This window comes from Dactylosporangium sp. NPDC049140, from assembly GCF_040648435.1.
Map to the genome: position 1 here is coordinate 1 of NZ_JBEZDS010000010.1, position 109,189 is coordinate 109,189.

The 109,189-nt window shown below is 73.6% G+C and carries 117 protein-coding genes, 3 tRNA genes and 1 riboswitch (1 of these 121 cut by a window edge); of the genes, 55 read left to right on the forward strand and 65 right to left on the reverse strand.

Features of this window, described 5'->3' with window-relative positions:
- The 3 genes from AB0B76_RS18225 to AB0B76_RS18235 form a co-directional block, all read right to left on the reverse strand.
- Positions 1-110 (reverse strand): GTP-binding protein (locus AB0B76_RS18225; RefSeq protein ID WP_360376739.1); only part of this gene is annotated, 110 nt, incomplete at its 3' end.
- Between the two features lie 2 nt (positions 111-112).
- A complete protein-coding gene (cysD, locus tag AB0B76_RS18230; protein ID WP_360376089.1) occupies positions 113-1,033 on the reverse strand; it encodes a sulfate adenylyltransferase subunit CysD in 921 nt (306 codons plus the stop codon).
- Positions 1,020-2,393: a cation:proton antiporter gene (locus AB0B76_RS18235; protein WP_360376091.1), complete on the reverse strand. Its 1,374-nt coding sequence runs from the start codon at positions 2,391-2,393 to the stop codon at positions 1,020-1,022. Before AB0B76_RS18235 ends, cysD begins: the two co-directional genes overlap by 14 nt.
- A 59-nt stretch (positions 2,394-2,452) precedes the next feature.
- Between AB0B76_RS18235 and AB0B76_RS18240 the strand changes: the two genes are divergently transcribed.
- Positions 2,453-3,205 (forward strand): SDR family oxidoreductase, encoded by a 753-nt coding sequence (locus AB0B76_RS18240; protein WP_360376094.1) that lies wholly within the window; start codon positions 2,453-2,455, stop codon positions 3,203-3,205.
- A gap of 5 nt (positions 3,206-3,210) precedes the next feature.
- Here the strand turns inward: AB0B76_RS18240 and AB0B76_RS18245 are convergent, their stop codons facing one another.
- From AB0B76_RS18245 to AB0B76_RS18275, 7 genes are all read right to left on the reverse strand, one after another.
- Positions 3,211-4,602, reverse strand: coding sequence for an adenylosuccinate lyase family protein (locus AB0B76_RS18245; protein WP_360376096.1), 1,392 nt, complete (start codon positions 4,600-4,602; stop codon positions 3,211-3,213).
- A gap of 14 nt (positions 4,603-4,616) precedes the next feature.
- A complete protein-coding gene (locus tag AB0B76_RS18250; protein ID WP_360376098.1) occupies positions 4,617-5,768 on the reverse strand; it encodes a Glu/Leu/Phe/Val dehydrogenase dimerization domain-containing protein in 1,152 nt (383 codons plus the stop codon).
- Complete coding sequence (locus AB0B76_RS18255; RefSeq protein WP_360376742.1) at positions 5,765-7,144, reverse strand: pyridoxal-phosphate dependent enzyme; 1,380 nt, start codon at positions 7,142-7,144, stop codon at positions 5,765-5,767. The genes AB0B76_RS18250 and AB0B76_RS18255 overlap by 4 nt, the downstream gene beginning before the upstream one ends.
- Positions 7,145-7,146: 2 nt before the next feature.
- Entirely contained in the window at positions 7,147-8,808 is a 1,662-nt protein-coding gene (locus AB0B76_RS18260) for a thiamine pyrophosphate-dependent enzyme (protein ID WP_360376101.1), read from the reverse strand.
- Positions 8,809-8,812: 4 nt separating this feature from the next.
- Complete coding sequence (locus tag AB0B76_RS18265; protein ID WP_360376104.1) at positions 8,813-10,042, reverse strand: ABC transporter substrate-binding protein; 1,230 nt, start codon at positions 10,040-10,042, stop codon at positions 8,813-8,815.
- Positions 10,043-10,069: 27 nt separating this feature from the next.
- Complete coding sequence (locus AB0B76_RS18270) at positions 10,070-11,152, reverse strand: sulfotransferase (RefSeq protein ID WP_360376745.1); 1,083 nt, start codon at positions 11,150-11,152, stop codon at positions 10,070-10,072.
- 190 nt (positions 11,153-11,342) lie between these two features.
- A tRNA-OTHER gene (locus tag AB0B76_RS18275) sits at positions 11,343-11,425 on the reverse strand.
- Between the two features lie 146 nt (positions 11,426-11,571).
- On the opposite strand from AB0B76_RS18275, the gene AB0B76_RS18280 reads away from it, so the two are divergent.
- From AB0B76_RS18280 to AB0B76_RS18295, 4 genes are all read left to right on the forward strand, one after another.
- Positions 11,572-12,570, forward strand: coding sequence for a DUF2156 domain-containing protein (locus tag AB0B76_RS18280; RefSeq protein ID WP_360376107.1), 999 nt, complete (start codon positions 11,572-11,574; stop codon positions 12,568-12,570).
- Positions 12,571-12,583: 13 nt separating this feature from the next.
- Complete coding sequence (locus AB0B76_RS18285) at positions 12,584-12,727, forward strand: hypothetical protein (protein ID WP_360376110.1); 144 nt, start codon at positions 12,584-12,586, stop codon at positions 12,725-12,727.
- A 268-nt stretch (positions 12,728-12,995) separates the two neighbouring features.
- A complete protein-coding gene (locus tag AB0B76_RS18290; protein ID WP_360376113.1) occupies positions 12,996-13,430 on the forward strand; it encodes a hypothetical protein in 435 nt (144 codons plus the stop codon).
- Between the two features lie 221 nt (positions 13,431-13,651).
- Positions 13,652-13,882, forward strand: a complete 231-nt coding sequence (locus tag AB0B76_RS18295) for a hypothetical protein (protein WP_360376116.1) — start codon at positions 13,652-13,654, stop codon at positions 13,880-13,882.
- A gap of 8 nt (positions 13,883-13,890) precedes the next feature.
- On the opposite strand, the gene AB0B76_RS18300 is transcribed toward AB0B76_RS18295, so the two are convergent.
- The 10 genes from AB0B76_RS18300 to AB0B76_RS18345 form a co-directional block, all read right to left on the reverse strand.
- Positions 13,891-14,505 (reverse strand): DNA-3-methyladenine glycosylase, encoded by a 615-nt coding sequence (locus tag AB0B76_RS18300; protein WP_360376119.1) that lies wholly within the window; start codon positions 14,503-14,505, stop codon positions 13,891-13,893.
- 64 nt (positions 14,506-14,569) lie between these two features.
- A complete protein-coding gene (locus tag AB0B76_RS18305) occupies positions 14,570-14,911 on the reverse strand; it encodes a VOC family protein (RefSeq protein ID WP_360376122.1) in 342 nt (113 codons plus the stop codon).
- 12 nt (positions 14,912-14,923) lie between these two features.
- A complete protein-coding gene (serS, locus tag AB0B76_RS18310) occupies positions 14,924-16,150 on the reverse strand; it encodes a serine--tRNA ligase (protein WP_360376125.1) in 1,227 nt (408 codons plus the stop codon).
- Complete coding sequence (locus AB0B76_RS18315; RefSeq protein WP_360376128.1) at positions 16,119-17,606, reverse strand: APC family permease; 1,488 nt, start codon at positions 17,604-17,606, stop codon at positions 16,119-16,121. The genes serS and AB0B76_RS18315 overlap by 32 nt, the downstream gene beginning before the upstream one ends.
- 13 nt (positions 17,607-17,619) lie before the next feature.
- Complete coding sequence (locus tag AB0B76_RS18320) at positions 17,620-18,627, reverse strand: VlmB-like protein (RefSeq protein WP_360376131.1); 1,008 nt, start codon at positions 18,625-18,627, stop codon at positions 17,620-17,622.
- On the reverse strand, positions 18,624-19,127 hold the full coding sequence (locus tag AB0B76_RS18325; protein WP_360376133.1) for a flavin reductase family protein: 504 nt from the start codon (positions 19,125-19,127) through the stop codon (positions 18,624-18,626). Before AB0B76_RS18325 ends, AB0B76_RS18320 begins: the two co-directional genes overlap by 4 nt.
- Before the next feature lie 11 nt (positions 19,128-19,138).
- Positions 19,139-19,666, reverse strand: coding sequence for a hypothetical protein (locus tag AB0B76_RS18330; RefSeq protein WP_360376136.1), 528 nt, complete (start codon positions 19,664-19,666; stop codon positions 19,139-19,141).
- Between the two features lie 21 nt (positions 19,667-19,687).
- On the reverse strand, positions 19,688-20,827 hold the full coding sequence (locus AB0B76_RS18335; protein WP_360376139.1) for an acyl-CoA dehydrogenase family protein: 1,140 nt from the start codon (positions 20,825-20,827) through the stop codon (positions 19,688-19,690).
- Positions 20,828-20,972: 145 nt separating this feature from the next.
- Positions 20,973-21,061, reverse strand: a tRNA-OTHER gene (locus tag AB0B76_RS18340).
- A gap of 24 nt (positions 21,062-21,085) precedes the next feature.
- A tRNA-OTHER gene (locus AB0B76_RS18345) sits at positions 21,086-21,169 on the reverse strand.
- Between the two features lie 135 nt (positions 21,170-21,304).
- Between AB0B76_RS18345 and AB0B76_RS18350 the strand changes: the two genes are divergently transcribed.
- Entirely contained in the window at positions 21,305-22,714 is a 1,410-nt protein-coding gene (locus tag AB0B76_RS18350; protein WP_360376142.1) for an aminotransferase class V-fold PLP-dependent enzyme, read from the forward strand.
- Between the two features lie 21 nt (positions 22,715-22,735).
- Here AB0B76_RS18350 and AB0B76_RS18355 read toward each other — a convergent pair whose 3' ends face one another.
- The 9 genes from AB0B76_RS18355 to AB0B76_RS18395 are packed head-to-tail and all read right to left on the reverse strand — an operon-like array spanning position 22,736 to position 31,945.
- Positions 22,736-24,229, reverse strand: coding sequence for an AMP-binding protein (locus AB0B76_RS18355; protein ID WP_360376145.1), 1,494 nt, complete (start codon positions 24,227-24,229; stop codon positions 22,736-22,738).
- On the reverse strand, positions 24,226-25,164 hold the full coding sequence (locus tag AB0B76_RS18360; RefSeq protein WP_360376147.1) for an LLM class F420-dependent oxidoreductase: 939 nt from the start codon (positions 25,162-25,164) through the stop codon (positions 24,226-24,228). Before AB0B76_RS18360 ends, AB0B76_RS18355 begins: the two co-directional genes overlap by 4 nt.
- Positions 25,161-25,556 (reverse strand): nuclear transport factor 2 family protein, encoded by a 396-nt coding sequence (locus tag AB0B76_RS18365; protein WP_360376150.1) that lies wholly within the window; start codon positions 25,554-25,556, stop codon positions 25,161-25,163. Before AB0B76_RS18365 ends, AB0B76_RS18360 begins: the two co-directional genes overlap by 4 nt.
- Positions 25,553-27,229: a class I adenylate-forming enzyme family protein gene (locus AB0B76_RS18370; protein ID WP_360376153.1), complete on the reverse strand. Its 1,677-nt coding sequence runs from the start codon at positions 27,227-27,229 to the stop codon at positions 25,553-25,555. The genes AB0B76_RS18365 and AB0B76_RS18370 overlap by 4 nt, the downstream gene beginning before the upstream one ends.
- Before the next feature lie 34 nt (positions 27,230-27,263).
- Positions 27,264-28,571 carry an ABC transporter substrate-binding protein gene (locus AB0B76_RS18375; RefSeq protein WP_360376156.1) on the reverse strand — a complete coding sequence of 436 codons (1,308 nt, stop codon included), beginning with the start codon at positions 28,569-28,571 and terminating at the stop codon, positions 27,264-27,266.
- Entirely contained in the window at positions 28,507-29,616 is a 1,110-nt protein-coding gene (locus tag AB0B76_RS18380) for a branched-chain amino acid ABC transporter permease (protein WP_360376159.1), read from the reverse strand. Before AB0B76_RS18380 ends, AB0B76_RS18375 begins: the two co-directional genes overlap by 65 nt.
- Positions 29,616-30,512, reverse strand: coding sequence for a branched-chain amino acid ABC transporter permease (locus tag AB0B76_RS18385; protein ID WP_360376161.1), 897 nt, complete (start codon positions 30,510-30,512; stop codon positions 29,616-29,618). The genes AB0B76_RS18380 and AB0B76_RS18385 overlap by 1 nt, the downstream gene beginning before the upstream one ends.
- A 12-nt stretch (positions 30,513-30,524) precedes the next feature.
- Positions 30,525-31,226 carry an ABC transporter ATP-binding protein gene (locus AB0B76_RS18390; protein ID WP_360376164.1) on the reverse strand — a complete coding sequence of 234 codons (702 nt, stop codon included), beginning with the start codon at positions 31,224-31,226 and terminating at the stop codon, positions 30,525-30,527.
- Positions 31,223-31,945: an ABC transporter ATP-binding protein gene (locus AB0B76_RS18395; protein ID WP_360376166.1), complete on the reverse strand. Its 723-nt coding sequence runs from the start codon at positions 31,943-31,945 to the stop codon at positions 31,223-31,225. Before AB0B76_RS18395 ends, AB0B76_RS18390 begins: the two co-directional genes overlap by 4 nt.
- Positions 31,946-32,178: 233 nt before the next feature.
- On the opposite strand from AB0B76_RS18395, the gene AB0B76_RS18400 reads away from it, so the two are divergent.
- From AB0B76_RS18400 to AB0B76_RS18420, 5 genes are read left to right on the forward strand one after another with little or no spacing between them, the layout of a single operon-like run.
- Positions 32,179-33,705: an AMP-binding protein gene (locus AB0B76_RS18400; protein ID WP_360376169.1), complete on the forward strand. Its 1,527-nt coding sequence runs from the start codon at positions 32,179-32,181 to the stop codon at positions 33,703-33,705.
- Entirely contained in the window at positions 33,706-34,206 is a 501-nt protein-coding gene (locus AB0B76_RS18405) for a nuclear transport factor 2 family protein (RefSeq protein ID WP_360376171.1), read from the forward strand.
- Positions 34,203-34,937 carry an SDR family oxidoreductase gene (locus tag AB0B76_RS18410; RefSeq protein ID WP_360376174.1) on the forward strand — a complete coding sequence of 245 codons (735 nt, stop codon included), beginning with the start codon at positions 34,203-34,205 and terminating at the stop codon, positions 34,935-34,937. Before AB0B76_RS18405 ends, AB0B76_RS18410 begins: the two co-directional genes overlap by 4 nt.
- A complete protein-coding gene (locus AB0B76_RS18415) occupies positions 34,938-35,957 on the forward strand; it encodes a hypothetical protein (protein WP_360376176.1) in 1,020 nt (339 codons plus the stop codon).
- On the forward strand, positions 35,954-37,483 hold the full coding sequence (locus AB0B76_RS18420) for a long-chain-fatty-acid--CoA ligase (RefSeq protein ID WP_360376179.1): 1,530 nt from the start codon (positions 35,954-35,956) through the stop codon (positions 37,481-37,483). Before AB0B76_RS18415 ends, AB0B76_RS18420 begins: the two co-directional genes overlap by 4 nt.
- Before the next feature lie 164 nt (positions 37,484-37,647).
- Here AB0B76_RS18420 and AB0B76_RS18425 read toward each other — a convergent pair whose 3' ends face one another.
- The 6 genes from AB0B76_RS18425 to AB0B76_RS18450 all read right to left on the reverse strand — a co-directional run bounded on the left by AB0B76_RS18425 (position 37,648) and on the right by AB0B76_RS18450 (position 44,214).
- Positions 37,648-38,313, reverse strand: a complete 666-nt coding sequence (locus AB0B76_RS18425; protein WP_360376181.1) for a nitroreductase — start codon at positions 38,311-38,313, stop codon at positions 37,648-37,650.
- Between the two features lie 182 nt (positions 38,314-38,495).
- Positions 38,496-39,191: a hypothetical protein gene (locus AB0B76_RS18430; protein WP_360376183.1), complete on the reverse strand. Its 696-nt coding sequence runs from the start codon at positions 39,189-39,191 to the stop codon at positions 38,496-38,498.
- Positions 39,184-40,548: an AMP-binding protein gene (locus AB0B76_RS18435; RefSeq protein ID WP_360376186.1), complete on the reverse strand. Its 1,365-nt coding sequence runs from the start codon at positions 40,546-40,548 to the stop codon at positions 39,184-39,186. Before AB0B76_RS18435 ends, AB0B76_RS18430 begins: the two co-directional genes overlap by 8 nt.
- Positions 40,455-41,444, reverse strand: coding sequence for a winged helix-turn-helix transcriptional regulator (locus AB0B76_RS18440; protein ID WP_360376189.1), 990 nt, complete (start codon positions 41,442-41,444; stop codon positions 40,455-40,457). The genes AB0B76_RS18435 and AB0B76_RS18440 overlap by 94 nt, the downstream gene beginning before the upstream one ends.
- Positions 41,441-42,964: a carotenoid oxygenase family protein gene (locus tag AB0B76_RS18445; protein ID WP_360376191.1), complete on the reverse strand. Its 1,524-nt coding sequence runs from the start codon at positions 42,962-42,964 to the stop codon at positions 41,441-41,443. Before AB0B76_RS18445 ends, AB0B76_RS18440 begins: the two co-directional genes overlap by 4 nt.
- Before the next feature lie 11 nt (positions 42,965-42,975).
- Positions 42,976-44,214: an acetyl-CoA acetyltransferase gene (locus AB0B76_RS18450; RefSeq protein ID WP_360376194.1), complete on the reverse strand. Its 1,239-nt coding sequence runs from the start codon at positions 44,212-44,214 to the stop codon at positions 42,976-42,978.
- A 117-nt stretch (positions 44,215-44,331) separates the two neighbouring features.
- Here AB0B76_RS18450 and AB0B76_RS18455 point away from each other — a divergent pair, with 117 nt between their 5' ends.
- The 5 genes from AB0B76_RS18455 to AB0B76_RS18475 all read left to right on the forward strand — a co-directional run bounded on the left by AB0B76_RS18455 (position 44,332) and on the right by AB0B76_RS18475 (position 48,435).
- The gene (locus AB0B76_RS18455; RefSeq protein ID WP_360376197.1) at positions 44,332-45,531 is read left to right on the forward strand and encodes an acetyl-CoA C-acyltransferase; all 1,200 of its coding nucleotides are present in this window, start codon (positions 44,332-44,334) and stop codon (positions 45,529-45,531) included.
- A complete protein-coding gene (locus AB0B76_RS18460; protein ID WP_360376200.1) occupies positions 45,528-46,400 on the forward strand; it encodes an SDR family NAD(P)-dependent oxidoreductase in 873 nt (290 codons plus the stop codon). Before AB0B76_RS18455 ends, AB0B76_RS18460 begins: the two co-directional genes overlap by 4 nt.
- Positions 46,397-47,194 (forward strand): DUF1295 domain-containing protein, encoded by a 798-nt coding sequence (locus AB0B76_RS18465; RefSeq protein WP_360376203.1) that lies wholly within the window; start codon positions 46,397-46,399, stop codon positions 47,192-47,194. The genes AB0B76_RS18460 and AB0B76_RS18465 overlap by 4 nt, the downstream gene beginning before the upstream one ends.
- Positions 47,187-48,035 carry an acyl-CoA thioesterase domain-containing protein gene (locus tag AB0B76_RS18470; protein ID WP_360376206.1) on the forward strand — a complete coding sequence of 283 codons (849 nt, stop codon included), beginning with the start codon at positions 47,187-47,189 and terminating at the stop codon, positions 48,033-48,035. The genes AB0B76_RS18465 and AB0B76_RS18470 overlap by 8 nt, the downstream gene beginning before the upstream one ends.
- A 136-nt stretch (positions 48,036-48,171) precedes the next feature.
- Positions 48,172-48,435 carry a DUF397 domain-containing protein gene (locus tag AB0B76_RS18475; RefSeq protein ID WP_360376208.1) on the forward strand — a complete coding sequence of 88 codons (264 nt, stop codon included), beginning with the start codon at positions 48,172-48,174 and terminating at the stop codon, positions 48,433-48,435.
- On the opposite strand, the gene AB0B76_RS18480 is transcribed toward AB0B76_RS18475, so the two are convergent.
- From AB0B76_RS18480 to AB0B76_RS18490, 3 genes are all read right to left on the reverse strand, one after another.
- A complete protein-coding gene (locus AB0B76_RS18480) occupies positions 48,349-48,867 on the reverse strand; it encodes a DUF6082 family protein (protein ID WP_360376211.1) in 519 nt (172 codons plus the stop codon). The two genes, AB0B76_RS18475 and AB0B76_RS18480, sit on opposite strands and share 87 nt — an antisense overlap.
- Positions 48,868-49,078: 211 nt before the next feature.
- Entirely contained in the window at positions 49,079-49,861 is a 783-nt protein-coding gene (locus AB0B76_RS18485; protein ID WP_360376213.1) for an SDR family oxidoreductase, read from the reverse strand.
- Positions 49,862-49,890: 29 nt separating this feature from the next.
- On the reverse strand, positions 49,891-50,460 hold the full coding sequence (locus AB0B76_RS18490; protein WP_360376216.1) for an alpha-ketoglutarate-dependent dioxygenase AlkB: 570 nt from the start codon (positions 50,458-50,460) through the stop codon (positions 49,891-49,893).
- A 99-nt stretch (positions 50,461-50,559) separates the two neighbouring features.
- Between AB0B76_RS18490 and AB0B76_RS18495 the strand changes: the two genes are divergently transcribed.
- Positions 50,560-51,567 carry a helix-turn-helix domain-containing protein gene (locus AB0B76_RS18495; RefSeq protein ID WP_360376218.1) on the forward strand — a complete coding sequence of 336 codons (1,008 nt, stop codon included), beginning with the start codon at positions 50,560-50,562 and terminating at the stop codon, positions 51,565-51,567.
- A 4-nt stretch (positions 51,568-51,571) separates the two neighbouring features.
- Here AB0B76_RS18495 and AB0B76_RS18500 read toward each other — a convergent pair whose 3' ends face one another.
- The 3 genes from AB0B76_RS18500 to AB0B76_RS18510 all read right to left on the reverse strand — a co-directional run bounded on the left by AB0B76_RS18500 (position 51,572) and on the right by AB0B76_RS18510 (position 54,634).
- Entirely contained in the window at positions 51,572-52,933 is a 1,362-nt protein-coding gene (locus AB0B76_RS18500) for a serine hydrolase domain-containing protein (RefSeq protein WP_360376221.1), read from the reverse strand.
- Positions 52,934-53,000: 67 nt separating this feature from the next.
- A complete protein-coding gene (gene cysS / locus AB0B76_RS18505; RefSeq protein ID WP_360376224.1) occupies positions 53,001-54,464 on the reverse strand; it encodes a cysteine--tRNA ligase in 1,464 nt (487 codons plus the stop codon).
- Positions 54,465-54,490: 26 nt separating this feature from the next.
- Positions 54,491-54,634, reverse strand: coding sequence for a sigma factor-like helix-turn-helix DNA-binding protein (locus AB0B76_RS18510; RefSeq protein WP_360376747.1), 144 nt, complete (start codon positions 54,632-54,634; stop codon positions 54,491-54,493).
- Positions 54,635-54,744: 110 nt separating this feature from the next.
- Between AB0B76_RS18510 and AB0B76_RS18515 the strand changes: the two genes are divergently transcribed.
- From AB0B76_RS18515 to AB0B76_RS18535, 5 genes are all read left to right on the forward strand, one after another.
- Positions 54,745-55,632: a type II CAAX endopeptidase family protein gene (locus AB0B76_RS18515; RefSeq protein ID WP_360376226.1), complete on the forward strand. Its 888-nt coding sequence runs from the start codon at positions 54,745-54,747 to the stop codon at positions 55,630-55,632.
- 50 nt (positions 55,633-55,682) lie between these two features.
- The gene (locus AB0B76_RS18520; RefSeq protein WP_360376750.1) at positions 55,683-56,855 is read left to right on the forward strand and encodes a histidine kinase; all 1,173 of its coding nucleotides are present in this window, start codon (positions 55,683-55,685) and stop codon (positions 56,853-56,855) included.
- A complete protein-coding gene (locus AB0B76_RS18525) occupies positions 56,852-57,511 on the forward strand; it encodes a response regulator transcription factor (RefSeq protein ID WP_360376228.1) in 660 nt (219 codons plus the stop codon). The genes AB0B76_RS18520 and AB0B76_RS18525 overlap by 4 nt, the downstream gene beginning before the upstream one ends.
- 252 nt (positions 57,512-57,763) lie before the next feature.
- Complete coding sequence (locus AB0B76_RS18530; RefSeq protein WP_360376231.1) at positions 57,764-59,110, forward strand: condensation domain-containing protein; 1,347 nt, start codon at positions 57,764-57,766, stop codon at positions 59,108-59,110.
- A gap of 7 nt (positions 59,111-59,117) precedes the next feature.
- Positions 59,118-60,164 (forward strand): LLM class flavin-dependent oxidoreductase, encoded by a 1,047-nt coding sequence (locus AB0B76_RS18535; RefSeq protein WP_360376234.1) that lies wholly within the window; start codon positions 59,118-59,120, stop codon positions 60,162-60,164.
- A 26-nt stretch (positions 60,165-60,190) separates the two neighbouring features.
- On the opposite strand, the gene AB0B76_RS18540 is transcribed toward AB0B76_RS18535, so the two are convergent.
- The 4 genes from AB0B76_RS18540 to kduI are packed head-to-tail and all read right to left on the reverse strand — an operon-like array spanning position 60,191 to position 62,775.
- A complete protein-coding gene (locus AB0B76_RS18540) occupies positions 60,191-60,382 on the reverse strand; it encodes a tautomerase family protein (protein WP_360376236.1) in 192 nt (63 codons plus the stop codon).
- A 21-nt stretch (positions 60,383-60,403) separates the two neighbouring features.
- Positions 60,404-61,177 carry an IclR family transcriptional regulator gene (locus AB0B76_RS18545; RefSeq protein ID WP_360376238.1) on the reverse strand — a complete coding sequence of 258 codons (774 nt, stop codon included), beginning with the start codon at positions 61,175-61,177 and terminating at the stop codon, positions 60,404-60,406.
- A gap of 30 nt (positions 61,178-61,207) precedes the next feature.
- Entirely contained in the window at positions 61,208-61,957 is a 750-nt protein-coding gene (locus AB0B76_RS18550; protein ID WP_360376240.1) for an SDR family oxidoreductase, read from the reverse strand.
- Positions 61,954-62,775 (reverse strand): 5-dehydro-4-deoxy-D-glucuronate isomerase, encoded by an 822-nt coding sequence (kduI, locus tag AB0B76_RS18555; RefSeq protein ID WP_360376242.1) that lies wholly within the window; start codon positions 62,773-62,775, stop codon positions 61,954-61,956. The genes AB0B76_RS18550 and kduI overlap by 4 nt, the downstream gene beginning before the upstream one ends.
- Before the next feature lie 114 nt (positions 62,776-62,889).
- Between kduI and AB0B76_RS18560 the strand changes: the two genes are divergently transcribed.
- The 4 genes from AB0B76_RS18560 (at position 62,890) to AB0B76_RS18575 (ending at position 66,295) form a co-directional block, all read left to right on the forward strand.
- On the forward strand, positions 62,890-63,885 hold the full coding sequence (locus tag AB0B76_RS18560) for a TRAP transporter substrate-binding protein (RefSeq protein WP_360376244.1): 996 nt from the start codon (positions 62,890-62,892) through the stop codon (positions 63,883-63,885).
- A gap of 1 nt (position 63,886) precedes the next feature.
- Positions 63,887-64,393, forward strand: a complete 507-nt coding sequence (locus AB0B76_RS18565; protein ID WP_360376246.1) for a TRAP transporter small permease — start codon at positions 63,887-63,889, stop codon at positions 64,391-64,393.
- Positions 64,394-64,475: 82 nt separating this feature from the next.
- Positions 64,476-65,753: a TRAP transporter large permease gene (locus tag AB0B76_RS18570; RefSeq protein ID WP_360376249.1), complete on the forward strand. Its 1,278-nt coding sequence runs from the start codon at positions 64,476-64,478 to the stop codon at positions 65,751-65,753.
- A 44-nt stretch (positions 65,754-65,797) separates the two neighbouring features.
- Positions 65,798-66,295 carry a hypothetical protein gene (locus tag AB0B76_RS18575; RefSeq protein WP_360376251.1) on the forward strand — a complete coding sequence of 166 codons (498 nt, stop codon included), beginning with the start codon at positions 65,798-65,800 and terminating at the stop codon, positions 66,293-66,295.
- Here the strand turns inward: AB0B76_RS18575 and AB0B76_RS18580 are convergent.
- Both AB0B76_RS18580 and AB0B76_RS18585 read right to left on the reverse strand, forming a co-directional pair.
- The gene (locus AB0B76_RS18580) at positions 66,292-66,945 is read right to left on the reverse strand and encodes an NAD(P)-binding domain-containing protein (RefSeq protein ID WP_360376254.1); all 654 of its coding nucleotides are present in this window, start codon (positions 66,943-66,945) and stop codon (positions 66,292-66,294) included. The genes AB0B76_RS18575 and AB0B76_RS18580 overlap by 4 nt on opposite strands.
- 69 nt (positions 66,946-67,014) lie before the next feature.
- Complete coding sequence (locus AB0B76_RS18585) at positions 67,015-67,860, reverse strand: NAD(P)H-binding protein (RefSeq protein ID WP_360376256.1); 846 nt, start codon at positions 67,858-67,860, stop codon at positions 67,015-67,017.
- A gap of 64 nt (positions 67,861-67,924) precedes the next feature.
- Between AB0B76_RS18585 and AB0B76_RS18590 the strand changes: the two genes are divergently transcribed.
- The gene (locus tag AB0B76_RS18590; RefSeq protein ID WP_360376259.1) at positions 67,925-68,368 is read left to right on the forward strand and encodes a helix-turn-helix domain-containing protein; all 444 of its coding nucleotides are present in this window, start codon (positions 67,925-67,927) and stop codon (positions 68,366-68,368) included.
- Here AB0B76_RS18590 and AB0B76_RS18595 read toward each other — a convergent pair.
- Positions 68,337-68,831, reverse strand: a complete 495-nt coding sequence (locus tag AB0B76_RS18595) for a YcxB family protein (RefSeq protein ID WP_360376261.1) — start codon at positions 68,829-68,831, stop codon at positions 68,337-68,339. The two genes, AB0B76_RS18590 and AB0B76_RS18595, sit on opposite strands and share 32 nt — an antisense overlap.
- Before the next feature lie 51 nt (positions 68,832-68,882).
- Here AB0B76_RS18595 and AB0B76_RS18600 point away from each other — a divergent pair, with 51 nt between their 5' ends.
- The gene (locus AB0B76_RS18600; RefSeq protein ID WP_360376264.1) at positions 68,883-70,151 is read left to right on the forward strand and encodes a hypothetical protein; all 1,269 of its coding nucleotides are present in this window, start codon (positions 68,883-68,885) and stop codon (positions 70,149-70,151) included.
- Here the strand turns inward: AB0B76_RS18600 and AB0B76_RS18605 are convergent.
- The gene (locus tag AB0B76_RS18605) at positions 70,148-70,771 is read right to left on the reverse strand and encodes a hypothetical protein (protein ID WP_360376266.1); all 624 of its coding nucleotides are present in this window, start codon (positions 70,769-70,771) and stop codon (positions 70,148-70,150) included. The genes AB0B76_RS18600 and AB0B76_RS18605 overlap by 4 nt on opposite strands.
- A gap of 134 nt (positions 70,772-70,905) precedes the next feature.
- Positions 70,906-71,706: an SAM-dependent methyltransferase gene (locus AB0B76_RS18610; protein ID WP_360376268.1), complete on the reverse strand. Its 801-nt coding sequence runs from the start codon at positions 71,704-71,706 to the stop codon at positions 70,906-70,908.
- A 45-nt stretch (positions 71,707-71,751) separates the two neighbouring features.
- Positions 71,752-71,818: riboswitch (guanidine-III (ykkC-III) riboswitch) on the forward strand.
- Positions 71,819-71,838: 20 nt separating this feature from the next.
- On the opposite strand from AB0B76_RS18610, the gene AB0B76_RS18615 reads away from it, so the two are divergent.
- Positions 71,839-72,153 (forward strand): multidrug efflux SMR transporter, encoded by a 315-nt coding sequence (locus AB0B76_RS18615; RefSeq protein WP_360376270.1) that lies wholly within the window; start codon positions 71,839-71,841, stop codon positions 72,151-72,153.
- A gap of 171 nt (positions 72,154-72,324) precedes the next feature.
- Here the strand turns inward: AB0B76_RS18615 and AB0B76_RS18620 are convergent, their stop codons facing one another.
- Complete coding sequence (locus tag AB0B76_RS18620) at positions 72,325-73,899, reverse strand: glycoside hydrolase family 43 protein (RefSeq protein WP_360376273.1); 1,575 nt, start codon at positions 73,897-73,899, stop codon at positions 72,325-72,327.
- 110 nt (positions 73,900-74,009) lie between these two features.
- Between AB0B76_RS18620 and AB0B76_RS18625 the strand changes: the two genes are divergently transcribed.
- The 5 genes from AB0B76_RS18625 to AB0B76_RS18645 all read left to right on the forward strand — a co-directional run bounded on the left by AB0B76_RS18625 (position 74,010) and on the right by AB0B76_RS18645 (position 78,398).
- Entirely contained in the window at positions 74,010-75,026 is a 1,017-nt protein-coding gene (locus tag AB0B76_RS18625) for a LacI family DNA-binding transcriptional regulator (RefSeq protein WP_360376276.1), read from the forward strand.
- A 70-nt stretch (positions 75,027-75,096) separates the two neighbouring features.
- Positions 75,097-76,089: a lysylphosphatidylglycerol synthase transmembrane domain-containing protein gene (locus tag AB0B76_RS18630; RefSeq protein WP_360376279.1), complete on the forward strand. Its 993-nt coding sequence runs from the start codon at positions 75,097-75,099 to the stop codon at positions 76,087-76,089.
- A gap of 24 nt (positions 76,090-76,113) precedes the next feature.
- Positions 76,114-77,196, forward strand: a complete 1,083-nt coding sequence (locus AB0B76_RS18635; RefSeq protein ID WP_360376281.1) for a glycosyltransferase — start codon at positions 76,114-76,116, stop codon at positions 77,194-77,196.
- Complete coding sequence (locus AB0B76_RS18640) at positions 77,189-78,010, forward strand: PIG-L family deacetylase (protein ID WP_360376284.1); 822 nt, start codon at positions 77,189-77,191, stop codon at positions 78,008-78,010. Before AB0B76_RS18635 ends, AB0B76_RS18640 begins: the two co-directional genes overlap by 8 nt.
- 25 nt (positions 78,011-78,035) lie before the next feature.
- On the forward strand, positions 78,036-78,398 hold the full coding sequence (locus AB0B76_RS18645; RefSeq protein WP_360376286.1) for a septum formation family protein: 363 nt from the start codon (positions 78,036-78,038) through the stop codon (positions 78,396-78,398).
- 342 nt (positions 78,399-78,740) lie between these two features.
- Here AB0B76_RS18645 and AB0B76_RS18650 read toward each other — a convergent pair whose 3' ends face one another.
- Positions 78,741-78,962, reverse strand: coding sequence for a hypothetical protein (locus AB0B76_RS18650; protein WP_360376289.1), 222 nt, complete (start codon positions 78,960-78,962; stop codon positions 78,741-78,743).
- 138 nt (positions 78,963-79,100) lie between these two features.
- Here AB0B76_RS18650 and AB0B76_RS18655 point away from each other — a divergent pair, with 138 nt between their 5' ends.
- Positions 79,101-79,964, forward strand: coding sequence for a hypothetical protein (locus tag AB0B76_RS18655; protein ID WP_360376291.1), 864 nt, complete (start codon positions 79,101-79,103; stop codon positions 79,962-79,964).
- 100 nt (positions 79,965-80,064) lie between these two features.
- Here AB0B76_RS18655 and AB0B76_RS18660 read toward each other — a convergent pair whose 3' ends face one another.
- From AB0B76_RS18660 to AB0B76_RS18675, 4 genes are all read right to left on the reverse strand, one after another.
- Positions 80,065-80,973, reverse strand: coding sequence for an NADP-dependent oxidoreductase (locus AB0B76_RS18660; protein ID WP_360376294.1), 909 nt, complete (start codon positions 80,971-80,973; stop codon positions 80,065-80,067).
- Between the two features lie 16 nt (positions 80,974-80,989).
- Positions 80,990-81,478: a MarR family transcriptional regulator gene (locus tag AB0B76_RS18665; RefSeq protein ID WP_360376297.1), complete on the reverse strand. Its 489-nt coding sequence runs from the start codon at positions 81,476-81,478 to the stop codon at positions 80,990-80,992.
- Between the two features lie 37 nt (positions 81,479-81,515).
- Positions 81,516-82,265 (reverse strand): SDR family oxidoreductase, encoded by a 750-nt coding sequence (locus AB0B76_RS18670; protein WP_360376299.1) that lies wholly within the window; start codon positions 82,263-82,265, stop codon positions 81,516-81,518.
- A 116-nt stretch (positions 82,266-82,381) separates the two neighbouring features.
- Positions 82,382-83,290 (reverse strand): aminoglycoside phosphotransferase family protein, encoded by a 909-nt coding sequence (locus AB0B76_RS18675; RefSeq protein ID WP_360376302.1) that lies wholly within the window; start codon positions 83,288-83,290, stop codon positions 82,382-82,384.
- A gap of 121 nt (positions 83,291-83,411) precedes the next feature.
- On the opposite strand from AB0B76_RS18675, the gene AB0B76_RS18680 reads away from it, so the two are divergent.
- From AB0B76_RS18680 to AB0B76_RS18695, 4 genes are read left to right on the forward strand one after another with little or no spacing between them, the layout of a single operon-like run.
- The gene (locus AB0B76_RS18680) at positions 83,412-83,831 is read left to right on the forward strand and encodes a DUF6069 family protein (protein ID WP_360376304.1); all 420 of its coding nucleotides are present in this window, start codon (positions 83,412-83,414) and stop codon (positions 83,829-83,831) included.
- 54 nt (positions 83,832-83,885) lie between these two features.
- Positions 83,886-84,239 carry a YciI family protein gene (locus tag AB0B76_RS18685; RefSeq protein ID WP_360376307.1) on the forward strand — a complete coding sequence of 118 codons (354 nt, stop codon included), beginning with the start codon at positions 83,886-83,888 and terminating at the stop codon, positions 84,237-84,239.
- A gap of 9 nt (positions 84,240-84,248) precedes the next feature.
- Positions 84,249-85,439 (forward strand): RNA polymerase sigma factor, encoded by a 1,191-nt coding sequence (locus AB0B76_RS18690; protein ID WP_360376310.1) that lies wholly within the window; start codon positions 84,249-84,251, stop codon positions 85,437-85,439.
- The gene (locus AB0B76_RS18695; RefSeq protein WP_360376312.1) at positions 85,436-86,014 is read left to right on the forward strand and encodes a dihydrofolate reductase family protein; all 579 of its coding nucleotides are present in this window, start codon (positions 85,436-85,438) and stop codon (positions 86,012-86,014) included. The genes AB0B76_RS18690 and AB0B76_RS18695 overlap by 4 nt, the downstream gene beginning before the upstream one ends.
- Here the strand turns inward: AB0B76_RS18695 and AB0B76_RS18700 are convergent.
- The 6 genes from AB0B76_RS18700 to AB0B76_RS18725 all read right to left on the reverse strand — a co-directional run bounded on the left by AB0B76_RS18700 (position 85,986) and on the right by AB0B76_RS18725 (position 90,714).
- Positions 85,986-87,035 carry a hypothetical protein gene (locus AB0B76_RS18700; protein WP_360376315.1) on the reverse strand — a complete coding sequence of 350 codons (1,050 nt, stop codon included), beginning with the start codon at positions 87,033-87,035 and terminating at the stop codon, positions 85,986-85,988. The two genes, AB0B76_RS18695 and AB0B76_RS18700, sit on opposite strands and share 29 nt — an antisense overlap.
- A 25-nt stretch (positions 87,036-87,060) precedes the next feature.
- Positions 87,061-87,498 carry a hypothetical protein gene (locus tag AB0B76_RS18705; protein WP_360376317.1) on the reverse strand — a complete coding sequence of 146 codons (438 nt, stop codon included), beginning with the start codon at positions 87,496-87,498 and terminating at the stop codon, positions 87,061-87,063.
- A 296-nt stretch (positions 87,499-87,794) separates the two neighbouring features.
- On the reverse strand, positions 87,795-88,013 hold the full coding sequence (locus AB0B76_RS18710; RefSeq protein WP_360376320.1) for a hypothetical protein: 219 nt from the start codon (positions 88,011-88,013) through the stop codon (positions 87,795-87,797).
- Positions 88,014-88,132: 119 nt separating this feature from the next.
- The gene (locus AB0B76_RS18715) at positions 88,133-89,227 is read right to left on the reverse strand and encodes a HAMP domain-containing sensor histidine kinase (protein WP_360376322.1); all 1,095 of its coding nucleotides are present in this window, start codon (positions 89,225-89,227) and stop codon (positions 88,133-88,135) included.
- Positions 89,199-89,528, reverse strand: a complete 330-nt coding sequence (locus AB0B76_RS18720) for a DNA-binding response regulator (protein ID WP_360376325.1) — start codon at positions 89,526-89,528, stop codon at positions 89,199-89,201. The genes AB0B76_RS18715 and AB0B76_RS18720 overlap by 29 nt, the downstream gene beginning before the upstream one ends.
- Positions 89,529-89,667: 139 nt before the next feature.
- Positions 89,668-90,714 carry a histidine kinase gene (locus AB0B76_RS18725; RefSeq protein WP_360376328.1) on the reverse strand — a complete coding sequence of 349 codons (1,047 nt, stop codon included), beginning with the start codon at positions 90,712-90,714 and terminating at the stop codon, positions 89,668-89,670.
- Positions 90,715-90,736: 22 nt separating this feature from the next.
- Between AB0B76_RS18725 and AB0B76_RS18730 the strand changes: the two genes are divergently transcribed.
- The 4 genes from AB0B76_RS18730 to AB0B76_RS18745 are packed head-to-tail and all read left to right on the forward strand — an operon-like array spanning position 90,737 to position 95,504.
- Positions 90,737-91,345: a response regulator transcription factor gene (locus AB0B76_RS18730; protein WP_360376330.1), complete on the forward strand. Its 609-nt coding sequence runs from the start codon at positions 90,737-90,739 to the stop codon at positions 91,343-91,345.
- Positions 91,346-91,401: 56 nt separating this feature from the next.
- Positions 91,402-92,373 (forward strand): glycerophosphodiester phosphodiesterase family protein, encoded by a 972-nt coding sequence (locus AB0B76_RS18735; protein ID WP_360376333.1) that lies wholly within the window; start codon positions 91,402-91,404, stop codon positions 92,371-92,373.
- 32 nt (positions 92,374-92,405) lie between these two features.
- On the forward strand, positions 92,406-92,564 hold the full coding sequence (locus AB0B76_RS18740) for a hypothetical protein (RefSeq protein WP_360376335.1): 159 nt from the start codon (positions 92,406-92,408) through the stop codon (positions 92,562-92,564).
- Between the two features lie 51 nt (positions 92,565-92,615).
- Complete coding sequence (locus AB0B76_RS18745) at positions 92,616-95,504, forward strand: Hsp70 family protein (RefSeq protein WP_360376338.1); 2,889 nt, start codon at positions 92,616-92,618, stop codon at positions 95,502-95,504.
- On the opposite strand, the gene AB0B76_RS18750 is transcribed toward AB0B76_RS18745, so the two are convergent.
- Positions 95,492-96,034, reverse strand: coding sequence for a sigma-70 family RNA polymerase sigma factor (locus tag AB0B76_RS18750; protein ID WP_360376340.1), 543 nt, complete (start codon positions 96,032-96,034; stop codon positions 95,492-95,494). The two genes, AB0B76_RS18745 and AB0B76_RS18750, sit on opposite strands and share 13 nt — an antisense overlap.
- 111 nt (positions 96,035-96,145) lie before the next feature.
- On the opposite strand from AB0B76_RS18750, the gene AB0B76_RS18755 reads away from it, so the two are divergent.
- Genes AB0B76_RS18755 through AB0B76_RS18770 form a run of 4 tightly spaced genes read left to right on the forward strand, consistent with a single transcriptional unit; the run spans position 96,146 to position 101,353 of the window.
- Positions 96,146-98,857, forward strand: coding sequence for a BTAD domain-containing putative transcriptional regulator (locus AB0B76_RS18755; RefSeq protein WP_360376343.1), 2,712 nt, complete (start codon positions 96,146-96,148; stop codon positions 98,855-98,857).
- The gene (locus AB0B76_RS18760; protein WP_360376345.1) at positions 98,850-99,134 is read left to right on the forward strand and encodes a hypothetical protein; all 285 of its coding nucleotides are present in this window, start codon (positions 98,850-98,852) and stop codon (positions 99,132-99,134) included. Before AB0B76_RS18755 ends, AB0B76_RS18760 begins: the two co-directional genes overlap by 8 nt.
- 3 nt (positions 99,135-99,137) lie before the next feature.
- Positions 99,138-100,922, forward strand: a complete 1,785-nt coding sequence (locus AB0B76_RS18765) for a RiPP maturation radical SAM C-methyltransferase (RefSeq protein ID WP_360376348.1) — start codon at positions 99,138-99,140, stop codon at positions 100,920-100,922.
- A 38-nt stretch (positions 100,923-100,960) separates the two neighbouring features.
- Complete coding sequence (locus tag AB0B76_RS18770) at positions 100,961-101,353, forward strand: DUF6294 family protein (protein WP_360376350.1); 393 nt, start codon at positions 100,961-100,963, stop codon at positions 101,351-101,353.
- Positions 101,354-101,497: 144 nt separating this feature from the next.
- Here the strand turns inward: AB0B76_RS18770 and AB0B76_RS18775 are convergent, their stop codons facing one another.
- Positions 101,498-102,205 (reverse strand): SDR family NAD(P)-dependent oxidoreductase, encoded by a 708-nt coding sequence (locus AB0B76_RS18775; protein ID WP_360376352.1) that lies wholly within the window; start codon positions 102,203-102,205, stop codon positions 101,498-101,500.
- Positions 102,206-102,281: 76 nt separating this feature from the next.
- On the opposite strand from AB0B76_RS18775, the gene AB0B76_RS18780 reads away from it, so the two are divergent.
- A complete protein-coding gene (locus tag AB0B76_RS18780; RefSeq protein ID WP_360376354.1) occupies positions 102,282-103,121 on the forward strand; it encodes a LysR family transcriptional regulator in 840 nt (279 codons plus the stop codon).
- An 80-nt stretch (positions 103,122-103,201) separates the two neighbouring features.
- The gene (locus AB0B76_RS18785) at positions 103,202-103,402 is read left to right on the forward strand and encodes a hypothetical protein (protein ID WP_360376356.1); all 201 of its coding nucleotides are present in this window, start codon (positions 103,202-103,204) and stop codon (positions 103,400-103,402) included.
- On the opposite strand, the gene AB0B76_RS18790 is transcribed toward AB0B76_RS18785, so the two are convergent.
- The gene (locus tag AB0B76_RS18790) at positions 103,387-104,247 is read right to left on the reverse strand and encodes a LysR family transcriptional regulator (protein WP_360376358.1); all 861 of its coding nucleotides are present in this window, start codon (positions 104,245-104,247) and stop codon (positions 103,387-103,389) included. The two genes, AB0B76_RS18785 and AB0B76_RS18790, sit on opposite strands and share 16 nt — an antisense overlap.
- 70 nt (positions 104,248-104,317) lie before the next feature.
- Between AB0B76_RS18790 and AB0B76_RS18795 the strand changes: the two genes are divergently transcribed.
- The 6 genes from AB0B76_RS18795 to AB0B76_RS18820 form a co-directional block, all read left to right on the forward strand.
- Positions 104,318-105,202, forward strand: a complete 885-nt coding sequence (locus tag AB0B76_RS18795) for an NAD(P)H-binding protein (protein ID WP_360376361.1) — start codon at positions 104,318-104,320, stop codon at positions 105,200-105,202.
- A gap of 83 nt (positions 105,203-105,285) precedes the next feature.
- A complete protein-coding gene (locus AB0B76_RS18800; RefSeq protein ID WP_360376364.1) occupies positions 105,286-105,843 on the forward strand; it encodes an MBL fold metallo-hydrolase in 558 nt (185 codons plus the stop codon).
- Positions 105,844-105,939: 96 nt separating this feature from the next.
- Positions 105,940-106,626 (forward strand): response regulator transcription factor, encoded by a 687-nt coding sequence (locus tag AB0B76_RS18805; RefSeq protein WP_360376367.1) that lies wholly within the window; start codon positions 105,940-105,942, stop codon positions 106,624-106,626.
- An 88-nt stretch (positions 106,627-106,714) separates the two neighbouring features.
- The gene (locus AB0B76_RS18810; RefSeq protein ID WP_360376370.1) at positions 106,715-107,353 is read left to right on the forward strand and encodes a TetR family transcriptional regulator; all 639 of its coding nucleotides are present in this window, start codon (positions 106,715-106,717) and stop codon (positions 107,351-107,353) included.
- Between the two features lie 6 nt (positions 107,354-107,359).
- A complete protein-coding gene (locus tag AB0B76_RS18815; protein ID WP_360376373.1) occupies positions 107,360-108,286 on the forward strand; it encodes an ABC transporter ATP-binding protein in 927 nt (308 codons plus the stop codon).
- Positions 108,283-109,189 carry the 5' portion of an ABC transporter permease gene (locus AB0B76_RS18820; RefSeq protein WP_360376375.1) on the forward strand. The gene runs 677 nt beyond the window's last position, so 907 of the gene's 1,584 nt are visible here — the first part of the coding sequence; its start codon is at positions 108,283-108,285; the stop codon falls past the right edge of the window. Before AB0B76_RS18815 ends, AB0B76_RS18820 begins: the two co-directional genes overlap by 4 nt.

Genomic DNA, 109,189 nt, shown 5'->3' on the forward strand with positions numbered 1-109,189 from the left:
GCCTCCAGCTGGTCCTCGAAGATCGCCTTCGAGTCGTACAGCAGCCGCCCGATCAGCGTCGACTTGCCGTCGTCGACCGAACCCGCGGTCGCGAAACGCAACAGATCCATGGCTAGAAGTACCCCTCCCGCTTACGGTCCTCCATGGCCGCCTCGCTCACCTTGTCGTCGCCGCGGGTCGCCCCGCGCTCGGTGATGCGGGTGGCCGCGACCTCGTCGATGACCTTGTCGATCGTGTCCGCGTCGCTGCGCACCGCGGCCGTGCAGGACGCGTCCCCGACCGTGCGGTAGCGGACCCGCTCCACGGTGGACGTCTCCCCCGGCCGCAGCGGCAGGAACTCGTTGACGGCGTACAGCATCCCGTCGCGTTCGACCACCTCCCGCTCGTGCGCGTAGTAGATCCCCGGCAGCTCGATCCGCTCCCGGGCGATGTAGTGCCAGACGTCCAGCTCGGTCCAGTTCGACAGCGGGAACACCCGGATCGACTCCCCCGGCGCGATCCGGGCGTTGAACAGCGCCCACAGCTCCGGCCGCTGGTTGCGGGGGTCCCACTGCCCGAAGTCGTCGCGGAAGCTGAACACCCGCTCCTTCGCCCGCGCCTTCTCCTCGTCCCGGCGCGCCCCGCCGAACAGCGCGTCGAAGCGGTACTTCTCCACCGCGTCGAGCAGCACCGGCGTCTGGACCCGGTTCCGCATCCCGTCGGCCGACTCGGCCACCTTCCCGGAGTCGATCGCCTCCTGGACGCTCGCGACGATCAGCTGCACGTTGAGCCCGGCCGCGCACCGGTCGCGGAAGGCGAGCACCTCGGGGAAGTTGTGGCCGGTGTCGATGTGCATGACCGGCGCCGGGATCGGCGCGGCCGCGAACGCCTTGGACGCCAGGTGCAGCATCACGACCGAGTCCTTGCCGCCGGAGAACAGCAGGACCGGCCGCTCGAACTCGGCGACCACCTCCCGCATGATGAACACGCTCTCGGCCTCCAGCGCGTCCAGGTGGGAGAGCCGGCGCACGTGCGCCTCGTCACGCGATGGCATCTGCGGTCCTTTCCTCGGCGGGCGCGCCGTGCCCGAGCAGGCGCAGCAGCGGCTGGGTCATAGCCGTGGTGACGAGCGCCATCACCACGAACATCGCGAACAGCGGAAGGCCGATCACCCCGAGCTGCAGGCCCAGGTTCAGCACGACCAGCTCGGTGAGGCCGCGGCAGTTCATCATCACGCCCAGGGCGAGCGCGTCACGGGGCGAGGCGCCCACGGCCCGGGCCGTGCCCGCCGTGCCGGCGAGCTTGCTCACCACCGCGACCGCCAGGATCAGCAGCGCGGTGAGCCACATCGCGGCGGTGAAGCCGATGAGCCGCACGTGCAGCCCGACGGTGACGAAGAACAGCGGCAGCATGACCCACAGGGTCACGCCCTCGATCTTCGTGGTCAGCTCGGCGACGAGCCGGGAGCCGCGGGGCATGACGACGCCGGCCAGGAAGGCCCCGAAGATGGGGTGCACCCCGATCCGCTCGGTCGCCAGCGCCGAGAGGAGCACGACGCAGATCATCGCCGCGGCGATGGGCCGCCCGACTTCGCCCCGGGCCCGGACGCGGTCGTCGAGGCGGCGCAGCAGTGGCCGTACCCCCCAGAGCATCACCGCGCCGAAGACGGCCACGAGCCCGGCCGTCACCGCGACCCCGGCCAGCGACGTGCCCCGGACGACGGCGATGACGAGCGCCAGCACGCACCAGGCGGTCACGTCGCCGATGCCGGCCGCGGCGATGCCCTCGGCCCCGATCGGCGTGCCGAGCAGGCCGCGCTCGCGCAGGATCCAGGCCAGCACCGGGAACGCGGTGATGGCGAAGCCGACCCCGATGAACAGCAGGAACGCCACCCCGCTGATCCCCGGCGGCGCGTAGGTGTCGCGCAGCAGGACGGCGACGCCGAGGCCGGCGGCGAACGGCAGCACGATGGTGGCGTGCCCGACCACGAGCGGGCGCGCGCCGGCCCGGCCGAGCAGGTCCAGCCGCAGCTCCGCGCCGATGAGGAACATGAAGAACACGACGCCGAACTGGGCCAGCGCGTCGAGGTAGGGCACCACGCCGGCCGGGAAGAACCAGCGCTGCGCGTCCGGGGCGAGCGCGCCGAAGAGCGACGGGCCGAGCGCGATGCCGATGAGCAGCTCGCTGACGACGCGGGGCTGGCCGAGGCGGGCCGCGAGCGCGCTGCCGAGCGCCCCGAGCGCGACGACCGTGACGGTGGCGATCAGCAGGTGGTAGACGATGCCCTGGGCCGGCGCCGGGTGGCCGGGGCCCGGGTCGCCCCGGGCGTCGCGCAGCAGGAAGAGCACGGCCGCGGCGGCGGGGAGGGCGACGAGGGCCGCGTACACGCCGATGTAGCGTCGATTTTTATCCACCGCCGTGGATGTCTGGCTAGCATTGCGGGCGTTGTCCATACGAGCTCCCGGAGGTTTTCGTGGCGTCACGTCTGGTCGTGGTCTCGGGCGGAGGAACGGGCATCGGGCGGGCGGTCGCGGCCGCGTTCGCCGATGCGGGCGACGAGGTCGCGGTCCTCGGCCGCCGGCCCGGCCCGCTGGCCGAGGCGGCGGAGAAGATCAACGCCTCGGCCGGGGCCGAGCGGGTGCGCGCGTACACCGCCGACCTGACCGAGCCCGAGCAGGTCCGGTCCGTCGCCGCGGAGATCACCGCCGGCGGCCGCCGGGTCGACGTGATCGTGAACAACGCCGGCGGCAACTTCGCGCCCGCGCCGCCGGACTCCCTCGAACGCATCCGCGCCGACTGGGAGGCCAACGTCGCGGGCAACGTGCTGCCCACGGTGCTGCTCACCGCCGCCCTGCGGCCCGCTCTGCGCCGCCCGGGCGGCCGGATCGTCACCGTCACGTCGGTCGCGGCCTTCCGCGGCCCGGCCACCTACGGCGGGTCCAAGGCGGCGCTGCACCCGTGGTCGGCCGAGCTGGCGACCGCCCTGGCCCCGGAGGGCGTCACGGTCAACGTGGTGGCCCCCGGGTACATCCCCGACACCGAGTTCTACGGCGCCCGGATGAGCCCGGAGTTCGACGCCGGCCGCGCCGCCCAGGCCCCGATGGGCCGCGGCGGCACCCCGGCCGAGGTGGCCGCCGCCGTGCGCTACCTGGCCTCCGCCGAGGCCGGCTTCGTGACCGGCCAGATCCTGCAGATCAACGGGGGCGCCCTGTTCGGCCGCGGCTGAGCGGCTCAAGCCTGCGCGGCCTGGCGCTTGCGCACCTCGGCGACCACCCGCATGGTGAGGGCCGCCGAGGCGCCCAGGTAGCTGCCGGGGTCGAAGATGGCCTCGAGGTCGGCCGGCCCGAGCACCGCGCGCACGTCGGGCGAGCTCGGCAGCAGCGTGCGCACCGGCACCCGCTCCTGCTGGGCCCGCTGGGTCAGGTCGTAGACGACCTCGTGCGCGTGCTGCTTGCCGAGCCGGGCGCCGAGGGCGAGCATCAGCCGCTCCGACATGATGTGGTCGGTGACCGCGTCGACGTTGCTCCGCAGCCGCTCGTGGTTGACGGTCAGCCCGGCGACGCTCTCCAGCACCATGGCGACGGCCGAGAGCGTGTAGTGCGCGGCGTCGGGCACGCAGGACCACTCCACGCGCAGCGCCCGCGAGTCGCGCTCGTGGTCGCCGACCATCCCGCCCAGCGCCACCCCGACCTGCGCGGCGGCGAGCCGGGCCATGACCACGACCTGCTCGCAGCGCTCGGGGTTGCGCTTGTGTGGCATGGTGCTGCTGCCGACCTTGCCGGGCCGCCAGGCCTCGGTCACCTCGCCGAACTCGGGCCGCGACAGCAGCCGGATCTCGTCGGCGATGCGGGCGAGGGTGCCGGCGAGCATGGCCAGGCCGCTGACGAACTCGACGACCCGGTCGCGGGCCACGTGCCAGCCGACGGCCGGGGCGGCGAGGCCGAGCCGGTCGCTGAACCGCTCCAGCAGCTCCGGGCCGTGCTCGCCGAAGGCCGCCATCGTGCCCGAGCCGCCGAAGAGCTGCGCGACGAGCACCCGCTCGCGCAGCTGCCGCAGCCGCTCGGCGTCGCGTGCGAGCTCGTCGACCCAGCTGGCCAGCTTGAGCCCGAAGCTCATCGGCAGCGCGGGCTGCGCGTGGGTGCGCCCGAGCGCCACCGTCTCGGCGTTGTCCTCGGCCAGGACCGCCAGGACCGCGAGCAGCTCGGCGAGCTGCGGCTCCAGCACGTCGAGCACGTCGCGCATCTCCAGCACCTGGCCGGTGTCCTGGATGTCCTGGGTGGTGGCGCCGTAGTGGATGAACTGCCCCGCCTGCGGCCCGCACGCCTTCTCGAGGACGCGCAGCAGCCCGACCAGCGAGTGCCCGCTGCGCTCGATCTCCTCCTCGACGGCGTCCAGGTCGATGTTCTCGATGCGGGCGGCCAGCGCGATCCGGTCGGCCATCTCCGGCGGGATCATGCCGAGCTCGGCCTGGGCGAGGGCGAGCGCGGCCTCGATGTCCAGCCAGCGCTGGTGGCGGCATACGTCGCAGAAGATCTCGCGGCTCGCCGGGGTGGCGTACCGGTTGCCGTAGAAGCGGGAGTCGGTGATGTGGCCGCGCTCGTGGCGGCACTCGGGCTTGTCCATGGGTGACCGTTCTCCTATCGGGTGTACCGGGAGGTGCCGTACGGCGGCGCGGCGGGGTCGGTGTCGGCGGCCGCGGCCAGCCGCAGGGCCGCCTCGCGCGGGGTGACGCCGAGCCGCCGGGCCGACCCGGCGATGTCCTCGACGAGCCGGTGCATGATGCCGGCGAGGGAGTCCAGGACCCCCCGCGCCGTGGGGACCTGGCGCGGGCCGAAGAGCGCCTCCATCGACGCCGAGCCGCCGATCCCGCCGATGAAGTCGGGCACGACGAACACGCCCCGGGTGTGCAGGCCGGTCTCGGCCGAGTCGCTCAGGCCGCAGTTGGCCCCGACGGCGACCGCGCCGAAGCGCGCCTCGGCGACCGCCTTCTCGTCCATGGCGTCGGCCGCGGCCGCGAGCACGAGCACGTCGGCCGGGGCGGTGAACACCGCCGGGGCGGGCCGGCGGACGCCGGGCGCGGGCAGCTCGGGCACCGGGGTGCGGGCCGGGGCGGCGAGCATCCGGGGCACGTCGAGGCCGGCCGGGTCGGCGATGGTGCCGTGCTCGTCGGCGACCGCCACGAGCCGGGCCCCCTCCTCGTGCAGGGTGCAGGCCGCGGCCCGGCCGAGGTTGCCGAAGCCCTGCAGCGCGTAGGTGAACTCGCGGGCCGCGACGGTCGCCCGGGCGGCGCCGAGCACCGCGTGCCCCAGCGCGTGCCCGGCCCGCCGCTCGCTGAGCGTCATCAGCCCGACCCGGTCGTCGAGCCGCTCCATCCGCTCGTGGAACGCCTGGTCGGTCAGGCCCTGGGCCCGGCGGACGGCGTACTTGATCGACGGCAGCCCCACGGTGCCGGCGATGCGCTGCAGCTCGTTCCAGCCGGTGCCCATGTCGGAGCCCATGCTGAAGCGCTCGACCAGCTCGCCGCGCAGGAACGCCAGGAAGCCGCGCAGGATCTCGGCCTTGTGCGGCGAGCGCGGGTCGAGGTCGAGCCCGCACTTGGCGCCGTCGACGTTGACGCCGAGCACCCGCTGCTTGAGCGTCATGCGGGCGGCCAGCTCGGCGAGGTCGGTGTCGCGCAGCCCGGGCAGCAGCCGGCAGCCGCCGGCGGCCAGGGGGCGCGCGGTCCCGTCGTACGCGAGCCACCCGCGCACGCCGCGGCGCGGGTCCTCGTACGTGATGATCTCGGTCATGACCGCCGTACCCCCATCGAATCGCGGAGCAGCTGGGCAATGTCGTGCGCCGTGACCACGCCGAGCACGACCCCGGCGTCCAGCACGGTGAGGGCGTCGTCGCCGCCGTCGAGCAGCGCGACGGCCCGGTCGAGCGACTGTCCGGCCCCGGCGGTGGGCAGCGGCGGCTCGAGATGCTCGCCGACCGGGTCGCCGAGGTCGGCCTCGCCCCGGGCCAGCCGCCGCACCAGGCTCGCCTCGCGGGCGGTGCCGAGCACCTCGGCCGCCCGGACCGGGTGCGGGGCCCGGCTCACCAGCAGCTCGCGCACGCCGGCGTCGGCCATGGTCTTGAGCACCACGCCGACGCTCTCGCCGGGCTCGGCCGGGCCGGGGCGCCCGGGGCCGGCGGCGAGCACGTCGGCCAGGTGTGGCCCGGCCGCGTCGCGGGTGAAGCCGCTGCGGCCGAGCCACTCGTCGTTGAAGAGCTTGGAGAGGTACCCGCGCCCGGAGTCGGGCACGATGACGACCACGACGTCGTCGGGGCCGAGGCGCCCGGCCGCGGCCAGCGCGGCGGCGACCGCCATCCCGCCGGAGCCGCCGGTGAGGATGCCCTCCTCCAGCGCCAGGCGCCGGGTCAGGGCGACGGCCTCGCGGTCGTGGACGGCGAGGATCTCGTCGGGCACGCCCGGGTCGAAGGAGCCGGGCAGGCTGGGCTGGCCGACGCCCTCGACGAGGTACGGCCGCAGCGTCTGTCCCGAGTAGACGGAGCCGTCCGGGTCCGCGCCGATGACCCGGACGCGGCCGCCGGAGACCTCCTTGAGGTAGCGGCCGGTGCCCGAGATCGTGCCCCCGGTGCCGACGCCCGCCACGAAGCAGGTGACCCGCCCCGCGGTCTGGGCCCAGATCTCCGGGCCGGTGCTGTGATAGTGCGACTCGGGGTTGGCCGCGTTGGCGTACTGGTCGGGCCGGTACGCCCCGGGCCGCTCGGCCGCGAGCCGGGCGGCGGTGTTGCGGTAGAAGTCCGGGTGCTCCGGCGGCACCGTGGACGGGCAGACGACCACCTCGGCGCCGTATGCGCGCAGCACCGCGATCTTGTCCGGGGAGACCTTGTCGGGGCAGGTGAACACGCACCGGTAGCCGCGCTGCTGGGCCACGAGGGCCAGGCCGACGCCGGTGTTGCCCGACGTCGGCTCGACGATCGTGCCGCCGGGGCGGAGCAGGCCGGCGCGCTCGGCGGCGTCGACCATCCGCAGCGCGATGCGGTCCTTGGCCGAGCCGCCCGGGTTGAACGACTCGAGCTTGGCCAGCACCGTGGGCGCGAGGCCCGCGGCGACCCGGCGCAGCCGGACGAGGGGGGTGTGGCCGATGAGGTCGAGCACCGACTCGTGGAACTCCATGGTCATGAGGGCGTTCCGTTCAGACGTCGGGAGGGCGAGACGTGCTCGAGGCTGGTGCGCACCTCGAGCACCGCCGGGCCCGGGTGGCGCAGCGCCTTGGCGAGGTACGCGCGGATCTCGTCGGGGTGCCCGGCGGTGAGCCCCAGCGCCCCGAACGACTCGGCCAGCACGGCGAAGTCGGGGTTGGCGAGGTCCGTGGCGATCGTGCGGCCCGGGTAGTGCCGCTCCTGGTGCACGCGGATCGTGCCGTAGCTGGCGTTGTTGGCCACGATGTAGGTGATGTCGAGCTGCCGCTCGCACGCGGTGGCGAGCTCGCCCGGGTTCATCACGAGGCCGCCGTCGCCGACGACCACGACGGTCGGGCCGCCATTGGGGCGCAGCGCGGCCGCGACGCCGGCGCCGGGGCCGAAACCCATGGCGCTGGACGAGATCCCGACGAGCCGCCCGCGTGCGCCGAAGCGCAGGTGGCGGTACACCCAGGCGGTGAACGTCCCCGAGTCGACCACGACTGTCGCGTCGCCGCCGGTCAGCTCGTCGAGGGCGGCCACGACGGCGCCGAAGACCACCCCGTCGCCGGCCGCGACCGGGTGCCAGACCGCCTGCGCCGCCTCGATGCCGTGCAGCTCGGCGCTCCACGCCGCGCGGCCGTGCGGGTCGCCGGTGCGCTCCCACCCGGCCAGCTCCGCGAGGAACCCGGCCGGGTCGGCCGCGCAGCCGGCCGCCACCGGGTGGTAGGTGCCGATGCGCTGCGCGTCCGGGTGGACGTGCACGAGCGGCTGGCGGCCGGGCAGCCGCCGGCCCGCGGTGGTCGTGTTGTCCAGCCGCGTGCCGACCGCGAGGATCAGGTCGGCCCGCGCGAGCGCGTCGAGCTGGGAGCGCGGGACGGAGTTGCTGAGGTGTCCGGCGTACTGCGGGTGCCGGTTGGCCAGCAGGTGCTGGCGCTTGTTGGCGGTGACGACCGGGATGTCGTGCCGCTCGGCGGCCCGCCGCAACAGGGTGCGCCCCTCGGCACTGTCCACCGCGGCGCCGGCGATGATGAGCGGGCGCTCGGCCCGGCACAACAGCCGGCGTACCTCCGCGAGCACCTCGACCGGCACCGCGGCCCGGGCCGGCACCCGCCCGGCTGCGCCCGGCACCAGCCGGGCCGGCTCGCCCACCGGCTGCGCGAGCACGTCTTCGGGGAGCACGAGCACGACCGGCCCGGGCGTGCCCGCGGTGGCCGTGCGCACGGCCCGCGCCACGAGCTCGCCGGCGTTGGCGGGATCGTGCAGCGTCCACACCGCCTTGGCGAACCCGCCGAAGAAGCGGGCGCAGTCCAGGCCCTGGAACGGCTCCCGCTCGGTACGGGCCAGCGGTACCCCGCCGACGAGCAGCAGCAGCGGCGCGCCGTCCTCGGCCGCGGCGTGCACCGCGATCGCCGCGTTGGCCGCGCCCGGCCCCCGGCTGACCGCGCAGATGCCGGGCCGCCCGGTGAGCTTGGCGTCGGCGAGCGCGGCGAACCCGGCCGAGCCCTCGTGCCGGCAGGTGACGACGTCGATGCCGGGCTCGTCGTGCAGCGCGTCGAGCACCGGCAGGTAGCTCTCCCCGGCCACGCAGAACAGCCGGTCGGCGCCGTGTGCGCGCAGGCCGGCGACGATCGCGGTCGCCGCGGTGGGTGCGGTCATCTCCTCACCCCGCCGCCGGGGCCCGGTATCCGGCGGTGGCCAGCGCCGGCGGGTGGATGATCGCCGAGTCGTCGAAGGTCTGGTCCCGGCTCTGGTACTGCAGCAGCGCCAGCTCGGGCGCCACGTGGTGCCAGTGGGCCGCGCCCCGCTCGTAGCGGATCCGGCCCTGCCAGGTGTCGAACTCGGTCGCCTCGAGGGCGTCGATGAGGTCCTCGCGGGAGTCGGAGCGCGCCGCGTCCAGGGCCGCCGCGATGATTGTGACGTCGGTGAAGTGGGTCAGCGCGGTGTCGGGCGGGAAGGTGCCGTACCGCTCGGTGTAGCGGTCGATGAACCAGCGCCCGATCGGCGTGATGCCCTCCCACGACGGGCGGTAGCGCATGGCCGGCCACATGGTGCCCACGCCCGCGTCGCCGGTGAAGTTCCAGAAGTCGGCCGAGCGCAGCGGGAAGCCGAAGGTGACCATCATCGGCGTGCCCGGCAGCAGGCCGAGCGCCTTCGCCTGATCGATGATCATGTAGTTGGTCCTGATGACGCCGCCGTTGACGAACAGGTCGGGCTCGAAGGTCTGGATGGCCTTGAGCGCGTCGGTGAAGTCGCTCGTGTCGTCCTGCGGGAAGTCGAAGCGCAGGAACTCCATGCCGTGCTTCGTGCGGCCGTAGTGCTCGAGCGTGTCGGCGGTCTGCTGGCCGAAGACGGTGTCGGCCGCGATGAGCCCGATGCGGCGCATGCCCTGCGACGCGGCGAAGTCGAGCATCACCGGCACCCGGTCGGCGATGGAGAAGTACGCCCGGAAGACGTTGCGCCGCTTCTCCGACGTGACCGTGCTGTGCCCGTTCTCGATGAAGATCGGCACGTCGTACCGCGTGGCGACGTCGACGACCCAGGGCGTGGTGCGCAGGTGCCACTGGCCCAGGGCCGCGGTGACCTCCTCGACGAGCGCGAGCTTGGTCATCTGGGCCGCGGACGAGCGGGCCATGCCCTCGGTCGCGGCGGTGGCCTGGTCGTCGTAGAGCACCAGCTCGATCTGGCGGCCGTCGCGCGTGCCGCCGTGCTCGCGGACGTACTCCACGCCGAGGCAGGCACCGCGCACGACGAGCTCGCCGGCGGTCGCGTCGCCGGGCGCCGAGAGCGGGGTGATCACGCCGACGCGGACCGGGTTCTCCCCCGCGCCCTCGTTGGCCGCGTCGACCATCGCCTTCGCACGGGCGTACGGGTTGTCGTCTGGTTGGGTCATCGCTGCCTCCATCGGATCGGGTGGGCGTCAGACGTCGAATGCGGCGCGGTAGGCGGCCAGGCGGCGGTCGAGGCGGTCGCCGTCGATGCCGAAGTCGCCGAGCCGGTACCGGTGGGTCGTCGCCGGCTTGTCCGCCCCCGCGGCCAGGTAACGGGTCATGCGGTCCCGCGCCGCGGCGGTGACGGGCACGCCGATGCGCTCGCAGACGCCGGCGACCACGCGCAGGGGGTCGGCGACGAGATCGGCGTAGCGGACGTCGATCGGCGCCCCGCCGGGGTGGGTGGCCTCGAGCGCGCGGGCGGCCCGGTCCAGCCAGTGCGCGCCGATCTCGGACGGGCTCACGTCGTCGGAGCGGGCGGCGCGCACCGCGGCGGTGAGGCTGCACACGCTGCCGATCGCCACCTTGGGGTCGCGGTGCAGCCGGATCACGGTCGCGCCGGGGTACACGCGGTCCAGGTCGTCGAGGTGCCACAGGTGCGAGGGGCACTTGAGCACGACCGCGGCCGCGGGCTCGGGGTCGGCGCTGAGCAGGCAGTCCAGCTGCAGCTGGTGGAAGTGGTAGGCCGCGGCCATCGGCTGCCGGTCCAGCCAGTCCATGTAGGACGGCACGTTGTAGCGCAGCCCGTAGATGAAGTGGCGGAAGCTGTTCGCGGTGAGCCGGTGGCACTCCTCGGGCAGCTGCGGGTCGAGCGGGTGGATCGCCCGGAAGTCCGGGGCGGCGCGGTAGTACTCCTCGACGTAGGCCGCGCACCCGCGGATGCGCTCCCGCGGCGGCCTCGGGTCGGCGACGCTCATCAGCTCCCACAGCCGCGGCGCGCGCAGGTCCGGGTGCTGGGCGAGGAGGTTGTGCAGGAACGTGGTGCCGGTGCGCAGCAGGCCGGTGATGAACACCGCCGGCGGCCTTGCGACCGGCGGCCGGCTTTTTACCGCGCGGGCCACCCGCAGCTGGGTGACGAGGGCGCCGAGCAGGGCCGCGCGGGTGCCGGCCCGGCCCCGCTCGCTCAGCCGGGCCTCCTCCTCCAGCGCGGTGGTGAGCACGCCCAGGCCGTCGAGGAAGCGCAGCGGCTCCCCGGGCTCGGCGCCGGCCGCGAGGCGGGCCTCGTCGACCAGGCGACCGGCCTCGAGCGTGGGCGTCGCGATGCCGGTCACGTGACCTCCCCGTACTCCATTGCTGCGAATGCAATTCCCGGAACGAGTCTGGCAAGGGCGGCTGACGTTCTGCTGACCTTGTCCTGACCATTCGGACCGAAACACGAAAACGCCCGGCCAGGATCCGGCCGGGCGTTTCGCGATACATTTGCGGAGAGGGCAGGATTCGAACCTGCGCAGGCAGTGCCCATCCGATCGAAACCGGATCCCGTTAGCCGCTCCGGGCACCTCTCCCTTGTGCTGCCTCAATCATGGCACGGGGGCCTGACGGGCCACTGACCCTGCGCTGACCCATTTTCGCGCCTTGCAATGGCCGCCCGCAGGTGTATAACTGGTCAACGGATGCCATTTACCGCCGCTGATCGGAAAAGGGCTTTGCCATGACTGAAGTGTTGACAGAAAGCGACCTCGTCCTCGACGCGATCCAGCGCTATCCGGTGGCGAACAATCCGAGCGCTTTCCTGGCGCTCAACGACGGCAACCTGTACTTCCGCGCCGAAGGCGTTCCCGGCGTGGTCGTGTACCGCGAGTTCGACCGGTACCTGGTGCAGTTCGCCGGCCCGTTCGCCCCGCTGGAGGCCCGCCGCCGGCTGCTGCAGGAGTTCGTGCGCCACGCCGCGGAGCTGGGCAAGGAGATCGTCGCGGTGCAGGTCCAGGACGGTGACGCGCCCGACTACGTGGCCGAGGGCTTCACCGTCAACCAGATGGGCGGCTCGTTCGCGCTCGAACTGTCTCGGTTCACGCTCGCCGGCACCGCGTTCATGCAGCTGCGCAACAAGATCTCGCGGGCGCTGCGCACCGGGATGGTGGTCCGCGAGGTGCCGCTGGAGCAGTGGCACGACGCCATGCTGGAGCTCGACCGCGGCTGGCTGGGCACCAAGGGCGAGAACGTGAAGCCGCTGGAGTTCCTCGTCGGGCAGTACGGCGGGCGGTACCAGCCGATGCGCCGTGTGTTCATCGGGGAGACCGACGGCCGGCTCATGGGGTACATCACCTACTCCCCCGTCTACGGCGAGCACCCCGGCTGGCTGCACGATCTCACGCGCCGCCAGCCCGACGCTCCCCCCGGGGTGATGGAGGCGATCAACAAGACGGCGATCGACACCTTCATCGCCGAGGGCGTGCCGTGGCTGCACTTCGGCTTCACGCCGTTCTGCGAGCTCGAGACCCAGCCGAAGTTCCCGGGGTACAGCAAGGCGTTCCACTGGTTCATGTCGCACCTGTGGGAGCACGGCGAGATGGTCTACCCGGCGCAGACCCAGCACGCGTACAAGCACAAGTGGAACCCGACGCTGATGACCGGCGAGTACATCGGCTTCCAGCGCGGCGCCTCCATCCCGGCGCTGGTGCACATCTTCCGCGCGTGCAACGCCATCTAGAGGAGGGTTTGTCATGGACGAGATCGAGGCCGCCGGGCAGAAGGTGTTCGAGATGTTCGCCGCGTGCGGCGCGGCGCCGGACGACGTCGCCGTGGGCGAGGAGGCCGACCGGGCCCTGCGTCACCTGGACGAGCTGCTGGCCGGCCGGCCATCCTGACCGTGGGTCCACGTCGTGCCAGTAGGTCGGCCGGGGCGACGTAGGCGCCGGCCGACCCGCTGGACTCCGCCCGGGCCGGTCGGGGCGGCGGAGGCGCCACCGGACGCAGACCCCGAGCCGGACCCGCACGCGGCGGTCGCGGTCAGCAGGCCCACAAGGATGGCCATCAGACGTAGACGATGCTTCAGCATGACCGACCCCTACGAACCCCGCGCCACGCGTGCCGGTCGGATGCAGAGCCTGCATCGCCGTGCGTCAGGATCAGAGCATGACGGCCCCCTCGGAAGCGGCGCGGTACTCGATCCAGATGCTGATCAGCGACTGGCTGCTCATCGACGGCACCATGGACAACCACGTCTGGTCGGCCGTCGAGCAACCCGGCGGGGACGGTGCGGCGGACCCGGACATCGCGCGACGGCCCGAGGTGGCCCGGCTCGGTCTCAGCGTGCGCCGCGCGGGCTGGGACCAGATTGCGGGGTGGCCGCACGACCTCGAGGGCTTCACGACGTGGCCCGCCCCGGGGCAGACGGCGCGGATGTCCCTCAGCGGCGCACAATGGAGCCTGGTCGTCCTCGCTCTGCGCTACTGGGCGGACGTCGACGAGCGCATGTCCGATGTCGATGGGGCGGCCAGGTCGCGGGGTATCGCGACAAGCGTGGAGCAGCGGCTCGTCAGCCTGGGCTGGTCGCCGGCAACGCCGTGAACCACCGGTACGCCGCACGGGCAACGGCGTACGGATCGCGATACCGGTCCGCATCCGGGTGCCGGAATCCGGCGCGGATCGGATGGTCGATGATCACCGATCCGGGTGACGGCGGCGGCCGGAACGGGCAATAGCGGGGCGGGCGGGCCGGCGGACACTTCGCTCGTGGCGCACGCGCAAAGCCCCGGCATCGGCCCCCAGCGCCGGAAGGTCGACCGGCCGTGATCCCATTCCCGCTGCTGGAGATTCTCGGCGACGTCGCCACGGTCGTCATCGGCCACCAGACGAAGAAGCTGGAGATCGCCGAGTCGGCCGCGGCCCGCGCGGCCGACAACCGCTCCTCCAGGCCGGCCGACGGCCGACGGGCGACCGCTTGGGCTCGGGGTACGTCGACGGCGGCCACCGGCGGGCCGTCCACGCGCTCGCCAGGTCTGGCACGTGGCGCCGGCTGAGCCCCGCGTCAGCGCATGACCTCGACGGCGCGCCACAGGTAGTGGCAGGCCATGGTGCGGTACGGGCGCCACGGCTCTGCCATGTCCGTGAGCTCGGCCGGGGACGGCAGCTCCGCGGTCCCGAAGACCAGCGACGCCCCCTTGCGCACCCCCAGGTCGCCCACCGGCAGCACGTCGGGGCGGCCCAGCCGGAAGATCAGGAACATCTCCGCCGACCAGCGGCCGATCCCGCGCACCTTCGTCAGCGCGGTCACGATCGCCTCGTCGTCCATGGCGGACACGTCGTCGAGGGTCGGCAGCTCGCCCGAGTCCGCGCGCTCGGCCAGGTCGCGCAGCGCGAGCACCTTGGCCCGCGACATCCCGCACCCCCGCAGGTCCTCGTCGGAGGAGCCCAGGACCGCCTCGATGCCGGGGTAGCCGTCGGGGCCGGGGCAGAGCTTGACCAGGCGGCCGAAGACGGTCGCCGCCGCCTTGCCGCTGAGCTGCTGGAACACGATGGCCTCGGCGAGCATGGCGAACACGTCCGGCGCGCCGCGCAGCGGCGTCTCCAGCGGCCCGAGGCGCTTGATCGCCCGGCCCAGCCGCGGATCCGCCTTTCGCAGGTGGTCGACGGCGACACTCATGCGACTTCTTCCCTTCCACGGCGCAGACCCGCCGGGGTCACCGGCGGGTCTCGGGCTCAACGGGTCATTCGGCGCAGACGCAGAACTGGTTGCCCTCGGGGTCGGCCAGTACCACCCAGCCGCTCTCCGCGTAGCTCTTCACCTCGCTGGCGCCGAGGCCCTGGATGCGGCGCACCTCACCGGCCAGGTCGGCGGTGGTGAGGTCGAGGTGCAGCCGGTTCTTGCCGGTGGCGGCCTCGGGCACCCGCTGCAGCGCCAGACCCGGGCCGCTCTTGGCCGGGTCGTGCAGGTAGGTGTTGTCGTTGTCCGACGAGGAGACCTCGTAGCCGGTGACGTTCAGCCAGAACGTCTTGGCGCGGTCCATGTCGTTGGTGTCGATCGTGATCGTGCCGATCCGTACAGACATGTACATATCCTCCTAAAGATTGCTGCCGCGTGCAAACATCTCGTTCAGCCCGCAGTAGGGCACCAGGGCCGCGGGCACCTCGACGGAGCCGTCGGGGCGCTGGTACTGCTCGAGGATCGCGGCGAGGGTGCGCCCGATCGGCAGGGCCGAGCCGTTGAGGGTGTGCGGGAAGCCACCGCCGCGCAGCCGGATGCCGGCCCGCCGCGCCTGGAAGTCGCCGCAGTCGGAGCAGGACGAGATCTCGCGGTACGCGTCCTGCCCGGGCAGCCACACCTCGAGGTCGAACGTGCGCCGGGCGGTGAAGCCGAGGTCCCCGGCGCGCAGGTCGATCACGCGGTACGCGAGCCCGAGCTCCTCCAGGCAGCCCGCCGCGTGCGCGGTGAGCCGCTCCAGCTCGGCGCCGGCGTCCTGCGGGCGGCAGAGGCGCACCAGCTCCACCTTCTCGAACTGGTGCACCCGGATGAGCCCGCGGGTGTCCCGCCCGTAGCTGCCGGCCTCGGCGCGGTAGCAGGGGGTGCGGGCGGTGACCGCGATCGGCAGCGCGGCGGGGTCGAGGGACTCGCCGCGGTACAGGTTCACCAGCGGTACCTCGGCCGTCGGGATGAGCAGCAGCTCCCGGTCGGCGACCGCGGTGTGGAACAGGTCCTCGGCGAACTTGGGCAGCTGCCCGGTGCCGGTCATCACCTCGGGCGTGACCAGGTGCGGCAGCCCGTGCTCGACGTAGCCCGCCCCGGCGTGCCGGTCGAGCAGGAAGGAGACGAGGGCCCGCTCGAGCCGGGCGCCCGCGCCGCGGGTGACCGCGAACCGCGCGCCCGAGAGCTTCGCGGCCCGGCCCGGATCGAGGATCCCCAGCTCCTCCCCGAGCTCGGCGTGATCCTTGCGGCCGAGCCAGGTGCGCCCGGGCGGGTCCCAGGAGCGCACCACGACCGGCTCTTCGGCGGCGGTACCGTCGGGAGCCTCCTCGGCCGGCACGTTGGGCACCCGCAGCAGCCGGTCGTGCAGGCCGGTCTCGACGGACCTGATCTCGGCCTCGAGCTCCTGCAGCACGCCGCGGCCCGCGCGGGCCTCCTCGCGGGACCCGCTCGAGCGCTTCAGCGAGGTCCGCAGCTCGTCCCGCGACCGGATCAGCTCCCGCCGCCGCTCGGCCAGCTCGCCGAGCCCGGCGGTGTCGACCTCGTAGCCGCGCCGCTTCAGGCCGACGACCGACTCATCGGTCAGCAGTTGCCGCACGTCGTGCATGAGCCGGCTCCTCCTCCACCGTTGGGGTCGCCTGCTCGACGGCCGCCGGTTCCTCCGCGGCCAGCGCCGCGTACCGGGCCGGCCGGGCGGACCGCAGCCACAGGCCGTAGCCGATCCCGGCCAGCGCGACCAGGCCCATGAGCCACGGCAGCGCGTTGACGACCGCCGAGTCGGTGCCGGTGACGAGCGGGAACTTCATCACCAGCAGCACGGCCGCGTACAGCAGCCCGGCCAGGCCGAGCAGCGGCGCGAGGCCGGTGCGCCACCAGTGCCGGTCGGCGCGGCGGGCGAAGAACCCGAGCACGCTCGCGGCCGCGGCGGCCTGCAGCACCACGATCCCGAGCGTGCCGAGGCCGAGCATGCTCGTGGCGAGGTTGGTGTACGGGTCGAGGCCGGCGACGGCGAACAGCGCGCACACCACGACGGTCAGCACGGTCTGCACCAGGCTCGCGCGGGACGGCGACCCGTGGGTCGGGTGCGCCCGGCCGACCCAGCGCGGGAGCACGCCCTCGCGGCCCAGGACGTAGGTGTACCGGTTGGTGGCGCTGTGCAGCGACAGCACGGCCGCGAACAGGCTCGTGCACATGAGCACCTGCATGACGGTGGTGGCGGCGCCGTTGAGGTACTCGTCGGAGAGCCCGAAGAACAGGTCGCCGAGCTGCGCGTTGGCCGTCTCGGTCACGCGGTCCGGGCCGATGCCGCCGACCGCGAGCCAGCTCGTGACGGCGTAGTACACGGCGATGAGCACGACCGAGGTGTACGTGGCGATGGGCACCGCGCGCCGCGGGTTCGGCGTCTCCTCGCCGTACAGTGCCGCGGACTCGAAGCCGATGAACGACATGAACGCGAACATGAGCGCGACGCCGAGCCCGGGCGAGAAGACCGTGTGGGCGCTGAAGGACTCGGCCGGGGCCGCGTGCGCCCCCCGGTGCACCAGGATCGCCACGTCGAGGATCGCGAGGATGGCGATCTCGCAGACCATCAGCACGGAGAGCAGCCGGGCGCTGATGTCGATTTCGCGGTACCCCAGGAAGGCGACCACGAGCACCGCGACGCCGACCCACACCTCCCACGGCAGGTGCAGCCCGTGCTCGCCCGCGACGAGGCTGGTGAAGTACCCGAAGGCGCCGATGAGCCCGATGGTCGCGGCGTTGTAGGCGATGAGCGCGACGAGCCCGCCCCCGACCGCCGCCGGGCGCCCGAGCCCGCGGCCGATGTAGGTGTAGAAGCCGCCCGTGCTCACGACGTGGTGGCTCATCGCGGCGTACCCGACCGAGAAGCACAGCAGCGTGAGCCCGGCGAAGACGAAGGTGGCCGGGACGCCGGCGCCGTTGCCGATCCCCATCGCCAGCGGCACCGTGCCGACCATGGCGGTCAGCGGGGCGGCCGCCGCGACGACGAGGAACACGATCTTCGGGGCGCTCAGCGAGCGCTTCAGTTGCGTGGTGCCGTCCATGGCTGCTCCCGTCTCACAGGATGCGGGGCGCCTGGGCCCGCAACAGGTCGATGGCCTCGGGGATGCCCATGTACACCAGGCGGGCGTCGGCCAGTTCGTCGTTCCACCTGGCGGCCAGCTCCCAGCGCGACTCCGGGGTGGTGTCGATCAGCCGCCGGCCGGGGAAGAGCTCGTAGTCCTGCAGCGCCGACCGGTGCGGCTCAATGCCCTCCTGGAACAGCCGCTCGCGGTGCATGACGAACTCGCGGTCGTGCAGGGTCTCCCAGAGCTCCCGGCCGCGGCGCAGCACGTCGAGCACGTGGCCCCGCTCGTCGGGGTGCCGGATGAGGTGCTCGCGCACGTACGAGCTGCCGACCGTCAGGTGCCGGATCTCGTCGATGGCCGCGCCGCGGGCGATCTCGCCGGCGACCGGGTCGAGGACGCCCCACTTGCGCTCGCTGAGCTCGGTGGAGGCGGCCAGGACGCCCTCGATGATGATGGCGAAGGCGACCACGGCGCCGACGAAGTCGCCCTCGTCGCGCACGATCTGGGTGGCGAAGCGCTGGATGGGGTCGAGGATCTCCCGCTGGTACACCTTCCCGGTCTCGCGGATCCGGTCCATCAGCCCCTCGGCGGGGTGGCCGAGGTCCAGGAGGTGGTCGCGGAAGATCTGGTGGTGGCGGACCTCGTCGATGAGCTGGGTGCTGTAGAACTCCAGCTCCGCGACGCCGGGCGCGGCCGCGACGTAGTGCGACAGGACGCGGGTGGCCGCCTCCTCGTCCAGCGCCCGGTACGACAGCTCCAGGCTGAGGGCCTCGCGCAGGGGGCCGGGCTCGCGCATGTACTGCGGTGTCTGCTGTTCGCCCGTGTGGCCGCTCGGGCGGCCCTTGAGCGTGCCCTGCGCGACCGCGCGGAACCAGTACGCGACGTTGCACTGCTCGACGGTGAGCTCGAGGTTGGCCGCGCCGTCGAGCAGGCCGGGCGCGTGGTCGAAGTCGGCCTCGACCGGGACCTCCAGCTCGCGGTGTACGGTCTGGGTCATTGCGTTGCTCCTCTGTCGTTGAAGAGTCGGCCACCGAAGGTGAGCAGTGGTTCGCCCGCGTGGTCGTGGCGGCCGCCGACGACGTGCGCGACGAGCATGTGGTGGTCGCCGATGGCGTGCCGGTCGGCCACGCGGCAGGCGAGGTGGGCGAGGCAGCCGCCGATGAGCGGCGCCCGGGTCTCCGGGTCGGGGGCGATGCTCAGGCCGTCGAACTGCGCGCGCCCCATCGGCCGCTCGGGGTCGGCGAAGCGCGCGGCCAGCGGCGCCTGGGCGTCGCTGAGGACGTTCACCGAGAAGGCCCCGCTGCGCTCGGCCATCGCCGTGAAGGCCGAGGGCCGGCGCAGGCACACGCCGAGCACCACCGGGTCGCGGGAGATCGCCACGACCGCACTGACCGTCGTGCCGTGCCACAGGTCGCCGTCGCAGACCGTCAGCACCGTCACGCCGGACGCGACGCGGCGCAGGGCCGTGCGGGCCAGCACGTCGACGTCCTCGCCCACCGCCGCGCTGGTCACCGCGCCGCGCGCGCCGACGCCGCGACCGGGGCCGGGGAGGGCGGCAGGTCCACGGCCGCGGGCACGCGCCGCGCATCGGAGGGGGTGCGCCGGAGCATCTCCACGATCCGGTCGTAGGCCGGGCTCGGGATCGGCTCGAACGGCAGCCCGAAGGGCTTGAGGAAGTTGCCGAACAGGCCGCGGTCGCCGAACACGTGGAACGGGATCGCCAGCAGCGCCCACTCGGGGCCGATCAGCCACAGGTACAGGCCGATGACGGCGGTCTGGGTGACGAAGCTGTGCGCCGAGTTGTACAGCACGTAGTACACCTTGGAGATGCGGTGGTCGGGGCTGCGCCGGAACGCGATGGCGCCCGGGATGTAGCCGACCAGGTCGATCCAGGCGAACAGCGCGATGAACGGGATCCAGCGGATCTCGGTGATGTGCCACAGGATGAGCACGATCGACAGGCCGAAGCCAAGGAGGTACTCGGCGCGGTGCAGCTTGAACGTGACCGGCGATTCGAACGGGTTCTTCTGGTCCATGGTGGAGGGTCTCCGTTCCTGTCAGGACAGCCGCAGCGGCTCGCCCTTGAAGTAGTCGTCGAGCGCGCCGGCGGTGCTGCCGCGCGACGGCGGGTGGAACGCCAGCGCCCCGATGGTCGAGGCGAGGTAGGTGGTGTCGGCGTCGCGCAGGAACGCGATGCCGCCGAGCAGCTCGACCGCGCCGGTGACCGCCGCGGCCAGCAGGTCCTGGCTCGCGTACCGCGCGACGAGCACTTTCGCCACGGCGTCCTCGCCGGCCAGGCCGGCCTCCAGCGCCCGCGCGGCCCCCTCGACGAGGTCGACCGCGGCCTCCAGGCGCAGGGTGAGCGCGAGCCGGTCGGTGGCGCCGCCCCGGCCGCGTTCGAGCACCCGCGCGACGATCGCCGACGCGGCCCCGACGTACGTCGAGGTGGCCAGCAGCTCGAACCACGTGAAGCCCGCCGTCTGCAGGTCGTCGAGGCGGCTCTCGTCCTCGGGGGTGCTGGCGATGACGAGCTCGGCCGGCACGTGTACCCGCTCCAGGCGCACCTCGTGGCTCTGCGCGCCCTTCAGCACCGGGTTGTTCCAGAACGGCTGGACGCTGATGCCCGCCGACGAGGCCGGGATCAGCAGCAGGGCCAGGGCCGGGCGCCCCCGCTCGTCGGTGACCGACACGCTCGCGGTGAGCACGTCCATCGAGCGCGCGAGGCTGCACGGCTTCTTGGCCCCGTTGACCTCGTAGCCGCCCTCGACGGGCGTCGCCACGACCGACGGCAGCAGGATGTTCTGGTCGGTGCGGCCCTCCGCCCAGCCCGACGCGAGCAGCAGCCCGTCGGCGCCGATGCCGGACATGAGCTTCAGCTGCGCGTCGGTGAGCCGGCCGGCCGACTCGGCCAGCGAGAACAGCATGGCGACGGTGAAGTGGTGCATGGCCAGGCCGACGCCGAGCGACGGCGACAGGGCGGACACGGCGCGCTGGACCCGCACGGCCTCCAGCGGCCCGGCCGCGCCGCCGCCGAAGTCGGCCGGCGCGAGCAGGCCGGGGCCGCGGTGGCGCCGGTAGATGTCGAGCACCGGGCTGCCGTCGGCCTCCCGCTCCGCCAGCGGCAGCGCCTCGAGCGCGGCGAGCAGGCCCGGATGGAAGCGCTCGCACTCCTCGCGGGCGACGGTCAGGGAACGCATCGGGCGAACGCCTCCTTCGAACGGTTGGAACAGCTCCGTCGCCGAGTCTGGCAATGGCGGCTGACCGTGGCCTGACTCTGAACTGACCACCGTTTCCGACGTGAAAAAGCGCCCGGGATCGCATCCCGGGCGCTCTTTCCTTCAATGGCGGAGAGGGCAGGATTCGAACCTGCGTGGGCCCATTGGGCCCGACCAGTCACCCGGTCCCCGGTAGGCCGCTCCGGGAACCTCTCCTCGCTGGGTGTCGCTTCGCTTTCGCGGAGAGGGCAGGATTCGAACCTGCGCAGGCAGTGCCCATCCAGTCGAAACCGGATCCCGATGAACCGCTCCGGGCACCTCTCCTTGTTTCCCTCGTCCGGTGCCTTGCGGCTCCCGTTCGATGTCTCCATCTTGCACCCCCCGCCTGACCCCCGGCTGACGACCGCCTGACGCATTTCACGTCAGCCGGAAATCAGCCGGGAATCGCATGATGAGCGCATGACACACGCCGACGAAGCGGTGCTGGGACTCGCCGCCGAATACGCGAACGAATACCTCGCCGGGCTGGCCACGCGGCCGGTCGGCGCCACCGCCGGGCCCGCGCAGCTGGAGCCGCTGCTCGGCGGCCCGCTGCCCGAGGGCCCCGGCGAACCCACCGAGACCATCAGCCTGCTGGCGAAGGCCGCGCGCACGGGCGGCGTCGTGGCCAGCGGCGGCCCGCGGTACTTCGGCTTCGTCGTCGGCGGCGCCCTGCCCGTGTCCGTCGCCGCCGACTGGCTGGTGAGCGCCTGGGACCAGAACAGCGGCGTGTACGACCTGGGGCCGGCGACGGCGACCGCGGAGTACGTGACCGCGCAGTGGCTCGTCGAGCTCTTCGGCCTGCCGGCGGGCACGTCGGTCGGCTTCCCCACCGGCTGCGCGATGGCGCACCTGACCGCGCTGGCCACGGCCCGCCACCACGTGCTCGCCGCGGTCGGCTGGGACGTGGAGCGCGACGGCCTGCGGGGCGCGCCGGAGGTGCACATCGTCGCGTCGGCCCAGCGGCACCTCACGATCGAACGGGCGCTGCGGTACCTGGGCCTCGGCATCGGCCGCACGAAGCCGGTCGGCACCGACGCCGAGGGCCGGATGCGCCCCGACCTGCTGCGCGCCGAGCTCGCCCGCTGCGACGGCCCGACGATCGTGTGCACCCAGGTCGGCGACGTCAACAGCGGCGCGATCGACCCGGTCGGCGAGATCTGCGACATCGCCCACGAGCACGGCGCCTGGGTCCACGTCGACGGCGCCTTCGGCCTGTGGGCGGCGGCGAGCCCGGCGCTGCGCCCGCTGCTGGCCGGCATCGAGCGCGCGGACTCGTGGGCGTCGGACGCGCACAAGTGGCTCAACGTGCCGTACGACTGCGGCCTGGTCTTCGTCCGCAACGCCGAGGACCACCGCGCGGCCATGCTCAACGCCCGCGCCGACTACCTGCCCGACCCGGTGCCCGGCGAGCGCGACCCGATCGAGTGGGTCCCGGACTTCTCGCGGCGCGCGCGCAGCCTGCCGGTGTGGGCGGCCCTGCGCACGCTGGGCCGCTCGGGGATCGCCGCCCAGATCGAGCGCGGCTGCGCCCTGGCCCGCCGCTTCGCCGCCGGCCTGGCCGCGATCGAGGGCGCGGAGGTCCTCAACGAGGTGGCCCTGAACCAGGTCCTGGTCCGCTTCGCCGGCGACGACACCATCACGAGGGGCGTGATCGAGCGCCTGCAGGAGCGCGGCGTGAGCTGGTTCGGCGGCACGACGTGGAACACCCAGGCGGCAATGCGCGTCTCGGTGACGTCATGGCGCACGACGGAGTCCGATGTGGACACGGTGCTGACCGAGATCCGCGCCGTCTTCACCGAGGTCCTGTCGGCGACCGTCCCCGTCTAGGCCCTCGGCGCGGGAGGCACATCAGCGCCGGGCGTAGAGCTCCCTCAGCCGGGGCTTCGGGACCTTCAGGGCGGCGTTGCGCGGCAGGGCGTCCAGGAACAGGACCGACGTCGGCTTCTTGTACGACGCCAGGTGCTGCCGGCACCAGGCGGTGACCGCGGCCTCGTCGAGGGTGTGGCCCGGCGCGCGGACGATCGCGGCGACCACCGTCTCGCCCCAGCGCTCGTCCGGCGCGCCGAAGACCGCGGCCTCGGCCACGCCCGGCATGCGGGACAGGGCCAGTTCGACCTCGGCCGGGTACACGTTCATGCCGCCCGTGACGATCATGTCCTTGAGGCGGTCGGTGATGTACACGTAGCCGGCCCGGTCGACCCGGCCGATGTCGCCGGTGTGCAGCCAGCCGTCGCGCAGGGCCTCCGACGTGGCCTCGGCGCGGCGGAAGTAGCCCGCGAAGAGCGTCTCGGACTGCACCAGCAGCTCGCCCTCCTCGCCCGGCGGCACGTCGGCGCCGTCGGGGCCGACGACACGGACGGCCGCGATGTGGGCCGGGCGGCCCGCCGAGGCGTAGATGTCGTCGGCCTCGCAGGCGGCGGTCCAGTCGGCGGGGACCGTGGTGGTCACCGGGGCGCCGGTCTCCGTCATGCCCCACGTCTCGACGAAGCGGTCGCCGATGACGGAGACGAGGTCGCGCATCACCTCCGGGCGCATCGCCGAGGCCGAGTGCAGCACGCCGGTCAGGGAGTCGAGCACCTCGGGGCGGCGGCGGACCTCCTCGGTGAAGGCGGGGGCGAGCGGCGACGGTACGTAGGTGAAGGTGGAGCGCTCGCGGATCATGCGGTCGACCCACTCGGCCGGGGGCAGGCCGGCCATGAACGAGAGCTCGCCGCCGAGGTACAGGTGCGGGAGCATGACGCCCCAGATCCCGGCCACGAACGAGAAGGAGCCGGTGAAGGCGCAGCGGCTGCCGGGCCGCAGGCCGTCGTGGACCGGCATGTGCCGGATGATCCGGCTCAGGTTCTCCTGGGTGATGACGACGCCCTTGGGGGCGCCCGTGGTGCCGCTGGTGTAGCCGATGATGGCCGGGGCCGACGGCGGGGCCGGGCGTGGGGCGATCGGGGCGGCGTCGAAGACCGGCTCCAGGACCACCGGCGCGGAGACCGACCGGCCGGACCCGGCCGCCGGGTCGAAGCGGCCGGTGGCCGGCGCCACGAAGGCGGCCACGCCGGCGTCGTCCACGATGGACTGTACCTCCGGCAGCGCGAGCCGGTCGTTCACGTGCACCGCCGTGTAGCCGCCCAGCAGGCACCCGAGGTAGCACTCCAGGGCCTCGGCGCGGTTGTCCATCATCAACGCGACCCGGTCGCCGGCGCGCACGCCGTGGGCGGTCAGCACGCCGGCGAACCGGGCCGCGTTGTCGAACAGGTCGCCGTACGTGCGCTCGGTGCCCCCGGCCCGCACCGCGACCCGCCCGGGGATGCGCCGCGCGACGCTGAGCAGCAGCATTCCCGGAGTCACAGCAGCTCCACGGCGGATGCCAGAGTCGCGGCGCCGAGAGGGTCGGCGTCGGTGGAGGACGGCACCAGCACGATGTCGTCGACGCCGTTGTCCACATAGGAGCGGACCCGCTCGGCCGCGGCCGAAGGGGAGCCCACGACACCGATCGCGTCGATCAGCTCCGACGGGATCGCGGCCAGCAGGTCGCGCGGGTGCGGGCCGGTGCGCGCGAACGCGACCACGTCGCCGAAGCCGGCGCGGATGAACATGTCGGAGTACCCGGGCGCGGCGAGGTAGCCCACGACGCCCCGGCGCAGCTGCTCGTACGCGGCCGTGAGATCGGTGCCGATCGCGGCCGGGGCCCAGACGGCGACGCGCGGGCGGGGACCCTCCGCGGCCGCCTCCAGCTGGGCCACGAGCTCGCCCGCGGTCGGCGGGTCGAGCAGGTTGAGCACCATGCGGTCCGCGTGCCGGGCCGCGGTGGCGACCGCGCGCGGGCCGAAGGCAGCGACGACGAGCTCGCCGGGCACCGGGGGCAGCCGCAGCCGGTACCCCCGCACCCGCTCTCCCGCCAGGAGCGCCCGCACGGCCTGCGCCGAGTCGTCGAGCGCCTGCGCCGAGCCGGCCCGGGAGCGGCCGTGCCACTGCTCGACGACGACGGGGCTGGAGGTGCCCAGCGCCACCGAGACCGCGCGCCCGGTCAGCGCCGCGACCGAGGCCGCGCCCATCGCGACCATCATCGGGTCGCGGACGGTGACCGCGAACGGGCCGAGCACGAGCCGGGTCGCGGCCGGCAGCAGCGGCCCGGCCGCGGCCGCGAGGGCGAAGGCGTCGTACGTGGCCATCTCGCCGATCCACACGGCGGGGAAGCCGTGCTCGCCGGCGAGGCGCGCGGTGTCCAGGGCCTCGGCCGCCGGGCGGTCCTGCCACAGGCCGAGCGAGATCTCGATCGTCATGAGTGGCTGAAGTCCGCCGGGAGGCCCATGCCGCGCATCATCGTGGCGCGGTCGTAGTACTCGAGCCACTCCGTGACGAGCCCGTCGGCGCCGATGCGCAGGATGCCGACGACCGGCAGCTCGACGTGGTGGCCGTTGATGTCGAAGTCGTCGACGCGTTCGATGAAGACGCGGCCGTCGATGACGCCCATCGCCTTCACCCGCAGCTCGATGCGCTCCAGGCCGGCGGTCAGCGAGCGGATGCGGGCCTCGATGGCGGGCCGGCCGACGATCGGTTCCTGCATCACGCTGTGCAGCACGCCGTCCGCGGCGAACAGGGCGACGACCCGGTCCCAGTCCATCCGGTTCCAGGCGTCGACCATGTCCCGCGCGACGTCCAACGGAGCACTCATGCGTTGATCTCCTCCCGGAGGGACCGTTTCAAGACCTTGCCGACGGGGTTGCGGGGCAGGGCCTGGCGCAGCTCCAGTCGTTCGGGCAGTTTGTACGAGGCGATGCGCTGGTCCTTCAGGAACTCCACCAGGCCGGCCAGGTCGAGCTCCCGGCCCTCGCGGGGCACGACGACGGCGCACACCCGCTCGCCGAGCACCTCGTCGGGGTAGCCCACGACGGCGACGTCGGCCACGGCCGGGTGTGCGGCGATGAGCCCCTCCAGCTCGGCCGGGGCGATGTTCATCCCGCCGCGGATGACGAGGTCCTTGGCCCGGTCGACGTACTCCAGGAACTGCCCGTCGTCCCCGGCGATGACGAACACGTCGCCGGTGCGCAGGTACCCCTGCTCGTCGAACGGGCTGGCGAGGCGCTCGCCGTGCAGGTACCCCGCGAAGACCGTGGGGCCCTTCAGCCGCAGCTCGCCGGGGACCCCGGGCTCGGTGACCTCGTCGCCGGTCGCCGGGTCGACGAGCCGGACGGTGGTCCACTCGGTGACGCGGGAGCTCCAGGTGTAGCCGGGCACGCCGTAGCGGGGGAAGTAGCGGGCGCGCTGCTCCGGGTCGGGCACGTCGTGCGGGTCGGTGAGCAGCGAGATGCCCTCGTTGGAGCCGAAGAAGTTGATGATGCCGATGCCGTGGCGCTCCTGCCAGCCGCGGACCATCGGCGGCGCCAGCGGTACCGAACCCGACCCGATCTGCTTGAGGCTGGAGATGTCCGCGGCGGCCAGCAGCTCGTCGCGCTGCAGGAGCAGGGTGAGCAGGGCCGGTGGGGCGACGGTGTAGGTGGCCCGCTCGGCGGTGATCTGGGCCAGGAACGTCGGCAGGTCGAACGGGTGGTGCTGCACCAGGATGCAGCCGACCCGCAGCCACGGCAGGAACATGCCGTTGATGCCGGCCATGTTCACCATCGGGAACGGGTTGAGCAGCACGTCGTCCTCGGTGAGGCGGGGCGCCTCGACGGTGGCCCAGCAGATCGCGAGCCAGTCGTAGTGGCTGCGCGGGACGCCCTTCGGGGTGCTCTCGGTGCCGGAGGTCCAGCAGATCGTGACGCAGTCGTTCGGGTCGGCCTCGTGGGCCTCCACTGTGGACCCGTCGGCCGCCGCCATCAGCGCGTCGGCCGGCAGCACGCCTTCGGGGAGCTCCGCGCCGTGGGCCAGCACCACGCCGGGGAGGTTGTAGCCCGCGAACTCGGCGGCGTGCGCCCGGTCGCCGATCCGGTCCGCCGTCAGGTAGAACTTCGCGTCGGCCAGCTCGGCCAGGGCGACGATCTCGTGCTCGCGGAACTGCACGGGGAACGGGGTGACGATGAGGCCGATCCGCCAGGCCGCCAGGTAGGCGACGACGAGCTCGACGGTGTTGGGGAGCTGGACCGCGAGGACATCGCCCGGCTCGGCGCCGAGGTCCAGCAGGACCCGGGCGAGCCGGTTGGTCGAAGCGTCCAGCTCGCCCCAGGTGAGGCGGCGCGGCTCGGTGCCGACGAGCGCGGTCTTGTTGGCCGGGTCGACGACCGCGAGCCGGTCGGGCTGCCGGGCGACCTGGGCCCGCAGCAGAGCGTCCATGGTGTCCTGCGACCACCAGCCGCGCGAGGTGTACTCCGCCACGCGCTCGGGTGGGTGCAGTTTACGTCCCGGCATGCCCGAACCCCCTTACTGATTCGTGGTGTTCCCGCTACTTCGTGATGTACTTGCCGGAGATGTCGATGACGTCGCCGAAGGGCTTGAACGCCACCGCCGTCGCGTCCCACTGGAACGGGCGGAACGCGAGGATGCCCAGCGGGGCCGTCGGGGCCATCTTCCACTTGATCCCGTCGATGAACATCGGCGGCTGGTACTCCTGCGTCCGCGCCGCCTCCATGATGCCCGCGTGGGACAGCTTGGACGGGGAGGACGCGGCCTTCTTGAACACGTCGATCATGAGGTCGCCGATGACCCAGCCGTTGACCGTGTAGCTGTTCGTCGGCGCCGCGTTGTTCTGGGCCTTGAGCTTCGCGAGGTAGTCGGTCATGCCGGGGTCGGACGCGTACAGGTCGCTGGCCGGGTTCTTCAGCCACACCGGCACGAGCTGCCCGTCGGCGGCGGCGCCGGCCGGCTTGTAGAGCGTGTTGCCGTCGACGCAGTTGGACGGCTGGATGAACGTCTCGGGCTTCCAGCCGCTGCGGCCGATCGCGGTCGACAGGGCCGGGCAGTCGGTGGTGACGCCGGCGTCGAAGAGCACCTGGGCGCCGCTGGCGCTCAGGGTCGTGGCGGCCGCCGCCGGGTCGGCCAGCGAGACCTCCTTGACCAGCTCGAGGTTGGTGCCCTGCAGCGCCTTCTTGAAGCCGTCGGCGAGGCCCTTGCCCGACTCGGTCTGGTTGGCCGCGATGGCCACCTTGGCGCCGTTGGGGTACTTCTTCTTGAGCAGCTCGACGTCGAACGCGGTCTCGACGTCGGCCGACGGCAGGTACTGCGTCGTCCAGGGGAAGCTCTTCACGTCGCGGAACGTCGGCACGCCGGACTGGGCGAACAGCAGCGGGACGCAGGCCGCGTTCTGGTCGTCGGCGACCGCGTCGAGCTGGCCGGAGCCGAACACGTCGAGCACGTCGACCTTGTCGCTCTGGATCAGCTGCCCGACGTTGGCCTTGGCCTTGGCCGGGTCGAACGCGTCGTCGCGGGTGACGACGTCGAGCTTGACGCCGTTGATGCCGCCGGCCGCGTTCTCCACCGCGAAGCGGTCCTTCATGCCCTGCAGCACCGCGCCGACGGCGCCGGCCAGCGGGCCGGACAGCGCCGCGGACCAGCCGACCTTGAGCGTGCCGCTGATCTCCTTGGTGGCCGCGGCGGGGTCGTCGCAGTCCTGCGTGGGGGCCTTCCAGGCGCCGGCGGCGGCCGAGGCCCCGCTCGCGGCGGGCTCCGGGTCGTCGCCGGAGTTGGCGTTACTGCACGCCGCGAGCAGTAAGGTCGCGGTCGCCGCGGCCACCAGGTAGTGGTGACGCCTCATGGGTGTTCTCCTCTGACGCGGGGGTTGGGGTGTGCACCTGGACCAGGCGTCCGCTCAGCCGGCTGAGCCCGCCGACGATTCCGTCGGGCATCAGGAAGATGATCAGGATCAGCACGACGCCGAAGAGGACGCCGGAGAGCTGGCCCTGGCTGACGTTCGCGGGGTTCAGGCTGGCGGTCAGGTAGGGGATGTAGACGACGGCGAAGGCCCCGACGAGCGGGCCGAGGCGGGTCGCGGCGCCGCCGATGACCAGACCGGTGATGAACTCGATGGACTTGAGCAGGGTGAAGGAGCCGTCCGGGGAGAGGGCGGCGAGGTACATCGCGAAGAGGCACCCGGCGAGGCCGGTGACGGCGCCGGAGAGCCCGAAGACCGTCGTCTTGACGGCGGCGACGCGCACGCCGGAGGCGGCGGCCGCGATCTCGTTGTCGCGGGTGGCGACCATGGCCAGGCCCGCGCGGCTGCGCACGAGCAGGTGCACGAGGACCAGGACCGCGCCGAGCGTGACGGCCGAGAGCCAGAACAGCCACTCGGCGCGTTCGCCGGCGCCGAACCCGCTCCACGGCGGCGGGTTGAGCAGGCGGCGGCGGATCACCAGGCCGCGCGCGCCCCCGGTGAGCGACTCGAAGCGGCGCACCAGCTCCGGGAAGGCGACGCCCACGGCCAGGGTGACCAGGGCCAGATACAGGCCGCGGATGCGCAGCGCGGGCAGGCCGATGACGAAGCCGATGACGAAGCACAGCAGCACCGCGGGGACGACTGTGGAGAGCGGATCGAGGTTGTACCTCATGACGAGGACGCCGGTCGTGTAGGCGCCCAGCCCGAAGAACGCGCTGTGCCCGATGGACAGCAGGCCGGTGTAGCCGGTGGCCAGGTTGAGCCCGCTGATCGCGATGGCGTAGATGAAGACGCTGGTGAGCTGGGAGACGCGGAACTGGGCGAGCCCGGAGGCCCACAGCAGCGCCAGGACGGCGAGCGCGGCGAGCGCCAGGAGGACGGCGCGGTGCGGCCAGGTGCCGCGGGTGAGGACGATCGGCGTACGCATCACACGCGCTCCGGCTGACGGGTGCCGAACAGGCCGTTGGGGCGCAGCACGAGCACGGCGACGATGATGGTCAGCGCCGCGGTCTGCGGCAGGGTGTCGCCGATGAACCCGACGTACCCCATGATCAGCTGCTGCAGGACGCCGAGGACGAGGCCGCCGACGACCGCGCCGACCGGGCTGTCGAGGCCGCCGAACAGCGCCGCGGCCGAGGCGTAGATGAGGATCGGGAACATCGTCTGCAGCCCCAGCTGCTGCGGCGAGAGCGGCGTGACGAGCACGCCGGCAACGGCGCCGATCGCGCCCGAGACGCCCCAGCCGAACATGAGCACGCGTCCGGTGCGCACGCCGCTGAGCGCGGCGGACTCGGGCGCGTTGGCCACCGCGCGCATGTGCAGGCCGAGCGTGGTCCGGTTGAACAGCAGGAACATCAGGCCCACGACGACGAGGACGACGAGCCAGACGCCGAGGCCGTCGAAGTACAGCCGGGCGCCGCCGATGCTCAGGTAGTCGTCGAGGCCGTTGGGGAAGATGCTCGGCATCACCTTGGTCTCGGAGTTCCAGATGAGCCCGGCCAGGGCGTTGAGCGCGGTGAACAACCCCAGGCACACGATGAGCACGGCCATGTCGTTGCGCCGGCGCACCGGCCGGATCAGCGTGCGCTCGATGCCGGCGCCGAGCACGAGCCCGGTGACGGTGGCCACGACGAGCCCGGCCCAGATCGGCGCGCCCAGGGTGGTGAGCCACCAGGCGATGTAGGTGGTGAAGAGGGCGAGCTCGCCCTGGGCGAAGTTGATGGTCCCCGAGCCCCGGAAGACGATCACCAGGGCGAGGGCCATGATGGCGTACACGCACCCGTTCGTGATGCCGTCGAAGAGCCGGTCGAGCAGGAGCGACACGGTGTTCCTCCCCTAGTAGCCCAGGTAGGCGCGGCGGACCGCGTCGTTGTCGCGGAACTCGGCGGCGGGGCCGTGCCCGGCGACGCGGCCGACCTCCAGCAGGTAGGCGCGGCCCGCGAGGTCGAGCGCGAGCTCGGCGTTCTGCTCGACGAGCAGCAGCGCGGTGCCGTCCTCGCGGTTGATGTCCCGCAGCACGGCGAACAGCTCGGCCACGATCTTCGGGGCGAGCCCCAGGCTGATCTCGTCGCACAGCAGCAGTTGCGGGCGGCTCATGAGGGCGCGGGCGACGGCGAGCATCTGCTGCTCGCCGCCGGACAGCGTGCCCGCGATCTGCTTGGCGCGGGCCTTCAGGACGGGGAAGACGCCGTACCAGCGCTCGACGTCGATCTTCTCCCGGCCGCGCACGGCCGCCCCGACGCGCAGGTTCTCCTCGACGGTGAGCGCGGTGAAGGTTCCGCGGCCCTGCGGCACGAGGCTGATTCCCTGGCGGACCACCGCCTCGGCCCGGCCGCCCAGCGGCCGCCCGGCGAACGCGATCGTGCCGCGGCTGGGCAGCAGGCCCGCGATGGCCCGCATGAGCGTCGTCTTGCCGGCCCCGTTGGCGCCGAGCACGACGACGACCTCGCCGGCCCCGACCGTGAGGTCGATGCCGTGCAGCACCTGGGCCTGGCCGTAACCGGCCACGAGCCGCTCGACTTCCAGCAGATCGCTCATGTCCGCCCCAGGTAGGCCGCCGCCACGGTCTCGTCGCGCTGCACCGCTTCCGGCGCACCGTCGGCGATCTTGCGGCCGGAGTCCATCGCGACGACGTGGTCGCAGATGCCCATCACGAGGCCCATGTGGTGCTCCACGAGGAGGGCCGAGAGTTCGTACCGGTCGCGAATCCGCCGGATCAGCTCGCCCAGGTCGCGGACCTCGGCGTGGGTCAGGCCGCCGGCCGGCTCGTCCAGCAGCAGCAGCCGGGGGCGCGCGGCGAGGGCCCGGGCCAGCTCGACGCGCTTGAGGGTGCCGAACGGCAGGCCCTGCGCCGGGTGGTGGGCCACGTCGGTGAGGCCGAGCGCGGCCAGGATGTCGTAGGCCTCGGCCCGCAGCGCCCGGTGCCGCCCGCGCCGCACGTGGGCGCCGGCGACCGTGTTCTCCAGGACGCTCAGCGAGCCGAAGAGCGCGAGGTTCTGGAACGTCCGCGCGATGCCGTGCCGCACGATGCGGTGCCGCGGCACGGCCAGCAGGTCGCGCTCGCCGAACCGGATCGTGCCCCCGTCCGGCTGGTAGATGCGGGTGATGCAGTTGAACAGCGTGGTCTTACCGGCGCCGTTCGGCCCGATCAGCCCGCAGATCTCACCGGGCGCGACGGTCAGGCTGATCCCGTCGAGCGCGGTGACCCCGCCGAAGTGAATCCGGACGTCGCGCACGTCCAACGCAGCAGCCGACACCAGCGTCACCTCCGGCTTACTTCAATTGACAGTGCTACTCGTCTTACTACAACAGTCGGAGTGACTCGTCAATGGGGCGTCATGAGCACTCGAAGTACTCGCAGCTCACGATGCTCAGCGTCGGGACCGGGAACCATCGCGAAACGGTGCAGAAATATTTCGCCCACCGGCCCCCTGTGCAAGTCACTCTTCTAGTTGTAGCGTGTGGACACCGTTTGGTTTGGAGGTCAACGATGTTCTCCATCGCCGAGGTGGTCCGCGACGCCGCGCGCCGGCACCCCGACGCCCCCGCGGTCGCCGGCCAGGGCCGGCCCGCGACCTTCGCCGAGATCGACCGGCGCTCCAGCCGGGTCGCCGCCGGCCTGCTCGCCCTCGGCGTGCGCCGCGGGGACCGGGTCGCCTACGCCGGCCTGAACCGCACGGACGTGCTGGACATCGTCTCCGGGGCGGCCAAGCTGGGTGCGGTACCCGTCCCGCTGAACTTCCGCCTCGCCGGCCCCGAGCTCGCCGCGGTGCTCGCCGACTCGGGCGCGACGGTGCTCTTCGCCGAGCCGGCCCAGGCCGAGCTCGTCCGGGGGTCCTTCGAGGGCGTGACGCTGACGCTGGACGGCGACTACGAAGCGTGGCTGGACGCGCAGCCGGAACAGGACCCCGGGGTCGTCACCGACCCGGACGACCTCGCCGTGCTGCTGTACTCCTCCGGCACCACCGGCCTGCCCAAGGGCGTCATGATCCGCAACCGCAACCTGCACTCGATGCTCGACGTGGCCCGCCGCCGCTGGCAGCTCGACCCGGGCGACGCCTCGCTGAACGTCTCGCCGTACTTCCACGTCCTCGGCTTCGCGTGGGCCGTGCACAGCCTGCGCCAGGGCGCGACCCTCGCCCAGGTGCGCGACGCCGCCCCGCAGGCGCTGCTCGGCCTGATCGCCGGCGAGCGGGTGCGGGTAACCGTGCTCGTGCCGGTGCTCATCGACGTGGTCCTGCGCAGCCCCGGGCTCGACGAGGCCGACCTGAGCAGCCTGCGCCTGATCCTGTACGGCTCCGCCCCCATCTCCGCCCAGGTGCTCGTCGAGGCGACCAAGCGCCTCGGCGCCGCCATGGAGCAGTCCTACGGCCTGACCGAGATCTCCGGCGGGGCCACCTTCCTCAGCCCCGAGGACCACGACCGGGCCCGCGACGAGCCGGGGCTGCTGCGCTCCTGCGGGCGGCCGGACCCGAGCAGCGAGCTGCGCGTGGTCGACCCGGTGACGCTTGAGGAGCTGCCTACGGGGTCCCCGGGCGAGGTGCTCATCCGCTCGGCCCAGGTGATGGCCGGCTACTGGCAGCGGCCCGAGGAGACGGCGTACACGCTGCCCGGCGACGGCTGGATGCGCACCGGGGACGTGGGGCGGCTCGACTCGGAGGGGTACCTCTACCTCGTCGACCGGGCCAAGGACATGATCGTGTCCGGGGGCGAGAACGTCTACCCGGCCGAGGTCGAGCGCGCGCTGCAGGGCCACGACGAGGTCGCCGAGGTCGCCGTCGTCGGCGCACCCTCGGCGCGGTGGGGCGAGTCCCCGGTCGCCGTGGTGGTCCGCGAGCCCGGCAGCGAGCTGACCGAGGAGGCGCTCATCGCCTGGGTCCGCGAGCGGCTCGCACATTACAAGTGCCCGGTCGCGGTGCGCTTCGAGGACGCACTGCCGCGCAACGCCTCCGGCAAGGTGCTGCGGCGCGTCCTGCGCGAGCCACTGTGGGCGGGCCACGAGCGAAGGGTCGGCTGAGTGTCGCTGCAGAACTTGCTGGACAAGCAGGAGATCACCGAGATACTGACGCGGTACATGCGCGCCGTCGACCGCGGCGACCTCGACGCCCTGCGCGCCTGCTACCTCCCGGGCGCGGTCGAGGAGCACGGCGGGGTGTACAGCGGCCCGGCCGACGCCTACGTCGACAGCATCGCCCGCACCCTGACCCACCCGAAGGCGATCACCACGCACGTGCTGTCCAACGTGCTCATCGAGCTCGACGGCGACCGCGCCGACGTCGAGTGTTACGTGACCGCGTTCGCCCGCGTGAAGCCCGGCGACACGCTGACCGTGGCCCGGATGCTCGACGTCTTCGAGCGCGTGGACGGCCGCTGGGGCATCCGGCACCGGCGGCTGCGGTGGGAGTGGAACCACGACATGGAGCGCACGGAAGGCTGGATCTTCGGCATGCTCGTCCCCGACCCCTCGGTGCTGCAGCGCGGCGCCAAGTTCCCGGCCGACCCGGTGTACGGCTCATGAGCGGCGTCGTCGCCCTCGTGACCGGGGCCAACCGCGGCATCGGCCAGGCGTTCGTCGAGGAGCTGATCGAGCAGGGCGCCCGCGTCTACGCCGGCAGCCGCGACCCGGCCGCCGTGCGGACCCCCGGTGCGATCCCGGTCGGGCTCGACATCACGGACCCGGCGCAGGTGGCCGCGGCCGCCGCCGGGTGCGCCGACGTGAACCTGCTCGTCAACAACGCCGGGCTGTTCACCAGGCAGCGGCTCGTGATGGCCGATGACCCCGAGGCGGCCCGCGCCGAGATGGAGGTCAACTACTTCGGCACCCTCGCCATGACGCGGGCCTTCGCCCCCGTGCTCGCGGCCAACGGCGGCGGCCAGATCATCAACGTGCTGTCCGTGGCCGCGATCGTGCCCACGGCGTTCATGGGCGGGTACTCCCCCGCCAAGGCCGCCACCCTGTTCCTCTCCGGCATCACCCGCGCCGAGCTGGAGCCGCAGGGCACGAAGGTCACCGCGCTCATCGTCGGCTCGGTCGACACCCGCATGGCCGACCACGTCGACGGGCGCAAGGAGGACCCGCGGGACATCGCCAGGGCCGGGCTCAAGGCGGCGGCCAAGGGCGAGCTGACCTTCGACACCGACTGGATGGCCGTCGACGCGCGGGCCCGCCTCGCCCGCGACCCCGTCCGCTACGAGCGCGGGCTGGGACGGCTCGTGCACAAGGCGGCGCTGCGGACGGGCCGCGAGTAGATGGGTACCCGCGTCATCCAGTGGGCCACCGGCGCCATCGGCAAGACGACGCTGCGGGCCGTGCTCGACTCCCCCGAGCTCGAGCTCGCCGGCCTGTACGTCTACGGCGAGCGCAAGGCCGGCCGCGACGCCGGCGACATCGCCCGCCGCCCGGCCACCGGCGTCACCGCGACCCGCGACATCGAGCAGATCCTGGCCCTCGACGCCGATGTCGTCATCCACGCGCCGCGGCTGCGCCTCGACTACGGCGAGCACGACGAGGACATCTGCCGGCTGCTGCGCTCCGGCAAGAACGTCATCACCACCGCCGGGCACCACTACCCGGCCCCCGAGCGCGCGGCGCGGTTCGAGCGGGCCTGCGCCGAGGGCGGCAGCACCCTCTTCGGCGTCGGGATCAGCCCCGGCGTCATCGGCGAACGGCTCACGCTCGCCCTGACCGGGGTCGCGGTCCGCCTGGACCGGGTCGAGATCGACGAGGTCCTCGACGCCCGCGCCATGCCCGACCCCGACTTCGTCTTCAACGTCATGGGCATGGGTTCGTCGTCGCCGGAGCCCGGCGCGCTTTCCGAGCTGTACGGCGAGCTGTACACCGAGACGCTGCGGTTCATGGGCGACGCGATGGGTGTGGTCTACGACCGGATCGAGCCCGACCACCACTACGAGCTGGCCGCCGCCGACCTGGAGGTCGCGGCCGGCACCATCCGCAAGGGCACCGTCGTGGCGACCGAGTGGCGCTGGCACGCCATCGTGGCCGGGCAGCGGTTCATCACCCTGTCGATCATCTGGACGATGGACCCGGCGCTTCCCCGCTACGCCGGGCGCGACCACTGGACGATCCACGTGTTCGGCAAGCCCGAGGTGGTCATGTCGCTCAACCTGGTCGAGCCCCAGGAGCCCGGCGTGCGAACGACCGCGGCCCAGTACGTGACGGCCGGCCCGGTCATCAACGCGATCCCGCTCGTGGTCGCGGCCCCGCCCGGCATCCTGTCCTTCGACGTCTTCGGCGCGTGGTCCGCATGAGGCCGTTCTTCGCGGTCCACGCCGACGGCGGCCGGGTCACGAGCGTCGCCGACATCATCCGCCGCCGCGCGGCCGCCACCCCCGCGCTGACGGCCGTCATCGAGGCCGGCCGCACCACCACGTTCGGCGCGCTGGACGAGCGCTCGAACCGGGTCGCCCAGGCGCTCATCGCGGCCGGCGTCGCGCCCGGGGACCGGGTGGCCTACATCGGCGCCAACGCACCGGAGTTCCTCGAGGTCCTCTACGGCGCGACCAAGGCCGGCGCGATCGCCACCGCCGTCAACAACCGCCTGGCGCGGCCGGAGATCGCGGCCATCCTCTCCGACGCCGCCCCCGCGGCCCTCGTCGTCGACGATCCTTCGCTGGTACCGCCGGGAGCGCGCGCCGTGTGCACCGGTGACGAGTACGAGGCCTGGCTGTCCACGGTGGACCCGGTCGACCCGCTCGTGCCCGCCGGGCCGGACGACACCGCGGTCATCTTCTACACCTCGGGCACGACGGGCCGGCCGAAGGGCATCATGCTCAGCGGCGACAACCTCGGCCAGGCGCTCGCGACCATGCACTACGACATGGAGCTCACGACCACGTCGGTGGCGATGGCGCCCATCCCGTACTTCCACATCTCCGGCCTCGGCCTGGCCCTCGTGGCCAACCTCAACGGCGCCGCGCTGCTGCTGGAGACCGCGGCCGGCCCCGACGCGCTCATCGCCCTGCTCGCGCGGCGGCGGGTCTCGCATGCGGCCGTGGTCCCGACCATCCTGCAGACGCTGCTGCAGCTGCCCCGCACGCGCGAGACCGACTGGTCGGCGCTGCGCTACCTGGTGTACGGCGCGATGCCGATCCCGCTGCCGGTGATCCGCGCCGCGACGGAGGTCTTCGGCTGCAAGTTCCTGCAGTCGTACGGCCTGACGGAGTCGACGGGCGGCGTCACGGTCCTCTGGCCCGAGGACCACCTGCCGGACGAGCCGCGCAAGGAGCGCCGCCTGCGCTCGGTGGGCCGCCCCATGCCCGGCGTCTCCCTGCGGGTCGTCGACCCGGTGACGCTGTCGGACCTGCCCCCGGGCGAACGCGGCGAGGTCCTGATCGGCGGCGGCCACGTGATGCGCGGCTACTGGCGCAACCCCGGGGCGACGTCCACCACGATCGTCGACGGCTGGGTCCGCACCGGCGACGGCGGCTCCTTCGACGAGGACGGCTACCTGTACCTGCACGACCGCATCAAGGACATGATCGTCTCCGGCGGCGAGAACGTGTACCCGGCCGAGGTCGAGAGCGTGCTGACCGGCCACCCGGACCTGGCCGAGGTCGCGGTGGTGGGCGTGCCGTCGGCGCGGTGGGGCGAGTCCCCGGTGGCCGTGGTGGTACCGCGCGCGGGCCACGCCCCGGACGAGGCCGAGGTGATCGCGTGGTGCCGCGAGCGGCTGGCCCACTTCAAGTGCCCGGTCGCGGTACACGTGGTGGAGACCCTGCCCCGCAACGCTTCCGGCAAGCTCCTCAAGCACGCCCTGCGCAGTAGTTTTTCCTAGCTCGCTGCGCTCGCGGTGGGAGAGCTCCGCTCCACCCACACCCCCTCGAAATCTCCGCCGTCGCCGACGAGCTCCGAACAGGCGCTGCCGATTTCGGCTCGACGACGCGACTTCGGCGCGCTGATCCAGCCTGCGCGCCGAGAGCGTCCTGGGCGCGCTGACTGTCACATCCCGACGAAGGTCACGGTCTCGGTGAGAACCGCCCGCCCGGTACGCAGCGGTGGCACACCCGGCCGCTCGTACCCCACCGAGACCCCGCAGAACAGCACGAGCCCGTCGTCGGCCCCGACGATCCGGCCGACGGTCCTGCGATACATCGTCCACATCACCTGTGGGCAGCTGTGCAGCCCCTCGGCCCGCAGCAGCAGCATGACCGTCTGCAGGTACATGCCCGCGTCGGCCCACTGCCCGGGCCCCATCGTCCGGTCGAGGTAGCAGAACAGGACGACCGGCGCCCCGAACGCCGCCGAGTTCAAGGCGGAGATCTTCACGGGCCGGGCGGGGTCGTCGCGCTCGATGCCCAGCGCCGCGTACCGCTGGGCGGCCGCGGCGGAGAACCGGTCCAGGTACGGCGGGACCAGGTCGGCCGGGTACATCGGGTACTCCCGCTCGTCGCCGGGGTCGCCCGCCAGCGCCCTGGCCGTCGCGCGCCGCTTCAGGTCCGCCAGGGGCTCGCCGGTCACGACGTACACCTGCCACGGCTGGAGGTTCCCGCTCGACGGGGCCCGCGCCGCCGCCGTCAGCACCCGTTCCAGGACCGGCTTCGGTACCGGCTCGGCGCTGAACGCCCGCACGGCGCGCCGGCTGTCCACAGCGTCATACACGTCCACCAACCCAGCCTATGACGAGGCCGAGGGACGCTCAGCGGATGCTCAGCGCCATGCGTTCAGCCTCGTCCCGGACGCGTCGGACGAGGCCGCGGGACTGTTCGATGCTCGAGCGCGCCGGCGTAGATTTTGAGGGGGTGTGGGTGGAGCTTGCTCCCACACCGCGAGCGCAGCGAGCCAGGGACTCAGCGGTACCGGCAGTGCACGCCCAGGAGGCTCTCGTCGCGCAGGGCCGGGCCGCGTTCGGAGCGCAGCAGGGTCAGCGTCCACCGGGGCAGCTCGGCCGCCGGGCGGAAGCGCACCGTGCGGCCGCCCAGGTCGATGGTGTCCGCCGCGGCCGGCTCGTAGCCCAGGATCTCGGCCCACTGCTTGACCGTCGCCTCCGGGTCCTGGGCCGGTACGTCCACCGCCACCACGTCGTCGATCAGTGCGTGCGGCGACGGGTCCACGCCCATGCCGTCCCAGAACCAGGCGTCGCGGTCCGCGATGCCGTCCAGCTCGAGCAGGAGGCCGGCGTCGGCCGGGTGGAACTGCACGATCGGGTGGCCCATGACGAGCTGGTCGGCGACCACGCGCACGCCGAGGGCCAGGGCGCGGTCGCGGGCGGCCAGGGGGTCGCTGTGCTGGACCGAGAGCGCGTAGCCGCCCGGGCCGCGCTTGGCCAGCCAGCGGGCGATCGACACGTCGGGCGTGAGCGGGGCGACGAGCTCCAGGTAGGAGCCGCCGGCCAGGGCCATCGTGTCGTCGGCCATGCCGATCGCGGCCAGTTCGGGGTCGGCGAAGCCGGGGCCGAGGCCGTAGTGCTCGCGCAGCAGGCGGCCATCGGCGGCGATGTCGGAGGTGGCCAGGACGACCTGGCGCAGTAGGGCCCAGTCACTCATGAGCGTATTCCTTGCGTAGCAGGCGTTTCAGGATCTTGCCGGAGGCGTTGCGGGGCAGGGTTTCCACGACGTGTACCGCCACCGGGCATTTGTAGTGGGCCAGGCGCTCGCGGGACCACGGGATGAGGTCGTCGACGGCGCCGATCGTGACGACCACGGCGATCGGGGACTCGCCCCAGCGTGCGGACGGCACGCCCACGACCGCGACGTCGAGCACGTGCGGGTGGGCGGCCAGGACGCGCTCGACCTCGGCCGGGTACACGTTCTCGCCGCCGGAGACGATCATGTCCTTGATGCGGTCGTGCAGGTACAGGTAGCCGTCCTCGTCGAAGGAGCCGCCGTCGCCGGTGCGCAGCCAGCCGTCCACGATGGACTCGCCCCGCCAGTAGCCCCGCGTGACCGACGGGCCGCGGACGAGGATCTCGCCGTCGGCGACCCGGACCTCCAGCCCCGGCAGCGGGCGGCCGACCGAGGTCAGGCGGCCGTCGGGGCGGTGCTCCTCCGGGGCGAGGACGGTGGCGACGCCGGTGGTCTCCGTCAGGCCGTACGACTGGTGGAACCGCGCGCCGAGGACCTCCGTGGCCCGTCCCACCAGGGCGGGGGTGATCGGGGCGCCGCCGTAGACGATGTGGCGCAGGGCCGAGAAGTCGGCCGGGGCGTCGGTCAGGGCCTGGATGAGCGTCGGGACCATCGCCGCGTGCGTGGCCCGGAAGTCGACCAGCTGGCGGGACATGCTCGCCGGGGTCGGCTCCGCGTTCTGCACGATGGTGCCGCCCGCGGCGAGGGTGATGAGGGACCAGCCGGTGCCGGCGATGTGGTGGTACGGCGTCGGGACCAGGCTGACCGCGTGCTCGTCGACCTCGAACAGCGCGCCGAACGCGCCGACCGTCCAGGCCAGCTGCTCGTCGTCGATGAGCACGCCCTTGGGGCGGCCGGTCGTGCCGGACGAGTACATGATCATGACGGGCGCGTCGTCGAACACCTCGCCGATGCCGGCGTCGCGGGCGATCCAGGCGGCCTCGTCGGCGGTGAGGCGGAAGTTGATCGGCACGAGGGTGGCGCCGGCCCGCAGGCAGGCGATGAAGAGCTCCCAGAAGTCCGTGCGGTTCCGGTCGCGGTACGCGACGCGCTGGCCCGCCCGCAAGCCCGAGGCGATTTGCCCGGATTTATGCCATAAATCCGCATACGTCGCCGTACGATCGTCGCCGACGATTGCTACTTTATCCGAAATGTTCCGCTCGATGAGCGACAGGACGGCGGCACTCACGGCGTGCGTTCGATTGTGACGTCGCTGCCCCCGCGCAGGGGCTCGCGGCACTGGTCGCACGCCAGCCGGGGGGTGAAGATGCGCCGGCACTCGGTGTGCCGGTAGACCAGAGCCCGCCCCTCGGGCGCCTTGAACCAGCGGTGCCCCCAGTCCAGCGTGCACATGACGACCGGGAAGAAGGCGCGGCCCTTGGCGCTGAGGCGGTAGCTGAGCCAGTCGGCGCGCTCGGTGCCGGGTGCCGGGTCGAGCACGCCGAGCTCGCAGAAGGTGCGCAGCCGGTCGGCGACCATGGTCGGCGGGGCGCCGAGGCGCTGCTCGAAGTCCTTGAACCGGTGCGCGCCGAGGAAGGCGGCCCCGAGCAGGGCCGAGGACCAGCGGTTGCCGATGAGCGCCATGGTCTGCGGGAACAGGCCGGGGCTGGCGCCCGCGCCGGCGAAGGAGCGGCGGCGGGTCGTGGCCGCGGGGACGCTGCGCTCCCAGGTGCCGCTGGGGCCGAAGCCGCCGGTGACGTCGCGGGGCTCGACCGCCTTGCCACAGGTGGCGCACATGAGCAGCGGCTGGAACGGCTGCCCGCAGCGGCTGTGCCGCATGAGCGGCAGGTGCTCCTCGTGCTGGGGCACCCAGCGGGCCTCCCACGCCCAGATGGCCAGCAGGATCGGCCAGGTGTCGCGGCCGCGCTTGGTGAGCCGGTACTCGAACCGCGGCGGCCGGTCCTGGTAGGCGACCTTCTCCATGATCCCGACCTCGGCCAGCCGGGAGAGCCGGTTGGTCAGCACCGAGTTGGAGATCGGGAGCCGCTCCAGGTAGTCGCTGTACCGCCGCACGCCCGCGGTCGCGTAGCGCAGGATGAGCAGCGTCCACTCGTCGCCGATGATCCCGAGCGCGTGCGCGACCGCGTTCTGCCCGCCCGGCTCGAGCTGGGTGGGCGCGTCCCCCGGGTGCACCACGGCCACAGCGGGGGCGTCACCGGGCGGTTCGGCTGTCACGCAGGGCCCATCCGCAGCGCCGCGGCCATCGTGCCGGCGGTGCCCCAGCCGGGGATCGAGGAGCCGGCGGCCCAGGTGGCGTGCGTACCGCTGGAGACGCGCTCGGGCAGCGCGACGCGCGCGACCGGGCCGTCGGCGACCCGCTGCGCGTCGAAGACCAGGCACTCGGAGGCGTCGCGGTTCATGTCGGTGACGATCGTAATCAGGTAGCCGTCGTCCTCGGCGGCGGAGCCCACCCGGGGCGCCATCGCGGTCTCGCTGCCGAAGACCCCCTCGCCGAAAGCGTACCGCTCGTCGTGGCCGGTGAGCAGGTCGTGCTTGACGACGCCGTCGAAGAGAAACCAGCCCTCGACGCCGGTGGCGGCGTACGCGTACCGGTTGGGCCGCCCCCCGTGCCGCCCGTTGATCATGCCGAACTCGGTGACGGTGTCGCGCAGCCGCTCCTCCCGCACCTGCCCGGTGACCAGGTTGAGCCGCCACCGGTGCAGGTGCGACTGCATCCGGTCGAGCGCCAGGAAGCGGAACATGCGCTGGTAGTAGGAGCCGTCGCCGCGGTCCTGGGGCTCGGGGTCGTCCTGGAAGAAGCCGTCGAGGACGATCTCGTCGCCCTCCTCGTAGGCGTTTACCCAGTGCAGGACGTAGGTCGGGTCCGCCTCGAACCAGCGGACCTGCTCCGAGGTACCGCGGCGGGGAACGACCCCGATCCGCAGGGGCATTTCGGGGTGGAAGCGGGCGGCGTGGACGCCCTGCTCCAGCAGCGCCGGCTCCCAGAACAGCGGGCAGTCGTTGAGGATCGCGTAGTGCTCGGTGTAGGCCATGTCGTGCGGCAGGCGGGGGCCCGGCAGCGGCACGTCGATGTAGTGCACCAGGTGGTTGTCCGCGTCCACCACGCCGTAGTGCAGGTAGGGCGCCTGCTTGCCGTAGTTGAAGAACAGCAGCTCGCCGGTGTGCTCGTCGCTCTTCGGGTGGGCCGAGACGCCCCACTGCGACGGGAACCGCCCGCCCCACGTGGACTTGCCGAGCGTGTCGAGGGTGAGCGGGTCGAGGCGGTACAGGTCGCCGCACTGGTAGAAGCTGGACAGGGCCACCCCGGCGTGCACGACGATGTCGGTGCTGGAGGAGTCCTTGAGCCCGCCGCGGGCGCCCCAGCCGTCGCGGCGGCTGCGGTCCGGGGGCTCGGCGAGGCCGGCCCAGAGCGGCTCCTTGGTCTCCTGCTCGGCGAGGAACCCGTCGGTGCGCACGAAGCGGTTGCGGTAGAACGCCTTGCCGTCGCGGAAGCCGACCACGTGGATCATGCCGTCGCCGTCGAACGGGTGGTACTTGCCGGCGATGGCGGGGTGCACGGGGTTCTCGGTGTTGCGCAGGTACACGCCGTCGAGGTCAGCCGGGATCTCCCCGGTCACCGTGAGGTCGTCGGCGCGCCACTCGCTGGTCTGCGGCCGCCACGGCCCGGTGCGGTACGGGTGGTCGTCGTCCTCCGGGAGCGTGGCCAGGGCGTGGCCGACGAGCTCGACGTCCATAACGGTCGCTCCTACTTTCCAGAGTCGGCCGCGCCGACCACGAGACTCACCGTCGTCGTGGTGCTGCCGCCGATGTTGAGGGTGGCGAAGGTGCGCGCGCCGGGCACCTGGTAGGCCCCGGCCTGGCCGGTGACCTGCCGGTGGGCGTCCACGAGCATGCGCACGCCGGTCGCGCCGACGGGGTGGCCGCCGCCGATCAGCCCGCCGCCGGGGTTCATCGGGATCCGGCCGCCGATGGCGAGCTCGCCGGACTCGACCGCCTTCCAGCTCTCGCCGGGCGCGGTGATGCCGAAGTGGTCGATCGCCGCGTACTGCGACATCGTGAAGCAGTCGTGGGTCTCGATGCCGTCGAGGTCCTCGACGCCGCCGATGCCGGCCCGCCCGAACGCGTCGAGCACCGCCTTGCGCACGTGGGGCAGCGCGTACGGCTCGCCGGCGCTGCGCCGCAGCTTCTGCTCCAGCGGCAGCCCGACGGTGGCGTGGCCCCAGCCGAGGATCCGGGCGAGCGGGCGGCGGGCGAGGCCGGGGTGGGCGGCGAGGTACCGGTCCGAGACGAGCACCACGCCGGCCGCTCCGTCGGTGACCTGGCTGCAGTCGTTGCGCCGCAGCCGCCCCTCGACCGGCGGGTTGGCGTCGTCGTCGGCGCTGAAGCTGGCGTCGGTGAAGGTCCAGCCGCGGGTCTGCGCGTTGGGGTTCACCCGGGCGTTGTCGAAGGCGAGCCGGCCGATCGCGCGCAGGTGGGCGTCGTCGAGGCCGTAGCGCTTGTCGTACTCGTCGGCGAGGGCGCTGAACATGTACGGCCACATGAACTTGGCCTGCTCGCCCTCGTGGCCGACCCAGGCGGCGGCGCCCAGGTTGCGGGCGGCCTGGTCGCCGGGGACGGTGCGCTCCAGCTCGGCGCCGAGCACGAGGGCGACGTCGTAGCGGCCGGACTCGAGGTCGGCCATGGCCGACAGCACGGCGATGCCACCGGAGGCGCACGCGGCCTCGTGGCGGGCCGCCGGAATGCCCCAGAGGCGCTCGTCGACGGTGGCGGGCATGCCGCCGAGCTGACCCTGGCCGGTGAAGAGCTGGCCGAAGGCGTTACCGACGTGGATCACCCCGATGTCGGCCGGGTCGACGCCGGACGCGTCGAGGGTCCCGGTCGTCACCTCCGCGAAGAGCTCGGCGAAGCCGTGCCCGGCGCGGGCCCAGTTGCGGGCGAAGTCGGTCTGGAAGCCACCTGCGACCCACGTGCTCGAAGTTCCCATGAGCCACCTCCATTCGAGCTTCCTTACTATAACAAGCAGAGTCGCTCGTCAACGTGCCGCCGCCCTGACCTAGGTCATCTCTTGCCAACGACACCCGATGAGACTACACCTAACAGAGTGACTTCACGTGACGTGTACGTCCTCGAGTACCTGCGCACGGCGCGCGGCAAGGGCTCGGCGAAGGGCGCGCTGCACCACCTGAGCCCGACCGAGCTCGTCGTGCGCCTGCAGCACGCGCTGGTCGGGCGCACCGGGCTCGACCCGGCCCGCATCGACGACGTGACCCTCGGCCTGGCCTCCCAGAGCGGCGAGCAGGGCGCGAACCTGCCCCGCACCGCGGCGCTGCTGGCCGGCTGGGGCGACCACGTACCCGGGGTCAGCCTGAACCGGTTCTGCGCCTCCGGGATCGACGCCGTCGCCCAGACCGCCGCCCGGGTGCGCGCCGAGGACCTCGACCTGGCCGTCGCCGGCGGGGTGGAGAGCGTCTCGCGGGTGCCGATGTTCTCCGACCAGGGCCCGCTGTGGAGCGACCCCGACACGATCCGCCGGGTCGGCTCGATCCACATGGGCATCGCCGCCGACCTCAACGCGACGCTGGACGGATGGCCGCGTGAGGAGCTGGACTCCTACGGGCTCGAGACCCAGGCCAAGGCGACCGCCGCCTGGAAGGCCGGGTTCTACGAGCGTGCGGTCGTACCCGTGGACGGCTTCGCCCACGACGAGCTGGTCCGGCCCGGCACCACCATGGAGAGCCTGGCCGCGCTGCCGCCCGCCTTCGCCGAGCTGGGCGCCTCCGGCCAGGACGCCATCGCGCTGGCCGCGCACCCCGAGGCCGGCGCGATCGAGCACCGGCACACCGTCGGCACCTCCCCCGCCATCGCCGACGCCGCCGCCCTGGTGCTGCTCGGCACCCGCGCGGCCGCCGAGGCGAACGGGCTCGCCCCGCGGGCCCGCGTGGTGGCGGCGGCCACGTGCAGTACCGACCCCGTCATCATGCTCACCGCCGGGCAGCAGGCCGTCGAGAAGGTCATCGCCAAGGCCGGGCTCGCCCCGGCCGACATCGACGTGTTCGAGTTCGCCGAGGCGTTCTCGGCGCTGTGCCTGAAGTTCCGCCGCGACCTCGGCGCCGGGCCCGAGCGCATGAACCCCAACGGCGGCACGATCGCCATGGGCCACGCGTTCGGCGCGACCGGCGCCATCCTGCTCGGCCAGTGCGTGGAGGAGCTGCAGGCCCGGGGCGGGCGCTACGGCGTCGCCGCCGTCTCCGGCGCGGCCGGCCTCGGGGTCGCCGTGCTCGTCGAGCGGGTCGACGCATGAGCGCGCTCGCCGGCCGCGTCGGCATCGTCACCGGCGGCGGCAAGGGTCTGGGCCGCGCCTTCGCCCTGCACCTGGCCGGCCTCGGCGCCGCGGTCGTCGTCAACAACCGCAACCGCCAGGTCGACTCGGCCGGCTCCGTGGTCGCCGAGATCACCGCCGCGGGCGGGCGGGCCGTCGCCGACTACAGCGACGTCGCCGACCCGCACGCGGGGGACGACCTGGTGGCGCTGGCTGTCTCGGAGTACGGCCGGCTGGATTTCTGTGTCACCAGCGCCGCCGTGAGCTCCCCGGCGATGTTCCACAAGACCGGCATGGACGCCTTCGCCGCCGTGCAGGCCGTCAACGTGCTCGGCACCGCGAGCGTCGCCGCCGCGGCCGCACGGCACCTGCGCGGCGCCGGCGGCGGGCGGATCGTCCTCGTGGCCAGCACCGCCGGGCTGCACGGCGAGCCGACCGTCTCCGCCTACGCGGCCAGCAAGGGCGCGGTCATCGCCCTGGGCCGGACCATCGCCGCCGAGGGCGCGCCGCGCGGGGTGTACACCAACGTGCTGCTGCCGTACGCGACGACACAGATGACCGACGCGGGGATGGCCGGACGGTTCCGCGACGCGATGACGGCCGAGTCGGTGGCCCCGGTCGTCGCCGCGCTCGTCGACCCGGACGGCACCCTCAACGGCGAGGTGATCGTGGCCGCGAACGGCTCGCTGCGCGCGACGAGCGCCGTGGAGTGGGGCACCGTGCGGGTGCCGTCGTCGCTGGACGCCGCGGGGCTGGCCGGCCTCCTGGACTCGAGCCGGGCCGGGAAGCCGCACGAGTACCGCACCGCGCAGGACGCGTTCGCCGACTTCGCCGAGGAGACGCTGCCGTGAACTGGACCGCCCTGGCGCTGAACCTGTGCGCCACGATCGTCGCCGTCGCGCTCGTCATGGCGCTCACGATGGCCTACGCGCTGCGCCGCGGCGAACAGTCCATCGTGGACACCGTCTGGGGCCTCGGCTTCGTCGTCGTCGCGGCCGTGTCGTTCGCGCTCTCGGCCGGCCACGGCGACCCGTGGCAGCGCGCCGTGACCCTCGCGCTGACCGCGGTCTGGGGCCTGCGGCTCGGCGCGTACATCTACGTGCGCAACCGGGGCAAGGGCGAGGACCCGCGGTACGCGGCGCTGCTGCGGCGCAACCAGGGCCGGCTGGTGCCGTACGTGATCCGGACCATCTACTGGCCCCAGGGCGCGATCATGTGGGTCGTGTCCCTGCCGGTGCAGGCCGCGATGTACGTGTCGTCGCCGGTGCCGGCGCTGCTGTGGGCCGGCGTCGCGGTATGGGCGGTCGGCTTCGCGTTCGAGGCGGTCGGCGACGCGCAGCTGGCCCGGTTCAAGCGCGACCCCGCGAACGCCGGCCGGCTCTTGGACCGCGGCCTGTGGGCGTGGACGCGCCACCCCAACTACTTCGGCGACTCCGTCGTGTGGACCGGCCTGTTCCTGCTCGCGTGCTCGCACTGGGTGGGCCTGCTGACCGTCATCGGCCCGGTGCTCATGACCCACATGCTCGTGAACAAGAGCGGCAAGGCCCTGCTGGAGCGGCGGATGAGCCGGTCGCGGGGCCCCGAGTTCGCCGAGTACGCCGCCCGCACCTCCGGCTTCCTCCCCCGCCCGCCCCGCCGTGCATGACGTTTCCGACCTGCTGGAGGTCCTGGACCTCCGGCCGGTCGGCGACTCCGTCTTCGAGGGCCGCAACAGCGCGCTCGACCTGCCCCGGGTCTTCGGCGGCCAGCTCGCCGCGCAGGCCTTGGTGGCGGCGGCCCGGACGGTACCGTCGCGGCAGCTCCCGCAGTCGTTGCACGCCACGTTCCTGCGCCCGGGCCGCCCCGAGGCCGTCAACCGCTTCGCGGTGGAGCACGTCCGCGACGGCCGGAGCCGCACGACCCGCACGGTGACGGCCACCCAGGACGGCCGCGAGGTGCTCCGCCTGACCGCCGCCTTCGGCCCCCCGTCGACGGGCGTGGGCCACCAGACCCCGCCCCCGCACGCGGGCAAGCCGCAGGACGCCCCGACGCTCGACGAGAGCATCGCCGACCTGGGCGGCCTCATGGGCCTGTGGACCGGCTTCGCCGCCGTCGACATCCGCGTGGCCCCCTGCCCCGACGGCGCGGCGTCGCGCGGGCTGCTGTGGATGCGCGCCACCGCCCCGCTGCCCGACGACCCCGTCACCCACGCGGCCGTCCTCTGCTACGCAACGGACCTCACCCTGCTGTCGGCGGCGTTGGTACCGCACGGGCTGCGCCTCGGCCGCGAGCGCGACCACAGCCACGCCTGGGACACCGTGTCCCTCGACCACGCCCTGTGGTTCCACCACATCCCGCGCGCCGACGAGTGGCTGCTGTTCGACCAGCACTCGCCGGTGGCCTCGCACGGGCGCGCCCTGGCCACGGCCCAGGTCTACGACACCACCGGCGAGCTGGTGGCCACGGTCACGCAGGAGGGCCTGCTGATCGCCGAGCCACTGACCTGACGTTCGCGCCTGATTCACGCGGACGCGCAGGTGAACCGGCACCTGTACCGCGCAGTTTCGCGGCACAGCGACCCTCCGTTAGGGTAAACCCCCGTGCCCAACTCATCAGGGACATTCGCGGTTCGTTGCTCCCGGCATGTGCCCGACACGAGGAGCAGCTGATTTGAGCCCCACTCACTTCGCCTGGCGACGCGCGTCCGTGTGCGTGAGCGAGCACAACTGCGTCGAGGTTGCGGCGCTCGACCACGTCGTCAGCGTCCGGAACTCGACGCGCGCCGGGGTCACCCTGGCGTTCACCGCGACCGACTGGCGGTCATTTCTCGCCTCGGTGAAGAACGGCACGCTCGCGCCCGACCGGTTCATGGGCGCGGGTCGCGGGCCCACTCTTGATGGCGCGTAGATACTCTTCATTGACGATAGCCTGAAAGCGTTTCCGCCGCGGCCATCGCCGCTGCGGGTCCGGCCAGTTGCCGTGGCGCTCCCAGTACATGCGCGGCACCTCGGAGTCGAAGTACGTCCGCAGCAGCACCCGGAGCTCCCGCTCGTTCAACACGCGGTCCTCCCAGGCGAACTGCCAGTTCAACACCACGAAGCCGGCGACGAAGAACAACCGCTCATCCACGTGCAGCGGTGCGAACCGAGGGCCCCAGCACTGGGCGTACGCCGGCTCCCGCATCGACAGAATCACGGTGTCACGATTGCGCCGCCGATGGTCGTCCCGCGCGGCACGACGAGATGCGGCGCGCTGGGCGATGACCGACGCCGACACGACGATGAGGGCCGCCGTCGAAAGCAGGGCCGAGGCCGGGCCGTACGCCTGTCCGATCCACATATCGGCCCCCTCGTCCCGCCCCCTGCTTGCCAGTATCACCGGGAGAAACTCGCGGGTGTCGATTCATTCATGCAATCCGGAAAAGTGACGTACGGCTACCGGTGAGGCAGCGGCCTGCAGGATTCAGAATTCAATTCCCGACCGTTCCGCCCGGGCGGGAACGGGCAACAAACCACTGCCGGTTCACGAACAAGCAGACCAACTTCTGCTGCTACGGCAGGATCGCGTCGACGTAGCCGCCGTCCACGCGTACGGCGCCGCCCGTCGTGGCCGAGGCGAACGGGGAGCTGAGGTACACCACCAGGTTCGCGATCTCCTCGGGCTCGATCAGCCGCTGCAGCAGTGACTGCGGGCGGTGCCGGCGCATGAACTCGCGCTGGGCCTCGTCCCAGGGCAGGTCGCGGTCGACGAGGGAGTACACGAAGTCCTCGACGCCGCCGGTGTGGGTGGGGCCGGCGATCACCGAGTTGACGGTGACGCCGGTGCCCGCCGCGGTCTTCGCGAACCCGCGGGCGACGCCGAGCAGGGCCGTCTTCGACACCCCGTAGTGGATCATCTCGGCCGGGATGACGACGGCGGAGTCGCTCGCGATGTACTGCACGCGGCCCCACCCGCGCGCCGTCATCCCCGGCAGGTAGGCGCGGGTGAGGCGCACCGCGGACAGGACGTTCGTCTCGAAGTACCGCCGCCACTCGTCGTCGGTGATCTCGAGCGGCTCGCGGGCGCCGAAGATGCCGAGGTTGTTCACGAGGATGTCGGCGTCGGGGAGGGTTTCCAGGACCCTCTGCGCGCCCTCGGCGGTGGCGACATCCCCCGGTACCGCCACGAAATCCCCGTCGCCCAAGCGCCGCAGCGCCTCGGTCACGGACTCGGGGCTGCGGCCGTTGACGCCCACGCGGGCGCCCGCCTTCGCCAGGCCGGCGGCGATGGCCGCCCCGATCCCGCGGGTGGAGCCGGTGACGAGCGCGGTCCGTCCGGTCAAGTCGATCTGCATTGGACCAATCGTGCCACCACCGGCGCGTGCTATCCGCGGACAGCCTGCAATCGGCTGGAGAAGTTGACGCTCACCCGCGGGCCCGCCGGTACCGTCTGCTTCGGCACGCAGTGGCGCCAGTCGCGCTGGCAGCGGCCGCCCATCACGACCAGGTCGCCGCTGGCCGGGGTCAGCACACGGCTGCGGCCGCCGTCGCGGGGCTTGATGAGGAAGCGGCGGGTGGCGCCGAGGGTGAGCACCGGCACGACGCACTCGGCGCGTTTGCAGGTGGGCCAGTCGCCGTGCCAGCCGGTGCTGTCGCGGTGGTCGCGGTAGTAGTTGATCCACAGTCCGTCGTAGGGGACGCCGTAGTGCGCGGAGAGCGCGGCGGCCGCGGCGCGCAGGCGGTCGTCCGGGGCGGCGGCGAGGTCGTTGTACTCGGCGGTGAGCCGCGGCTCGGTCACCATCCGGTTGACCATCCAGCGCTCCCGCTGCTCCCAGCCGACCCCGGTCAGCAGCGCGGCGAGCAGGGCCGCGTCGCCGGGCAGCCAGCCGGGCACATATTCGATCCACGAGGTCTCGTCGAGGGCCGTGCGGCAGGCGGCGGTGAAATCATGCATACGGTACGTCTAAATGCTCCCGGCACCGCGCGCCGGTCGGATCCGGACAGGTCCGGATGTGGCTGGTCCGCGGCGGGCGGCCTGCCTACCGTGGGTGGCGTGACGGTGTACTCGGCGGTCGTGACGACCGGCATCTACTGCCGGCCCGGCTGCGGCGCGCGGCCCCGGGCCGACAACGTGCGCACGTTCGACTCGGCCGCGGCGGCCGAGGCGGCCGGGTACCGGGCCTGCCTGCGCTGCCGCCCGTACCGGCTGGCCGGCTCGCTGCCGTGGCGCGAGCCGGAGCTGGTGTGCCGCGCGGTCCGGATGATCGTCGACGGGGTCCTCGACGAGGGTGGCGAGGACGAGCTGGGCCGGCGCCTCGGGCTGTCCGGGCGGCACCTGCGCCGGTTGTTCGCCGAGCACCTCGGGGTGACGCCCGACCAGCTGGCCCGCTCGCGCCGCACGCACTTCGCGCGCCGGCTGCTCGACGACACCGACCTGACCGTCACCGACGTGGCGTTCGCGTCCGGGTTCGGCAGCGTCAGGCAGTTCAACCGGGCGATGGCCGACACGTTCCGGGCGACCCCGCGGCAGCTGCGGGGCCGCCGCCGCCGCGCGGACCGGCTCGTGTGCGACGGGGGCCTGCGGCTGCGGCTGCCGTTCGAGGGCCCGTACGACTGGCCGGCGGCGCTGAAGACCCGGCAGGAGCGCGCGATCCCGGGGGTGGAGACCGTCGACGGGGACATGTACCGCCGCACGATCGGCGTCGACGGGGACGCCGGCGTGCTGGAGGTCGCCGCGGGCGGGCCGGACCATCTGGTGCTGTGGGCGCACCTGCCGTACTGGGAAGGCCTCATCCACGTCGTCCAGCGGGTCCGCGACCTGCTCGGCCTCGACACCGGCGAGCCGGGCGCGTTCTCCCCGTTCGAGGCCCGCGTGGTCGAGGCCGTGCGCGGCAACCGGGACGCCCTCGGCGAGCTCGTCCGGGCCTTCGGCGAGCCGGTGCCGGGCCTGCCCGCCGGGCTCACGCACCTCTTCCCCGGCCCCGAGGTGCTCACGGACGCCGCCCTGGCCGCGGGGGCCGGGCGCCCGGCCCGCACCCGGGGCCGGGTCGACATGATGTGACCACTCACTCCTCGGTGCGGCGGGTCATCCGGCCGCCGGCGCAGCGGTGCGTCGCGCGGCCGCCGGCGTCGCCGAGGTACGAGACCAGGTACACCCGGCCGTAGCCGCCGAGCGACTCCAGCGGCATCCCGGCGGGCGCGAAGAGCCCGTCGCCGAGCGGCACGTACCGCTGCGGCGGCCCCGACACGGGCCCACCGGCGAACGCGGTGAAGATCGCCTCCTGGTCCGGGTCCGCGGGCTCGTACGTCACCCGCTCCTGCAGCTCCCCACCGGCCACGGTCACGTCGACGCGCAGCTGCTGCGAGCGATAGGTCCCGGCGTACCGTCGCAGGTCCCCCTCGTCCGCGACGGCCAGCGGCGGGAACGCCACCGGCGCGAACCGCCCGACGAGCTCCGGGATCAGCTCGTTGTGCAGCGCGAACGCGCGCGGGTCGTTGCCGTACGCGGCGAAGACCAGATCGTGCGCGGGCACCACGGCGAGCACGGCCACCCCGCCGGGCGAGGCGCCGGACATCGACAGCACCGTGGTACCGCCGAAGTCCTCCAGCAGCCACCCCATCCCGATCGGTGGCACGTTGGCCACGCCCATGTCGTGCGTCACCACGGCCATCGGGTTGTCGGCGGCCAGATGGGCCCGCCCGAGCTTGAGCAGGTCGTCGATGGTGCCGATCGGCGTGCCGCCGGCCGGCCCCCAGGTGTCCGGGAGCTTGAACATCCCGGTGGGCCGCGCCGTGCCGTCGGGGTTGGGAAAATGCCCGATGGCGGTACCGCGAAGAATCGCCTCCTCGGCCGAGGTGGCCGCGGTCCCCATCCCGAGCGGCTCGTAGACGTCGCGGCGCAGCAGCTCGGCGTAGCTCAGCCCGGTGACCACCTCGAGCAGCCGCCCGGCCACGATCATGCCCCCGTTGGAGTAGCTGACGTACCGCCCCGGCTCGAACAGCGTCCCGCACTGCCGGGCGAGCCCGGCCATGTAGCCGGCGAGCGCGGAGTCCCCGCACCCGCGCGGAAAGTACAGATCGGCGTCGATACCGCTCGTGTGCGTGACGAGGTGCCGCACGAGAACCCGCTCGGCGGCGCCGGGCTCGGCGAGCGCGAACTCGGGAAGGTACCGCACCACGGGGGCGTCGAGGTCGAGCTTCCCGGCCTCGACCTGCTGCAGCACGAGCATGGTGGTCATGATTTTGGTGACGGACCCGAACAGGAACCCGGTGTCCGGCCGCATCGCGGCACCGGTGGTGAGGTTGGCGATACCGTACGCGGAGATCTCGGTCTGCCCGGCGTGGTAGACCCCGGCGAGGAAGCCGGGCACCTGGCTCTCGTCACAGAACCGCGCGACCCGCTCCCGAATGTGCGTCATCTCGTCCATGCACCGATCGTGGAACGTTCCCCCAGGGGCAAGGTCAAGCCCGCGGCGGAAATTCAAGCCGGAGCGGTCAGCGGAGGGGCTCCAGCACCGGGCCCTCCGGGGTGTCGACCACGCGCCAGCCCGCCTCGGCGATCTCGTCGCGGATGCGGTCGGACTCGGGCCAGTCGCGGCGTTTGCGCGCGTCCTCGCGCTGGGCCAGCCGGTCGCGCAGCTGTTCGTCCACGGTGGACACGTCGGCCCGGCCGTCCAGGTCGGCCGGGTGGAGTTCGTCCAGGCTCAGGCCGAGTACCGAGTCCGCCGCGGCCAGCAGGGTTGCCAGGTCGGTGTCCGGCAGGTCGTCGCCGCGTACCGCGGTGTTCAGGTCGGCCAGGGCTCTCGGGGTGTTGAGGTCGTCGGAGAGGGCCTCGTCGAGGCGGCGCAGGGCCGCCCGGCCGGCCTCGGTGGTCATGGCGGCGGTGGCCGCGGTCAGGGTCGGCACGGTCGGCAGGGGGCGCAGGGCCTGGGCCCGGCCCGCCAGGCGGCGCAGGGCGCTCGAGGCGCCGCGCACGGCCGCGTCGGTCAGTTCCAGCTGGCTGCGGTACGTGGCGGTGAGCAGGAAGTAGCGGTACGCCAGCGGGTGCAGGCCGTCGTCGACGAGGTCCTGCAGCAGCGGGGCGCCGCCCTCGGACTTGGCGACCTTGCGGTTGCGCAGCAGGACGAACTCGTTGTGCAGCCAGTGTGTCACCCAGGGGCGGTCCGACTCGAGGTACGCCTCGCTCTGGGCGATCTCGTTGACGTGGTGGATCTCGCGGTGGTCGACGCCGCCGGTGTGGATGTCGAAGTGGCGGCCCAGCAGGTCGATGCTCATGACCGAGCACTCCAGGTGCCAGCCGGGCACGCCCGGGCCCCACGGGGAGTCCCAGCGCATGACGCGGCGCTGGCCGGGGGCCTCGGTGCGCCAGACGGCGAAGTCGGCCTTGTTGCGCTTGCCGGGCACGGTCTCCAGGCGGGCGCCCTCGCGCTGGCCCTCCATCGAGATCTGGGCGAGGGTGCCGTACCCGGGCGAGCGGGCGGTGTCGAAGTACAGGCCGCTGTCGATCCGGTATGTGTAGCCGCGCTCGTCGAGCGTGCGGGCGAAGTCGAGCATCTGCGGTACGTAGTCGGAGGCGCGGGGCAGGTCCGACGGGGTGCGCACGTTCAGGCGCGCGATGTCGTGCAGGTAGGCCGCGGTGTAGTGCGCGGTGACCTCGCGGACGGACTTGAGCTCGCGGCGGGCGGCCGCCTCGACCTTGTCCTCGCCGAGGTCGGTCTCGCCGACGGTGTGGCCGACGTCGGTGATGTTGACGACCTGGCGGACCCGCAGGCCCTTCCACTCCAGCACCCGGCGGAGGGTGTCGCTGAAGACGTACGGGCGCATGTTGCCCAGGTGCGCGTACGAGTAGACGGTGGGGCCGCACGTGTAGACGCCGACCTCGCCGGGGACGAGCGGGCGCAGCGGCTCCGCCTGCCTGGTGAGGGAGTTGTACAGCGTGATCGGTGCACCGTCGGCCATGAGCAAAACGGTACCAATCGCCGGGGTCACGCCCACAGATGGCGGCGCAGGCAGTCCAGCGCGTGGGCCAGCAGCCGCGAGACGTGCATCTGGGACAGCCCGACGAGCGCGGCGATCTCGGCCTGGGTGTACGCAGAGCGAAAACGTCGATCCCTCGCCGGAGTGAACAGGGTGTGCGTCCGGCGGGTGCCCGATCACGCCTGTCCCCCACGCGAGCTACACGGCGGTGCCCACCGGGCGGTGACGTCCGGGGCCCCGCCGGCGCCATAGCGTCATCGACGTGGCGCGGCACCGGGTCGCGCACCAGCCGAAGGGGTTCACGATGACCGAGGCTCAGACCGTGCCGGCGCGGCGAATCGGACTGCGTCTGCTCGTCATGCTCGTGGTGTTCACGATCGTGCTCGTGGTGTCGGCGGCGATCGACTCGGCGGCCGCCGGCAACGCCGTGACGGCGCTCGTCTTCGGGGCGCTCACGGCCGCGGGCGGGCTGCTGCTGTACCGCTTCCTGGTCGGGCGGCTCGAACGGCGCCCGGTGGACGAGGTCGCCGCGGCCGGCCTGGCGCCGGGGCTGCTGCGCGGGGCGGGCGCCGGCGTCGTGCTGTTCGCCGTGACCATCGGGATCATCGCGATCCTCGGCGGGTACCGAATCGCGGGTCTCGGCTCTTTGACCGCCACCATCGCCACCTTCGGGACCATGGTCGGGGCCGCGGTCGCCGAGGAGCTGCTCTTCCGCGGGGCCCTGTTCCGCCTGGTCGAGGAGTGGCTCGGCACGTGGGCCGCGCTCGCCGTCTCCGGGGTGCTGTTCGGCGCGCTGCACCTGCTCAACCCGGGCGCGACGCTGTGGGGCGCGATCGCGATCGCGGCGGAGGCGGGGCTGCTGCTCGGCGCCGTGTACACCGCGACGCGCTCGCTGTGGGTGCCGATCGGGCTGCATTTCGGCTGGAACTTCGCCGAGTCGGGGCTGTTCGGCACGGACGTGTCGGGTACGACGAACACGCACGGGCTGGTGCGCGGGGTGGCCGCGGGGCCGGACGCGATCAGCGGCGGCGGGTTCGGGCCGGAGGGCAGCGTCGTGGCGATCGTCGTCGGCGGGGTGGTCGCGGCGCTCCTGCTGCGCCACGCCCACCGCAAGGGCCTGATCGTGCGACGCGGCGGCGCGCCGCGGTGACACCCGTCACGCACGGAGTGCACGCCCGCGGCGGCTACGCTGCGGGCGTGTTGCGCCTGCCCCTCGGCCGCCGCGGCGCCGCGGCCCTGGCCTGGTGGCGCTCGCGCAGCGTGCTGCTGCGCGACGGCTCGCTCGGGGTGCTGCTGGCCGGGCTGGCGTTCGTGCCGGCGCTCGCCGGTGCCGGGACGCGCCTCGGCGAGCTGCCGCACCGCCCGGCCGACGCGCTCGCCGTCGTCGCGGTGCTCGCGCAGACGCTGCCGCTGGCCGGGCGGCGGCGGTGGCCGGCCGCGGGCCTGGCGATCGCGGCGGCCGGGTTCGCGGTGCAGGAGCTGCGCGGGTACGTGACGTTCGCGGGCGCCGGGCTGCTCGCCGCGCTCTACAGCGCGGCCGCGCACCAGGAGCGGTTCCGGGGCTGGGTGGCCGCGGGGGCCGCCGCCGCGTACGCGGGGCTGGCCGTGGCGCTGCACGCCGCCGGGTCGACCGCGCGGCTGCCGGACTTCGCCATCTTCTTCCTGCTCGTCGCGGGCGGCTGGGTCATGGGCGCGTGGGTGCGGCGGGTCCGCATCGCTGAGGCCGGGCGGCGCCGGGCCGCGGCGGCGGACGCCCGCACGGCGGAGCGGGCCCGGATCGCGCGGGAGCTGCACGACGTGATCACGCACCATGTGACGGCGATGGTGGTGCAGGCCGACGCGGCGCAGTTCCTGGCGGCCCGGCCGGAGAAGCTCGGCGAGAACCTGACCGCGATCAGCGGCACCGGGCGGCGGGCCCTGGGCGAGCTGCGGGACCTGCTGGGGGTGCTGGACCCGGACCGGGTCGCGCCGCGCGGCGACCTGCCGACCCTGGCCGGGCTCGGCGACCTGGTCGCGCGGACCCGGGCCGCGGGCCAGCCGGTGGAGCTGGTCGAGCAGGGGCGGCCGGGCGGGCTCGGCTCGGGCCGCGAGCTGGCCGCCTACCGGGTGGTGCAGGAGGCGCTGACCAACGCGCTCAAGTACGCGGCCGGGGCGCCGACCCTCGTCCGGCTCGTGCACCACCACGACGGCGTGGAGATCACGGTCACCACCGGCGCCGGGGCCGCGCCGGGCCGGGCAGTCGGCGGCTCCGGGCGCGGGCTGGCCGGGCTGCGCGACCGCGTCGAGGTCTTCGGCGGCGAGCTGACCGCCGGTCCCGTCCCCGAGGGCGGCTTCGCCGTAGCCGCCCGCATCCCCGCCGGAGAGACCGCATGATTCGGGTGCTCGTCTGCGACGACCAGGCGCTGGTGCGCACCGGGTTCGTCACCATTCTCGACGCGCAGGACGACCTGGAGGTCGTCGGGGAGGCCAGCGACGGCCGCGCCGCCGTCGACCTGGCCCGGCGGCTGCGGCCCGACGTCGTGGTGATGGACATCCGGATGCCGGTGCTGGACGGGATCGAGGCTACCCGGCAGCTGGCCGGGCCGGGCGTCGCCGAGCCGGTCCGGACGCTCGTGGTGACGACGTTCAACCTCGACGAGTACGTCTTCGCCGCCCTGCGCGCCGGGGCGAGCGGCTTCCTGCTCAAGGACGCGACCCCGCAGCAGCTCATCGCCGGGGTGCGCACGGTCGCGGCGGGCGAGGCGCTGCTCGCGCCCGCGGTCACGCGGCAGCTCATCGGGCGGTTCGGCACCCGGGTGCGCCCGGCCGAGCCGCAGGTGAGCGCCGAGCGGGTGCTCGCGCCGCGGGAGCTGGAGGTGCTGCGGCTCATCGCCACCGGGCTGTCCAACGCCGAGATCGCCGCGACGCTCGTCATCAGCGGCGAGACGGTCAAGACGTACGTGTCGCGGATCCTGACCAAGCTCGACCTGCGCGACCGCGTGCAGGCGGTCGTCTACGCGTACCGCAACGGCCTCGCCGACCCCGAATAGCAACCGCGATATCAATGGGCGCCGACCCTATCGCGAACCCTTGCCCATGAATGGGTTACATGAATCGATGTTATTCGCATCCGTACATGTCTCGGGCCATTGTCGAGCGCTAAAGTCCGTGCCATCGACCCGTCGCGGTGCCGAGAGGAGGTCGACCATGAAGTCCGTGCGCACGCTCTAGACGAGCTCTCCGGCGCCGGCGGCGGGCGCAAGCGCCGCCGGCGCCAACCCGCGCTTTTCCAAGGACGTGACATGTCACTGCAACGCACGATCACGGTGCCATTCTCGGGCGCGGGAACGGGCACCGAGGAGCTGACCTGGGCGCAATTCGCGGCGTGGCGGTCAATGGGGGTGGTCGAGGCCGTGGAATGGGCGGGCGGCACCATGGCGCTCGCGGACGGCACGACCGTGGCGGGCATCGCGACGCTGCTCGGGTTCATCATGAGCCGCCACCAGTCGCTGCGCACGCGGCTCGTGTTCGACGGCGACGGGCCGCCACGGCAGAGCCTGGCCGCCGCGGGCGAGGTGTCGCTCGAGGTGCACGCGGCGCCCGGCGATCCGGCGGTCCTCGCGGCCGCGATCCGGGCCCGGTTCGAGGCCGCGCCGTGGGACCCGGTGACGGACTGGCCGGTGCGGATGGCGGTGGTCGCCGACGGCGAGCGGGCGCTGCACCTCGTGGCGCTCTACTGCCACATGGTCATCGACGGGTACGGCTTCGAGGCCCTCGTCGCCGACCTCGCGAACCTCGACCCGGCCACCGGCCGCGCGCTCGCCCCGGTCGAGGGCGTCCAGCCGCTGGAGCTGGCCCGGGCCCAGCGGGGCCGGGCGGCGCGGCGGCAGCACGAGGCGTCGCTGCGGTACTGGGAGCGGCACCTGCGCACCATCGAGCCGCGCCGCTTCCCCGAGGCCCTCGACCCGCAGCCCGAGCGCTGGCAGGAGGCGACGCTGACCAGCCCGGCCACCGCCCTGGCCCTGGGCGTCGTCGGGCACCGCACGAAGGTGCACACCGGCACCGTGCTGCTGGCCGCGTACGCGCTCGTGCTCGCGCGCCTGTCGGGCCGGCCGGTCGGCGCGTTCCGGGTCGTGGTGAGCAACCGCTTCCGGCCGGGCTTCGCCGCGTCGGTGAGCAACCTGGCCCTGGCCGGCCTGGCCGTGATCGACACCGCGGACGCCGGGTTCGACGAGGTCGTGGCGCGGGCCTGGAAGGCGCAGCTCGCGGCCGGGATGCACGCGTACTACCACCCGCGCGACCTGTGGCCCCTCGTCGAGCGGGTCGGGGCCGAGCGTGGGGCGGAGCTCGACACCATGTGCTACTTCAACGACCGGCGGCGCTCGGCCGCGCAGGCCCCGTCGGCCGATCCGGCGACGCCGGAGGAGATCGAGGCGGCGCTCGGGCGCGGGAGGCTGCGGTGGGGGCCGCGCTCGAACGAGTACGACGCGACCTGCTTTCTGCACGTCGACGCGGGCCCCGGCGGGCTGGAGCTGACGTGGCGGGTCGACACCGCGGCGGTCTCCCCGGCCATGCTCGAGTCCGGCCTGCGCGGGATCGAGACGCTGATCGTCGACGCGAGTCGGCTAATCCCGATAGGTTCAGTATGATTCGGCCGTGACGAGCGAGTATCTGTGGTACATCCCGAACGAGGTGCGGGCCGGGCATCGGGGGGACGACGTCGTCGACGGGCACAACAGCCTCGGCACGCTGACCGCGCAGGCCCGGGCGATCGAGACGCACGGCTGGGGCGGGGCGCTGCTCGGGGCCGGGTGGGGCCGGCCCGACACGTTCACCGTCGCCGCCGCGCTCGCCGCGTGCACGACGACGTTCCGGCCGCTGATCGCGGTCCGGCCCGGCTACTGGCACCCGGCGCACTTCGCCGCGGCCGCCGCCACGCTGGATCATCTCAGCGGCGGCCGGGTGCTGGTCAACATCGTCTCCGGCACCGACGACCTCGCCGCGTACGGCGACGACGAGACCGACCGCGCCCGCCGCTACGCCCGCACGAAGGAGTTCCTGCAGCTCGTACGGCAGCTGTGGACCCGGGAGCGGGTCACGTTCCGCGGCGAGCACTTCCAGATCACCGACTCGACGCTCGCACTGCGGGGCGAGGGGCGGCATCCGCGGCTGTACTTCGGGGGCGCCTCCGAGGCCGCCGAGCGCGTCGCCGCGACCGACGCCGACGTGCAGCTGTTCTGGGGCGAGCCGCTCGACGGGGTGCGCGAGCGGATCGAGCGGCTGCGGGAGCTGGGCGGGCGGCTCGGGCGGGCGCTGCCGCCGCTGGAGTTCGGGCTGCGGGTCACCACGCTGGTCCGAGACACCACCGAGCAGGCCTGGGCCGAGGCGGAGGCGCGGGTCGCCCGGATGGGCGCGGCCGGGTTCGCCCGCGACGCGAACTGGGACCTCGCGGCGGGCCAGGGGCGCCTGCAGGAGCTGGCCCGGCGCGGCGACGTGCTCGACGAGAATCTCTACACCGCGCCGGCGCGCGTCGGCGGCAGCGGGGCGGGCACCACGTGGCTCGTCGGGTCGGCGGCGGACGTGGCGCGGTCGCTGCGGCGGTACCGCGAGCTCGGCGTCACCCACTTCGTGCTCTCGGACACGCCGTACCGGCCGGAGATCGAGCGCCAGGGCCGGCAGCTGCTGCCGCTGCTGCGCGACTGAGCGCCGGGCAGCAGCGGCAGCCGGCGTCAGGCGTCGCGGTCGGACTCGAGGACGCCGCCGTTGGCCACGTCGGCCTTCTCGATCTCGTCGAAGCGGATGCGGACCGAGGCCCGCTTGGCGTTGAGGATCTGCACCGCCGCGGCCGTCACGGCCTCGGCGAAGTCGCGGCGCTGGTCCAGGGTGCGCCCGGACAGCAGTTCCACGGTGATGTTGGGCATGAAGGCTCCAAGAAGAAGGGGTCAGCCCGCCTGGTCGAGGCGGGCCGGTGGGGCGCCCAGGGCCAGGGACACGGCGCGCGCGGCGCCGATCACCTCGGCCACCAGGGCCTCGCTGCTCAGGTCGAGGTCGAACGACAGGGCCGAGATCGAGATGCCCCCGAGGACGTTGGCGGTGTGGTCGAAGACCGCGGCGCCGATACAGCCGATCTCGGTGTCGTTCTCCCCGTCGTCGATCGCGTAGCCGTTCGCGGCGGCCGCGGCCAGCTGGCGGCGCAGCACGGCGGGGTCGGTGATCGACCGCGGGGTGAGCGCGGTGAGGCCGGCCCGGGCGATGATCTCGGCGGTCTCGGCGGCGGAGAGCTGCGCGAGCACGGCCTTGCCGATCGCCGTGGTGTGCAGCGGCACGGCCATGCCGACGCGGGACTTCATCTGGTACGGCCGGCGGCCCTCGATCTTGTCGACGTAGACGGCCTCGTCGCCGCTGCGGATCGCGAAGTGCACCGTCATGCCGGTGCGGTCGCGCAGGGCGCGCAGGGCGGCGCGGGCGTGCTGGGCCGGGTCGAAGCGGCTCATCACCCGGCCGGCGAGGGTCAGGATGCGCGGCCCGGGCAGGTAGCCGCCGTTGCCGTCGGCGAAGGCGAAGCCCCACCCGATCAGCGACTGCAGGATCCGGTGCACGGTCGACTTCGGCAGGCCCGAGGCGGCGGCGATGTCCGTCAGCCGGCTGTGCTCGGCCAGGGCCTCCAGCACGGTCAGGGCCTTGTCGATGGACCCGCTGGGCATCCCGGTCGTCACGCGACAAGCCTATCGGTTGCCCGGCCGGGGTCACCTGGCCATCCAGCCGCCGTCGACGACCAGGACGTGCCCCGCGACGTAGTCGGCGGCCGGGGAGGCGAGGAAGACCGCCGCGCCCACGAGGTCCTCCGGGCGGCCCCACCGGCCGGCCGGGATGCGCTCGCGGATGGACCGCTCGCGCGCCTCGTCGGCGCGCAGCGGGCCGGTGTTGGCGGTCTCGATGTAGCCGGGCGCGATCGCGTTGACCTGCACACCGTGGGCGCTCCACTCGTTGGCCAGGGCGCGGGTCAGGCCGGCCACGGCGTGCTTGGAGGCCGTGTACCCGGCGACGTTGAGCCCGCCCTGGAAGGACAGCAGCGACGCCACGGTGATGACCTTGCCGCGCCCGCGGGCGACCATGCCCGCGCCCACGGCCCGGGTGAGCACGAAGACGGCGTCGAGGTTCACCGCGAGGACGCCTCTCCAGGTGTCGTACGTCTGCTCCAGCACCGGCCCCCGATGGATCACGCCGGCGTTGTTGACCAGGATGTCGACGTCGCCGAGCGCGGACGCGGCCGTGGCCAGGGCCTCCGCGGGGGCGGCGAGGTCCTGCACCCAGCACGAGGCCCGGCGGCCTTCCCGGCGTACCGCCGCCGCGGCCTCGTCCAGGTCGGACTCCTTGCGGGCGTGCAGCACCAGGTCGGCCCCGGCGCGGGCGAGCCCGACCGCGACCGCCCGCCCGATGCCCTTTCCGGCCCCGGTGACCAGGGCGACCCGTCCGGCCAGGTCGAACCCGGTCACCGCAGGTCCTGGACGGCGACGACCTCGACGTCGTCGTACGCCTGGTTCTCCCCGCCCATCGCCCACACGAACGCGTAGCTGCGGGTACCGAAGCCGCAGTGCACCGACCAGGGCGGCGAGATGACCGCGTCGCCGCCGGAGAGGATGAGGTTGCGGGTGGCGTCCGGGCGGCCCATGAGGTGCACGACACGCTGGTCGGCGGGCAGGTCGAAGTAGTAGTACACCTCGGTGCGCCGGTCGTGCACGTGGCACGGCATCGTGTTCCACATGCTGCCGGGGGCCAGCACGGTCACCCCGAGCACGAGCTGGCAGCTGCGGATGCCGGCGGCGTGGATGTACTTGTAGATCGTGCGCTCGTTGGAGCCCTCGATCGCGCCGAGGCTGACCGGCTCGGCGTCGGCGAGGCCGGCCCGGCGCGTCGGGTGCTCGGCGTGGGCCGGGGTGGACACCAGGTAGAAGCCGGCGCCGTGCCCGGCGAAGGTCACGTCGCGGGTGCCGCGCCCCACGTACAGGCACTCCTTCGGGGCCAGCTCGTAGGTCTCGCCGCCGGCGGTGACGCGCCCGGTGGCGGTGCCGACGTTCACCACGCCGAGCTCGCGGCGCTCCAGGAAGTGCTCCGAGCGCAGGGCGCCGGGGCTGGGCAGCGCGACGGTCTCCGTGCCGGGCGTGACCCCGCCGACGACCAGCCGGTCGTGGTGGCTGTACACGAGGCGGACCATCGGCCCGGCGACGAGGTCGGGCACCAGGAAGCGCCGCCGCAGCTCCTCGGTGCCCATCCGGCCGGCCTCGTCCGGCGACGTCGCGTGGCGCACTTCCATCGGCTCTCCGTTCCCTCGACTGTTCCATCATGCAGAAGCTTGTTCCGTCTCACGGAACACAGTACAGTCCGTCAATGTCTCCGGAACACCCCTGAAACCGGAAGGACTCTCGCCATGGACAGGCGGTACTTCATCAAGATCTCGGCCGGCGCGGCCGCGGCCGTCTCCCTCGCCGCCTGCGGCGACTCCGGCAAGAGCGGCGGAGGTGGCAAGGCCGACGTCCGGCTCGGCGACACCGTCAACGACACCAACCCGGAGATCGCCGCCGAGAAGTACTTCGGCGAGCGGCTCGCGGCGCTGACGAGCAACGCCTACGAGGTCAAGGTCTTCCCCAACGGCACGCTGGGCGACCACAACCGCATGAACGAGCAGGTCCGCAACGGCGCGCTGCAGATGACCAAGACGTTGTTCGCCAACCTCACCGCCTTCGACAAGCGGCTCGGGGTGCTCTCGGTGCCGTACGCGTTCACCAAGCAGTCCGACCTCTTCGCCGCCCTCGCCGGCGACCTCGGCAAGAACCTGGCCGGGATCCTCGACGGCTACGACCTCATGGTGCTGGGCTGGTTCGACTCCGGCGCCCGCAACGTCTACAACAAGAAGCGGCCGATCAAGACCCCGGCCGACCTCAAGGGCCTGCGCATCCGGGTGCCGCAGGACGCCGTCGCGATCGACACCTTCAACACCCTCGGCGCCCAGGCCACCCCGCTGGGCACCAACGAGATCTACTCGGCGCTGCAGCAGGGCGTCATCGACGGCGCCGAGAACAACCCGATCTTCTACGTGACGAACAAGCACGTGGAGGAGGCGAAGTTCTGGTCCTGGACCCGCCACCAGTTCGGCATCGACGCGCTGCTGGTGAGCAAGAAGTGGTTCAACGACCGGTCCAAGGCCCACCAGGACGCGTTCGTGCAGGCCGGCAAGGAGGCCGAGCAGCGCGAGCGGGAGCTGTGGACGGACGAGACCGACAAGTACGTCAAGCAGGCCGCCGACAAGGGCGCGAAGATCAACGACGACGTCGACGCCGCCGCGTTCCAGCAGGCCGTCAAGCCCGTGCTCGAGAAGAACCGGTCCACGTTCGGGGACCTGGTCAAGTTCCTCCCGGCGGCCTGAGGTGACGGCTCGTCGGGCGCTGCGCGCGCTGGCGGTGGCCGAGAATGTGCTCATGTTCGCGCTGCTCGCCGGCACCGTCGCGGTCATCCTCGGCCAGGTCCTCTTCCGCTACGCGCTGCAGCAGCCGCTGTCGTGGTCCAACGAGGTCGCCACGGACCTGCTGGTCTACGTCGCCTTCGTCGGCTTCGCGATCGGCGTGCGCGACAACGCGCACGTGGCGCTGCACCTGTTCGAGCGGCGCATCGGCGCGCGGTCGCGGCGCTGGCTGCGCGTCGGCGAGCTGCTCGTGCTCGGCGCGGTGCTCGCGTGCATCGGCCTCGGCGGCGCGATGTACCTGTGGGAGCAGCGCGACGTCATGTCGCCGGTCGGCATCCCGCTGTGGGCGGCGTTCCTGCCGCTGCCGCTGGGCGCCGTGCTCGGCCTCGTGCACCTGATCGTGGAGATCGTGGGGCTGCTGCGCGGCGAGGAAGTGCGCGGGATCGCCGACGGGGAAATGGTGTCGGCGTGAGCGGTCCGGAGCGGAGCGGAGGGGCCGCTCACCGTGGGCTCAGTGTTGTCGCGCCGTCGCCGGAGCTTGCGGAGGTGACGGCGTGAGCTTCGGGTTCGCGTTTCTGGGGATTCTCGGGCTCATCGTGGCCGGGGTGCCGATCGTGGCCGCGCTCGGCGCGGTCGGGCTCATCCAGGCCTCCGCCGACGACGTGCCGCTGTCGATCGCCTCGCAGGCGGTCTTCCACGGGCTCAACTCGTTCACCCTGCTGGCCATCCCGCTGTTCGTGCTCACCGGCGAGATCCTGCACCGCTCCGGCGCCGCCGAGCGGCTGATCCGCTTCGTCACGATGCTCGTGGGCTGGATGACCGGCGGGCTCGGGATGAGCGTCGTCGCCTCGACGATGCTGTTCTCCGGCCTGTCGGGCTCGGTCAACGCCGACGCCGCCGCGATCGGCTCGACGATGATCCCGCCGATGACCAAGGCGGGGTACCGCCGCCCGTGGTCGGCCTCGATCGTGGCGGCCGCGTCGGGGACCGGGATCCTCATCCCGCCCTCGATCACGATGATCGTCCTCGGTACCGTCGCCAACCTCTCGATCCGCGACCTGTTCCTGGCCTCGCTGGTCCCCGCGGTGGTCGTCGCGGTCGGCAAGGGCCTCGTCATCTACTTCTACGCCAAGTACCGCGAGCCGACGTCCGAGCGCGTGCGGGTCACCCCGGGCGAGCTCGGCCGGGCCGGCCTGGCCGCCCTGCCGCCACTCGTCGCCCCCGTGATCATCCTCGGCGGCATCCTGTGGGGCGTCTTCACCGCGACCGAGGCGGCCGCCGTGGCCGTCCTCTACGCCACCCTGCTCGCCATGGTGTACCGCACGGTGCCCCGCGGCGACTGGATGAGCATCTTCGTGAACGCGGGCCGCACCTCGGGCGTGGTGCTGTCGCTGGTCGGGGTCGCGCAGCTGCTGGCGTACATGCTCGCCTACGACCAGGTCGAGGTGGTCCTCGCCGACTGGGCGGGCCAGTTCACCGGCAACTACTTCGTGTTCGTCACCGTGGTGATGGTCCTGTTCTGGATCCTCGGCGCGCTGCTCGACGGCATCCCGGCGCTCGTGGTGCTCATCCCGCTGTTCATGCCGCTGGCCGTGGAGGCCGGCATGGGCGAGCTGCACTTCGCGATCTTCGCGCTGGCCGTCTTCGGCATCTCGCTGGTGACGCCGCCGCTGGGCTCGGCCTGCTTCATCGTGTGCGGCATCGCCCGCATCAGGATCGTGGAGATGCTGCGGCCGATGCTGCCGTTCATGGCGGTCATGTTCGCCACGATCATCCTGCTCGCGTACGTGCCGGCGTTCTCGGAGTGGATACCGTCGCAGTTCGCAAAGTAGGGAACCGCAGAGCGGGCGGCGCCGTCTGTACCGGAGTGAGGATCGTGCTGACCGCGGCTGTTACGGCCGCCTTGCTGAGCGGATGCACACCCGCCGGGCCCACGCGGTCGGGCTCCGGGGAGTCGGCGCCGCTGCGCGGGTTCGGGGTGGCGGTCGACGCGGCGATCGCCGGGCGGGTGCCGCTGGTACACCTGCGGGTGTGCGGGGCGTGGGGCTGCCACGAGCAGGACGTGACGCTCGCGCCGTCCGGGACGATGAGCGCGATGCCGTGCCCGCCGACCGGCGACCCGGGCGCGGCGTGCGGGGCGGTGCAGATCCCGGGGCCGGGGCCGGGCTACGGCTACGCGCCGGTGCCCGGCCTCACCATGGACCCGGTGACGGTGACCGTGACGACCCCGCCGGGCGCGCCGCTGGCCGTCGACGCCTCGGCCCCGGTGCGGCCGCGGCCGGTGTGCCCGGGCCCGGGCTCGGCGTGCGCGGACCCGACCCCGCAGGCCGAGGTCCGCATCGCCGCCGACGGCTCGCTCAGCCAGTCGCGCTAACGCTCGGCCTTGTCCAGCAGGCCGCGGATGGTGGCGGCGACGGCGGGGGCCTCCTCGGCGTACGGGGCGCCGTAGACCGGGGTGTCGGGCTGGGCCCGCCAGCTGTCGGCCAGGGTGCCGCCGTCCACCGCGTCCCAGCCGATCGCGTCGAGGAACTCCGTCACCGTCTGCTTCGCGGCCGCGTCGTCGCCGAAGATCGGCAGCGCCGGGCGGTCCGGGCTCCCCGCCGGGCGGCCGAGCTCGCCGAGGTGCTTGAACCAGAGGTTGTTGAAGACCTTCACGACCCGGGCCGGGCTGACGTGCTCCTGCAGCAGGCCGCTCGACGTCGCCGTGCCGTTGTCGAGCTCGGCGATGTTGCCGTCGCGGGCCGGGTAGTAGTTGTTCGTGTCGATGACGACCTTGCCCGCAAGGGGCTCGGCGGGCACGTCGCGGTAGGCGCGCAGCGGCACCGTCACCACGACGATGTCACCGGCCGCCGCGGCCTCGGCCGAGCGGGCCGCGCGCGCCCGCGGGCCGAGCTCGGCGACCAGGTCGGCGAGCGTCTCCGGCCCGCGGGAGTTGCTGAGCACCACGTCGTAGCCGGCGGCGATCGCCAGGCGCGCCACGGTGCCGCCGATGTTGCCGCTGCCGATGAGTCCGATCGTTGTCATACCGGCGCCAACTCCCGCGGTACCGCCGCGCATTTCCGGTGTTGCGTATTTCCGCTGTGACCCACGACGCTATGCGAGGTCGGCGGCGTGGTCTTTCACCCACTCGCGGTAGGTCCGGGCCGGGACGCCGAGGACGTCCTGCACCGTCGTGGTGTGCAACGGCCCCTCCTGCCGGGCCCGCGCGCGGCCGGCCAGCACCACGTCGACGAAGGCGGCCGGCATCCAGCCCAGCATGCGCCGGCGCTCGTCCTCCACGCTGTCCTCCACCCAGCGCAGGTCACGGCCCAGGACCTCGCCGATGACCGCGACCAGCCCGGCCGGGGTGTGGATCTCGGGCCCGGTCAGGACGTAGCGCCGGCCGTGGTGGTGCCCGGTCATCGCCTGCACCGCCACCGCGGCGATGTCGCGCTCGTGGACGACTGTCGTGGGGGCGTCGCCGTACGCGCCGCGGACCTCGTCGCCGAGCCGGAGCTGCGCGGCCCACTCCAGGGTGTTCGTCGCGAACTGGGCCGGGCGCAGGAACGTCCACTCCAGGTCGGTGGCGGTGACCAGGCCCTCGAGGCCGGCGTGCAGCTCCGCGATGGCGTCGGGCTGCGGCCCGTCGTCGCGGACCACCGCCGAGGACAGCAGCGTCAGGTGGGTCGCGGCGCCCGCGATCGCCGCCACGACCGGCTCGGCCACCGGCACGGGCCGGCCGCGCCAGACCAGGAAGACCCGGTCGACCCTGTGCAGGGCGGCGGCCAGGGCGGCCGCGTCGGTGACGTCGGCCGCGAACGGCTCGACGCCGGGCGGCAGGTCGGCGGCGCGGACGCCGCGGGACAGGGCACGCACGGGAACGCCCTGGTGGTGCAGCTGGGAGACCACGTGGCGGCCGACGTTGCCGGTGGCGCCGATCACGAGTGCCTGCTTCGTCATATCGACCACCGTAGGCGCCCAGGCTATCTCTGGGATAGCCCATACCTCAGGGTAAGCTCAGGGCGTGACGGTAGGAGTCGAGGCCGGAGCGGATGGCGGCCCGGACCCGGGTGACGTATTCGACAGCGCCTGCCCCGGGCGGGCCGTCTTCGACCACGTCACGAACCGGTGGGGCATGCTCATCCTGGCCACGCTGCACGGCGGCCCGCTGCGCTTCTTCGAGCTGCGCGACCGGATCGGCGGCATCACCGAGAAGATGCTGTCGCAGAACCTGCGCACCCTGGTCCGCGACGGGCTGGTCGGGCGGGAGGTGCGGGCCACGGCCCCACCGAGCGTGACGTACCGGCTCACCCCGCTCGGGCACGGGCTCGCCGAACGGCTCCTCGCCGTCGTCGGCTGGATCCGCGGCAACGTCCCGCAGATCCTCGACGCCCAGACCCGCCACGACACCCTCCAGCGCGGCGAAGCCGGCCAGGTCACTCCGGGAGGAGGCCGCGCTCGTCCATGAAGGCGCGCAACGTCTCGGCCTCGGCGGCGGACATGAGGTTCTTCGGGATCACGGTGGCGGGAATCCGCCCGACGTACACGATCCAGAACTCCGGCGTCTCGGCCACCCGCGAGACGCCGTCCCACGCGATGCCGCCCGACTCCGAGCCGCTCGTCATCATGATGTTGTCGTCGGTGATGTCGTAGCCGCCCTCGACCGCATACTTGCCGGACTGGCGCTTGGCCTTGAACCGCACCCACGGCGCGTACAGCATCGAGAGCACCCCGGCGATGATCAGCGCGTAGTACAGCGACTCGAGCGGCTCGCCCCAGCCGGCCACGCGCGCGAGGGCCAGTCCGGCGACGCCGAGGCCGAGCAGCCAGGCGCCGATCACGGTGAACTTGCGCAGCCGTACCGCGCTGAGGACCGCGGCCACGCGCCCCGGGTACCCGGGATCGGCCGGCACGTCGAATCGGATCTGCACGGCAGCACGCTATCAGCGCGACCGGGGTGCCTTGTGGCACGATCGGCAACCATGCGGCTCACCGATCAGGCGCAGCGGGCCCTCACCGCGGCGGTCGGCTCGCCGGGCAAGAGCGCCCGCGACCTGCTGATCGCGCTCGCGGTGGGCGAGGGCGGGGCCCGGCACGCGCTCAAGGGGCGCGACCTGGCGCCGGGGCCCGGCGCGCCGTCACCCGGGGCCGGCGCCGCGTCACCCGCGCCCGGCGCTCCCTCGCCCGGGGCCGGCGCCGCGTCACCCGCGCCCGGCGCACCCTCGCCCGGGGCCGGCGCCGCGTCACCCGCGCCCGGCGCACCCTCGCCCGAGGCCGGCGCCGCGTCACCCGGGCCCGCCGCGCCCGAGTTGCGGCTCATCCTCGAGGCCGGGCTGCGCCGCTCCCGGGCCGAGGGCCGGCTCAGCGTCACCACCCTCGACCTGCTCGCCGCGCTGGTCGAGGCCGGAGTCGCCGCGGCGGTACCGCTCGACGACCACGACACGTGCTGCCCCGAAACGTCCACGAGCTTCGTCCCGGCCGTGCTCGGCGAGCTCTCCGCCCGCGCCGCCGAGGTGCCGCGCCGCGGCTGGTTCGCGAACCTGGGCGGCAACCTGGCCGCCTGGGCGCTGCTCTACTCCGCCGTCCTCGCCCTCAGCCGGGACACGTCCGGCCCGGAGATCGTCCTCGCCGTCGCCGCCGGCGGCATCGTCATGGCGCTGCTCGTGGCGGCGCTCAAGGCCGGCGGGCAGCTGCGGCGGCTCACCGCCGGCACGGAGCCGGCGGTGCCGCTGCCCGGCGACGCCGGACCGCTGCTCGCGCGGCTCGGGCTGCGCCGGCTCGACGTACACATCCACCCCGCGTTCGGCACCGACCGCTGCTACCGCCTCGGCGGACGGGCCGTCATCGTGCTCTCCGCGCACACCGAGCGCGACCCGGCCCGGGCGCGGTTCGTGCTCTGGCACGAGATCGCGCACCTCGCCCGGCGCGACAGTCGCGTGTGGACGATCGGCGGGCTGCTCGGGCTCGGCCTGCTGACCGGCTCCCTGCTGAGCTTCGACCCGCGGGCCATGGCGGTCGCCGGGATCGGCGCGCCGGTCCTGACGATCGCGAGCCGCTGGTGGGGCGAGGCCGCGTGCGACCGCCTCGCCGTGCGCCGCGCCGGCCCCGAGGCGCTGCACGCCTGGGCGAGGAACACCCGCGCGGTCGTCGCGGCCGTGCGCCGCACCGGCACCGCACGCCGCCGCGGCCGCCTGCGCGCTCGCCTCACCCACCCGCCGCTCACCCTGCGGATGGCCCTGCACCGCCCCTAGCCGAGGCCCGGCGAGTACACCCACGTCGTCGCCAGCACATCCGGGCGGGCCGCCATGTACACGTCGAAGCCGGTGATGCGGTAACCGGCCCCGAGCAGCACCGGCACGGCCGGGTGCGGCCCGGGCACGCACAGCTCGGCCTCGCCGACCGCGTGCAGCGCGGCGACGAGCGCGCCGGCCGCGGTCGCGGGGTCGGGGCAGGCCAGGTGGTCCAGGCGGCCGGCCCCCGCCGCGACCGGCTCCCCGCCGGCGCCGCGGACGACGAGGCCCTCGCCGGCCAGGAACTCGCGGTGCACCCCGGTCAGCCGCGCCTCGACCCGGGCGGCCTCCGCGGGCGTGCAACCGGTGACGGCGAACGCCGGGCGGGGCAGGCGATCCGGCCCGCCGTGCAGGTACAGCAGCGGCCACCACGGGGTCAGGCCCGCCCGGACGTAGAGGCCCAACGCCCGCGGGTCCTGCGAGGCGAACGTGAACGCCACCGGCCCCAGCTCCCGCAGCAGCACACCCCCGGCCCCGCCGCCGTGGCCGGCCGGGTCGACGAACAGGTCGGTGAGCATCGTCGCCCCGCCGACGTGGAGGGTGGCGCCGAAGCCGGCCACGCGCCCGTCCCGCTCGGCCACGAGCAGTGTTCCGTGCCGCCGCAGATGTCCGGTGTACCGCGGGTCGGCCCCCGACCCCGGCCCCGGCTGCCCGTTGGCGCGCGCGATCGCGGCGACGGCCGGATCGTCGTCCTCGGTGGCGGGGCGGACCGTGGTCAGGGCTTGCGGGCCACGAGGCCGTAGATGCCGAGGTCGCGGCTCACGGGCCGGGCGGCCGCCGGGTCGTCGGGGCGCCAGTCGGCCACGGGCACGATCCCGGGCTCCAGGATGTCCAGGCCGCGCAGGTACCGCTCCAGCGTCGCCCGCGTCCGGGCGCGCACGTCGGTGCCGCCCGCGGCGAACATCTGCTCGTACGCCGCGATGCCCCCGGCGTCGCTGAAGTCCATCGTGCCGTGGCTGAGCACCACGTGACTGCCCGGCGCGAGCGCGTCCACGAGCGTGCGCACGATGCCCTCGACCTGCTCGTCGTCGTGGACGAAGTGCAGCAGCGCGACGAGCTGCAGCCCGACCGGCCGGTCGAGGTCGAGGGTCTCGCTCAGCTCCGGCCGCCGCAGGATCGCCTCGGGGTCGCGGACGTCGGCCTCGATGTAGTTCGTGCGCCCGCGCGGGTCGCCGACGAGCAGCGCCTGGGCGTGCATCATGACGATCGGGTCGTTGTCGACGTACACGACCCGGGACTCGGGCGCGACCGCCTGCGCCACCTCGTGCGTGTTGTCCGGGGCCGGCAGCCCCGTGCCGATGTCGAGGAACTGCCGCACCCCGGCCTCGGCGACGGTCCGCACCGCCCGGCGCAGAAACGCCCGGTTGGCCCGCGCCAGCTCGACGACCGCGGGAAACGCGGCGGCGATGGCGTCACCGGACGCCCGATCGGCGGCGAAGTGATCCTTGCCGCCGAGCCAGTAGCTGTACCGGCGCGCGGGGTGCGGCACCGACGTGTCGATCCGGGTGCTGTCCATCACCAAGGAAGGTAATGGATCAGGCCCGCGACTGGCTACACTGAGGGTGACGCCGCATATGCGGTGGTTCCGGACGAGCGGTGTCGTACCCGGCGTGACAAGACGACCCTTTGCGAAAGTACAGGTGTCGTCATGGCCTGGCTGATCCTCGCCATCTCCGGTCTGCTCGAGTCCGTGTGGGCGATCGCCCTGAGCCGCTCCGCCGGCTTCACCCGCCCCATCCCCAGCGCGGTCTTCGCCGTCGCGCTCGTGGCGAGCATGGGCGGCCTCGCCTACGCGCTGCGGTCGATCCCGGTGGGCACCGGGTACGCCGTGTGGGTCGGCATCGGCGCGGCCGGCACCGCCCTGGCCGGCATGCTGTTCCTCGGCGAGCCGTCGACGCTGCTGCGCCTGCTGTCACTCCTGCTCGTCGTGGCCGGCGTCGTCGGCCTGAAGGTCTTCCACTGACCGGACCGGCGAGTTCGGCACGGCCGTGCACGGCGAGCTCGACGCCATCGTCACCTGGGACTACGCGAGCCTCCCGCACAACAGGGTCCCCCGCGTCGAGCTCGTCGCACCGTCCCGCTGACCGGCGGGGTGCGGCCGCACACACTCCGCCGGTCGTCCTAGGAAACTAGGTCATAGCTGGGGCTTGTAGATCGCGGCGGAGAAGTCCGCCGGTAGACCGCCACCGGTCAGGTCCTGCGCCCACAAGCCGAAGAACGCGCCGGTGAAGCCACCGCTGCCGGACTCGCGGGCGTACTCGTCGGAGAGGATCGAGGCGTCGAACGGGCCCCACTCGGCCGACCCGCACGAGGCCCGCAGCGTGCTCCCGTCGAGATCCAGGCGCAGCCGTACCGGCCCCGCGACCGGCACCGCCGGGCCGTGCATCTGCAGCCGGCCGCGGTCGCTGGACAGCACGTCCACGACCGCACCGAGCCGCTCGTCGAAGCCGACGCGCAGGAAGTACCAGTTGCCGCTGTCGTAGTACGCCGTCACCCCGGCCATGTGCTGGAAGTGCGCCGGGCGGAACTCGACAGTCGCCTCGAACGTGGCGCGGAAGTGCTGCACCCGCCGGGCCACGAGGCTCTCCCCGGTCTGGGCACCGGGCGACCGGCCGCCGTGCAGGCGCAGGTGCCCCCGGCGCGCCTCGGTGCTCGCCCAGTCCCGCGACGCCGGGCGACGCAAGGTCGACCACTGCACGCCGAGCCCCGGGGCGCCGAAGTCGTCGGTCTCCGGCTCGTCCGGCCACGGATGCGCGGGCAGGCGCGGCGCGGGAACCTCGTCGTGCGGTACACCCCCGTCGATCCGGGGCCAGCCCGCCTCCGTCCACGCGACGCGCTGGATCGCCGTCTCGCGGCCGAGCACGCAGCGGCCCCGGGGGCTCAGCGGACGGCCGGTGAGGTGGGCGAAGAACCACTCGCCGGCCGGGGTGTCCACGAGGCTGCCGTGGCCCGCCTTCTGCAGCGTCAGGTCGGGCCGGTGCACCGACGTGATGAGCGGCGGGCCCGGGTCCGTCTCGTAGGGGCCGAGCACGTCGCGGGAGCGCGCGACCGTCGCCTGGTGGAACCAATCGGTGCCGCCCTCGGCGGTGACGAGGTAGTACCAGCCGTCGCGGCGGTACAGGTGCGGGCCCTCGGTCATGCCCGCCGCCGTGCCCGCGTAGACGGTGACGGGCTCGCCGACGAGCCGGCGGGCGCCGCGGTCGTACTCCTGGGCGATGATGCCGTTCGCCCACGGGTGGCCCGGCCGCCAGTCGGTGCGGTTGGACAGCAGCCAGCTGCGCCCGTCGCCGCCCGGGCCGATGTCGTGGAACAGCGACGCGTCGAAGCCCTGTGCGTGCAGTGGCACCGGGTCGGACCACGGGCCCTCGACGGACGGCGCGGTGACGAGGTAGTTGGGCGTGTCCCAGAAGGACCCGTACGACTTCACGTCGGTGTACACGAGATGGAACAGGCCGTCCGCATAGGACAGACAGGGCGCCCAGATGCCGGCGGAATCGGGGTTGCCCCTCATGTCGAGCAGGCGCAGGCTGTCCAGCGCGCCGCCGAGCGGCCGCCAGTGCACCAGATCCCGGGAGTGGTGCAGGCGGACCCCGGGGTACCACTCGAAGGTCGAGGTGGCGAGGTAGTAGTCGGCGCCGACCCGCAGGATCGACGGATCGGGATGGAACCCCGGCAGCACCGGGTTGGCGATGTTCACATTGTTTCCCATCGACCTACCTTTCGGGAAACATTTCGAAACTACAGGGCCGGGTGTACCGTGCCGAACACAAGGTAGCCCCGAATTGGCCGGGCAACAGTTTTCGAAAATCAGGTGAGGTCATGACGGCAGACGGCCGGCCCACGATGGCGGAAATCGCCCGGGAGGCGCGCGTCGCCGTCTCCACGGTTTCGAAAGTGCTCAACGGCCACACCGACGTCTCGATGAAGACCCGCCAGACGGTGGAGCGGCTGCTGTCCGAGCGCGGCTACCAGCGGCCCCGCTCGGCCAAGAACGGCCGGCGCCGCCGCACCGACCTGATCGACCTGGTCATCAACGAGCTCGACAGCGTCTGGGGCCTGTCGATCCTCACCGGCGTCGAGGAGGTCGTCGAGGAGGCCGGGCTGGGGCTGGTCGTCTCCGCCGTGCACAACCGGCAGTCACTGACCCGCCGCTGGGTGGAGTCGTTGCTGGCCCGCGGCTCCGAGGGCGCCATCCTCGTGCTCTCCGAGCTGGCCGAGCGCCAGCACGAGGACCTGCGCCGGCGCAACCTGCCGTTCGTGATCATCGACGCCGTGAACCAGCCGCCGCCGGGCACCCCGTCGATCGGGGCGACCAACTTCGCGGGCGGCTACGCGGCGGCCGAGCACCTCGCCGCGCTCGGGCACCGGCGCATCGCCGCGATCGGCGGGCACGAGCAGTTCCAGTGCACCCGGGCGCGCATCGCCGGCTACCGGGCGGCGCTGGAGTCCGCCGGGCTGCCGCTGGATCGGCAGCTGGTGCGGTACGGCGACTTCCAGCACGACGGCGGGCTGCGCGCGGCCGAGACCCTGCTCGCGCTCCCCGACCCGCCGACCGCCGTGTTCGCCGGCAGCGACCAGCAGGCGACCGGGGTCTACGAGGCGGTGCGCCGCGCCGGGCGCACCATCCCGGGCGACGTCAGCGTCGTCGGCTTCGACGACCTCAACTTCGCGCAGTGGACCGCCCCGCCGCTGACGACCGTGCGCCAGCCCCTGCACGAAATGGGCGTGGCCGCCGCGCGGACCCTGCTGCGCATCGTCAACGGCGAGCGGATCGAATCCCCCCGAATCGAACTCGCCACGGAGCTGATCGTTCGTGAAAGTACCGCCGCCGCCTAGCTCTTCAGCGTATTCTCAGGTACCTTCTGCGACCTTGACCGACTCGACGGCCGCACGGGGGAGGGACCGGATGGCGGTGAAAGCGCGCCGCGTTGCGCTGTTGACCGGCGCGGCGGGGTTCGTGGCCTGGTCAGCGGTACACCTGGGGGATCTCGGTGTGTCGTGGACCCAGGCGTGGCGGATGATCGCCGACCTGGGCTGGCGCTGGCCGCTGTTCCTCGGCGTCGTATGGCTGCTGGGCCTCGTGGTGCACACCACCGTGCTGACCGCCTCGCTGCCGGGCCTGTCGCACCGCCGCGCGCTGACTCTCAACCTCTCCGGCAGCGCCGTGTCGAACGTCCTGCCGCTGGGCGGGGTGGCCGGCACCGTGCTGAACCTGGGCATGGTCCGCGGCTGGGGGCACACCGGCCTCGAGTTCGCGCGCTTCGTCGTGGTGTCCAAGGCCTGGGACCTCATCGCGAAGCTGTTCATGCCGCTGGTGGCCGTGGGTGCGCTGCTGGTCGCCACCGCGATCCCCGGCGGTCACCTGGTGCTGTGGCTGCTGTGCGCCCTCGCCTGCGCCGGCTTCGGCGGCCTGGTCACCGCCGCCCTGCTGGGCCGGGCCACGCCCCTGCTGCGCCTGGTCGCCTGGGCCGAGCGGGCCTGGATCCGCATCCGCCGCGGCGGCGACCCGGGCTGGAACCGGGCCGCCACCGAGCTCCTCGACGGCACCGACAGCCTCGTGCGCCGCCGCTGGGCGGAGCTCAGCTGGGGCATGGCCGGTTACTGGGTGCTGCAGGGCGCGCTACTGTGGCTCAGTTTCGTCGCGATTCACGTGTACCTGCCGTGGCCGGTCATCCTCGCCGGCCTCGTCGCGGAGCGCCTCCTGACCCTCGCCGCCATCACCCCCGGCGGCGCGGGACTGGTCGAGGCGGGCACCATCGCCGTGCTCATCGCCCTGGGCGCCGACCCCACCGGGGCCCTCGCCGGGGTGCTGCTGTACCGCGCCTTCGTCTTTGTCGCCGAGATCCCCGTCGGCGGCATCGCCACCGCGCTGTGGCTGCTCGGCCGCCGCACCGCCTGACCTTCACGAGAGATCCCCCGCCACATGCGCATAGCCCACGTGACCGACGTGTACCTTCCCCGCCTCGGGGGCGTCGAGCTGCAGGTGCACGACCTGGCGTCGCGGCAGTCGGCCCAGGGCCACGAGCCGCTCGTGCTGACCACGACCGCCCCGTCGGTCTTCGCCGACGACCTGCCGACCCTGCGCATCACCGGTCTCGGCGCCGGCCCGTACCGCCGCTTCGGCGCCGACGCCCTCGGCGCCGTCCTGCGCCAGCACGGCGTCGAGGCCGTCCACGCCCACGTGTCCGCGTTCTCGCCCCTGGCCTGGACCGCGGCGCGCTCGGCGGCGACGACCGGCCTGCCCACGGTCGTGTCCGTGCACTCGATGTGGCACGACATCATGCCCTTCGTCCGCCGGTTCGCGCGCTGGCAGGACGCCGCCTCGTGGCCGGTCCAGTGGGCGGCCGTCTCGAGCGCGGCCGCGTCGGCGGTCCGCTCCGCGCTCGACGGCACCCCGGTCGCCGTCCTGCCCAACGGCATCGACCCGGGCGCGTGGCTGCTGCCCCCCGCGCCCACCACCTCGGCCGTGCCCACCTTCATCAGCGTGATGCGCATGGTGCGCCGCAAACGCCCGCGCGCCCTGCTGCGGACCCTGCTCGCCCTGCGCGAGACGCACGACTTCCGCGCCGTCCTCGTCGGGGACGGCCCGCTGCTGCCGAGCCTGCAGCGCTCCGCTCCCCCGGAGATCACGTTCACCGGCGCCCTGGACCGCACCGCGATCCGGGCCCTGCTCGCCTCGGCCGACGTGTACATCGCGCCCGCGCCCCGGGAGTCGTTCGGCATCGCGGCGCTGGAGGCCCGCAGCGCCGGCCTGCCGGTGGTCGCCCGGGCCGGCAGCGGCGTGGCCGACTTCATCCGCCACGACGTCGAGGGCTGGCTCGTCCACTCGGACGCGGAGCTGCTCGACGTGCTCGGCTGGATGCTGGACGACCCGTCGCGCGCGGCGGCGGTGGCGGCGTACAACCGCGCGGTCGCCCCGTGCGTGCGCTGGGACACGGTGCTGGACCGGGCGGACGAGCTGTACGCGCGGGCCGCGTACTTCCTCGGGCGCCGGGCGCATGCCTAGGCGCACGATCGTCTCCTTCCACGCCCACCCCGACGACGAGACCCTGCTGACCGGCGGGACGCTGGCGCGGGCGGCGGCCGAGGGCCACCGGGTCGTACTGGTGACGGCCACGCTGGGTGAGGCGGGACTGGCCGATTCCGCGGCTTCCCCCGGCTCCCGTTCGTCCCTCGGCCCCCGTTCTTCCCTCGGCTCGCGGCGGCACGCGGAGCTGCTGGCGGCCGCGGCGGCGCTGGGGTGCGCGCGGGTGGAGACGCTCGGGTACGCCGACTCGGGCCTCGACGCCTCGGCCGCTGTCTCCTGTTTCGCGGACGCCTCCGTCGACGAGGCCGCCGCCCGGCTCGCCGCGATCCTCGTCGACGAGAAGGCGGACGTCCTGACCGGGTACGACGCCAACGGCGGCTACGGCCATCCGGACCACCTGCAGGTGCACCGGGTGGCCCGGGCGGCAGCCGCGCTGACCGGCACGCGGCTGCTCGAGGCGACGGTGGACCGGTCCTCGCTGCGCACGGTGCTGGCGGTGCTGCGCCTGGCGGGCCGCTTCCTGCCGTCCCTGCCGTTCGGCGACTCCTCGCGCGTGTTCACGGCGCGCGAGGACATCACGCACGTGGTGGACGTGCGGGACTTCGCCCGGCAGAAGCGCGCCGCGATGCGGGCCCACGTCTCGCAGAGCGAGGGCGGCTCGGGCGTACGGACGCTGGGGCTCCTCTCGTCCCTGCCGGGCCCGCTGTTCCGGGCCGTCTGCGGCCGCGAATGGTTCACCGACCCGGCCGGCGACCCGGACGCCGCGGCGACGTGGGTGCTCGCCCCGCAGTAGACCTGGCCCGGCTCTGCGATCATGTGTGGATGCGCCGGAGGTCCCGGGCATCCCGGATGGGCAGGGCTGGTACCAGGACATCCAGCGCCTGGTCCCGATCGACTGCGCCCAGCCGCACAACGGCGAGTACGTCGGCCTGTACGTCGGCGCCGACGTCCCCTACCCGGGCATCGACAAGCTGCGCCGCGAGGTGACGCAGGCCTGCGGTACCAAGGCCGCGCAGTTCCTCGGCGAGTCACCGTCGAACTTCGCGAACCGCACCGACCTGCGGGTCGTCCCGACGGGTGGCAATCCGCAGCGGTGGAGCCTCGGCGATCGCACGGCCCGGTGCTACGTCCTGACCCGCCCCGACAATCGCGTGACGAAGTCTTTGCGGGCCGGCGTCTGACATCCCGGCCCGGCGGGGCCGCGCCGGCGTCGGGCCCACGGGTGAGCCGGCAGTTGCCGACGGCCGAGCCGGCGGAGCCGCGGGCGCTGCTGCCCGCTTGGTCGGGTGTCCCGTGCAATCCGGCCGGAGACGTGGCCGCGGCGGCGTGCGCGGCAGTCGGACGCTCGGACGGATGCCAGCCGAAGAAGCGAAGAGCTTCAAATTTTTACGGGAGGAAGAGCAATAATTTGAGCCGGGTCCAAGGCGTCTTACGGACGCGACTTGTTGCCGTGGTCGCGCGCCGTCGGGGTTGAAGTGCGGGCCGCGACTCGCACGGTCACTGCCTCCTCCACCGGCTGGCCGTCATCCACCGCGGCCCCCACCTTCACGTTCCGGCGCGCCCTTGACGTCGGCCCGGGGACGGACATTACGACATGATCGGCGGCGGGCGGTCAGTATTTTCAGCCGGTGACGCGGCCCTCGGATCAGCATGACGTGGACCCCTGCGGCGCCGAGGATCAGCGTGAGCTCGTCATCGGTCTGCCGAACGTCGACCCGATCGACGTGCAGCGGCGGGCTGTCCACGTTGCGACCGTACAACCGTGCCTGCCGCCGCCGCGACAGAGATATTGCGAGGCGTCGACGCGGGAAACAAGGCGCCGGCCAACGGCGTGGGCCGGATTCGGGCGCTTGCCCGAATCACGTGGTGTCCATGATCATTGCGTGGTGGTTACGTTGTTCGAGCGGTACCAGGCCGGCGCCCGCCGACAGGTCTGGGACGATCTGGTCGCGTTGGGGCCGGCGGTCTTTGAACCCGAGTGGCATGCGGACGCGGTTGCCGTCGCCGCGACGACCATGGAGCGGGCCGCGTCGAACGTGGCCACGATCGTCGAACGGCTCAACCGCATGGGTTACCGGTTCGCCGTACCGTACTGGGACAGCGAAGCGCTCCAAGAATCCCACGACCGCGAACGGCTTCGCGCGCAAATGGTCGCCGCCGGTGAGGATCCCTCTTGGGTCGACGGTGGCGAACCCGACCAATTCGCCTACACATGGGCGCCCCGCCGCGGCGCGCGCCGGGAGCAGATCGAGCGGGCCGATCGCATTGTCGGTCCACTGCCGATTTCCTTGCGCGCGCTGTGGAGCAACGTCGGCGAGGTCGCACTGCAGGGCTCGTTCTTGTCGTGGGTACCGTCGGCGTTCGCATTCGAGGACGAGCTGCCCTGGCCTGAACAGGGCCTCTACTCCGCTCCGCTGAACCTCAGCGACGAACGAGCGATGTTCGGATACTGCACGCCGGGAACCGACGACATCGACGCGCGATACCGTGACGACGCCGGCCGTTTCCGGTACTCCCTCGGCGCCGACGAGATCCACGGCGCCGGGTTCTCGGGCGGCAGTCACACCGTTCTGCTGCCGCAGCCCACCGCCGATCCCGTCGTGCAAGGCGTGCGCGACCACGACGGCATCAGGCTCGTCGAGTATCTGCGACTGTGCTTCGACTGGGGCGGATTCCCCGGTTTCGCCTCGACCGGCACGGCTCCCGCCGAGATCGCCGCGTTGCGCGAGGGTCTGCTGCCCATCTGACGCTGGCGCTCGTGCTGCCGATCGGGTGCGGTCCGGCCATCGGCGAGCGGTTCGAAATGTGGCTGCGCGGACCCGTCGCCGTCACCGAGCCGCGGGTAGGTCAGGGCGCTACGAGGACGATCCGTTCGTGGACGGCGCCCGACTCGAGCCGGCGGTGCGCCTCGGCGGCCAGCGGCATCGGCATCGTCGTGCGGGTACGCATGCGGAGCCGGCCCTCGGCCAGCAGGGCCATGGTCTCGGCGAGCGCGCCGGGGGCCCGGTCCGGGGTCGGCGCCGAGAGCCGGACGTTGAAGTCGCCCGCGTGCGGATCGGACAGGGTGATCACGCGGTCCGGGTCTCCGGTCAGGGCGACCGCGGCGGCCAGCACGCCGGTGCCGGCCGCGTCGAACACCGCGTCCACCGGGCCTTCGGCCCGGACCCGGGCGACCAGGTCGGCGCCGGTCTCGATCGGGGTCGCGCCCAGGGCCCGGGCCAGCTCCGCGTCCGTCGCCGAGCGCACGACACTGACCACGCTGACGGCACGGGACACGGCCAGCTGGGTCGCGATGACGCCGACCGCTCCCCCACCGCCGAACAACACCAGAACCCCGCCCGGTTGTACGTCGAGCTGGTTCAGCACGCCGGCGGCCGCCTCGGCCGAGCTCGGCAGGGCGGCGGCGTCGACCCACGACACGCCCGGCGGTTTCGGGGTCCAGGCCGGCGCCAGCGCGTACTCGGCGTAGCCCCCGAGGTGCGGCAGCAGCGCGGCGACCTCGTCACCGACGGCGACGCCGGTGACGCCGGGGCCGAGCGCGTCGACGGTGCCGGCGGCCTCGAAGCCGAGGACCGCGCGGGGCGGCAGCGGGAAGGCCTTGAGGTGCCCGGAGCGGATGGCCAGGTCGGTGGGGCTGACGCCGGCCGCGCGGACCCGGAGGCGGACCTGCCCCGGGCCGGGCTCCGGCAGCGGTACGTCGGTCCAGGTCAGCACATCGGGTGGGCCGTACCCGTCGAGTATCACGGCCTTGGGCATCTGCAGGCTCCTCCGGTCAGGGCCGGGGCAGCGTGCCCCGGGCCAGGACGTTGTCGTAGATGTGCTCGAGGGCCGCGCTGAACGGCGCTCGCAGGTCGGCCGGGAGGCCGTCGAAGAACAGGTCGTGGATCAGGTCGACGTGGCCCGGCGCGGCCGCCTCGAGGGCGTGCCGGCCGGCGGGTGTGAGGGACACCTCGGTCACCCGCCGGTCGTTGAGGGCCGGGTCGAGGCTGACCAGGCCGCGCTGGGCCATCCGTTTGGCGTGGTGGGACAGCCGGCTGCGCTCCCAGCCGATCTGGGCGGCCAGCGCGGTCACGGTCAGGCACGAGGCCGGCGCGACGCTCAGTGCGGTGAGGACGTCGTAGTCGGGCAGCGAGAGGTCGTGGTCGGCCTGCAGCTGCCGGTTGATCTCGTACGAGAGCCGGAGCTGGAGGCGGATGTACGCGAGCCACGTGCGCTGCTCGTCACGATCGAGCCAGCCCCGGGCGGGACGCTTGGCGGTCATGCCGCCATCGTGCCAGTTACGTGAATCGTCACCGAACTCAGATCTGCTCGGCGCCGCCGTCCACGAAGATCTCGGCGCCGGTCATGAACGTGCTGTCGTCGGAGGCCAGGAACAGCGCGGCCGCTGCGATCTCCTCGGGCCGGCCCAGCCGCCCGAGCGGTACCCCGGAAGCCAGCGACGCGAACAGCGGCTCGACGCCCGAAGGGTCGCCGGCCAGCCCGGCCAGCCCCGGCGTCCGGACGGGTCCGGGCACCAGCGTGTTGACCCGCACGTTCCGCCCGACCAGCTCGGCCGCCCACGTGCGCCCGAACGACCGGATGGCCGCCTTCGTCGCGGCATAGAGACCGAACGCGGCGGTACCGTTGGAAGCCGCGGTGGAACCGGTCAGGATGATCGACGCGCCCGGGTTGAGCAGCGGCAGCGCGCCCTGCACGGTGAACAGCGTGCCACCGACGTTGCGGTCGAACGTGGCCCGGTAGTCCTCGGCGGTGATCGCCCCGAGCGGCGCGAACGAGCCGCCGCCGGCGTTGGCCATCAGCACGTCGAGCCCGGCCCCGCGCCGCCCGATCGCCGCGAAGAGCTGTTCGAGGTCGCCCGGTTCGCCGACGTCCCCGGCGACGCCCGTGGCGGACGGGCCGATCAGCGCCACCGCCTCGTCGACGGCCTCCTTCCTGCGCCCGGTCACGAACACGTGCGCGCCCTCGGCGGCGAAGCGCCGCGCGACCGCCAGCCCGATCCCCGAGGTGCCGCCCGTCACCAGTGCCGTCTTGCCCTGCAGCCGTTCCATGTCACTTCTCCTCGCCGGTGAACCGCTCACCTGCCAGTCGTCAACTTACGTGACATATCATGTATTCCGTCAGTGAGCGGGGCCACACGGCGCCGAGAACCGGGCGCCCGGCCCGGTCAGGGGATCGTGGCGACGAGGCGCTGCAGGGCGGCGTGCGCCGGTGGACCCCACGTCGGTTTGCCGCCGGGCCGGCCGTGGTCGCCCGCGTCGCCGATGAGGATGCCCGCCAGGGCGCGCCCCATCGCGCAGCCGCGGGCCCGCCGCATCGTGGCGGCGGAGGCCTCGTAGGACGCGTAGAAGGCGTCCGGGGTGGCCGACGGGAGCAGGAGCCACGCGGCGGCCAGGTCGTACGCCGGGTCGCCCGCGCAGAGGTCGCCGAAGTCGATGACGCCGCACAGGGTGCCGCCGGCGGTCAGGACGTTCGCCGGGTGCAGGTCGGCGTGCAGCCACAGCGGCGGGCCCGTCCACGGTGGCGCGGTGACCGCGTCGTGCCAGACGGCGCGGACCGCGTCCGGGTCCTTGATCAGGCCCTGCTCGGTGGCGAAGTCCAGCGTCCGGGCGAATCCCTCGGACCGCTCGCTCAGAGGACCGCCGCGGTTACGGCCCGTGGGCGCGCCGGCGGGCGCCGGGCGGTGCAGGGCCGTCAGGAACCCGGCCAGGGACTCGGCCGCGTCCGCCGCGCGGGTCACGGGGTTTCGATCGGCGGGGGTACCGGGGACCCAGGTGGTGATGATCCAAGGTCTCGGGAACCGCGGTGAGGGCTCGCCGAGGCGCTGCGGGACCGGGACGGGCAGGGGGAGGTGCGGGGTGAGCGCGGGCAGCCAGGAGTACTCCTTGCGCAGCAGCTCGTCCGCGGACTCCGTCGCCCAGGGGAGACGGACGGCCAGCTCCTCGCCCAGCCGCCACAGCTGGTTGTCCCACCCGCGGGCGCCCAGGCGGACCGGGTGGCCGGCGAGGTCGGGGTGCTGGTCGCGTACCAGATCCCGGACCAGCTCCGCGGTGATCTCGTGCTCGGCGTGGGTCATGCGAAGCAACAGTAGGCGCTCGGAAAAAGATTCGGGGGGCGTGTCGATCGGGGCCGGTTCCGTTCGTAGCCCTGGTGAGAGGCCGGCAACGAGCCGGGCCGCAGACCACCCGCTGGAGGGCATGATGACCACCACCGCGCACACCACGACCCGCGCCACCGCCTCGTCCCTCGGCGCCCTGATCGGGACCGGCGTCGCCGCCACGGCCGTCGCCAGCGCCGCCACCATGGCCGTCGGCGCCGCCGGGCACGCGGCCGGGGTCAGCCTCGACATGGCCGGCGTGGCGATTCCGGTGGCCGGGTTCGGCACGCTGACCGCCGTGTTCTCGCTGGTCGGGGTCGTCCTCGCCGTCGCACTGGCCCGGTTCGCGTGGCGGCCGCGGCTCGTGTTCGTCCGCACGACGGTCGTGCTGACCGTACTGTCGCTCGTGCCGGACGCGATCGCCGACGCCGCGCCGGCCACCAAGGCGCTGCTCATGCTCACCCACCTGGTCGCGGCGGCCGTCGTGATCCCCGCCGTCGCGCGGCGCCTGGCCGCCTGACCCGCACCCCGTCGTCAGTCCGCAGAAGTCGTCAATCCGGAGAGGGAAAAGTCCATGAGGCAGTACATGCTGGCCGTGCACAGCGTCGAGGGCCAGACCGAGCCGACCGAGGAAGAAGCGCAGACCGTGTTCCGGGAGACCGACCGGATCAACGAGGAGCTGCGGGCCGCGGGCGCCTGGGTCTTCGCCGGCGGGCTGCTGGCGCCGGAGAGCGCCACCGTCGTGCGGGTCGACAGCCGCGGTACCACGATGACCGACGGGCCGTTCGCCGAGACGCGGGAGCACCTCGGCGGGTTCTGGATCATCCGGTGCGAGGACCTGGACCAGGCGCTGGCCTGGGCCGAGAAGTGCGCGGCGGCCTGCGGCCCGGTCGAGGTGCGGCCCTTCGACGAGTTCTCCCAGGACTGAGCGCCCGGCATGGATCTGGCGGGCATCTACCGCGCCGAGTACGGCCGCTGCGTCGCCACCCTCGCCCGCCTCCTCGGCGACATCAACCTCGCCGAGGAGGCGGTCCAGGACGCCTTCGCCACGGCGCTGCAGAAGTGGCAGACGCCCCCGCCGAACCCCGGCGCCTGGATCGTGACCACCGCGCGGAACCGGGCCGTCGACCGGCTGCGGCGCGAGTCGACGCGGGAGGCGCGGCACGCCCAGGCCTTGCTGCTGTACCACCAGGAGGAACCCGCGGAGGTGGGACCGGTGCGCGACGACCAGCTACGACTCATCTTCACCTGCTGCCACCCGGCGCTCGCGCCCGACGCGCGCACCGCCCTGACGCTCCGCCTGCTCGGCGGCCTCGAGGTGCCGGAGATCGCCCGGGCGTACCTGGTGCCGGAGGCGACCGTCGCCCAGCGGATCGTGCGCGCCAAGAAGAAGATCCGCGACGCCGGCATCCCGTACCGGGTCCCGGGCGAGCACGAGCTGCCCGACCGCCTGCCGCCCGTGCTGACCGTGCTCTACCTGATGTTCAACGAGGGCTCCGCGGCCACCGCCGGGCCGCTGATCCGCACGGACCTGTGCGCCGAGGCGATCCGGCTGGCCCGCGAGCTCGCCGCGCTGATGCCCGACGAGCCCGAGGTACTCGGCCTGCTCGCCCTGCTGCTGCTGACCGAGGCGCGCCGCCCCGCCCGGCTCGGCCCGGACGGTGAGCTGGTGCTGCTGGCCGAGCAGGACCGGTCGCTGTGGAACCGCGAGCTCATCGCCGAGGGCCACGCCCTGGTCCGCCGGTGCCTGCGGCGCAACCGGCCCGGCGTGTACCAGATCCAGGCCGCGATCAACGCGGTCCACACCGACGGCGCGGCCACCGACTGGCCGCAGGTCCTGGCCCTGTACGACCAGCTCTTCGCGCTCTCGCCCACCGCGGTCGTCGCCCTCAACCGGGCCGTCGCGGTCGCCGAGGTGCACGGTCCGGCCGTGGCGCTCGCCGCGCTGGAGGGCCTCGACCTCCCCGGGTACCACCGGCTGCCCGCCGCCCGGGCCGAGCTGCTGGCCCGGCTCGGCCGCGACGAGGAGGCCGCGGCCGCCTTCGACCAGGCCATCGCGCTGGCCACGAACGAGACCGAGCGGGCGTTCCTGCAGACCCGTCTCACGCACATGAGGAGAGCATCATGACCGCGACGTACACCTTCGACGTCTTCTCCAGCCTCGACGGCTTCGGCACGACCAGCGGCGACTGGGGCGGCTACTGGGGCAAGCAGGGCCCGGAGCTGCTCGAGCGCCGCCTCGCCCAGCACGGCGGGGAGCAGCGCATGGTCTTCGGGGCCGGCACGTACCGCGCGTTCGTGGGGTTGCTGGCCGCGAGCACCGAGGGCTCCGACGTCCGCGACGCCTGGGTCACCCGGATGATCAACCTTCCGGCGACGGTGGTGTCGAACACCCTCGACGGCCCGCTCGACTGGCCGGACGCGACGCTCGTACGCGGCGACGCGGTCGACGTCGTGGCCGCGCTCAAGCAGGAGTCCGACCTTCCGCTGCGCTCGCACGGCAGCCTGTCGCTGAACCGGGCGCTGATGGCCGCCGGGCTGGTCGACTTCGTCCAGGTGACCGTTTTTCCGGTGGTCACCGGCCGGACCGGCACGGAGCCGGTCTTCGCGGGCGCGGCCGACTTCGACCTCGAGCTGGTCGGGAGCCGGACCCTCGACGGGCGCACCCAGGAGCTCATCTACCGGCCGGCCCTGCACCGCTGACCGGCGGCGTGGGGGGCTCGGCCTCGTCCAGGTGGTCGTCGTCGCCGGCCAGGGGGTAGCGGGCGAACAGGGCCAGGGCGTCGTCCTCGCGGCCGGCCTCCACGTACGCGCACAGCAGCGCATAGCGCAGCCCCGCCAGGGCGGCGCGGGTCACGCCCGGCACGGGGTACGCGCGCTCCAGCAGCAGCCCGGCGTCCCGCGCGTCCGGGCGGTACGTCCACGAGACGACCTCGATCAGCGTGTTCAGCGTGCCGGGATCGTCGGGGCCCCGGAGCCGATGCTGGTCGGCCGCGATCTGCCGTAGCAGCCGGACGGCCCCGTCCGCGTCGCCGTGCCACCGCACGTGCCGGGCGTGCGCCATGCGCGCGGCCACCGCGTCCGGGTGCGCGGGCCCCAGGCTCCGCACGCGCCCGGCCGCCACGCGCGCCGAGGCGGCGACGACCTCCGCGCGCAGGGTCCGGGCCTCCTCGTCGCGGCCGGCGTCGCGGCACAGCGCGGCCAGCCGGCGCCGGGCGGCCGACGTCTGCGGCGCGTCCGGGCCGAGGTCGCGGGCCCGGTCGGCGATCACCTGCCGCCAGCCGCGCCGGATGCGCTCCTGCAGGGCCGCGCGGCCCGGACCCCGGGCGCGGAACAACACGTGGTCCCAGGTCTCCAGGGTGTCCGGGTGGGCCGGGCCGGCGACCCGCTCCTGGGCCTCGGCGATGCGCGCCAGCTCCGCGGCGGACGCGTCGTCGAACGGGGCCGAGCGCCAGACCGCGAGCGTGCGCCGGTGGACGAGGGTCTCGGGATGCTCCGGGCCCAGCGTGCGCGCCAGGCCCGCGACCGCCGCCGCGAGCTCGGCCGTGCCCGCGTCGTCCCACTCCTGCTGGTACGGGTCCTCGTACTCGTACGCCTCCCGGCACGCCTCGGCCAGGGCGATCCGGGTCCGCAGGGTGTGCGGGTCGTCGGGGCCGTGCGAGCGCTCGAGCGCGGCGACGGCGGCCTGCAACTCCCGGGCCCGCGCGAGGCGGCTGCGGCGCATGGGCCCCACCGTAGCCGCGCCGCCGCTACTTCGGGACCTCGACCTCCGCCCGCGCCTGGGCGAGCAGCGTGTCGCCGTCGGCGGCCGCCTTGTAGAGGAAGTACAGCATGCCGAAGCTGCCGTTGTCGGCCCACACGCAGAACGTCGACGGCGTGCCCGAGCTGCTCGCGTCGGCGCAGCGGGCGGCGCCCCCGAGCGGGCCGGGCGCCACCGGGTGGAAGACCGACTGCGGGAAGGCCTGCTTGGCCAGGGTGTCGAGGAACTCGTCGGGGCCGGCGTGGCTGCCGGTCATCGCGACGAGGACGACGACGTTCTGCTGCTTCGTCGTGCCGTACGCGCCCGACACCGCGACCTGGCCGGCCGGGGCCTGGAACCGGCTCGCCGCCTGCGTCGCCAGCTTCTTGACCGCCGCCTCGGTGGCCGGCGCGCGCCCCAGCAGGGTCTTGGGGGCGACGACGGTCATCGCCACCGCCGCGGGCGTCGGCGACGGTGAAGGCGAAGGAGACGGAGACGGCGAGGGGGACGGCGAGGACGGCGGTGACGAGAAGGATGACGGCGCCGCGGCGGGGGCGTCGCCGCCGCAGCCGCCGAGCAGAGCGCCGATAATCGCCGGAACGCCGGCAAACGCCCACATCGTGGCCCGTTGTCGCATGTGTACATCTCCAAGATCGTCAGGCTGGCGAGGCAGGCTAGCGCATGCCCCGGGCGCCCGTACCATCAGGACGGCCCCGCCGAGGTCGGCCGCGTGGTTGCTCACGATCATGTTGCTGCGTACGTTGATCCGGGAGGCGTGCGCGTCGAGCACGAACAGGCCGTCGTCGCCGGAGTTGTATTGGCCTCGATGAGATTGCGCGCGGCGAGCCCGAACCAGGTGGAGCGCGCCCGGTGCCGGGCGGCCGCCCGGCGGCGCAGCTCGGCCCGGAGGTCACCGGGCATCTGCTGGGGCAGTTGCCGCAGCAGGGAGCGGATGTCGCGCATCGGGTCCACCTCCACCCGGACGCCCTCGACACGAGAGCGCCCGAGCGGACCGTAGGACCGCGGAGTCCGTCGCGACGCGCTTCATGACGCGTCGGTTTATGTGTTTTGTCATGCGCCGGTCATGGATTGCGCGTCTGCGCCGGCGCCGAGGCGGGCAACCGGTACGGTTCGGCCGCGCTGCCCGGCGGGTCGGCCGGGACCCAGATCGCGGCCCGGGTGCCGCCGCCCGGCTCGGCCTCGATGCTGATCCGCCCGCCCCAGGCCGACACGACGGCCCGGGCGATCGCCAGGCCGAGGCCGGTGCCGGACTCGCTGGGCACCGGCCCGGACGCCGCGCTGAGCTCGGCGGCCCGCCCCGGGGCCAGCCCGGCGCCGCCGTCCACCACCGCGATCGTCCAGCCGTCCGGCCGGCGCACGCCGACGAGCTCGATCGGGTCGCCGTCGGCGGTGAACTTCACCGCGTTCTCCAGCAGGCAGTCCAGGGCCGTCTCGAGCCGCTCGGGGACGATGCGGGCCACGCCGACGGCCGAGCGGACCCGCCAGGCGCGCTCCGCCGTCGGTGACCACCGGCGAAGGGCCCGCGCCAGCTCAGCGTCGACGTCCACGGGCTCGCGGGGCGCCGCGGAGGCCATGAGCATGAGGGTCACCAGCCGATGGGTGATCCGCGACAGCTTGTCGAGCTCGTCGAGCACCACCGCCGCGTCCTCGGCCACCCGCGGGTCGTCCGCGTTGCCGTGCACCAGCTCGGTGTACCCGCGCGCGACGGTGATCGGGGTGCGCAGCTCGTGCGAGACCAGCCGGACGAACAGCTGCTGCATCTCGGCCTGGCGGCGCTCGTCGCGGGCCAGCTGCGCGATCCGGGCGAGGGCCCGCTGCCGCAGGCGGACGTGCCAGACCATCACGCCGAACAGGGCCGCCATCAGCGGTACCTCGGTCGCCTCCTCCCAGCCGATGGCGCCGGTCGCCGCGTGGTGGACCAGGATGTAGCCGGTCGACACGGCGACGCCCAGCAGCACCGCCGCCATGCCGGCCGGCCGCCAGGCGGTGAAGCCGTACACGATTGACAGCCCGATCCAGACCAGGTGGAACGGCACCGTCTCGCGGCCCGGGTAGAGGTACATCAGCGCGACGTTCACCCCGGACGTGACCGCCCAGATGGCCAGCAGCCGGCGACCGCGCCGCGGGTCAGTCGGCCAGGAGTCGATATCCGACATTGCGCACCGTCTCGATCCGGGCCACGGCCCCGAGTTTCGCGCGCAGCCGGCGGACACAGACGTCGACCACGTTGCTGCCCGGGTCGAACGACAGTCCCCACACGTCCGCCAGCAGTTCCGGGCGGCTGCACGCCTGACCGGCGCGGTCGAGCAGGAGCACGTCGAAGTGGCAGTCGAGGGCGGCCTGCAGTCCGTCGGCGCCGTTGGTGGCCCGGCAGACCGCGTGTCCCTGCTGCCCGAGAGCGCGCGAGATCAGCCGCGCGATTCTCTCGTCGTCCTCCACGACCAGGACCTGTCCCATGGGAACCTCCGTCGGCGAGCGGAATTCCTCAATGAGCGTCAACCAATGCATTTTGGATGGGACGATATCGACGTTGCGTCACACATCCAATACACCGTTCGGCCGAATGGCCCCCGGGCCCGGCGCGGCGCGGGGCGGTTCAGCTCGCCGGGAACTCGGCGACCACCCGCCAGCCCGTCCCGAAGGGGCCGTAGCTGAGCGTGCCGCCGACCGCGGCCACGTCGTCGGCGAGGCTGCGCAGCCCGAACCCACCCCCGGCCGGCGCCGCGGCGGGCGGGCGGGGCGTGGCCGGCGTGCTCATCAGGCGCAGCGCCACCGTGTCCCCGTCCCGGGTCAGGACCGCGTCCAGGCGGGCGCCGGGCCCGTCGTGACGCAGCGCGTTGGTCGCCGCCTCCCCCACGAGCCGGTACGCCACCTCCGGCAGCGCGTCGAGGCCGGCGACGCCGTCGACCGACAGTCCCGCCTCGCGCAGGGCGGCCAGGCGGCCGTCGAGCGTGGCGGCGGCGTCGCGCTGGGTCTCCTCGGCCAGCGCCAGGCGTACCTCCGCGAGCGCGTCGCGCCCGGCCCGCAGTACACCCTGCAGGCGCTCTTCGTCGGCGGCCGACAGGTGCGCCGTCGCGCGCAGGGCCTCGCCCTGCACCAGCATGACCGTCACGGTGTGGGCCAGGCCGTCGTGCAGGCGGCGGGCCAGGCGCTCGCGGGAGCCGGCGGTCGCGGCGGCCTGGTCGGCGAGGTGGCGCTCGAGGCGCAGCTGGGCGATGAGGGCCCGCTCCCGCAGCAGCTCGCCGCGCTCCACACCGAAGAGCCAGGTGACGACCAGCGCGCCCGCGGCCAGCAGCCCGCCCTCGATCGGGCCGTGCCGGATCGCGCCGGTCACGGTGACGAGCACGGCCGCCCCGCCGCACACGCCCCACCGCACCCACGGCGAGCGGTGCGTGGCCGCCCCGTACAGCGCGAGCGCCATCGGCAGGTACCCGACCGCGCGCGCCATCCCGAGCAGCGAGTGGGCCGCCGTGGCCGCGGCGATCACCACGAGCGCGACGCCCGGGTAGCGGCGGCGGATCAGCAGCGGCAGCAGCTGCACGACCGCGAGCGGCACCGAGACGACCGAGTGGGAGAACGTGACCAGCACGACGAGCAGGGCGTACAGGGCGGCGTCGACCGCCAGCCGCCAGTGCCGGCGCATGCTCCCCCTCTACGATCGGCGGGTGATCCGGCTCGTGATCGTCGACGACCAGGCCCTCGTGCGGGAGGGGCTGGCCCTGATCCTGGGCGGCCAGCCCGACATCGAGGTCGTCGCCGAGCTCGCCGACGGCGAGGCGCTGCTGCGCTCGGACGTCGACGCCGACGTCATTCTCCTGGACCTGTACCTGCCCGGCCTCGACGGGGTCGGCGTCCTGCGCGCCCGGTCGTTCGCCGCGAAGGTGCTGGTGCTGACGGCGGTCGGCAGCGCGGCCGACGTCCAGCGGGCCCTGGCCGCCGGCGCGGACGGGTTCGTGCTCAAGGACGCCACCGGGGCCGAGCTGGCCGCCGCCGTCCGCGGCGCGCACGCCGGGGTGCGGCCGCTGAGCGCCTCGGCCGCCGAGCTGCTGTGGCCGAGGACCGCGGCGCCGGCCGTGGCCGACCTGGGGGCGCTCACGGCCCGGGAGCGGGACGTGCTGCGCCTGCTCGGCCAGGGGCGCAGCAACCGGGAGATCGCCCGCGCCCTCGGCCTGGCCGAGCGGACCGTCAAGACGCACGTGAGCAACCTGCTGGCGAAGCTGGCGGTGCAGAGCCGGACCCAGGCGGCGCTGCTCGCGCAGGGACTAAGGGACTAGATCGGCTCCGTCCTTGGCCGGTTCCGCGGCGCGCACGGTCCTGCCAGGCTGCCCTGATGCGTCGTCGCCTGCTGATCGCGCTCGCCGTGGTCGTCCTCGCCGGGATCGCCCTGTACCTCGGCAACAGCTCCACGCTCGCCGGCCCCGAGCCCGGGCAGCGGCCGTTCCTGCTCGCGCACCGGGGCATCGCGCAGACGTTCGACCTGCACGGCGTCGCCGCGGACACGTGTACCGCGACGCGCATCGACCCGCCGCAGGTGCCGTACATCGAGAACACCCTCGACTCGCTGCGCGCCGCGTTCGCCGCCGGGGCCGACGCCGCCGAGATCGACGTCCAGCTCACCCGCGACGGGCAGCTCGCGGTGTTCCACGACGCCACGCTGGAGTGCCGCACCGACGGCACCGGCACGGTCGGCGAGCACACCCTGGACGAGCTACGGAGGCTGGACCTCGGCTACGGCTACACCGCCGACGGCGGCCGGACGTTCCCGCTGCGCGGCCGGGGCGTCGGCCGGCTGCCCACCGTGCCGGAGGTCTTCGCCGGCCTGCCCGGCCGCGAGCTGAAGCTGGACCTCAAGCGCGACCAGGCCGCCGACGGCGAGGCGGTCGCCGCGTTCCTGGCCACCCTGCCCGGCGAGCGCCTCGCGCAGGTCACGGTCACCGGCGGCGACCGGGCCGTGGCCGCGGTCGCGAGCCGGCTCCCCCAGGTCCGCACGTCGTCCCGGGCCATCATCAAGAGCTGTCTGCTGCGGTACGCCGGGGAAGGCTGGACCGGCCACGTCCCGGACGCCTGCCGCCACCGCGAGCTCATCGTGCCGATCGGCTACGGCAGGTGGCTCTGGGGCTGGCCCAACCGGTTCGTCGCCCGGATGCGCGAGGCCGGCACCCGCGTGGTGGTGGTCCGCTCCGTCGGCGACTGGTCGGCCGGCTTCGACACCCCCGCCGACCTCGCCGAACTGCCCGGCGGCTGGACCGGCGCGGTCTGGACGAACCGGGTCGACGTCGTCGCGCCGCTGCTGCGCCCCTGAGCCGTGCAACCTTTTGCCGGGGTTCGGTGTCCTTGAGGCATGCCGAGCTGGGACGCGCCGCGAGCGGCTCACCGGCACCACGCCCGCCCACCGGCAAGGCGAAGGTCACATGGATGGCCGCGATGGCCGACGGCACGGTGGCCATCGCGAACCTCGCGACGGACGGCGCAAGCGTCGAAATCCTCGAATAGGCGGACATTCGGCCGATCGACGGCGATCCGCGGTCGTCCTACGGTTGCCGGGTGCACACGCCCGGCCACCGTCTGACGATCGACTTCGGCACCTCGAACACGGTGGCGATGCTCGCCGGCACCGACGGGCGGGTGCGGCCGATGCTGTTCGACGCGTCGCCGCTGCTCAGCTCCGGGGTCCTCGCGTCGGGTACGGCGCTGCTGACCGGCGCCGACGCCGCGCGCGGGGCCCTCGCCGCGCCCGCGAGCTGGGAGCCGAACCCGAAGCAGCGCATCGACGACGGCACGGTCTGGCTCGGCGAGCGCGAGCTGCCGACCGTCGAGCTCATCGCGGCCGTCCTCGAACGGGTCGCCGAGGAGGTGCGGCGGGTCGCCGGGCAGGTCCCGCCGGACGTCGTCATCACCCATCCGAGCACCTGGCGGGCCGTCCGGCGGGGAATCCTCGCGCAGGCGGCGGCGCGGGCCGGGCTGGGGACCGTCGGCCTGGTCCCGGAGCCGGTCGCGGCGGCCGCCTACTTCACCACCGTCCTCGGCGAGCAGCTGCCCGAGGGCCGGTGCCTCGTCGTGTACGACCTCGGCGCGGGCACGTTCGACGTCAGCGTCGTGCGCCGGGCCGGCGACGGGTTCACGGTCCTCGCCGACGACGGGCTGCCGGACATCGGCGGGCTGTACCTCGACGCGCAGATCGTCGCGCACGCCCGGGCGCTCGCCCGCGACGCCGGCGACGGCGCGGCCGAGGCCTGGCAGCGGCTGGACCAGCCGGCCGGCAAGGTCGAACGGCGGGCCCGGCAGCAGCTGTTCAACGACGCCCGGGCGGCGAAGGAGCAGCTGTCCCGGCACCCGGCGGCCGACCTGCACGTGCCGCTGGCCGAGACCGACCTGCACCTGACCCGGGAGGAGTTCGAGCGGTTCGCCCGGCCCCACCTGGCCCGCACCGTGGAGCTGACCTCGACCCTGCTGCGCAGCACCGGCGTGCCCGCCGCGCACGTCAGCGGGGTGTTCCTCGTCGGCGGCGGGTCGCGGGTGCCGCTGGTGGCGACCCTGCTGCACCGGGCGCTGCGGGTGCCGCCGACGGTGCTGGACTCCCCCGAGCTCGTCGTCGCCGAGGGCGCGCTGCACGCCCCGGTCCGCCGCGGCGAGCCCGGCGCTCCCGAGACGACGGTCCGGCTCCGGCCGCCGGAGCCCGCCGCGGAGACGTTCGACTCGATCGACCAGCGCCTGCGCAGCCGGCAGCCGGGGGTCGCCGGGAAGGCCCGCGCGGCCCTGCTGGAACGGATCGCCGACCCGGACCGGCAGGTGGCCCGGCAGGCCCGCGAGCTGTGGTACGGCCGCGGCCTCGGCCCCATCCCGGCGAGCGGCCCGGGCGGGCGGACCTACCGGCGCCGGGCCGGGGGCGGCGACCCGATGATCGGCATCGACTTCGGCACGACGAACTCGATGGTGGCGGTCATCGAGCAGGGCGAGGCGCGGCTCGTACCGAACGCGGAGGGCGGCTTCGTGACCCCCAGCGTGGTCGCCATCACCGCCGACGGCACCACCCTCGTCGGCGCCGCCGCCCAGCGCCAGGCGGTGATGAACCCGCAGTACACGGTCCGCTCGGCGAAGCTGCGCCTGGGCACCGACTGGGCGATCGAGCGCGGCGACGTGCGGTACACGGCCCAGGACATCGCGACGCTCATCCTGGCGCGGCTGCACGCCGACGCGGAGGTCCACCTGGGCGGGCCGGTCCGGGCGGCGGTGATCACCGTGCCGGCGAACTTCGACCACGTCCAGCGCACCGCCCTGACCGAGGCCGCGGCCCGGGCCGGCCTGCCGGTGCAGCGGATCGTGAACGAGCCGACGGCGGCCTCCGTCACCTACGGGGTCCGCCGCGACGACGAACAGCTCGTGCTCGTCTTCGACCTGGGCGGCGGCACGTTCGACGTGTCGCTGGTCGAGATCGCCGAGGGCGTGCTGGAGATCAAGGCGACCGCCGGGGACAGCCACCTCGGCGGCGACGACTGGGACGGGCGCCTGACCGAGGAGCTGCACCGCCGGCTCGAGCTGCGGCAGGGCCTCAGCCTCGCCGGCGACCCCGCGGCCCGGCAGCGCCTGCGCGAGGCGGCCGAGGCGGCGAAGATCGAGCTGTCGTCGTCGAGCCGGGCCGAGATCTGGCTGCCGCACCTGCAGCACGGCGGGGACGGCCCGGTCCACCTGTACGAGACGGTCACCCGCGAGGAGTTCCAGGCGCTGACCCGCGACCTCCTCGAACGGTGCAAGGGCCCGATCGCGCGGGTGCTCGACGACGCGGCGGTCACCATCGCCGACGTCGACCAGGTAGTCCTCGTCGGCGGGGCGAGCCGCATGCCGGGCGTCGCCGATCTGGTCCGGGAGCTGACCGGCCGGGACCCGAACCGCGGCCTGGTGCCGGAGGGCGTCGCCGCCGGGGCGGCGCTGCAGGCCGGGGTCCTCGCCGGGGAGGTGACCCAGACGCTGCTGCTCGACGTCGCCGCCCTGTCCCTCGGGGTGCGCACGGTCGACGGCGCCGAGACGCTCATCGAGCGCAACACCACGATCCCGACGCGGCGGTCCGGGGTGTTCACCACCACGCACGACAACCAGAACATCGTCGTGTTCGGCATCGTGCAGGGCGACGACGGCGGCCGGCTCCTCGGCCGGCTCGAGCTCACCGGGGTGCCCCCGGCCCCGCGCGGGGTGCCACAGCTCGAGGTCACCTTCGACATCGACGCCAACGCGGCCCTCGTGGTCACGGTCAAGGACCTCGGCACGGACACCGAACGGTCCCTGACCATCGAGGCCGAGGCGATCCGCGCGGCGGCGGCCGGCCCGGAGCCCCCGGCGTCGGCGCTGCCGGCCCGCTGCGAGGTGACGGCGGCGCTGCCCACCCAGCCGTCCGGCGACCACGAGGCGGACGAGGACGTCTTCGCTCAGCCCGCGTAGGCCAGCGCGGCGAAGGCCTGGGTGCGGCGGGCCCGGGCGAGGCTGCGCGCGCGGTTGGGGCCGATCGCGCCCACCGGGATGCCCAGCGTCGCACTGATCTCGCGGTACGGCACCGGCGGGTCGCTGAACAGCATCGTCAGCAGCTGCCGGTCGCGGTGCGGGAGCTCGTCCAGCACGCGGTGGGCGGTCTCGTGCCGCAGGCCCGCGTCCAGGTCCACCTCCGGGGCCGGGTCGGCCGGGTCGGGCAGCTGCGCGGTGTCCACCGGGATCTGCCGCCCCAGCTGACGCAGCAGCATCAGGCACTCGTTGCGGCTCGTCGTCACCAGCCAGCCCGGCAGGGCCCGCGGCTCACGGATCTCCCGCAGCCCGGCCACCAGGCGCAGCCACACGGCCCCGCAGACGTCCTGGGCGTCGGCGCCGCGGATGGCGTACCGCGCGCAGATGCCGAGGATCAGGGGCGAGTAGCGCTCGACGATCTCGCGCCAGGCCTGCGAATCGTCGCGCGCGGCGCGTTCCAGGAGTGTTTGCATGGGAGGAGGGTTGCGGGGCCACCTGTTCGGCGACCTTGCGCCAACCTTGCGGGGCATTCACAGGCCGGACCGGGTCGGCGACCATTGAGGTGGGAGGGGGACCCCATCGGCATGGAGTTCCGGCTGTTCGGCGAGGTCCGGCTGGTCGCGGCCGGGCGGTTTCTCGATGTCGGCGCGCCGCGGCAGCAGGCGGTGCTGGCCGCGCTCGCCGTCGACGCGGGCCGGCCCGTGCCCATCGAGGCGATCGTCGACCGGGTGTGGGGCGACGAGCCGCCCGCCGAGGCGCGCAACGTGCTCTACTCGCACCTGAGCCGGCTGCGGCACCTGCTGCGCCAGACCGGGGAGCCGGCCGCGATCGAGCGGCGCACCGCCGGGTACCTGCTCGACGTACCGCCGGAAACGGTGGACCTGCACCGGTTCGCCGCGCTCGTGCAGACCGGCCGGGCGGCGGCGCTCGCCGAGGCGCTGCGGCTGTGGCACGGGCCGCCGCTCGCCGGGATCGGCGGCGAATGGGCCGACAACGTGCGCACGGCCTGGCACCGGCGGCGGCTCGACGCGCTGGTGCAGTGGGGCGAGCTGCAGCTGCGGCTCGGCCACGCCGGCGAGGTCGCGGCGACGGTGGCCGACCTGACCGCCGAGTACCCGCTCGCCGAGCGGCTCGAGGCGATCCTCCTGCGCGCGCTGCTCGCCGACGGGCGGGGCGCGGAGGCGCTCGAGCGCTACGGCGAGGTGCGGCGGCGCCTCGCCGACGAGCTCGGCACCGAGCCCGGTCCGGAGCTGCGGGCCCTGCACGCCACGATGCTGGCCGGCGCGGCCCCGGTACCGGCGGCCGCACCGAACCACACCGTCGTCACGCCCGCGCAGCTGCCGCCCGACGTGCGCGGGTTCGCCGGCCGCGAGGCCGAGCTGCACATGCTCGACGAGCTGCAGGGCGGGGGGCCCGTGGTGCTGTCGGGCACCGCCGGTGTCGGCAAGACGACGCTCGCCGTGCACTGGTCGCACCGGGTCCGGGGCGCGTTCCCCGGCGGGCAGCTCTACGTCAACCTGCGCGGCTTCGACCCGGGCGGCGCACCCGTCACACCGGCCCAGGCCGTCCGCGACTTCCTGGACGCGCTGGACGTGCCCGCGAGCCGCCGCCCGTCCAGTCTCGAGGCGCAGATCGGGCTGTACCGCAGTCTCCTGGCCGACCGCCGGCTGCTCGTCGTGCTCGACAACGCCCGCGACGCCGGCCAGGTGCGCCCGCTGCTGCCCGGCGCGCCCGGCTGCCAGGTGCTGGTGACCAGCCGCGACGAGCTCGTCGGGCTCGTCGCCGAGGGAGCGCGGCCGGTACCGCTGGATCTGCTCGGCACCGAGGAGGCGCACGCGGTGCTGCGCGAGCGGCTCGGCCGGGCGCGCGTGGACGCCGAGCCGGCCGCCGTCGCGGAGATCGCCGAGCTGTGCGCCCGGCTGCCGCTGGCGCTCGCGGTGGTGGCGGCCCGGGCCGCGACCCGGCCCGCGTTCCGCCTCGCCGACCTGGCCGGCCAGCTGCGCGCCGCGCGCGGCGGCCTCGACGAGTTCGCCGGGGCCGACCCGGCCACCGACCCGCGCGCGGTGTTCTCGTGGTCGTACCTGCGGCTGAGCCCGGCCGCGGCCCGGCTGTTCCGGCTCCTGGGCCTGCATCCGGGGCCCGACGCCGGGGTGCGCGCGGCGCTGGCGCTGGACAAGGCGGCCCGGCCCGCGCTGGCCGAGCTGACCCAGGCGCACCTGCTGACCGAGGTCCGCCCGGGCCGGTACGCCTGCCACGACCTGTTGCGCAGCTACGCGGCCGAGCTGGTCGCAGAGACGGACGGCGCCGAAGAGCGCGCGGCGGCGACGCAGCGGCTGCTCGCCTACTACCGGCACAGCGCCTACCTCGCCGACGGGTTCATCGACCCGCGCCGCGAGGTGCCGCCCGAGCCGGCCCCGCTGCCGGAGGGCGTCGAGCCGGAGCGGATCGTCACGCACGCGGAGGCGCTGGCGTGGTTCACGGCGGAGCGGCCGGTGCTGCTGCGGGCGGTACACCAGCCGCCCCGCTTCGACCGCGAGGTCTGGGAGCTCGTCTGGGCGTCGCGGCGTTTCCTGGCGCTGCAGGGCCACTGGCACGACGGCAACGCGGTGCTGGGCGTGGCGCTGGAGGCGGCCCGCCGGTTGGACGACGGGCTGAAGCAGGCCTTCGCGCACTGTTTCCTCGGGTGTACCGGCGTGTGGCTGGACCGCTACGACGAGGCCGGCGAGCAGCTCGACGCCGCGCTGGCGCTCTACGCCGCCGGCGGCGACCGGATCGGCCAGGCCTACACGCAGCACTACTGGGCCTGGCTGCTCGAGCGCCAGGAACGCCCGGCCGAGGCGCTCGCCCACGCCGAGCGGGCGCTGGAGCTCTTCGGCGCGGCCGGGCACCGCGCCGGCCAGGCGAAGGCGCGTAACGCGGTCGGGTGGCTGCACGCCCTGCTCGGCGACCACACCGCCACCGTCCACCACTGCCGCCAGGCCCTGGCCCTGCAGCAGGAGCTCGGCGACGGGCTCGGGGCCGCGCAGACGTGGCACAGCCTCGGATTCGCATACAGCGCGATGGGCGACGACACCCAGGCGATTCTGTGCTACAAATCCGCGGAGGACCTGTTCCACCGTTCCGGATATCTCTTCAACGAAGCGCTCGTCCTGACCGCATCAGCCGATATCCACGCCTCGTCCGGCCGTCACGACCAGGCCCGCGCCGACCTGCGCCGGGCCTACGACATCCTGCGCCGGCTCGGCCATCCCACCGCCGACGAGGTACGCGCGAAACTGGAGGATTCTCATGACTGAGCCCGAAGTCCAGCCCACCGACGAGGATCTCACCGCCCTCTACGCCACGCTCGCCGCGCTCGACCTGCCGGCCCCGCAGCGGCTGCTGCTCAACAGCATCGTCGCGATCGCCCAGGACATGACGCACGTGGACGAGTCCATCCAGGAGCAGTTCGCGCAGAGCTTCACGGCGGGCCCGGCCGCGACGCTGGCGAGCTACGCGCACGGCGGGCCGCTGCTCATCAGCCGCTCGGCGAGCGGCCACGCCGCGCTGATCAGCCGGCTGATCAGCCGCTGACCCGTGCCGGTCACCCCGGCGGCCGGGCCGATCGTCCTGGTGGCCATGCCGTTCCTGCACGCCGACCGCCCGTCGATCCCGCTCGGGCTGCTCAAGGCGGTCGGCGTGGCCCGCGGCTTCCCGGTGCGCACCCTGCACGCCTGCCTGGACTTCGCCGCCCGCCTCGGCCCCGACTACTACGCCCTGCTGGCCGACCACCGCGGCCGGCAGGTCGGCGACTGGCTGTTCTCCGTCGAGGCGTTCGGGGCCGGCGCGCCCGACCCCGACGGCCGGCGGCTGCTGAGGGCCTTCGGCGACGAGCTCGGCTACCTCGGCGACCGGCTGCCGGCCATCCGCGACCACGACGTCCCCGCGTTCCTCGACGAGCTCGAGCGCGAGCTCGCCGACGCCGCGATCGTCGGCTTCAGCGCGACGTTCCAGCAGAGCGTCGCCTCGTTCGCGCTCGCCCGGCGGCTCAAGCGGCGCCGCCCCGGCGTGGTGACGATCTTCGGCGGCGCGAACTTCGACGGCCCGATGGGCCCGGCCCTGGCGCGCTCGCTCGACGTGATCGACTACGCGGTCGTGGGCGAGGGCGACGACGCGTTCCCGGCGCTGCTCGACGCCCTGGCCAAGGGCGAGGACCCGGCGGCGGTACCAGGGGTGGCGACCCGGTCCCGCCACACTCCCCCGGCCCCGCCCCGGCCGCACCTCGACGACCTGCCGGTGCCGGACTACGACGAGTACTTCACCCGCGCCGCCGGCCTCGGCCTGCCGGTCGAGCACGTCGCGCTGCCGTTCGAGTCGGCCCGCGGCTGCTGGTGGGGGGCCCGGCACCACTGCACCTTCTGCGGCCTCAACGCGACCACGATGGCGTTCCGCGCCAAGTCGCCGGAGCGCGTGCTGGCCGAGCTCGACGCCCAGTCCCGCCGCCACCGCACGTTCCGCTTCGAGGCGGTCGACAACATCCTCGGCCCGCGGCTGCTGCGCGAGCTCGTCCCGGCCCTCGCCGACCGCGAGTACCAGCTGTTCTACGAGGTGAAGGCCAACCTCGACCGCGCCCAGCTCCGCGGCCTGGCCCAGGCCGGCGTGACCCGGCTGCAGCCCGGCCTGGAGTCGCTGAGCTCGGCGGTGCTGCGCCGCATGGACAAGGGCGTGCGCGCGGCCCAGAACGTGAACCTGCTGCGCTGGGCGCGGTACTACGGCATCGACATCGGCTGGAACATCCTCTGGGGCTTCCCGGGTGAGACCGCGGCCGACTACGCGGCCCAGACCGCGCTCGTGCCGCACCTGGCGCACCTGGCGCCCCCGGCCGACGCCGGCCCGGTCTGGCTGGAGCGCTTCAGCCCCCTGTTCACGACATTCGCGAAGCGCCCGGAGGAGAGCTACTCCTACGTGTATCCGTCCACTGTAGACCTGGACGAGGTCGCCTACTTCTTCGACTACGATCCGGTCACCGCGGTCGACCCGGCCGTCTACGCGGCCCTGCGGGACGCGGTCGCGGCCTGGACCGCACGCTGGCGCGAGCCGGAGCCACCGCTGCTGGTGTACCGCGCGGCGCCGGGCTTCCTGCAGATCTACGACACCCGCGACCCGGCGGCGACGGGCACGTACACCTTCCGCGACACCCTGGCCACGATCTACCTCGCCTGCTCGGCCCGCCCGCGCACCCTGCACGGCCTCCGGCGCGACCTGGCCCTGCCGGCGGCCACGATCGCGGCCGCGTTCAAGGGCTTCGCCGAGCGCGGCCTCATGATGCTGGACGAGGACCGCGCCCTGTCCCTGGCCCTGCCGGCGACCCCGGGCCGCTGAGCCCGTATCAACCCCGCCCCGCGGCGCATCCGCACGGTATGGACAGTTCGGTCATCATCGAGGCGCTGGGCACCGCCGGCCCGCCCGGGCGGTACCGCTGGGACCCGCTGTCCCGGGACGGCAGCACCCTGACCGCGGCGTGCGAGCTGGCGCCGGACGGCACGGCGGCCTTCGACGCGACCGCGACCGCCGACCGCCCCGGCGGCGCCTGGGTGATCTGGCACGTGGACCTGCTGGACCGCGACGGCTTCATCATCGGCTCCCTGGCGCGCGAGTCCCCCGTCGACGGCGACTGGCGCAAGTTCCTGCTGCCGATGCCGCGGCCGCGGGCCCGGTACCGCGCCCAGGCGCGCGCCACCTTCGACGCGTCGCTGTGGCCGTCGCTGGAGCGCCTGAAGCTGTACGCCTCGCTGGCCCGGCCCGTTCGTTGACCCCGCTGGGCGAAGCAGGACCCCGCCTGTCCGCGGGGACGTCTTCATCGCGGGCTCGTCGATCGACCTGGTACTCGCGATCTCGGGCGGCTCGGGGCACGGGTAGGGGCTCCGATGCCCTGCGCCGGGAGTCCGGGTGCGGTGTCACCAGGGTACGACGCCCTCGTCGTCGAAGAAGCCGCCGCTCGGGCCGTCGTCCGGGAGGGTGGCGAGGTGGATGGCGATCGCCGCGCCCTGGGCGGCGGTGCGCACGCCGCGGAACCCGTTCAGGTCCGTCGCGCAGTAGCCCGGGCAGCCCGCGTTGACGAGGACGGCGGTGTCGTGCAGCTCCTTGGCGTACTGCAGCGTCACCGCGTTCAGGAAGGACTTCGACGGCGCGTAGGCCACCGACAGCGGGCCCATGTCGCCCGCGGCCTGGCGGGTCAGCGAGCCCACTGAGCTCGACATGTTCACGATCCGCGGCGCCGGGGACTCGCGCAGCAGCGGCAGGAACGCGTTCGTCACGCGTACGACGCCGACGACGTTCGTCTCCACCGCGCGCCGGATCGCGTCCAGGTCGGCCAGGGTCGGCTGCTGCGGCATCCCGCCGGTCACGCCCGCGTTGTTCACGAGCACGTCGAGCCGCGACAGCGACGCGGCCGCCGCCGAGACGCTGGCGTCGGAGGTCACGTCCAGCGGTACCTCGAACGCGTCCACGCCGGCCGCGTGCAGCTTGGCGAGCGCGTCGGCGAGCCGCTCGGCGTCGCGCGCGCCCACCCCCACGCGGAAGCCGAGCGCGCCCAGGCCGGCCGCGATCTCGTACCCGATGCCCTTGTTCGCGCCGGTCACCAGCGCCACTTTCGATTCGGTCATGCATCCGATCCTGGCCGTGGCGTGCGAGACGCGACAACACCGATGCGGTCGGCAGCGATACCCTCAGAGTATTGATATGGAGACCCGGGAGCTGCGGTACTTCATCGCCGTCGCCGAGGAGCTGCACTTCGGCCGCGCCGCCCAGCGCCTCGGCATCGCGCAGCCGCCGCTGTCGCGCGCCATCCGGCAGCTGGAACGGCGGCTCGGGGTGGCGTTGCTGGAGCGCACCAGCCGTACCGTCGCCCTGACCGAACCCGGAGCGGTCCTGCTGCGCGAGGGGCGCGCGGCGCTCGAGGCCGTCGAGGCCGCCGCCCGGCGCACCCGGCGCGCCGCGGCCCCCGACCCCGGCATCGTGCTCGTCACCAAGGCCGGCGCGTCGGGCGAGCTGCTCGCGAAGCTCCTGGACGCGTACGCCGCCGAGCCCGGCGCCGTCCCCGTCGACGTCCAGCTGTGCGGCATCGGCGAGCAGGAGCGCTTCCTGCGCGACGGGCGCGCCGACGTGGCACTGCTGCACCTGCCCTACGACGAACCGACCGGCCTCGACACCGAGACCCTGACCGTGGAGAGCCAGGTCGTGGTGCTGCCGGCCGGCCACCCCCTCACCACCCGGCCGAGCCTGCGCATGGACGAGATCGCCGACCTGCCGGACCTGCCGCTGCCCCGCTGGCCCGAGCCCGACGGCACCTACAAGCCCGGCCGCGGCCCGGAGATCAAGGGCAATTCGCAGCTGTACCAGCTGATAGCACTCGGCCGCACCTGCGCCGTCCTCCCGGACTCGGCCCGCACCCACCTGCGCCGCGACCTCGTCGCCGTGCCGCTGCTGGACGCCCCGGCCATCACGACCCTGATCGCGTGGCCCCCGCACAGCCGCTCCCGCGCGGTCGCCGACCTCGTGCGCGCGGCGACCCGGCTGTAATCCTGCGCCTCCGGCGCGGCGGGGGCTCCCACCCGCACCCCCATGGCCGCGGGCGCCCGGTTCGAGGTCGCGCCTGCGGGGTGAGGTGCGAATTCGTCACAACCGGCTCCCCGGACAGCACGCAGATCGCCTACGTGCACAACGAGACGGTCTGGGTCATGAACGCCGACGGCACCGGCACCTTCCGCACCGGCACGTCCGGCGGCGCCGCGTCCGAGGTCCTCGCCCCGTCCGCGTGCGTGAGCCAGGACGCCCCGCTGGCCGGCTACATCACCGGCTGAACCTCCAGCACCGCCGCCTGAGCCGTCCGCACGAACGCGGCCACCGCCGCCGAGCGCGACGTTGCCGGCCACACCACCTTGAGCGTCACCGGTTCCAGCTCCGCCACCGGCCGATACGCGGTTCCCGGACGCGGAAAGCGCCGCGCCACGAACTCCGGCAGGAACCACACGAACCCGCTCACCTCGACCAGGTTGAAGATCTGGGAGAGGTCGTACGACCGGATCGTTCCCTCCGGCGGCGCCGCCATACGGCCGCGATCGGCCGGGGTACCGTCCGGCAGCCTCCGCCCCGCGAGGTCGGCCAGGCGCAGGCTCGTGCGCGCGGCGAGCGGATCGGCCGCCGCCAGCGCCACCACGCACGCGCTCGTGATGAGCGGCTCGGTGTCCAGCCCGCGCTCGTCGAACGGCGTCGGCAGCAGTGCCACGTCGGCCCGCCCGTCGTGCAGCGCCGGTACCTGTTCCCCGCGCCCGCCGAGCAGCAGTTCGACCGGCAGCACGTCGTACGCGTCGAGAATCCGCGGCAGCAGCCCGGCGTCGTAGTCCGCCTTGAGCGCGAGCCGCAGCGCCGGCACCGGTTGCCCGGCCCGCCGCGCCCGCCGCTGCGCCGCCGCGACGGCGTCGAGCGCGACCCGCGCATCGTCCAGGAACACCGCCCCGGCCGCGGTCAGCGCGACCTGCCGCGTGGTTCGTTCCAGCAGTTGTACCCCGAGCCGGCGCTCCAGTTCGCGGATGGCGCGCGAGAGCGGCGGCTGCGCCATGCCGAGCCGCTCGGCGGCCCGCCCGAAGTGCCGCTCCTCGGCCACGGCGACGAAGTACCGCAGCTGCCGCGTCTCGAGATCACTCATATCGCCAGGGTATCAATCGAGACGGAGACGATCCTTCAGCTCCGGCCCGGTCCCGCGTTCACTGAGGGACATGATCGTTGTCACCGCTCCTACCGCCAACATCGGCTCCCGGCTCGTCCAGGACCTCCTCGACGCCGGCGCACCCGTCCGCGTCGTGGCCCGCGACCCGGCGCGCCTGGCCCCCGGCGTGGCCGGCCGCGTCGAGATCGTCCGCGGCTCCCACGCCGACCCGGCCGTCGTGGCCGAGGCGTTCGCCGGCGCCGACGCGGTCTTCTGGCTGGTGCCGGCCGACCCGCGCGCGGGCTCGCTCGACGAGGCGTACTCCGGCTTCGCCCGCCCCGGCATCGAGGCGTTCGCGGCGCACAAGGTCGGCCGCGTGGTCGGCGTGTCGGCGCTCGGGCGCGGCACACGGGTCGCGGACCGGGCCGGCCACGTCACCGCCACGCTCGCCATGGACGACCTGATCGCGGCCACGGGCGTGCCGTACCGCGCGCTGTGCATGCCCTCGTTCATGGACAACACACTGCGCCAGATCGCCCCGATCACCTCCCTGGGCGTCTTCTACGGCCCGTCGCGGCCGAACCACCCGTCGCCGGCGGTCGCCACGAGGGACATCGCCGCGGTCGCGGCCCGGCTGCTGCTCGACGAGGGCTGGACCGGCTTCGAGGAGGTGCCGGTGCTGGGCCCGGAGGACATCACGTACGACGAGATGGCCGCCACGATCTCCGGCGTCCTGGGCCGCCCGGTGCGCTACGAACAGCTCCCGGGCGAGACGTTCAAGGCCGGCATGCTGGCCCGCGGCATCTCCGAACCGATGGCCCAGGGCCTGCTGGACATGGCCGTGGCGAAGAACGAGGGCCTCGACCACGGCGTCGCGCGCACCCCGCGGTGGAGCACCCCGACCACGTTCCGCCAGTGGTGCACGGACGTCCTCAGGCCCGCCGCCGGCGCCTGACGCCGCGAGGTGGCAGGAATCTAGCCCGACCGGGCCGTCCGAAGCCTCGCGAGGCGGGCGCCCCGCGGCGGATGCTGGCGGGTATGACCGCTGTTGTCTCCCTGCTGCACACCGGGTACGTCGGCGACACCGTCGCCAGCACCGTGGCCTTCGTCCGCGACGGCGACCGCCTGATCGTGACCGACCCCGGCATGGTCCGCGACCGCTCCCTGATTCTCGGCCCCCTACGCGCGCTGGGGGTCGAGCCGGGCGACGTCACCGACGTGGTGTTCAGCCACCACCATCCCGACCACACGCTCAACGCGGCCCTGTTCCCGGCGGCGCGTTTCCACGACCACTGGGCGATCTACCACGGCGACGTGTGGGAGGACCGCGACGCCGAGGGGTACGAGCTGAGCCCGTCGGTGCGGCTCATCCGTACCCCCGGCCACACCCCGCAGGACATCACGACCCTCGCGACCACGGCCGACGGCGTGGTCGCCTTCACCCACCTGTGGAACACGGCCACGTCGGTCGGCGACGCGTACGCGACGGACCTGGACGCGCTGCACGCGGGCCGCGAGCGGGTGATCGCCCTGGCCGCCCTCATCGTGCCCGGCCACGGGCCGGCCTTCACCCCGGACGCGTCGACGCCGCGCTGAGGCCGGCGGCGAGCCCCCGCCGCGCCGCAGCGATTCAGGATTGGTTCAGGATCGCGGTGTGAACCTACGGTTTCGCGTGGACGAAGGGTGGGCGTTGTGCGGGTGCTCGTGGTCGAAGACGAGGTGAACCTGGCCGAGACGATCCGGGACGGGCTCGGCGGCGAGGGGTTCACCGTGGACCTCGTGCACACCGGGGTCGACGGGCTCTGGGCCGCCACCGAGACGCCGCACGGGGCCTACGACGCGATCATGCTCGACATCATGCTGCCGGGGCTGTCCGGGTACGAGGTGTGCCGGCAGCTGCGGCAGCGGCAGGTCTGGACGCCCGTGCTCATGCTCACCGCGAAGGACGGCGAGTACGACCAGGCCGACGCGTTCGATCTCGGCGCCGACGACTATCTCACCAAGCCGTTCTCGTTCGTGGTACTGGTGGCCCGGCTGCGGGCGCTGATCCGGCGCGGGGCGCCGCAGCGGCCGGTCGTGCTCAGCGCGGGCGATCTGCGGCTCGACCCGGTGCAGCGGCGCGTCACCCGCGGTACCGACGAGATCGCCGTCACCGCGAGGGAGTTCGCGCTGCTCGAGTTCATGCTCCGCCACCCCGGCGACGTGCTCAGCCGCACGGCGATCATCGAGAACGTGTGGGACGCCCACTTCGACGGGGACCCCAACATCGTCGAGGTCTACGTGGGCTACCTGCGCAAGAAGATCGATCATCCGTACGGCCGGACCGCCATCCGCACCGTGCGCGGCGCCGGGTACCGCCTCGACCCCGAGGGCGGCTGAACGGGGGCCTTGCGAGGACGCTATACGCGCGTATAGTCGGCTACTGGAGTGAGTAGTCGGCAATACGTGCGTATAGGGGTGATCGCTCATGACGGATCCGGCCACCGAGGACCTCACGGCCCGGGCGCGGATCCGGGACGCCGCCATCCGGCTCTTCGCCGACCGCGGGATGGACGCCACCACCGTGCGGGACATCGCGCAGGCCGCCGGGGTGTCGCCGGGACTGCTCCGGCACCACTTCGGGTCCAAGGAGGGCCTGCGCGAGGCGTGCGACCAGTACGTGCTCGACCGGTCGATGGGGATCAAGGAGGAGCTCCTCCTCGACGGGAAGCTGGCCAAGCCCGGATTCATGCCGTCGGTCCATCCGACCGTGATGCTGATGTACCGGTACGTCACCCGGGCCCTGCTCGACGGCTCGCCCGCCGCCGCAGCGCTGTTCGACCACATGGTGGTCATCGCCGAGCAGTGGATCGACAAGATGGCGCCCAACGTCAGCCAGGACCGCCGCGGCTACGCGACAGTCCTGATCGGCATGCAGTCGGGCCTGCTCGCCATGCACGAACACGTCTCGCGCAACCTCGGCGCCGACATGTTCGCCACCGAGGGCTACACGCGCCTGGTCGGCGCGATGGTCGACTTCTACTCCAGCACACTGCTCGATCCCGATCTCGCCGCCCAGGCCCACCGGGCCATGCAGGAGCTGCGGGACAACGCAAAGGAGCAATGAGCAACCATGACCGAGGCGATCCGCGTCGACGCACTGGTCAAAACGTTCGGGCGCACCCGTGCGCTCGACGGGCTGGATCTGTCGGTGCAGACGGGGGAGGTACACGGCTTCCTCGGACCCAACGGCGCCGGAAAGTCCACCACCATCCGCGTGCTGCTCGGCCTGCTGCACCCCGATTCGGGCACCGCCACCCTGCTCGACGGCGACCCGGCCAAGGACGCGGACCGGCTGCACCGCCGCCTCGCGTACGTGCCCGGCGACGTCACGCTCTGGCCCAGCCTCTCCGGCGGCGAGGTCATCGACCTGCTCGGCCGGCTCCGCGGCGGGCTCGACCCCGCGCGCCGCAAGGAGCTGCTGGAGCGCTTCGACCTCGACCCGACGAAGAAGGGCCGCACGTACTCGAAGGGCAACCGCCAGAAGGTCGCGCTCGTGGCCGCGCTCGCCTCGGACGTCGAGCTCCTGCTGCTCGACGAGCCGACGTCCGGCCTCGACCCGCTCATGGAGGAGGTCTTCCGCGAGGTGATCCGCGAGGAGCAGCGGCGCGGCGACCGCACGGTGCTGCTGTCCAGCCACATCCTGGCCGAGGTCGAGGCGCTGTGCGACCGGGTCACCATCATCCGCGAGGGCCGGGCCGTCGAGACCGGGACGCTGCAGAGCCTGCGGCACCTGACCCGGACGTCGATCCAGGCCGAGCTGGCCGGGCCGGTCGACGGCCTGGGTGAGCTCCCGGGCGTGCACGACCTGGAGGCCCACAACGGTACCGTCAAGTTCAGCGTCGACAACGCCGAGCTCGACGGCGTCCTGCGCAAGCTCGCCGCGGCCGGCGTGCGGGGACTGACGAGCCAGCCGCCGACGCTGGAGGAGCTGTTCCTGCGCCACTACGACCGCGCGGCGGCCAACGGCGGCAAGCAGCGCACGGGGGCCGCACGATGATGACCGGCACCGGCGCCCTGGCCCGTCTCGCCCTGCGGCTCGACCGCGTCCGGCTCACCGTGTGGGTGCTCGGGCTCGCCGTCATGCCGATGGGCACCGCGGCCAACTACCAGAAGTTGTACCCGACCGAGGCCGACCTGCAGGCCGTGAGCGGCGTGCTGTCCAACCCGTCCCTCGTCGCGCTGAGCGGCCCGCTGTTCGGGGTGTCCATCGGCGCGCTCACCGCCTGGAAGATCGGCATCACCGAGTTCATCCTCATCGGGCTCATGAGCGTGCTGACGGTCATCCGGCACACCCGCACCGAGGAGGAGACCGGCCGCCTGGAGCTGCTGCGGGCCACGGTCATCGGGCGGTACGCCCCGTTGACCGCCGCGCTCCTGGTGACCGTCGCCGCCGACGTCGCGATCGGGCTGCTCGCCGCGCTCGGGCTGATCGGCGTCGGGCTCGACCCGGCCGGCGCGCTCGCGTTCGGCCTCGCCACCACGCTGTTCGGGGTGCTGTTCGCGGCCGTCGCCGCCGCGACCGCGCAGCTGACCCAGGGCGCCCGCGCCGCGACCGGGATCGCCGGCGCCGTGCTCGGCGGCACCTACCTGCTGCGGGCCGTCGGCGACACCGGCCCGACCGCGCTGAGCTGGCTCTCCCCCACCGGCTGGGCCCTGCACATGCGGCCCTTCGCGGGCGAGCGCTGGTGGGTCGCCCTGCTGTTCGTGGCGTTCGCGGTGCTGTTCGGGATCATCGGGTACACCCTCGTGGACCGCCGTGACGTGGGCGCCGGACTGCTGGCCGACCGCCCCGGCCCGGCCCGGGCCGCCCCCGCCCTGCGCAGCTCGCTCGCCCTGGCGTGGCGGCTGCACCGGGGACTCCTGATCGGCTGGGTGGTCGCGCTGGCGGCCAGCGGGGCCG

What these genes read in the sequence shown, in the direction of transcription:
- AB0B76_RS18755 (WP_360376343.1), top strand. Translation starts at nt 96,146, where the DNA reads ATGGAGTTCCGGCTGTTCGGCGAGGTCCGGCTGGTCGCGGCCGGGCGG.
- AB0B76_RS18715 (WP_360376322.1), bottom strand. Translation starts at nt 89,227, where the DNA reads ATGTCGGATATCGACTCCTGGCCGACTGACCCGCGGCGCGGTCGCCGG.
- AB0B76_RS18705 (WP_360376317.1), bottom strand. Translation starts at nt 87,498, where the DNA reads ATGACCGTCGTCGCCCCCAAGACCCTGCTGGGGCGCGCGCCGGCCACC.
- AB0B76_RS18695 (WP_360376312.1), top strand. Translation starts at nt 85,436, where the DNA reads ATGACCGCGACGTACACCTTCGACGTCTTCTCCAGCCTCGACGGCTTC.
- AB0B76_RS18365 (WP_360376150.1), bottom strand. Translation starts at nt 25,556, where the DNA reads ATGAGTGCTCCGTTGGACGTCGCGCGGGACATGGTCGACGCCTGGAAC.
- AB0B76_RS18795 (WP_360376361.1), top strand. Translation starts at nt 104,318, where the DNA reads ATGATCGTTGTCACCGCTCCTACCGCCAACATCGGCTCCCGGCTCGTC.
- AB0B76_RS18735 (WP_360376333.1), top strand. Translation starts at nt 91,402, where the DNA reads ATGCGTCGTCGCCTGCTGATCGCGCTCGCCGTGGTCGTCCTCGCCGGG.
- AB0B76_RS18290 (WP_360376113.1), top strand. Translation starts at nt 12,996, where the DNA reads ATGACGGCCCCCTCGGAAGCGGCGCGGTACTCGATCCAGATGCTGATC.
- AB0B76_RS18635 (WP_360376281.1), top strand. Translation starts at nt 76,114, where the DNA reads ATGCGCATAGCCCACGTGACCGACGTGTACCTTCCCCGCCTCGGGGGC.
- AB0B76_RS18490 (WP_360376216.1), bottom strand. Translation starts at nt 50,460, where the DNA reads ATGCATGATTTCACCGCCGCCTGCCGCACGGCCCTCGACGAGACCTCG.
- AB0B76_RS18315 (WP_360376128.1), bottom strand. Translation starts at nt 17,606, where the DNA reads ATGGACGGCACCACGCAACTGAAGCGCTCGCTGAGCGCCCCGAAGATC.
- AB0B76_RS18350 (WP_360376142.1), top strand. Translation starts at nt 21,305, where the DNA reads ATGACACACGCCGACGAAGCGGTGCTGGGACTCGCCGCCGAATACGCG.
- cysD (WP_360376089.1), bottom strand. Translation starts at nt 1,033, where the DNA reads ATGCCATCGCGTGACGAGGCGCACGTGCGCCGGCTCTCCCACCTGGAC.
- AB0B76_RS18410 (WP_360376174.1), top strand. Translation starts at nt 34,203, where the DNA reads ATGAGCGGCGTCGTCGCCCTCGTGACCGGGGCCAACCGCGGCATCGGC.
- AB0B76_RS18610 (WP_360376268.1), bottom strand. Translation starts at nt 71,706, where the DNA reads ATGGACAGCACCCGGATCGACACGTCGGTGCCGCACCCCGCGCGCCGG.
- AB0B76_RS18330 (WP_360376136.1), bottom strand. Translation starts at nt 19,666, where the DNA reads ATGGACCAGAAGAACCCGTTCGAATCGCCGGTCACGTTCAAGCTGCAC.
- AB0B76_RS18260 (WP_360376101.1), bottom strand. Translation starts at nt 8,808, where the DNA reads ATGACCGCACCCACCGCGGCGACCGCGATCGTCGCCGGCCTGCGCGCA.
- AB0B76_RS18420 (WP_360376179.1), top strand. Translation starts at nt 35,954, where the DNA reads ATGAGGCCGTTCTTCGCGGTCCACGCCGACGGCGGCCGGGTCACGAGC.
- AB0B76_RS18380 (WP_360376159.1), bottom strand. Translation starts at nt 29,616, where the DNA reads ATGCGTACGCCGATCGTCCTCACCCGCGGCACCTGGCCGCACCGCGCC.
- AB0B76_RS18480 (WP_360376211.1), bottom strand. Translation starts at nt 48,867, where the DNA reads ATGTGGATCGGACAGGCGTACGGCCCGGCCTCGGCCCTGCTTTCGACG.
- AB0B76_RS18375 (WP_360376156.1), bottom strand. Translation starts at nt 28,571, where the DNA reads ATGAGGCGTCACCACTACCTGGTGGCCGCGGCGACCGCGACCTTACTG.
- AB0B76_RS18760 (WP_360376345.1), top strand. Translation starts at nt 98,850, where the DNA reads ATGACTGAGCCCGAAGTCCAGCCCACCGACGAGGATCTCACCGCCCTC.
- kduI (WP_360376242.1), bottom strand. Translation starts at nt 62,775, where the DNA reads ATGGAAGTGCGCCACGCGACGTCGCCGGACGAGGCCGGCCGGATGGGC.
- AB0B76_RS18370 (WP_360376153.1), bottom strand. Translation starts at nt 27,229, where the DNA reads ATGCCGGGACGTAAACTGCACCCACCCGAGCGCGTGGCGGAGTACACC.
- AB0B76_RS18530 (WP_360376231.1), top strand. Translation starts at nt 57,764, where the DNA reads ATGTCACTGCAACGCACGATCACGGTGCCATTCTCGGGCGCGGGAACG.
- AB0B76_RS18725 (WP_360376328.1), bottom strand. Translation starts at nt 90,714, where the DNA reads ATGCGCCGGCACTGGCGGCTGGCGGTCGACGCCGCCCTGTACGCCCTG.
- AB0B76_RS18280 (WP_360376107.1), top strand. Translation starts at nt 11,572, where the DNA reads ATGACTGAAGTGTTGACAGAAAGCGACCTCGTCCTCGACGCGATCCAG.
- AB0B76_RS18390 (WP_360376164.1), bottom strand. Translation starts at nt 31,226, where the DNA reads ATGAGCGATCTGCTGGAAGTCGAGCGGCTCGTGGCCGGTTACGGCCAG.
- AB0B76_RS18790 (WP_360376358.1), bottom strand. Translation starts at nt 104,247, where the DNA reads ATGAGTGATCTCGAGACGCGGCAGCTGCGGTACTTCGTCGCCGTGGCC.
- AB0B76_RS18615 (WP_360376270.1), top strand. Translation starts at nt 71,839, where the DNA reads ATGGCCTGGCTGATCCTCGCCATCTCCGGTCTGCTCGAGTCCGTGTGG.
- AB0B76_RS18540 (WP_360376236.1), bottom strand. Translation starts at nt 60,382, where the DNA reads ATGCCCAACATCACCGTGGAACTGCTGTCCGGGCGCACCCTGGACCAG.
- AB0B76_RS18680 (WP_360376304.1), top strand. Translation starts at nt 83,412, where the DNA reads ATGATGACCACCACCGCGCACACCACGACCCGCGCCACCGCCTCGTCC.
- AB0B76_RS18720 (WP_360376325.1), bottom strand. Translation starts at nt 89,528, where the DNA reads ATGGGACAGGTCCTGGTCGTGGAGGACGACGAGAGAATCGCGCGGCTG.
- AB0B76_RS18815 (WP_360376373.1), top strand. Translation starts at nt 107,360, where the DNA reads ATGACCGAGGCGATCCGCGTCGACGCACTGGTCAAAACGTTCGGGCGC.
- AB0B76_RS18430 (WP_360376183.1), bottom strand. Translation starts at nt 39,191, where the DNA reads ATGAGTGACTGGGCCCTACTGCGCCAGGTCGTCCTGGCCACCTCCGAC.
- AB0B76_RS18700 (WP_360376315.1), bottom strand. Translation starts at nt 87,035, where the DNA reads ATGCGCCGCAGCCGCCTCGCGCGGGCCCGGGAGTTGCAGGCCGCCGTC.
- AB0B76_RS18445 (WP_360376191.1), bottom strand. Translation starts at nt 42,964, where the DNA reads ATGGACGTCGAGCTCGTCGGCCACGCCCTGGCCACGCTCCCGGAGGAC.
- serS (WP_360376125.1), bottom strand. Translation starts at nt 16,150, where the DNA reads ATGCACGACGTGCGGCAACTGCTGACCGATGAGTCGGTCGTCGGCCTG.
- AB0B76_RS18285 (WP_360376110.1), top strand. Translation starts at nt 12,584, where the DNA reads ATGGACGAGATCGAGGCCGCCGGGCAGAAGGTGTTCGAGATGTTCGCC.
- AB0B76_RS18665 (WP_360376297.1), bottom strand. Translation starts at nt 81,478, where the DNA reads ATGACCGCCAAGCGTCCCGCCCGGGGCTGGCTCGATCGTGACGAGCAG.
- AB0B76_RS18400 (WP_360376169.1), top strand. Translation starts at nt 32,179, where the DNA reads ATGTTCTCCATCGCCGAGGTGGTCCGCGACGCCGCGCGCCGGCACCCC.
- AB0B76_RS18750 (WP_360376340.1), bottom strand. Translation starts at nt 96,034, where the DNA reads ATGCAAACACTCCTGGAACGCGCCGCGCGCGACGATTCGCAGGCCTGG.
- AB0B76_RS18245 (WP_360376096.1), bottom strand. Translation starts at nt 4,602, where the DNA reads ATGGACAAGCCCGAGTGCCGCCACGAGCGCGGCCACATCACCGACTCC.
- AB0B76_RS18450 (WP_360376194.1), bottom strand. Translation starts at nt 44,214, where the DNA reads ATGGGAACTTCGAGCACGTGGGTCGCAGGTGGCTTCCAGACCGACTTC.
- AB0B76_RS18360 (WP_360376147.1), bottom strand. Translation starts at nt 25,164, where the DNA reads ATGACGATCGAGATCTCGCTCGGCCTGTGGCAGGACCGCCCGGCGGCC.
- AB0B76_RS18770 (WP_360376350.1), top strand. Translation starts at nt 100,961, where the DNA reads ATGGACAGTTCGGTCATCATCGAGGCGCTGGGCACCGCCGGCCCGCCC.
- AB0B76_RS18810 (WP_360376370.1), top strand. Translation starts at nt 106,715, where the DNA reads ATGACGGATCCGGCCACCGAGGACCTCACGGCCCGGGCGCGGATCCGG.
- AB0B76_RS18500 (WP_360376221.1), bottom strand. Translation starts at nt 52,933, where the DNA reads ATGGACGAGATGACGCACATTCGGGAGCGGGTCGCGCGGTTCTGTGAC.
- AB0B76_RS18525 (WP_360376228.1), top strand. Translation starts at nt 56,852, where the DNA reads ATGATTCGGGTGCTCGTCTGCGACGACCAGGCGCTGGTGCGCACCGGG.
- AB0B76_RS18250 (WP_360376098.1), bottom strand. Translation starts at nt 5,768, where the DNA reads ATGACCGAGATCATCACGTACGAGGACCCGCGCCGCGGCGTGCGCGGG.
- AB0B76_RS18335 (WP_360376139.1), bottom strand. Translation starts at nt 20,827, where the DNA reads ATGCGTTCCCTGACCGTCGCCCGCGAGGAGTGCGAGCGCTTCCATCCG.
- AB0B76_RS18485 (WP_360376213.1), bottom strand. Translation starts at nt 49,861, where the DNA reads ATGCAGATCGACTTGACCGGACGGACCGCGCTCGTCACCGGCTCCACC.
- AB0B76_RS18670 (WP_360376299.1), bottom strand. Translation starts at nt 82,265, where the DNA reads ATGGAACGGCTGCAGGGCAAGACGGCACTGGTGACGGGCGGCACCTCG.
- AB0B76_RS18775 (WP_360376352.1), bottom strand. Translation starts at nt 102,205, where the DNA reads ATGACCGAATCGAAAGTGGCGCTGGTGACCGGCGCGAACAAGGGCATC.
- AB0B76_RS18710 (WP_360376320.1), bottom strand. Translation starts at nt 88,013, where the DNA reads ATGCGCGACATCCGCTCCCTGCTGCGGCAACTGCCCCAGCAGATGCCC.
- AB0B76_RS18675 (WP_360376302.1), bottom strand. Translation starts at nt 83,290, where the DNA reads ATGACCCACGCCGAGCACGAGATCACCGCGGAGCTGGTCCGGGATCTG.
- AB0B76_RS18585 (WP_360376256.1), bottom strand. Translation starts at nt 67,860, where the DNA reads ATGACGAAGCAGGCACTCGTGATCGGCGCCACCGGCAACGTCGGCCGC.
- AB0B76_RS18690 (WP_360376310.1), top strand. Translation starts at nt 84,249, where the DNA reads ATGGATCTGGCGGGCATCTACCGCGCCGAGTACGGCCGCTGCGTCGCC.
- AB0B76_RS18415 (WP_360376176.1), top strand. Translation starts at nt 34,938, where the DNA reads ATGGGTACCCGCGTCATCCAGTGGGCCACCGGCGCCATCGGCAAGACG.
- AB0B76_RS18255 (WP_360376742.1), bottom strand. Translation starts at nt 7,144, where the DNA reads ATGGAGTTCCACGAGTCGGTGCTCGACCTCATCGGCCACACCCCCCTC.
- AB0B76_RS18320 (WP_360376131.1), bottom strand. Translation starts at nt 18,627, where the DNA reads ATGACCCAGACCGTACACCGCGAGCTGGAGGTCCCGGTCGAGGCCGAC.
- AB0B76_RS18265 (WP_360376104.1), bottom strand. Translation starts at nt 10,042, where the DNA reads ATGACCCAACCAGACGACAACCCGTACGCCCGTGCGAAGGCGATGGTC.
- AB0B76_RS18640 (WP_360376284.1), top strand. Translation starts at nt 77,189, where the DNA reads ATGCCTAGGCGCACGATCGTCTCCTTCCACGCCCACCCCGACGACGAG.
- AB0B76_RS18460 (WP_360376200.1), top strand. Translation starts at nt 45,528, where the DNA reads ATGAGCGCGCTCGCCGGCCGCGTCGGCATCGTCACCGGCGGCGGCAAG.
- AB0B76_RS18685 (WP_360376307.1), top strand. Translation starts at nt 83,886, where the DNA reads ATGAGGCAGTACATGCTGGCCGTGCACAGCGTCGAGGGCCAGACCGAG.
- AB0B76_RS18660 (WP_360376294.1), bottom strand. Translation starts at nt 80,973, where the DNA reads ATGCCCAAGGCCGTGATACTCGACGGGTACGGCCCACCCGATGTGCTG.
- AB0B76_RS18300 (WP_360376119.1), bottom strand. Translation starts at nt 14,505, where the DNA reads ATGAGTGTCGCCGTCGACCACCTGCGAAAGGCGGATCCGCGGCTGGGC.
- AB0B76_RS18630 (WP_360376279.1), top strand. Translation starts at nt 75,097, where the DNA reads ATGGCGGTGAAAGCGCGCCGCGTTGCGCTGTTGACCGGCGCGGCGGGG.
- AB0B76_RS18475 (WP_360376208.1), top strand. Translation starts at nt 48,172, where the DNA reads ATGTGCCCGACACGAGGAGCAGCTGATTTGAGCCCCACTCACTTCGCC.
- AB0B76_RS18305 (WP_360376122.1), bottom strand. Translation starts at nt 14,911, where the DNA reads ATGTCTGTACGGATCGGCACGATCACGATCGACACCAACGACATGGAC.
- AB0B76_RS18620 (WP_360376273.1), bottom strand. Translation starts at nt 73,899, where the DNA reads ATGGGAAACAATGTGAACATCGCCAACCCGGTGCTGCCGGGGTTCCAT.
- AB0B76_RS18800 (WP_360376364.1), top strand. Translation starts at nt 105,286, where the DNA reads ATGACCGCTGTTGTCTCCCTGCTGCACACCGGGTACGTCGGCGACACC.
- AB0B76_RS18780 (WP_360376354.1), top strand. Translation starts at nt 102,282, where the DNA reads ATGGAGACCCGGGAGCTGCGGTACTTCATCGCCGTCGCCGAGGAGCTG.
- AB0B76_RS18580 (WP_360376254.1), bottom strand. Translation starts at nt 66,945, where the DNA reads ATGACAACGATCGGACTCATCGGCAGCGGCAACATCGGCGGCACCGTG.
- AB0B76_RS18625 (WP_360376276.1), top strand. Translation starts at nt 74,010, where the DNA reads ATGACGGCAGACGGCCGGCCCACGATGGCGGAAATCGCCCGGGAGGCG.
- AB0B76_RS18560 (WP_360376244.1), top strand. Translation starts at nt 62,890, where the DNA reads ATGGACAGGCGGTACTTCATCAAGATCTCGGCCGGCGCGGCCGCGGCC.
- cysS (WP_360376224.1), bottom strand. Translation starts at nt 54,464, where the DNA reads ATGGCCGACGGTGCACCGATCACGCTGTACAACTCCCTCACCAGGCAG.
- AB0B76_RS18600 (WP_360376264.1), top strand. Translation starts at nt 68,883, where the DNA reads ATGCGGCTCACCGATCAGGCGCAGCGGGCCCTCACCGCGGCGGTCGGC.